At 66.7% G+C, this 112,395-nt stretch carries 114 protein-coding genes, 1 tRNA gene and 13 pseudogenes (2 of these 128 cut by a window edge); 59 read left to right on the top strand and 69 right to left on the bottom strand.

The window, feature by feature from the left end:
- From BLV94_RS08605 to BLV94_RS08590, 4 genes are all read left to right on the top strand, one after another.
- Positions 1–332 carry the end of an acyl-CoA dehydrogenase family protein gene (locus BLV94_RS08605; RefSeq protein WP_072951231.1) on the top strand. The gene continues 814 nt to the left of window position 1, outside the view, so 332 of the gene's 1,146 nt are visible here — the last part of the coding sequence; its start codon lies beyond the left edge, outside the window; its stop codon occupies positions 330–332.
- A gap of 345 nt (positions 333–677) precedes the next feature.
- Positions 678–1,019: a hypothetical protein gene (locus BLV94_RS49965; RefSeq protein WP_072951229.1), complete on the top strand. Its 342-nt coding sequence runs from the start codon at positions 678–680 to the stop codon at positions 1,017–1,019.
- A gap of 262 nt (positions 1,020–1,281) precedes the next feature.
- The gene (locus tag BLV94_RS08595; RefSeq protein WP_208613698.1) at positions 1,282–1,809 is read left to right on the top strand and encodes a winged helix-turn-helix domain-containing protein; all 528 of its coding nucleotides are present in this window, start codon (positions 1,282–1,284) and stop codon (positions 1,807–1,809) included.
- Positions 1,788–2,363, top strand: a complete 576-nt coding sequence (locus BLV94_RS08590; protein WP_143051382.1) for an IS630 family transposase — start codon at positions 1,788–1,790, stop codon at positions 2,361–2,363. Before BLV94_RS08595 ends, BLV94_RS08590 begins: the two co-directional genes overlap by 22 nt.
- Positions 2,364–2,752: 389 nt before the next feature.
- On the opposite strand, the gene BLV94_RS08585 is transcribed toward BLV94_RS08590, so the two are convergent.
- The 4 genes from BLV94_RS08585 to BLV94_RS08570 form a co-directional block, all read right to left on the bottom strand.
- On the bottom strand, positions 2,753–3,196 hold the full coding sequence (locus BLV94_RS08585; protein WP_072951584.1) for a DoxX family protein: 444 nt from the start codon (positions 3,194–3,196) through the stop codon (positions 2,753–2,755).
- 88 nt (positions 3,197–3,284) lie between these two features.
- Positions 3,285–4,277 carry an amidohydrolase family protein gene (locus BLV94_RS08580; RefSeq protein ID WP_072951581.1) on the bottom strand — a complete coding sequence of 331 codons (993 nt, stop codon included), beginning with the start codon at positions 4,275–4,277 and terminating at the stop codon, positions 3,285–3,287.
- A gap of 9 nt (positions 4,278–4,286) precedes the next feature.
- Positions 4,287–5,390: an amidohydrolase family protein gene (locus tag BLV94_RS08575; RefSeq protein WP_072951578.1), complete on the bottom strand. Its 1,104-nt coding sequence runs from the start codon at positions 5,388–5,390 to the stop codon at positions 4,287–4,289.
- Positions 5,387–5,968: a nuclear transport factor 2 family protein gene (locus tag BLV94_RS08570; RefSeq protein WP_072951576.1), complete on the bottom strand. Its 582-nt coding sequence runs from the start codon at positions 5,966–5,968 to the stop codon at positions 5,387–5,389. Before BLV94_RS08570 ends, BLV94_RS08575 begins: the two co-directional genes overlap by 4 nt.
- Positions 5,969–6,108: 140 nt before the next feature.
- On the opposite strand from BLV94_RS08570, the gene BLV94_RS08565 reads away from it, so the two are divergent.
- Entirely contained in the window at positions 6,109–6,996 is an 888-nt protein-coding gene (locus BLV94_RS08565) for a LysR substrate-binding domain-containing protein (protein WP_072951574.1), read from the top strand.
- Positions 6,997–7,051: 55 nt separating this feature from the next.
- Here BLV94_RS08565 and BLV94_RS08560 read toward each other — a convergent pair whose 3' ends face one another.
- The 8 genes from BLV94_RS08560 to BLV94_RS08525 form a co-directional block, all read right to left on the bottom strand.
- On the bottom strand, positions 7,052–7,459 hold the full coding sequence (locus tag BLV94_RS08560) for a nuclear transport factor 2 family protein (RefSeq protein WP_072951572.1): 408 nt from the start codon (positions 7,457–7,459) through the stop codon (positions 7,052–7,054).
- Complete coding sequence (locus BLV94_RS08555) at positions 7,456–7,734, bottom strand: hypothetical protein (RefSeq protein ID WP_072951586.1); 279 nt, start codon at positions 7,732–7,734, stop codon at positions 7,456–7,458. The genes BLV94_RS08560 and BLV94_RS08555 overlap by 4 nt, the downstream gene beginning before the upstream one ends.
- A 5-nt stretch (positions 7,735–7,739) precedes the next feature.
- Complete coding sequence (locus BLV94_RS08550) at positions 7,740–8,237, bottom strand: hypothetical protein (protein ID WP_072951570.1); 498 nt, start codon at positions 8,235–8,237, stop codon at positions 7,740–7,742.
- Between the two features lie 27 nt (positions 8,238–8,264).
- Complete coding sequence (locus BLV94_RS08545; RefSeq protein WP_083395532.1) at positions 8,265–9,179, bottom strand: alpha/beta hydrolase; 915 nt, start codon at positions 9,177–9,179, stop codon at positions 8,265–8,267.
- 71 nt (positions 9,180–9,250) lie between these two features.
- A complete protein-coding gene (locus BLV94_RS08540) occupies positions 9,251–10,456 on the bottom strand; it encodes an acyl-CoA dehydrogenase family protein (RefSeq protein ID WP_072951565.1) in 1,206 nt (401 codons plus the stop codon).
- A 62-nt stretch (positions 10,457–10,518) separates the two neighbouring features.
- Entirely contained in the window at positions 10,519–11,088 is a 570-nt protein-coding gene (locus BLV94_RS08535) for a flavin reductase family protein (protein ID WP_072951563.1), read from the bottom strand.
- 47 nt (positions 11,089–11,135) lie between these two features.
- Positions 11,136–11,708 carry a VOC family protein gene (locus tag BLV94_RS08530; protein WP_072949463.1) on the bottom strand — a complete coding sequence of 191 codons (573 nt, stop codon included), beginning with the start codon at positions 11,706–11,708 and terminating at the stop codon, positions 11,136–11,138.
- 286 nt (positions 11,709–11,994) lie between these two features.
- Positions 11,995–13,017: an AraC family transcriptional regulator gene (locus BLV94_RS08525; protein ID WP_072949461.1), complete on the bottom strand. Its 1,023-nt coding sequence runs from the start codon at positions 13,015–13,017 to the stop codon at positions 11,995–11,997.
- Positions 13,018–13,257: 240 nt separating this feature from the next.
- On the opposite strand from BLV94_RS08525, the gene BLV94_RS08520 reads away from it, so the two are divergent.
- Positions 13,258–14,133, top strand: coding sequence for a fumarylacetoacetate hydrolase family protein (locus BLV94_RS08520; RefSeq protein ID WP_072949459.1), 876 nt, complete (start codon positions 13,258–13,260; stop codon positions 14,131–14,133).
- A 222-nt stretch (positions 14,134–14,355) separates the two neighbouring features.
- Here BLV94_RS08520 and BLV94_RS08515 read toward each other — a convergent pair.
- Together BLV94_RS08515 and BLV94_RS08510 are read right to left on the bottom strand one after the other, a co-directional pair.
- Positions 14,356–16,287 (bottom strand): annotated as a pseudogene (locus BLV94_RS08515) (acetolactate synthase large subunit).
- A 181-nt stretch (positions 16,288–16,468) separates the two neighbouring features.
- Positions 16,469–16,951, bottom strand: a complete 483-nt coding sequence (locus BLV94_RS08510; protein WP_072949458.1) for an Lrp/AsnC family transcriptional regulator — start codon at positions 16,949–16,951, stop codon at positions 16,469–16,471.
- A gap of 473 nt (positions 16,952–17,424) precedes the next feature.
- Between BLV94_RS08510 and BLV94_RS08505 the strand changes: the two genes are divergently transcribed.
- From BLV94_RS08505 to BLV94_RS48640, 4 genes are all read left to right on the top strand, one after another.
- Positions 17,425–19,761: a transketolase-like TK C-terminal-containing protein gene (locus tag BLV94_RS08505; protein WP_072949457.1), complete on the top strand. Its 2,337-nt coding sequence runs from the start codon at positions 17,425–17,427 to the stop codon at positions 19,759–19,761.
- A 16-nt stretch (positions 19,762–19,777) separates the two neighbouring features.
- Positions 19,778–20,893, top strand: coding sequence for a 2-oxo acid dehydrogenase subunit E2 (locus tag BLV94_RS08500; RefSeq protein WP_072949456.1), 1,116 nt, complete (start codon positions 19,778–19,780; stop codon positions 20,891–20,893).
- Positions 20,890–21,171: a DUF3263 domain-containing protein gene (locus tag BLV94_RS08495; protein ID WP_083395531.1), complete on the top strand. Its 282-nt coding sequence runs from the start codon at positions 20,890–20,892 to the stop codon at positions 21,169–21,171. The genes BLV94_RS08500 and BLV94_RS08495 overlap by 4 nt, the downstream gene beginning before the upstream one ends.
- Before the next feature lie 157 nt (positions 21,172–21,328).
- Positions 21,329–21,670, top strand: coding sequence for a hypothetical protein (locus tag BLV94_RS48640; protein ID WP_143051381.1), 342 nt, complete (start codon positions 21,329–21,331; stop codon positions 21,668–21,670).
- Between the two features lie 111 nt (positions 21,671–21,781).
- On the opposite strand, the gene BLV94_RS08490 is transcribed toward BLV94_RS48640, so the two are convergent.
- Positions 21,782–22,837 (bottom strand): Lrp/AsnC ligand binding domain-containing protein, encoded by a 1,056-nt coding sequence (locus tag BLV94_RS08490; protein WP_083395530.1) that lies wholly within the window; start codon positions 22,835–22,837, stop codon positions 21,782–21,784.
- Between the two features lie 234 nt (positions 22,838–23,071).
- Here BLV94_RS08490 and BLV94_RS08485 point away from each other — a divergent pair, with 234 nt between their 5' ends.
- From BLV94_RS08485 to hisC, 5 genes are all read left to right on the top strand, one after another.
- Entirely contained in the window at positions 23,072–24,307 is a 1,236-nt protein-coding gene (locus BLV94_RS08485) for an MFS transporter (RefSeq protein WP_244163562.1), read from the top strand.
- A gap of 8 nt (positions 24,308–24,315) precedes the next feature.
- A complete protein-coding gene (locus BLV94_RS08480) occupies positions 24,316–25,662 on the top strand; it encodes an amidohydrolase (RefSeq protein WP_083395528.1) in 1,347 nt (448 codons plus the stop codon).
- A gap of 32 nt (positions 25,663–25,694) precedes the next feature.
- On the top strand, positions 25,695–27,017 hold the full coding sequence (locus BLV94_RS08475; protein ID WP_244163837.1) for an amidohydrolase: 1,323 nt from the start codon (positions 25,695–25,697) through the stop codon (positions 27,015–27,017).
- Positions 27,018–27,213: 196 nt separating this feature from the next.
- Positions 27,214–27,432 (top strand): hypothetical protein, encoded by a 219-nt coding sequence (locus BLV94_RS48635; RefSeq protein ID WP_143051380.1) that lies wholly within the window; start codon positions 27,214–27,216, stop codon positions 27,430–27,432.
- 151 nt (positions 27,433–27,583) lie between these two features.
- Positions 27,584–28,741, top strand: a complete 1,158-nt coding sequence (gene hisC / locus BLV94_RS08470) for a histidinol-phosphate transaminase (RefSeq protein ID WP_083395527.1) — start codon at positions 27,584–27,586, stop codon at positions 28,739–28,741.
- Between the two features lie 132 nt (positions 28,742–28,873).
- Here hisC and BLV94_RS08465 read toward each other — a convergent pair whose 3' ends face one another.
- The 3 genes from BLV94_RS08465 to BLV94_RS08455 all read right to left on the bottom strand — a co-directional run bounded on the left by BLV94_RS08465 (position 28,874) and on the right by BLV94_RS08455 (position 31,098).
- Positions 28,874–29,485, bottom strand: coding sequence for a nuclear transport factor 2 family protein (locus tag BLV94_RS08465; RefSeq protein ID WP_072949453.1), 612 nt, complete (start codon positions 29,483–29,485; stop codon positions 28,874–28,876).
- Positions 29,486–29,554: 69 nt separating this feature from the next.
- Positions 29,555–30,778: an NAD(P)/FAD-dependent oxidoreductase gene (locus BLV94_RS08460; RefSeq protein ID WP_072949452.1), complete on the bottom strand. Its 1,224-nt coding sequence runs from the start codon at positions 30,776–30,778 to the stop codon at positions 29,555–29,557.
- Positions 30,775–31,098, bottom strand: a complete 324-nt coding sequence (locus BLV94_RS08455; RefSeq protein WP_072949451.1) for a 2Fe-2S iron-sulfur cluster-binding protein — start codon at positions 31,096–31,098, stop codon at positions 30,775–30,777. Before BLV94_RS08455 ends, BLV94_RS08460 begins: the two co-directional genes overlap by 4 nt.
- A gap of 17 nt (positions 31,099–31,115) precedes the next feature.
- On the opposite strand from BLV94_RS08455, the gene BLV94_RS08450 reads away from it, so the two are divergent.
- A complete protein-coding gene (locus BLV94_RS08450; protein WP_255315044.1) occupies positions 31,116–31,622 on the top strand; it encodes a FadR/GntR family transcriptional regulator in 507 nt (168 codons plus the stop codon).
- Between the two features lie 71 nt (positions 31,623–31,693).
- Here the strand turns inward: BLV94_RS08450 and BLV94_RS08445 are convergent, their stop codons facing one another.
- The 9 genes and pseudogenes from BLV94_RS08445 to BLV94_RS08405 all read right to left on the bottom strand — a co-directional run bounded on the left by BLV94_RS08445 (position 31,694) and on the right by BLV94_RS08405 (position 41,230).
- Positions 31,694–32,998, bottom strand: coding sequence for an MFS transporter (locus BLV94_RS08445; RefSeq protein WP_244163561.1), 1,305 nt, complete (start codon positions 32,996–32,998; stop codon positions 31,694–31,696).
- Between the two features lie 672 nt (positions 32,999–33,670).
- Positions 33,671–34,120, bottom strand: coding sequence for a response regulator transcription factor (locus BLV94_RS49960; protein WP_074933704.1), 450 nt, complete (start codon positions 34,118–34,120; stop codon positions 33,671–33,673).
- Positions 34,078–34,509: a tetratricopeptide repeat protein gene (locus BLV94_RS52075; protein WP_083395526.1), complete on the bottom strand. Its 432-nt coding sequence runs from the start codon at positions 34,507–34,509 to the stop codon at positions 34,078–34,080. The genes BLV94_RS49960 and BLV94_RS52075 overlap by 43 nt, the downstream gene beginning before the upstream one ends.
- A gap of 527 nt (positions 34,510–35,036) precedes the next feature.
- Positions 35,037–35,107, bottom strand: a tRNA-Gly gene (locus tag BLV94_RS08430).
- Between the two features lie 119 nt (positions 35,108–35,226).
- Positions 35,227–36,933: a DEAD/DEAH box helicase gene (locus BLV94_RS08425; RefSeq protein WP_072949442.1), complete on the bottom strand. Its 1,707-nt coding sequence runs from the start codon at positions 36,931–36,933 to the stop codon at positions 35,227–35,229.
- Positions 36,934–37,147: 214 nt separating this feature from the next.
- Positions 37,148–38,479, bottom strand: a pseudogene (locus BLV94_RS08420) (ATP-binding protein); the annotation flags it as partial.
- Positions 38,476–38,874: a hypothetical protein gene (locus BLV94_RS08415; protein WP_072949440.1), complete on the bottom strand. Its 399-nt coding sequence runs from the start codon at positions 38,872–38,874 to the stop codon at positions 38,476–38,478. The gene BLV94_RS08415 and the pseudogene BLV94_RS08420, both read right to left, overlap by 4 nt.
- Positions 38,875–38,914: 40 nt before the next feature.
- On the bottom strand, positions 38,915–39,232 hold the full coding sequence (locus BLV94_RS08410; RefSeq protein WP_072949438.1) for a hypothetical protein: 318 nt from the start codon (positions 39,230–39,232) through the stop codon (positions 38,915–38,917).
- An 822-nt stretch (positions 39,233–40,054) separates the two neighbouring features.
- Complete coding sequence (locus tag BLV94_RS08405; RefSeq protein WP_371851611.1) at positions 40,055–41,230, bottom strand: IS701 family transposase; 1,176 nt, start codon at positions 41,228–41,230, stop codon at positions 40,055–40,057.
- A 664-nt stretch (positions 41,231–41,894) separates the two neighbouring features.
- On the opposite strand from BLV94_RS08405, the gene BLV94_RS08400 reads away from it, so the two are divergent.
- The 5 genes from BLV94_RS08400 (at position 41,895) to BLV94_RS08375 (ending at position 46,430) form a co-directional block, all read left to right on the top strand.
- The gene (locus BLV94_RS08400; RefSeq protein ID WP_371851610.1) at positions 41,895–43,427 is read left to right on the top strand and encodes an FtsK/SpoIIIE domain-containing protein; all 1,533 of its coding nucleotides are present in this window, start codon (positions 41,895–41,897) and stop codon (positions 43,425–43,427) included.
- A gap of 159 nt (positions 43,428–43,586) precedes the next feature.
- Positions 43,587–44,369 carry a DUF3109 family protein gene (locus BLV94_RS08395; RefSeq protein ID WP_072949435.1) on the top strand — a complete coding sequence of 261 codons (783 nt, stop codon included), beginning with the start codon at positions 43,587–43,589 and terminating at the stop codon, positions 44,367–44,369.
- 349 nt (positions 44,370–44,718) lie between these two features.
- Positions 44,719–45,279, top strand: coding sequence for a helix-turn-helix domain-containing protein (locus tag BLV94_RS08390; RefSeq protein ID WP_072949467.1), 561 nt, complete (start codon positions 44,719–44,721; stop codon positions 45,277–45,279).
- Between the two features lie 9 nt (positions 45,280–45,288).
- Positions 45,289–45,861 carry a PIN domain-containing protein gene (locus BLV94_RS08385; protein WP_072949434.1) on the top strand — a complete coding sequence of 191 codons (573 nt, stop codon included), beginning with the start codon at positions 45,289–45,291 and terminating at the stop codon, positions 45,859–45,861.
- A 347-nt stretch (positions 45,862–46,208) separates the two neighbouring features.
- Positions 46,209–46,430 carry a hypothetical protein gene (locus BLV94_RS08375; protein ID WP_072949430.1) on the top strand — a complete coding sequence of 74 codons (222 nt, stop codon included), beginning with the start codon at positions 46,209–46,211 and terminating at the stop codon, positions 46,428–46,430.
- Positions 46,431–46,560: 130 nt separating this feature from the next.
- Here BLV94_RS08375 and BLV94_RS08370 read toward each other — a convergent pair whose 3' ends face one another.
- From BLV94_RS08370 to BLV94_RS08350, 5 genes and pseudogenes are all read right to left on the bottom strand, one after another.
- Complete coding sequence (locus tag BLV94_RS08370) at positions 46,561–47,355, bottom strand: class I SAM-dependent methyltransferase (RefSeq protein WP_244163560.1); 795 nt, start codon at positions 47,353–47,355, stop codon at positions 46,561–46,563.
- A gap of 255 nt (positions 47,356–47,610) precedes the next feature.
- Positions 47,611–48,015 (bottom strand): cupredoxin domain-containing protein, encoded by a 405-nt coding sequence (locus BLV94_RS08365; RefSeq protein ID WP_072949426.1) that lies wholly within the window; start codon positions 48,013–48,015, stop codon positions 47,611–47,613.
- A 205-nt stretch (positions 48,016–48,220) separates the two neighbouring features.
- A complete protein-coding gene (locus BLV94_RS50780; protein ID WP_244163880.1) occupies positions 48,221–48,589 on the bottom strand; it encodes a hypothetical protein in 369 nt (122 codons plus the stop codon).
- Between the two features lie 49 nt (positions 48,590–48,638).
- Positions 48,639–49,035 (bottom strand): annotated as a pseudogene (locus BLV94_RS50775) (class I SAM-dependent methyltransferase); the annotation flags it as partial.
- Between the two features lie 118 nt (positions 49,036–49,153).
- Positions 49,154–49,804: a pyridoxamine 5'-phosphate oxidase family protein gene (locus tag BLV94_RS08350; RefSeq protein WP_072949424.1), complete on the bottom strand. Its 651-nt coding sequence runs from the start codon at positions 49,802–49,804 to the stop codon at positions 49,154–49,156.
- 460 nt (positions 49,805–50,264) lie between these two features.
- On the opposite strand from BLV94_RS08350, the gene BLV94_RS08345 reads away from it, so the two are divergent.
- The 4 genes from BLV94_RS08345 (at position 50,265) to BLV94_RS49505 (ending at position 53,590) form a co-directional block, all read left to right on the top strand.
- Complete coding sequence (locus tag BLV94_RS08345; protein WP_072949422.1) at positions 50,265–50,978, top strand: LppX_LprAFG lipoprotein; 714 nt, start codon at positions 50,265–50,267, stop codon at positions 50,976–50,978.
- Positions 50,975–52,549 carry an MFS transporter gene (locus tag BLV94_RS08340; protein WP_072949421.1) on the top strand — a complete coding sequence of 525 codons (1,575 nt, stop codon included), beginning with the start codon at positions 50,975–50,977 and terminating at the stop codon, positions 52,547–52,549. The genes BLV94_RS08345 and BLV94_RS08340 overlap by 4 nt, the downstream gene beginning before the upstream one ends.
- On the top strand, positions 52,546–53,349 hold the full coding sequence (locus tag BLV94_RS50770; protein WP_143051379.1) for a recombinase family protein: 804 nt from the start codon (positions 52,546–52,548) through the stop codon (positions 53,347–53,349). The genes BLV94_RS08340 and BLV94_RS50770 overlap by 4 nt, the downstream gene beginning before the upstream one ends.
- Before the next feature lie 67 nt (positions 53,350–53,416).
- Positions 53,417–53,590 carry a hypothetical protein gene (locus BLV94_RS49505; protein ID WP_167372154.1) on the top strand — a complete coding sequence of 58 codons (174 nt, stop codon included), beginning with the start codon at positions 53,417–53,419 and terminating at the stop codon, positions 53,588–53,590.
- Positions 53,591–53,783: 193 nt separating this feature from the next.
- Here the strand turns inward: BLV94_RS49505 and BLV94_RS08330 are convergent.
- A pseudogene (locus BLV94_RS08330) lies at positions 53,784–54,501 on the bottom strand (IS6 family transposase).
- A gap of 41 nt (positions 54,502–54,542) precedes the next feature.
- On the opposite strand from BLV94_RS08330, the pseudogene BLV94_RS08325 reads away from it, so the two are divergent.
- The 5 genes and pseudogenes from BLV94_RS08325 to BLV94_RS08305 all read left to right on the top strand — a co-directional run.
- A pseudogene (locus tag BLV94_RS08325) lies at positions 54,543–55,115 on the top strand (Kelch repeat-containing protein); the annotation flags it as partial.
- A gap of 150 nt (positions 55,116–55,265) precedes the next feature.
- Positions 55,266–55,655, top strand: a complete 390-nt coding sequence (locus BLV94_RS08320; RefSeq protein ID WP_072949420.1) for a hypothetical protein — start codon at positions 55,266–55,268, stop codon at positions 55,653–55,655.
- On the top strand, positions 55,648–56,763 hold the full coding sequence (locus tag BLV94_RS08315) for a CapA family protein (protein ID WP_072949418.1): 1,116 nt from the start codon (positions 55,648–55,650) through the stop codon (positions 56,761–56,763). The genes BLV94_RS08320 and BLV94_RS08315 overlap by 8 nt, the downstream gene beginning before the upstream one ends.
- A gap of 96 nt (positions 56,764–56,859) precedes the next feature.
- Positions 56,860–58,938, top strand: coding sequence for an ATP-binding protein (locus BLV94_RS08310; RefSeq protein WP_072949416.1), 2,079 nt, complete (start codon positions 56,860–56,862; stop codon positions 58,936–58,938).
- Positions 58,939–59,020: 82 nt separating this feature from the next.
- On the top strand, positions 59,021–60,412 hold the full coding sequence (locus BLV94_RS08305; RefSeq protein WP_072949414.1) for an NAD(P)/FAD-dependent oxidoreductase: 1,392 nt from the start codon (positions 59,021–59,023) through the stop codon (positions 60,410–60,412).
- Here the strand turns inward: BLV94_RS08305 and BLV94_RS49500 are convergent.
- Entirely contained in the window at positions 60,396–60,554 is a 159-nt protein-coding gene (locus tag BLV94_RS49500) for a hypothetical protein (protein WP_167372115.1), read from the bottom strand. The two genes, BLV94_RS08305 and BLV94_RS49500, sit on opposite strands and share 17 nt — an antisense overlap.
- A 25-nt stretch (positions 60,555–60,579) precedes the next feature.
- On the opposite strand from BLV94_RS49500, the gene gvpO reads away from it, so the two are divergent.
- The 6 genes and pseudogenes from gvpO to BLV94_RS51535 all read left to right on the top strand — a co-directional run bounded on the left by gvpO (position 60,580) and on the right by BLV94_RS51535 (position 64,306).
- Complete coding sequence (gvpO, locus tag BLV94_RS08300; protein WP_083395525.1) at positions 60,580–60,906, top strand: gas vesicle protein GvpO; 327 nt, start codon at positions 60,580–60,582, stop codon at positions 60,904–60,906.
- A gap of 287 nt (positions 60,907–61,193) precedes the next feature.
- Positions 61,194–61,683: pseudogene (locus tag BLV94_RS08295) on the top strand (hypothetical protein).
- 162 nt (positions 61,684–61,845) lie between these two features.
- Positions 61,846–62,142: a three-helix bundle dimerization domain-containing protein gene (locus BLV94_RS52070; RefSeq protein WP_143051377.1), complete on the top strand. Its 297-nt coding sequence runs from the start codon at positions 61,846–61,848 to the stop codon at positions 62,140–62,142.
- 427 nt (positions 62,143–62,569) lie between these two features.
- Positions 62,570–62,920 carry a DUF7144 family membrane protein gene (locus tag BLV94_RS08285; RefSeq protein WP_143051488.1) on the top strand — a complete coding sequence of 117 codons (351 nt, stop codon included), beginning with the start codon at positions 62,570–62,572 and terminating at the stop codon, positions 62,918–62,920.
- Positions 62,921–63,162: 242 nt separating this feature from the next.
- Entirely contained in the window at positions 63,163–63,633 is a 471-nt protein-coding gene (locus tag BLV94_RS08280) for a helix-turn-helix domain-containing protein (protein ID WP_072949410.1), read from the top strand.
- A 385-nt stretch (positions 63,634–64,018) separates the two neighbouring features.
- Positions 64,019–64,306 carry a transposase gene (locus BLV94_RS51535; RefSeq protein ID WP_143051376.1) on the top strand — a complete coding sequence of 96 codons (288 nt, stop codon included), beginning with the start codon at positions 64,019–64,021 and terminating at the stop codon, positions 64,304–64,306.
- Positions 64,307–64,629: 323 nt separating this feature from the next.
- Here the strand turns inward: BLV94_RS51535 and BLV94_RS08270 are convergent, their stop codons facing one another.
- Entirely contained in the window at positions 64,630–65,238 is a 609-nt protein-coding gene (locus BLV94_RS08270; protein ID WP_074933702.1) for a hypothetical protein, read from the bottom strand.
- 376 nt (positions 65,239–65,614) lie between these two features.
- On the bottom strand, positions 65,615–65,845 hold the full coding sequence (locus BLV94_RS08265; protein WP_072951411.1) for a hypothetical protein: 231 nt from the start codon (positions 65,843–65,845) through the stop codon (positions 65,615–65,617).
- A 460-nt stretch (positions 65,846–66,305) separates the two neighbouring features.
- Between BLV94_RS08265 and BLV94_RS08260 the strand changes: the two genes are divergently transcribed.
- Positions 66,306–66,797 carry a hypothetical protein gene (locus BLV94_RS08260; RefSeq protein WP_072951413.1) on the top strand — a complete coding sequence of 164 codons (492 nt, stop codon included), beginning with the start codon at positions 66,306–66,308 and terminating at the stop codon, positions 66,795–66,797.
- 177 nt (positions 66,798–66,974) lie between these two features.
- The gene (locus BLV94_RS08255) at positions 66,975–67,157 is read left to right on the top strand and encodes a hypothetical protein (protein WP_143051375.1); all 183 of its coding nucleotides are present in this window, start codon (positions 66,975–66,977) and stop codon (positions 67,155–67,157) included.
- 370 nt (positions 67,158–67,527) lie between these two features.
- Here the strand turns inward: BLV94_RS08255 and BLV94_RS49495 are convergent, their stop codons facing one another.
- Both BLV94_RS49495 and BLV94_RS08250 read right to left on the bottom strand, forming a co-directional pair.
- Entirely contained in the window at positions 67,528–67,689 is a 162-nt protein-coding gene (locus tag BLV94_RS49495; RefSeq protein WP_167372153.1) for a hypothetical protein, read from the bottom strand.
- A 571-nt stretch (positions 67,690–68,260) separates the two neighbouring features.
- Entirely contained in the window at positions 68,261–68,509 is a 249-nt protein-coding gene (locus BLV94_RS08250; protein ID WP_244163558.1) for a hypothetical protein, read from the bottom strand.
- Between the two features lie 324 nt (positions 68,510–68,833).
- Between BLV94_RS08250 and BLV94_RS49490 the strand changes: the two genes are divergently transcribed.
- The 3 genes from BLV94_RS49490 (at position 68,834) to BLV94_RS08235 (ending at position 70,513) form a co-directional block, all read left to right on the top strand.
- Positions 68,834–69,124, top strand: a complete 291-nt coding sequence (locus BLV94_RS49490; RefSeq protein WP_167372152.1) for a hypothetical protein — start codon at positions 68,834–68,836, stop codon at positions 69,122–69,124.
- 490 nt (positions 69,125–69,614) lie between these two features.
- Positions 69,615–69,920 carry a hypothetical protein gene (locus tag BLV94_RS49955; protein ID WP_174705590.1) on the top strand — a complete coding sequence of 102 codons (306 nt, stop codon included), beginning with the start codon at positions 69,615–69,617 and terminating at the stop codon, positions 69,918–69,920.
- Between the two features lie 92 nt (positions 69,921–70,012).
- Positions 70,013–70,513, top strand: a complete 501-nt coding sequence (locus BLV94_RS08235; protein ID WP_072951402.1) for a GreA/GreB family elongation factor — start codon at positions 70,013–70,015, stop codon at positions 70,511–70,513.
- A gap of 19 nt (positions 70,514–70,532) precedes the next feature.
- On the opposite strand, the pseudogene BLV94_RS08230 reads toward BLV94_RS08235, so the two are convergent.
- The 5 genes and pseudogenes from BLV94_RS08230 to BLV94_RS08210 all read right to left on the bottom strand — a co-directional run.
- A pseudogene (locus tag BLV94_RS08230) lies at positions 70,533–70,748 on the bottom strand (hypothetical protein); the annotation flags it as partial.
- 301 nt (positions 70,749–71,049) lie between these two features.
- A complete protein-coding gene (locus BLV94_RS08225) occupies positions 71,050–71,331 on the bottom strand; it encodes a hypothetical protein (RefSeq protein WP_143051374.1) in 282 nt (93 codons plus the stop codon).
- A gap of 35 nt (positions 71,332–71,366) precedes the next feature.
- On the bottom strand, positions 71,367–71,840 hold the full coding sequence (locus BLV94_RS48605) for a hypothetical protein (RefSeq protein ID WP_143051373.1): 474 nt from the start codon (positions 71,838–71,840) through the stop codon (positions 71,367–71,369).
- Between the two features lie 188 nt (positions 71,841–72,028).
- Positions 72,029–72,811, bottom strand: a complete 783-nt coding sequence (locus BLV94_RS08215) for a DUF3109 family protein (protein ID WP_072951391.1) — start codon at positions 72,809–72,811, stop codon at positions 72,029–72,031.
- Positions 72,812–74,047: 1,236 nt separating this feature from the next.
- Positions 74,048–75,526, bottom strand: a complete 1,479-nt coding sequence (locus tag BLV94_RS08210; RefSeq protein WP_072951389.1) for a wax ester/triacylglycerol synthase family O-acyltransferase — start codon at positions 75,524–75,526, stop codon at positions 74,048–74,050.
- 221 nt (positions 75,527–75,747) lie between these two features.
- On the opposite strand from BLV94_RS08210, the gene BLV94_RS08205 reads away from it, so the two are divergent.
- Both BLV94_RS08205 and BLV94_RS08200 read left to right on the top strand, forming a co-directional pair.
- Positions 75,748–76,179: a hypothetical protein gene (locus BLV94_RS08205; protein WP_074933697.1), complete on the top strand. Its 432-nt coding sequence runs from the start codon at positions 75,748–75,750 to the stop codon at positions 76,177–76,179.
- Positions 76,180–76,665: 486 nt separating this feature from the next.
- Entirely contained in the window at positions 76,666–77,988 is a 1,323-nt protein-coding gene (locus BLV94_RS08200; protein ID WP_074933695.1) for an ABC transporter substrate-binding protein, read from the top strand.
- 101 nt (positions 77,989–78,089) lie between these two features.
- Here the strand turns inward: BLV94_RS08200 and BLV94_RS08195 are convergent, their stop codons facing one another.
- Both BLV94_RS08195 and BLV94_RS08190 read right to left on the bottom strand, forming a co-directional pair.
- Positions 78,090–78,497, bottom strand: coding sequence for a cupredoxin domain-containing protein (locus tag BLV94_RS08195; RefSeq protein ID WP_072951155.1), 408 nt, complete (start codon positions 78,495–78,497; stop codon positions 78,090–78,092).
- A 669-nt stretch (positions 78,498–79,166) separates the two neighbouring features.
- A complete protein-coding gene (locus tag BLV94_RS08190) occupies positions 79,167–79,820 on the bottom strand; it encodes a chymotrypsin family serine protease (protein WP_072951153.1) in 654 nt (217 codons plus the stop codon).
- Positions 79,821–80,196: 376 nt separating this feature from the next.
- Between BLV94_RS08190 and BLV94_RS08185 the strand changes: the two are divergent.
- A pseudogene (locus tag BLV94_RS08185) lies at positions 80,197–80,521 on the top strand (DDE-type integrase/transposase/recombinase); the annotation flags it as partial.
- A 214-nt stretch (positions 80,522–80,735) separates the two neighbouring features.
- Here BLV94_RS08185 and BLV94_RS08180 read toward each other — a convergent pair.
- From BLV94_RS08180 to BLV94_RS08175, 3 genes are all read right to left on the bottom strand, one after another.
- Positions 80,736–81,077: a DUF4158 domain-containing protein gene (locus tag BLV94_RS08180; protein WP_072951148.1), complete on the bottom strand. Its 342-nt coding sequence runs from the start codon at positions 81,075–81,077 to the stop codon at positions 80,736–80,738.
- A gap of 134 nt (positions 81,078–81,211) precedes the next feature.
- Positions 81,212–81,373, bottom strand: a complete 162-nt coding sequence (locus BLV94_RS49485; protein ID WP_167372151.1) for a hypothetical protein — start codon at positions 81,371–81,373, stop codon at positions 81,212–81,214.
- A gap of 301 nt (positions 81,374–81,674) precedes the next feature.
- Entirely contained in the window at positions 81,675–82,538 is an 864-nt protein-coding gene (locus BLV94_RS08175; protein ID WP_143051372.1) for a hypothetical protein, read from the bottom strand.
- A gap of 1,603 nt (positions 82,539–84,141) precedes the next feature.
- Between BLV94_RS08175 and BLV94_RS49480 the strand changes: the two genes are divergently transcribed.
- Positions 84,142–84,387, top strand: a complete 246-nt coding sequence (locus tag BLV94_RS49480) for a hypothetical protein (protein WP_167372150.1) — start codon at positions 84,142–84,144, stop codon at positions 84,385–84,387.
- On the opposite strand, the pseudogene BLV94_RS50760 reads toward BLV94_RS49480, so the two are convergent.
- The 5 genes and pseudogenes from BLV94_RS50760 to BLV94_RS08140 form a co-directional block, all read right to left on the bottom strand.
- Positions 84,321–84,470: pseudogene (locus tag BLV94_RS50760) on the bottom strand (peptide transporter); the annotation flags it as partial. The gene BLV94_RS49480 and the pseudogene BLV94_RS50760 overlap by 67 nt on opposite strands.
- Before the next feature lie 535 nt (positions 84,471–85,005).
- On the bottom strand, positions 85,006–85,563 hold the full coding sequence (locus BLV94_RS08155; RefSeq protein ID WP_072951157.1) for an STAS domain-containing protein: 558 nt from the start codon (positions 85,561–85,563) through the stop codon (positions 85,006–85,008).
- A 324-nt stretch (positions 85,564–85,887) separates the two neighbouring features.
- Positions 85,888–86,112, bottom strand: a complete 225-nt coding sequence (locus BLV94_RS49475) for a hypothetical protein (RefSeq protein WP_072951135.1) — start codon at positions 86,110–86,112, stop codon at positions 85,888–85,890.
- A gap of 390 nt (positions 86,113–86,502) precedes the next feature.
- Positions 86,503–86,852 (bottom strand): annotated as a pseudogene (locus BLV94_RS50750) (malic enzyme-like NAD(P)-binding protein); the annotation flags it as partial.
- 382 nt (positions 86,853–87,234) lie between these two features.
- Complete coding sequence (locus BLV94_RS08140; RefSeq protein WP_072951134.1) at positions 87,235–87,861, bottom strand: carbonic anhydrase; 627 nt, start codon at positions 87,859–87,861, stop codon at positions 87,235–87,237.
- Positions 87,862–87,990: 129 nt separating this feature from the next.
- On the opposite strand from BLV94_RS08140, the gene BLV94_RS51760 reads away from it, so the two are divergent.
- Complete coding sequence (locus tag BLV94_RS51760; RefSeq protein ID WP_083395523.1) at positions 87,991–88,158, top strand: group II intron maturase-specific domain-containing protein; 168 nt, start codon at positions 87,991–87,993, stop codon at positions 88,156–88,158.
- 322 nt (positions 88,159–88,480) lie between these two features.
- On the opposite strand, the gene BLV94_RS08130 is transcribed toward BLV94_RS51760, so the two are convergent.
- A complete protein-coding gene (locus tag BLV94_RS08130; RefSeq protein WP_072951132.1) occupies positions 88,481–89,878 on the bottom strand; it encodes an NAD-dependent malic enzyme in 1,398 nt (465 codons plus the stop codon).
- Between the two features lie 629 nt (positions 89,879–90,507).
- Here BLV94_RS08130 and BLV94_RS08125 point away from each other — a divergent pair.
- The 3 genes from BLV94_RS08125 to BLV94_RS08115 all read left to right on the top strand — a co-directional run bounded on the left by BLV94_RS08125 (position 90,508) and on the right by BLV94_RS08115 (position 93,858).
- Positions 90,508–90,873, top strand: coding sequence for an ArsR/SmtB family transcription factor (locus BLV94_RS08125; protein WP_005263702.1), 366 nt, complete (start codon positions 90,508–90,510; stop codon positions 90,871–90,873).
- A 130-nt stretch (positions 90,874–91,003) separates the two neighbouring features.
- Positions 91,004–91,885 (top strand): hypothetical protein, encoded by an 882-nt coding sequence (locus BLV94_RS08120; RefSeq protein WP_072951131.1) that lies wholly within the window; start codon positions 91,004–91,006, stop codon positions 91,883–91,885.
- A 59-nt stretch (positions 91,886–91,944) separates the two neighbouring features.
- Complete coding sequence (locus tag BLV94_RS08115) at positions 91,945–93,858, top strand: phosphoenolpyruvate carboxykinase (GTP) (protein WP_072951129.1); 1,914 nt, start codon at positions 91,945–91,947, stop codon at positions 93,856–93,858.
- Positions 93,859–93,901: 43 nt separating this feature from the next.
- On the opposite strand, the gene BLV94_RS08110 is transcribed toward BLV94_RS08115, so the two are convergent.
- The gene (locus BLV94_RS08110; protein ID WP_072951128.1) at positions 93,902–94,081 is read right to left on the bottom strand and encodes a hypothetical protein; all 180 of its coding nucleotides are present in this window, start codon (positions 94,079–94,081) and stop codon (positions 93,902–93,904) included.
- 85 nt (positions 94,082–94,166) lie between these two features.
- On the opposite strand from BLV94_RS08110, the gene BLV94_RS08105 reads away from it, so the two are divergent.
- The 4 genes from BLV94_RS08105 to BLV94_RS08090 all read left to right on the top strand — a co-directional run bounded on the left by BLV94_RS08105 (position 94,167) and on the right by BLV94_RS08090 (position 97,212).
- Complete coding sequence (locus BLV94_RS08105) at positions 94,167–95,906, top strand: SulP family inorganic anion transporter (protein ID WP_074933689.1); 1,740 nt, start codon at positions 94,167–94,169, stop codon at positions 95,904–95,906.
- Positions 95,903–96,328 carry a DUF5313 family protein gene (locus BLV94_RS08100; RefSeq protein WP_072951532.1) on the top strand — a complete coding sequence of 142 codons (426 nt, stop codon included), beginning with the start codon at positions 95,903–95,905 and terminating at the stop codon, positions 96,326–96,328. The genes BLV94_RS08105 and BLV94_RS08100 overlap by 4 nt, the downstream gene beginning before the upstream one ends.
- Positions 96,329–96,592: 264 nt before the next feature.
- Positions 96,593–96,781 carry a hypothetical protein gene (locus BLV94_RS08095; RefSeq protein ID WP_072951530.1) on the top strand — a complete coding sequence of 63 codons (189 nt, stop codon included), beginning with the start codon at positions 96,593–96,595 and terminating at the stop codon, positions 96,779–96,781.
- Between the two features lie 173 nt (positions 96,782–96,954).
- Positions 96,955–97,212 (top strand): hypothetical protein, encoded by a 258-nt coding sequence (locus tag BLV94_RS08090; protein WP_072951528.1) that lies wholly within the window; start codon positions 96,955–96,957, stop codon positions 97,210–97,212.
- A 146-nt stretch (positions 97,213–97,358) separates the two neighbouring features.
- Here the strand turns inward: BLV94_RS08090 and BLV94_RS08085 are convergent, their stop codons facing one another.
- Entirely contained in the window at positions 97,359–97,913 is a 555-nt protein-coding gene (locus tag BLV94_RS08085; protein ID WP_072951525.1) for a universal stress protein, read from the bottom strand.
- A 613-nt stretch (positions 97,914–98,526) separates the two neighbouring features.
- Here BLV94_RS08085 and BLV94_RS52065 point away from each other — a divergent pair.
- The 3 genes and pseudogenes from BLV94_RS52065 to BLV94_RS50740 all read left to right on the top strand — a co-directional run bounded on the left by BLV94_RS52065 (position 98,527) and on the right by BLV94_RS50740 (position 99,489).
- On the top strand, positions 98,527–99,021 hold the full coding sequence (locus BLV94_RS52065) for a hypothetical protein (RefSeq protein WP_167372149.1): 495 nt from the start codon (positions 98,527–98,529) through the stop codon (positions 99,019–99,021).
- Positions 99,022–99,131: 110 nt separating this feature from the next.
- Positions 99,132–99,284: pseudogene (locus BLV94_RS52060) on the top strand (transposase); the annotation flags it as partial.
- A 31-nt stretch (positions 99,285–99,315) separates the two neighbouring features.
- A complete protein-coding gene (locus BLV94_RS50740) occupies positions 99,316–99,489 on the top strand; it encodes a hypothetical protein (protein WP_244163557.1) in 174 nt (57 codons plus the stop codon).
- Between the two features lie 185 nt (positions 99,490–99,674).
- Here BLV94_RS50740 and BLV94_RS49470 read toward each other — a convergent pair whose 3' ends face one another.
- The 4 genes from BLV94_RS49470 to BLV94_RS08060 all read right to left on the bottom strand — a co-directional run bounded on the left by BLV94_RS49470 (position 99,675) and on the right by BLV94_RS08060 (position 102,388).
- A complete protein-coding gene (locus tag BLV94_RS49470; protein WP_167372148.1) occupies positions 99,675–99,842 on the bottom strand; it encodes a hypothetical protein in 168 nt (55 codons plus the stop codon).
- A gap of 69 nt (positions 99,843–99,911) precedes the next feature.
- Positions 99,912–100,274 (bottom strand): hypothetical protein, encoded by a 363-nt coding sequence (locus BLV94_RS08070; RefSeq protein ID WP_072951520.1) that lies wholly within the window; start codon positions 100,272–100,274, stop codon positions 99,912–99,914.
- A 573-nt stretch (positions 100,275–100,847) separates the two neighbouring features.
- A complete protein-coding gene (locus BLV94_RS08065) occupies positions 100,848–101,597 on the bottom strand; it encodes a cysteine--tRNA ligase (protein ID WP_072951518.1) in 750 nt (249 codons plus the stop codon).
- A gap of 386 nt (positions 101,598–101,983) precedes the next feature.
- A complete protein-coding gene (locus tag BLV94_RS08060) occupies positions 101,984–102,388 on the bottom strand; it encodes a DUF5319 family protein (protein WP_072951536.1) in 405 nt (134 codons plus the stop codon).
- Between the two features lie 329 nt (positions 102,389–102,717).
- Here BLV94_RS08060 and BLV94_RS08055 point away from each other — a divergent pair, with 329 nt between their 5' ends.
- The 3 genes from BLV94_RS08055 (at position 102,718) to BLV94_RS08045 (ending at position 104,540) form a co-directional block, all read left to right on the top strand.
- On the top strand, positions 102,718–103,020 hold the full coding sequence (locus BLV94_RS08055) for a DUF4193 domain-containing protein (RefSeq protein ID WP_072951515.1): 303 nt from the start codon (positions 102,718–102,720) through the stop codon (positions 103,018–103,020).
- Positions 103,021–103,459: 439 nt separating this feature from the next.
- A complete protein-coding gene (locus BLV94_RS08050) occupies positions 103,460–103,840 on the top strand; it encodes a WhiB family transcriptional regulator (RefSeq protein ID WP_371851625.1) in 381 nt (126 codons plus the stop codon).
- Between the two features lie 64 nt (positions 103,841–103,904).
- Positions 103,905–104,540 (top strand): phosphate signaling complex PhoU family protein, encoded by a 636-nt coding sequence (locus BLV94_RS08045; protein WP_072951512.1) that lies wholly within the window; start codon positions 103,905–103,907, stop codon positions 104,538–104,540.
- Between the two features lie 839 nt (positions 104,541–105,379).
- Here the strand turns inward: BLV94_RS08045 and BLV94_RS08040 are convergent.
- The 9 genes and pseudogenes from BLV94_RS08040 to BLV94_RS08005 all read right to left on the bottom strand — a co-directional run.
- Complete coding sequence (locus BLV94_RS08040) at positions 105,380–106,459, bottom strand: IS110 family RNA-guided transposase (RefSeq protein WP_244163556.1); 1,080 nt, start codon at positions 106,457–106,459, stop codon at positions 105,380–105,382.
- 111 nt (positions 106,460–106,570) lie between these two features.
- A pseudogene (locus BLV94_RS08035) lies at positions 106,571–106,738 on the bottom strand (MFS transporter); the annotation flags it as partial.
- A gap of 344 nt (positions 106,739–107,082) precedes the next feature.
- Complete coding sequence (locus BLV94_RS08030) at positions 107,083–107,715, bottom strand: DUF2267 domain-containing protein (protein WP_072950006.1); 633 nt, start codon at positions 107,713–107,715, stop codon at positions 107,083–107,085.
- 98 nt (positions 107,716–107,813) lie between these two features.
- On the bottom strand, positions 107,814–108,356 hold the full coding sequence (locus BLV94_RS49465; RefSeq protein WP_167372114.1) for a hypothetical protein: 543 nt from the start codon (positions 108,354–108,356) through the stop codon (positions 107,814–107,816).
- Between the two features lie 106 nt (positions 108,357–108,462).
- Positions 108,463–108,828 (bottom strand): annotated as a pseudogene (locus BLV94_RS47855) (CorA family divalent cation transporter); the annotation flags it as partial.
- 113 nt (positions 108,829–108,941) lie between these two features.
- Entirely contained in the window at positions 108,942–109,730 is a 789-nt protein-coding gene (locus BLV94_RS08020; protein WP_072950001.1) for an ATP/GTP-binding protein, read from the bottom strand.
- A 26-nt stretch (positions 109,731–109,756) separates the two neighbouring features.
- Positions 109,757–111,382, bottom strand: coding sequence for an MFS transporter (locus tag BLV94_RS08015; protein WP_072949998.1), 1,626 nt, complete (start codon positions 111,380–111,382; stop codon positions 109,757–109,759).
- Between the two features lie 71 nt (positions 111,383–111,453).
- The gene (locus tag BLV94_RS08010; RefSeq protein WP_072949996.1) at positions 111,454–112,194 is read right to left on the bottom strand and encodes an AAA family ATPase; all 741 of its coding nucleotides are present in this window, start codon (positions 112,192–112,194) and stop codon (positions 111,454–111,456) included.
- Positions 112,187–112,395: the end of an AvrD family protein gene (locus BLV94_RS08005; protein WP_072949993.1), read on the bottom strand. It continues 817 nt past the right edge of the window; only the last 209 of its 1,026 coding nucleotides appear in the window; its start codon lies off the right edge, out of view; it ends in the stop codon at positions 112,187–112,189. Before BLV94_RS08005 ends, BLV94_RS08010 begins: the two co-directional genes overlap by 8 nt.

Genomic DNA, 112,395 nt, shown 5'->3' with positions numbered 1-112,395 from the left:
GGCAGGCGTTCGGGCACAGTCTGTTCGAGTTCCAGAACACGGCGTTCGAGTTGGCCGAGTGTCAGACCATCGCCCGCACGTGTGCGGTGTTCCTGGACCATTGCATCGAGGCGCACCTGCGCGGGGAACTGGATCCGTCCGAGGCGGCGATGGTCAAGTACTGGCTCACCGAGCAGCAGTGTGCGGTGATCGACCGGTGCGTGCAGTTGCACGGTGGTTACGGGTACATGCGTGAGTACCTGATCGCCCGGATGTACGAGGACGCCCGCGTCCAGAAGATCTACGCGGGCGCCAACGAGGTGATGAAGGGAATCATCGCGAAGTCGCTGTAGCGGCTAGGGTCCGCGGCGGTTCTCGACCAAGAGCTGGCCGCCAGCCCTCGGGCTCGCGTGTACCCAGCGGTCCCACGAGGGGAAGCGAGGTGAATCCGAGTTTGGTGAGTCTTCCTGCGGGGCTGCACGACATCGAGCCGATCGACACCAAGATGGACGTCGGCGTGCGCGGGCGGCTCGACCGCCGGCACCAGGCCCGCCAGGCCTACGCCTTCGTCACGCACGACGCCCGCCAACCCGACGGGGCACGCCGTTACCGCGGGCCCGCCGTCCATCCTGCCCGGGTACACCCTTCGGCTGCGGGCGCACGATCACCCTCTCCGACACGGACTACCCGGACCTGCGGTGCCGTTCCAGCACGGCACCCTCGACTGGGAGGCGTCCTATCACCGCAGGGTCGGTATCGAGAGTGTGTTCGCCGACCTGAAGCAGAACCGGCTCGGTGTGCACCGCGGGTACTTCCGAGGCTGCGGACTCCGCCGCTACACCCTGCTCGCCGGATTCACCCTCGTCGCCCTGAACATCCTGAACCTGCACGACTGGGCCACCCGGCGCGAGGTTCTCGATTCCTGGGGTCGGTTCCTCGGCGAGCCGGAGCCCGAACGCCGACCCCGACGGCGGCGGCGCAGCACCCCATCCGCCACTCGCCACGCAGCATCTCTGGCTGCCAGGGGACCGGGCAGATAGCTACCCCGCCCCGGCAACGGAATCCACGGATCCCGGTGGCCGACCTCGCCTGTCCGTCGAAAATGACCCATTATCGGGCACGGGTTCGCCAGATTCACCGCACCACAGAGTCGAACGTCTCGCACACCGACCGAAGAAGCGGGCGTCACAGCGTCGAATGCGCAGAAAGTAGGGTCCGAGTCCGATCCCGGGCCTAAAGATGTTTCGGTAATAGGGTGTGTCGTTGCGCGTGATTCGCACCGTGCTGCTTGATCATTGATGAATGGCAGGGAAGGAAACCGGTTCCGGCGTGGGGTCCGACGCCCGGAAAGTCAAGCGGCGCGGCGGTCGCCGTGACCTCGGGGCGTTGCGTGACCGGCGGATGCAGGCCGCGGAGATGTTCGCCGCAGGGCGGCGGCAGGTGGATGTCGCGGTCGAGTTGGAGGTCTCCCAGCAGACCGCCTCACGCTGGCATCGACAGTGGATCGAAGGAGGCAACGAGGCATTGGAAGGTGCCGGTCGCGCGGGACGTCGGTCCCGGCTCGATGACGCCCAGATCGCCGTGATCCGAGAGGAATTGCTGAAAGGGCCCCAGGCTCACGGCTTCGCGACCGGGGTGTGGACGCTGGGCCGGGTCGCGATCGTGATCGAGCGGCTCACCGGCGTGACCTACGGACCCACCCAGACCTGGACGATCCTGCGGACCAGGCTGGGCTGGAGCCGCCAGCGTCCCGCACGGCGGGCAGTCGAACGCGACGAGGACGCCATCGTCGCCTGGCGCGAGAACGAGTGGCCGCGGATAAAAAAATAGCGCGGCGCCAAGGTGCATGGATCTGCTTCCAGGACGAAAGCGGTGTGTCGCTGCTCCCGGTGGTCCGAGCAACCTGGGCGCCGAAAGGCGTGACACCGGTTCTGCATCATCGATTCTCCTGGAAACGCATGTCCATGGCCGGGGTCCTGGCCTATCGACACGACCGCAGTCGCAGCGCGTTCGTGTTCTCCATGACCGACGGCGCCTACAACACCGACAAGCTCATCGAGTTTCTCACCGAATTACGCACCCATTTCGCCGGCGAGAAGGTCATCGTGATCTGGGACGGGCTCATGGCCCACCGGTCCCGCGCGATGACCGCGTGGCTGGCCACCCAACGCGACTGGCTCCACGTCGAACGCCTCCCTGCCTATGCTCCTGAGCTCAACCCGATCGAACAGGTCTGGGGCAACATGAAATCCACCGAACTGGCCAACCTGTGCCCCGATACCCTCGACGAGGTCCGCGTGGCGACCGAGTTCGGGCTGACCCGAGTCGGCTCGAGCTACGACCTGTGTCAGAGCTTCCTCGACCACACCGGACTTTCCTTATGATCAGTTCTCACTCAATTACCGAAACATCTTTAATAGGTGAACCCAACATGGCCTATTGGGTGAACACCCGAGGGATGGAGGGATCTTCACCTGTGGCGAGCGATGGTGCATGCCTTGGTATCTCCCCGAACTGATGGTGCGGCAATCACGCGTAAGAGGGGCTGCCAATCACACCTGTTTCGCTGCGTAGCGTTGGGGCGCGCGGCCCAAGTCTTGCTGCAGCACCTGTGCGACCCACTGGGAGCGCCACCGTCAGGGTGAAATAGGCGCAGCAGGTGGTATCAGACCTGTGGGAAGCGTTTGCTCACGGCGGATGTGAGTTGACTGATAGACGTACACCATGGGTACTGGCGCTGGTCGGCGTGCCGGGAGTGTCGGTGGTTAGGACGTCACGACGCCAATTGAGTCTTCGGTGCCGGTGCGCGGCGGTAGTTGGTGGAGTCGACCATTGCGAAGAGCAGTCCGCCGAACATGGCGACGTTCTTGTGGAATTGGGTCCGTTGCAGCTTGCGCGCGGCGGGATCGTCGATTGCCCAGAAGTTGTGTCCGGCGATGGTCGTGGGAATGAGGGAAAGAACCAAGGCCAGTGCGGAGGCTCGGGGGTAGACGCCGACCGCGAGGAGTGACCCTCCGACTGCTTGTACCGAAGCGTTGCCGCGGACGATCAGTTCGTCGTTCTGTGGCAACGGCAGGATCTTCCGGATCGCGTCGAGAGCGCCGGTGGCCATCTGCACACGTGCGCCGGGGGTGCGGAGGGCGTCCCAGCCGAGCACAGCGTAGGTGGATCCGGTGGCTATCCGTGCTCCGACGCGGAGCAGTGTGGCGGTCTTCATTTGGGGGTGAACCTTTCTTGTTGGGTCGATGCGCATGGAGTTGCGGCTCTGTGCCGAGATGATTGGCGCGTCGGCCCGTGGTGGTGTGTCAGACGCCGAGGAGCTTTTCGGTGTTCTGGTGGGCGATCTGGTGTTTCGCCTCGTCGGGTAGGTTTGCTTCTTCGAGGAAGGCGACCGCACCATCGTTGCCGAGGAAGGGATAGTCGACGGAGTAAAGGATCCGGTCGACGCCGAGGGTTTCCACGCAGAACTGCAGTTGCGCCTGGCTGAACATCCCCGACGGGGTGATGTAGACGTTGCCTCGGACGTAGTCTGAGATGGCGCGGTCGAGATTGGTCAGTGACTGCGGCAGGGCTTCGTCGAGCCGGTCGAGGTAGAAGGGGATCATCTCGCCCCAATGCCCCAGGATGAACTGCAGGTTCGGGTAGCGGTCGAGGACTCCGGAGAGCACCAGGTGCAGAAAGTGGACGGCGGTTTCCTGATGCCAGCCCCAGGCGCTGGTCTGCAGCCGCGCGGTGACCAGCGGCGCCAGCCCCGCGTAGTTGGAGTCGGAGGTTTCGCGGGGCGGCACCGCCGGGTGTAGGTAGATCGGCACATTGCGGGCGGCGGCGGTGGCCAGGATCGGGTCGAAGCGGGGTGCGTCGAGGAACTGTCCGTCGGTGCGGCCGTTGATCATGGTGCCGACGAATCCGAGGTCGTCGATGCAGCGGGCGAGTTCGGTGGCGGCCGCGTCGGGGGCGGTGGTCGGCAGGGCGGCGAACGCGGCGAAGCGGTCCGGGTGAGCGCGGACGGCGGCCGCGGCGGTGTCGTTGGCGGCGCGGACCAGTTCCGGTGCCACGTCCGCCGGGACCTGCTGGGTGGTCAGGCACGACAGGACCTGCATGCTGATGCCGTGGGTGTCCATGTCGGCGATCCGGCCTTCGCCGAGATCCTGCAGTACCTGTGCCGTGGGGGTGTAGCTGAGCCCGCTGGCAGGATCGTAGGCGGCAGCGAAGTCAGGGCTCAGTTCTCGGGCAAGTGGGGAGCTGGCGGCGGCGATCGCAGGGTCGAGGTAATGCTCCTCGAGGGTGATGATCCTCATGGGTGCTCCCTATTCGGCGGCGGATCGATGAACGGGTACTCCGGCGATGTAGACGGCGCGGATGTTGCCGGTCGCTGCGATGGAGGCGGTGGGATCACCGTCGACGAGCAGCAGGTCCGAACGCAGTCCGGGACGGATGCGGCCGCGGTCGGGCAGGTCGAACACGTCGGCGGTGCGGCTGGTCGCCGCGCGCAGCGCGTCTGTCGGGGTCAGGCCGGCGTCGACGAGCAGTTCGAGTTCGTGGTGCAGGCTCGTCCCGTGTGCGACCTGAGTGGGGGCACCGGGTTCGGTGTTGGCGTCCGTGCCCGCCAGCACCGTGACGCCTTCCTGCTGCAGTGCGGTCACGCTGCGCAGCGATCCGGCGAACGCCTGCGCGTTTCCGTGTGACGATGCGATCCCCTCCATCAAGGTCAAGGTGGGGACGGCAACCGCGTCGTTGTCTGCCATGCGTTTTACGGTGTCGGCGTCCAGGGGCGGACCCAGCGGAATGTGGGTGAAAATGTCGGCCCCGGCGTCGAGTGCCATCGCGAAGGCACCGTGAGTGGCGGCGTGCGCAATGACTTTCTTCCCGTGTTCGTGCGCAGCGTCCACGAGTGCGGTCAGGGTGGGCTGATCTGGTCCGCCATCACCGGGTGCCTCGGCCACGATCTTGATGTAGTCGGCGCCCTCGGCGTTGCATGCGTCGACGAATCGCGCTGCCTGGTCGGGGTTGGTGACCACAGCCTCTTCGGGAACGAAGCGGGCATGGTTGCCGGCAGGACCGATCGCAGGCAGGCCGGGGCTGCGGAGGTCGGCGAGACCCTCGCGTCCGGCGATGTCGCGGAGTGAGGCGAGTTTCCCGGCCGGCCAGGTGGCCATGTCGAGGCCGGTGGTCACGCCGAAGCTCGCGAGCTGCTGAAGAGTGTCGCTGCTGTGTAGATGAATGTGTGCGTCCATAAGCCCGGGCAGCAGGGTGGCGCCGGAACCGTCTATGTCGGTGACGGTTTCGCGTCCATGGTTGGTGCCTGCGGGGTCGATGGCGATAATCCCGGTGGCGTCGAAGGTGACATCCTTGCGGTCGGGGAGCAGTTGTTCGCCGTCGAACACACGGACGTCGGTGATACGGGTGGTCATTGCTTGTCCTCCAACCACAGCTGTGCTGAGTGTTTGATGCTGGCTTCGAGGTCGCTGCCCTTGGTGGCGAAAGCGCCGGTGACGGGGAAGCCGCTCTTGTCGAGCAGGTAAGCCAGGGCGGCGTACTCGGGTGGGTACTTCGTAGTGGTGTCGGCGTCGATGTCGACGATGCCGCAGGGGAAGGTGAACGAGCCCATGTCGTAGATGCTGCGACGGTCGACGATCTTCCAGATGCCGTCGCGTTTCTCGACGCGGTCGAGGAATCGATTGTGGCTGAGACAGCCGAGCTTCAGTGCCACGTTCTCGGCGACGACCATCGCATTGGTCTCGGCGACCGCCCGATCGCCGCGAAACGTCACGACCGGAGAAGTGATGACATGCTTGGTCCGCAGATCGGACTCGCCCATCCGGGCGGAAGCATCGACGAAGTCGGTGAAGAGCCCTGTGAACCAAGTAATTTCGATGACACCATCGGGGTGGAACAACTCTCGCATCGCGTCCCACTGGGCGAGGTCGCGGCGGATCCATCCGGTCATCAGGTCGTCGATCGCTCGTCGGTCGGCGAGGTAGGAATCCATTCGTGTCTTCGCTTTCGTGCTGTATGGGGTCGGGCCCGAGGTGTCGGGCGGTCCTGTTTCAGCGTGCTCCCCAGCCGTCATCATTACAATGAGAAAGATCTGACTGATTGATCATCTTGAATGATGGATGGTGGTGAGCGGTGGAATTGCGTCATCTGCGGTACTTCGTGGCGGTCGCGGAAGAGCGGCATTTCGGCCGCGCCGCGGAGAGGCTGCATGTGGTGCAGCCGACGCTGAGCATGCAGGTTCGGGCACTCGAGAAGGAACTGGGTGGGCCGTTGTTCGTGCGGACCAGTCGCCGCGTCGAGTTGACCGAGGCGGGCACCGCCTTCCTGGTCGAGGCTCGGCGGGCGCTGGTCCAGGCGGAGTGGGCGAAGACGACGGCGCAGCGCTCCCTGCGTGGTGAGATCGGCTCCGTGCGCGTCGGTTTTGCGGGGGTGGTGGTATTGATCGGCAAGCTCGGGCGGGACCTGGAGGTGTTCCACGGGCGGTACCCGCAGGCTCGGATCGAGTTGCGGGAGCTGGTGCCGCGGGCGCAGGGGGAGGCGATCCTGTCCGGTGAACTGGACGTCGGGTACAGCCCGGGATTCGGTGCGGTGGTGCATCCGGACCTGCGCGCCGACCGAATCGGGACCTCGCCGCTGGTTGTGGCGATGTCGGATCGGCACCGGCTTGCTGACCGAAGCACTGTCCCGTTCCGGGACCTGGGGGCGGAGCTGCTGCTCGTGTATTCGGAGGGCGGCGAGGATGATTCGACGGTTGACGACCTGAAGGCGCAACTCGGTGGACATCCCCCCGACTGCTTTCGGCACCTGTCGAGCACTCTGAGCGTGCTTGCCATGGCTTCCGCCGGGCTCGGGGTGGCGCTGGTTCCGGCGCAGACCGCGCACATCGCGATCCCGGGTCTGACATTTCGTCCCCTGGAAGAATCGGGCATCGTCGCGGAGTTGCTGGTCCTGAGCAGGCGTGAGGAGACCAGCGGGGCGGCGCGAGCGCTGCTGGAGATCGCGCGCTCGGCGACCGCGTAGCCGGGTCCCACCACGGATGGTCCGGGCGGGTAGGGCGGGGTGGACGACACGGCGATCAGGACTCGGCCGGCATCGGGGTGGACTGGAACAGCTCGAGACGGATTCTGTCGTCGTATCGCCGCCAGACCGCGGTGGCGCGGGCATGGATCTGGCGTGGACCGGTGGGGAAGATCAGCTGCGCGTGCATGCGGTAGGTGAGCGCGATGGTTGATCCCAGAGCGGTTACGTGAGGATTCTCCGCGGTGACCGCCGCATACCTGAATTGGCCGGTGGCCAGCTTCGTCAGGTACTCGCGCTTGGTGTCGATCTCGCCCGAGGAGTGAATGTAGCGCGCGCCGTCGGCGATCAGCGCATCCAGGGTGTCCAGGTCGCCATCGGTCATCGCCACGAGCCGGGCGCTGTCGGCGTCGAGAACATCTGTCCGGTAGCCGGTGTCGCAGAATTCGGTCAGGTGTCCGGTCACCGGGTCGGCACCTGATCGCTGAACGGAGCGTCGGGCAGTCTGTTGCGGCACAATCCGGTGAGAATCTCGCGGACACCGTGATCGAGACGGGTGTGGCCGTCGCGGAGGATCTCCGCAAGCCGTCGATAGAACGTCGCAGGCGTGATCCCGAACTGGGGAAGGATGTATTCGTCACCGCTGTCGAACGGCGCCCAGCGCAGGGCGAATCCGACGATCTCGCGTGTCCCTCCGCTGGAGGAGTGTGAATGCTGTTCTGGCTGCAAGATCGTCGCCATGGTGTTCACCTCTGGTGTGTCGCGTGATGGACCGGCGCGGAACCGTCGGCAGAAATGGTCGCCGACGCATGGCGGGCATACGCTTCCCGTACCGCGGGAAGCAGCCCGGCGGCGGCCACGGGATCTGCCCGTTCGGTGACGAGTTTGAGGATGTTGCCGCTGCGCCGGTCGGCGGGAACGTCGTCCCCTCGGGCGGCGATGAGGGCATGGAAGTGCTTGTGGTTTTCCCCGAAGACCATCAAATAGGTCGCGGGGGCGCCGGTGACCTCGGTGACTGCTGCGGTCAGATCGCGCGCCCGGCGGCCGAGGGTGTCCAGTTCGGTGTCGTCGAGGCCGGTGATGCGTTCGGCGTGCCGGCGGGCTCGCAGCACGAACCAGCCGGGCACCTCCATGCCGGTAACGATTTCCCCGGCCCACAGGTTGTCGCGGAAGACGGCCGCGTCTTGACCGGACTTCTCTTGGACGCACATCAGGCAGTCGGGATGGGTGGTGTTGTCGGACATGGCTTTTCTTACCTTCGATTCGGTGAGTCAGCGTGCAGGAGCAGAGACGCCCCGGCGTGGGCGCGTGGAGTGGGAAGCCAAGGCACAGTCGAGGGCGAAGGCAAGCTGCCGCAGATGCAGGGCAGCGCCGGTGAGGTGGTGGTCGAGGCAATGGCCCACACCTGGGACGATCTCGGACGTGACGCGGAGCTCGCCGGGGAACTTCGAAATGAAGAGTTCGCGGGCGTCGCTGGAAGAGTCCCAGAGTGCATCGAATTCGGCGAGGGCGTGGTGTACCGGGACGTCGATGTCGGCGGCGACAGGGTCGAGCCGTGTGGCCGCCCACCTCGGTGCAGCGGCCAGTTCTACCATGGGCGCCGGGGCATAGGAGTGCCGTGCGGCCTCGACTGCCGCCGCGGTGTAGCTGCCCTCCGGTCCGTACCACAGCTTTTCCCGCTCGGGTATCGGGACGTCCACGATCCCGTGCAGGGGCAGGGCGCCGAGTTCTTCGGCCGCGCCGTGAGAGGGAATGCGTGCGCCCATCCCCGTGGCCGAGATCCCGAACAGACACCAGGAAGGACGCCGGGCGGCGATCTCGAGGCCAATCATCCCGCCGATGGAATGCCCCACGAGTACGACACCGGCAGCGTTGTCGTCCGAGGCGAGTAGTTCTTCGATGCCGTTGTCGAGTAGTTCGGCTTGCCGGGCGAACGTGTTCTCTTCCGCGAGAAGAGGGTCACTGTCGCCGTATCCGGGGCGGTCGATGGTGATCAGGTCGAATCCATTGCGGTTGGCGATTTCCGCGAACGATCCGGCAGCCGAGCCCGGCACATCGAAGTACCGCCCGGTGTAGAGACCACCGTGCAGGGCAACGAGCAGCGGCACTTGCGGGTTCCGGTGCTCCGAGGGATACAGGTGCGCCGCAAGGCGGTGGCTCTGTACCACAGTGCTGAGTGTACGCATGAGGTCGTCTCCGTTCGAGTGAGGCGGATGCGTGTGAGCGCCGTCGGCCGCCTCACCCGCGGGTTGGATGGTCAGATGAGAGGAGTGATCTGGTCGTCGCGGCCGAGGAGGGCCTTGCCGTAGACCTCGTAGTTGACTGCCGGCAAGGTGACCGCATGGCGTGCAGCGACATTCGAGTCACGCCAGATGCGTTGCAGCGGGTTGTTTTCCCCGAAGCTGCCGGCGCCGTGTGCGGAGACGAGGATGTTGATGGCCTTGGTGATGTGGTCGAGGACCCAGCCGGTGTCGGCGCGGACACGGGTACGGGCGATCACGTCGGGGTAGACGCCGCTCGCCGCGGCGGTGTCGATGTCGTCGGCGGCCCGGTAGGCGTGCAGGTGGGCGGTGTCGATGAGCATCGCGGCCTCGGCGATCTGGAGCTGGAAGGCCACCGAGTCGGACTGGGCGGTGTAGAAGGTGTAGGAAATGGCCTTCGTGTCGGCTTTGGCGGTGACCAGTTCGAGGGCCTTGCGTCCCATGCCGAGCTGCGGGCCGGCAAGCACGAGCGAGAGCAGCGGAACGAACGCCGACCGGTACAGGATCTCGTCGGTGTGCTCGGTGGCGTAGTCGCCGCCGATCGCGGCGGGGACGGGCAGGATGCGGTGCTCGGGGACGAATACGTCGGTGGCGATCAGGCAGTTCGACCCGGAGGATTTCATGCCGGCGACGAACCAGGTTTCCTCGAAACCGAGATCCGTGCGGGGGATCAGGGCCAGTCCCTGGTCGATCACCTCGCCGTCCGCGTTGGTGATCGGGATGCCCAGGACCGCCCAACTCGCGTGCCAGGAGCCGGAGTTGTAGTACCAGCGGCCGGTCACCTTGAAGCCGCCGTCGACCTTCACTGCCTCCGAGGTCGGGGAGAGCACTCCGGACACCTTCGCATCAGGTGTGTCGGCCCAGACGTCGTCCTGTGCCTCTTCGGGGAACAGGCCGGTCAGCCAGGCGCAGACGTTGCAGAGGGTGACCACCCAAGCGGTGCCGCCGTCGGCCTCGCCTACTGCCGCCGAGACGTCGAGCATGGTGCGCATGGAGGTCTCGTAGCCGCCGTAGCGGCGGGGCTGGGCGACCTTGAAGGCGCCGGCGTCGGTGAGGGCGGTGATCGACTCCTCGACGACGCGGCGGTCCGCTTCTCCTTGCGCGGAATTCTTCGCCAGCACTGGCTGCAGATCGCGGACGCGGCCGACGATCTCGTCGGCACTGGGGACGGTGGTGTGCGGGGCATCGGTGACGGTAGTCATAGGGAATTCCTTCGAAGTTCTGCGGACGGGGGAGGGCGGCATTACCGGACCGGACGGGGCCGTCAGTCCGGGGTGCAGGCGGTGATGTGGTCGATGATCGGTCGGCGGGGACGTTCGGTGAACCGGGAGTGGGTGCCGAAGGTGCGATTGGCGTAGACCAGTGGCGGCCGTTCGACATTGCAGGCCTTGGCGACCAGTCCGATCAGGAGCAGGTGGTCACCGCCCTCGACGGTGTCGTACAGCTCGCAGGTCACCCAGCCGGCGGCATCGTCGAGGCGGGGAAGCCCGGTGTCGGTGTGCCACGGGGTTCCGGCGAATCGTTCACCGCCGGTACCGCGGCTGGCGAAACGCATCGCGAGGTCCTCTTGCCCGTGGTGGAGCAGGTTGACCCCGAACCGGCCCGCAGCCACGATCCGGGCCAGCAGTGCCGATCGGCGGTCGAAGGCCACGGTGATCAGCGGCGGATCCTGGGACAGGGCCGCGAACGAGCTCGCCGTCGCCCCGTGCGGGCCCTCGTCGTCGGTGGTGGTCACGATCGTCACCGGTGCGCAGACCCGGGCCATCAGATCCCGGAAACGCTTCGGATCGATGCCGGACTCGGTGGTGGGCGCGATGTCGGAGGTGGTGGTCATGATGGGCCTCCCCGGGTCGTGGGTGGGTGGGTGGGTGGGTGGGTGGGTCAGTGGGCGCCGACGAGGACGGTCATCGGGTCGGGCAGATCGGCCTTCAGGGCCCAGACACGGTTGGTGAGTTCGTCGACGGAAGCACCCCTGCGGCGGGCAACCAGCATCGCCTCGGGATCGAACGCGGGCCCGACGGAGTCGCCGGCGTATTCGGGACCGTGCATGTACTCCGTGGCTTGCTCGGGTTCGGCGAAGTTGTCGATCTGCATCTCGACGAAGTTGTCGTCCGGGTCCTGGTAGTACAGCGAGGTGGTCACCCCGTGTGCGATGGAGACGGCGGGCAGAACCCCCTTGTCGCGGAGCAGCTCGTAGCGGTCGAGGAGGTCGTCGAGGTGGTCGAAGGTGTAGGCGACGTGATGCGCGGCCGCGGTGATCGGGCTCTTGCGCTCGAGCGGCATGGGTGGGGTCAGCAGGGCGACGCGGTGGTGTTCCTCGTCGAAGGTGATGAAGCACAACGCCTTGTCCTGGTAGACGACGTGGCCGTCGAGGACGGTGCAGTAGAAGTCTCGCATTTCGGTGGGCTGGGCGGTCTGGAAGACAACGTGCGCGAATTTCGGGATTGCCGACATGACGGTTCACTCTCCTGGGGAGGGGTGCGCAAAGCACCGCTGGCTACGTTGGTGAAACGGGTGAGCTTGTCCGGCAACGGGTTCGCGTGCGCATGCCCCAGGGCCGGGACCCCTTCCGGGGCGATCGGTGACCTGAGACTGCCTCTTCGTTTCCTGTTACCTAGCTCACTTCCGGTTGAGATTCACGTTAGAGCCGGCGCGGGGGTCTGAATATCCGGTTTGCGCTACCGTTCGTCCAGTACGCGAACCGGCGCAGAGCGTTGCTGACAGGGCAACGACGCCGTCGTCAGCTCTGGCGGGTGCCGAGTGTCCGCGAGGGAGTTTCGCCGAATTTCTGCTCGTAGTACTGCGCGAACCGGCCGAGGTGGTTGAACCCCCACCGGAACGCGACCTCACTCACCGTGCAGTCGGGGTCGCGTTCGAGCAGATCGGTCCGCACCCCGTCGAGGCGCAGATTGCGCACATACTCCGACGGGCTCATCTCGAACCGATCGAGGAACAGTTTTTGCAGTTGCCGCACGCCGACCCCGGCGGCCTCGGCGAGATCGGAGACAGTGTGCTGGGCCCCCGGTGCCGCCTGAAGTAGGTCGAGGACCTTGCGCACCGCTGCCGGATTGTCGGAGTCCTCGCCGCTGCTGAGGATCGCTTCGCTCATCGAGTGCCCCTGATTGGCCAGCAACCCGCTGATCAGGGCACGTTCGAGGTGGCTGACCTGCGCGATCAGGGCAGGATCAGGAATCGGCCCGGGGTCGGCGATCGTGTCGAGCAGGATCTGCAGCGTCGACGCCCACCGCCGGCCGGCGGTGGTGGTCAGGTCGAAACCGATGTCGAAGCGCACCCGCCCGTTCACCGGTCTGCCGAGGATCCGACCGAGTTCCTGTTCGAGCGCGGCCCGATCGATCTTGATGCTGACCTGGGTGTTGTCGGCGGCCCATCGCGACAGGAAGGTGTGCTCGCCGGGGGTGTACACCGCCGCCCGCTGCGGGGTCGCCACCACATTCTGCGGGCCGCAGCTGGTTTCCAGCGAACCCGTGAGCGGTAGGTCGATGTGATAGCCGCCGACGGCGCCCGGGTCGATCAGGACATCGGCGCCGAATCGGACGATGCCGACGGTCATATGGGTCAGGCGTACCGCCAGCATCCGCGCATCCGACAGCTGCTGAGTCCCACCGACGATCTCGAGCCGCGCCGGGTAAAAGGTATCGTTGATGCTGGCCCGATAGACGTCGAAGTCATCGGTGGCGCAGAAGATCCCGCGCCGAGACCGAGCGGTCTCGTCGGTGAATGCTGACGCCGGCACATCAACCATGGTTGATCCTTGCTTTCTGGTGTTCTCGGTCCCATGATACGAGGCCCGGTTGTGACGGAGCCCACAGTCCCACCGGTAGTACTTCGCGGGTCGGACGTTCCGGTGCGCGTATCGGATAGCCGCGGGGGCGGGTCTCCGCTTAGGTTCGAGTCGGCCATGACCTGGGTCACACTTTATAGCCCACTGTGCGGGACGTTGTCATCCCGCCTCTGGCAGTACCACGACGAAATTGAGGATTTCATGCGTTTAGCCAATATCGACGATCGTGCCGCTCTGGTGGCAGGCGAGGTCGGAGCCGAGCGGGCGGTGGATCTGGCCACCGCGTCGCGGGGCCGATTCGGTCCCGCACTGGCCGACGTCTACCCGGTGTGGGACGAGGTCATCGCGTGGGTGGAGGGCGAGGACCTTCCCGCCCTCGCCCGGGACGCGGTCGCGATCGACCGGAGCCGGCTCGGGGCGCCGTCCCCTGCTCCGCGGCAGGTGTTCGCCATCGGCCTGAACTACCACGATCACGCGGCCGAGTCCGGATTCGACTCACCCACTGCGCTGCCGCCGGTGTTCACCAAGTATGTCTCCAGCTTCTCCGGACCAGACAGCGAGGTGAGCATCCCGGCCGGCGGCAATGTCGACTGGGAGGTGGAATTGGTCGTCGTCATCGGCCGCGAGACGAGCCGCGTCGCCGTCGCCGACGCCTGGTCGCACGTGGCGGGTCTGACGGTGGGGCAGGATATCTCCGAACGCATCTCGCAGTTGCGTGGCCCGGCAGCCCAGTTCGGGTTGGGCAAGTCCTTTGCCGGTTTCTCTCCGCAGGGGCCGTGGCTGGTCACCCCCGACGAGTTCGCAAACCCCGACGACCTGGAGTTGGGCTGCGCCATCGGCGGCGAGGAGGTCCAGAAGAGTCGGACCAGCGACCTGATCTTCCCGGTGCCGTCGGTGATCGCCGCCCTGTCGGAAACTGTGACCCTCTATCCCGGAGACGTCATCTTCACCGGCACTCCCGCCGGAGTGGGTATCGGGCAGAAGCCGCCGCGATTCCTGCAGCCGGGTGAGCAGCTGACCAGCTGGATCGACGGAATCGGCGAGCTGCACCAGCGGTTCGTCGCCGATCGAAGTTAACTGGCAGCCAATAGGTTCGCCCCGGACGCTTGGTCCAGGGCGAACCTATGTTCGGTCATCGAGCCCAGGAACTGCCGGGTGTCTACCGGCAGAGGACCCTCTGCGGCAGCATCATTGGCGAAGCCGGTGAGACCGTATCGTCGTCGGGCACTGCGGAACGTCCGCCTCCAGACTGTGGTGGTGCGCGAGGTTCCAAGCGATGCTCACCACGGTCGGGCGATTTCACTCCTCCGTTGCGGCCGGTGCCTGCATCGGTCCGTATTCCGTTGCATCTTCGTCGTCGAAGAGGGGGCGGATGTTTTTGGCGGCCATGATCTGGTCGTTGCTCGCGCCGGCGGCGATCATCGGCCACACGAGGGCATCGTCGCTGACGACGAAGTCGATCACCACCGGCCGGTCGTTAATCGCTCGCGCTTGTGCGATGACGGATTCGACATCGTCCTCCCGCTCACAGCGCAGGGCGACGCAGCCGAGTGCGTCGGCCAGTTTGACGAAGTCGGGTATCCGACGCGAGTGGGTGGCGAGGTCGATGCTGGAGTAGCGTCCGTCGTAGTGGATGGCCTGGAGTTGCTTGACCATGCCGAGGTTGCCGTTGTTGATGACGGCCACCTTGATCGGAACACCTTCGATCGCGGCTGTGGCGAGTTCCTGGTTGGTCATCTGGAAGCAGCCGTCGCCGTCGATCGCCCACACTTCGCGTTCGGGCGCAGCAATTTTCGCGCCGAGCGCGGCCGGGACCGCATATCCCATCGTGCCGAGGCCGCCGGAGTTCAGCCATGTCCGAGGCTTCTCGAACCCGATGAAGTGGGCCGCTCACATCTGGTGCTGGCCGACACCGGAAACGTAGATCGCGTCGGGGCCGGCCGCCTTCCCGACCGCCTCGATGACCAGTTGCGGTGAGAGCGCCCCGTCGGCCGGCCGGTCGTAGCTCACCGGGTAGGTGTGTCGCACCTCGTCCAGCGAGGCCCGCCACCCTTCGCGATCCTGGGCGGCGTCGGTTTCGAGGCGGAGGGCGTCAATGAGTGCGCGGACGATCTTCTTGCAGTCACCGACGATGGGGACATCCACCTTTCGGTTCTTGCCGATCTCGGCGGGGTCGATGTCGGCGTGGATCACCTTCGCGTAGGGGGCGAAGGATGCGGCGTGACCGGTGACGCGGTCGTCGAACCGTGCGCCGAGGGTGATCAGCAGGTCACTGCGCTGCATAGCAGCCACGGCGGCCACGGTGCCGTGCATGCCCGGCATGCCGTAGTGCAACCGATGGCTGTCGGGGAACGCGCCGAGCGCCATCAGTGTGGTGACGACGGGAATGCCGGTCAGTTCCGCGAGTTCACGCAATTCGGTTGCGGCACCGGCCTTGATCACGCCGCCGCCGACGTAGAGCACCGGGGCGGCGGCGGAGTTGATCAACGCGGCTGCCGCGCGGATCTGCTTGGAGTGCGGTGTGGTGGTCGGGCGGTAGCCGGGCAGACACCGCTCCGGCGGCCACGAGAACGTGGTCGTCGCTTGCAGGACGTCCTTCGGTATGTCGACGAGCACCGCGCCGGGCCGACCGCTCGACGCGATGTGGAAGGCCTCGGCGATGGTTCGGGGAATGTCCGCGGGGTCGGTGACCAGGAAGTTGTGTTTGGTGATCGGCATGGTGATGCCGCAGATGTCGGCTTCCTGGAAGGCGTCGGTGCCGATGAGCCCGCGGCCGACCTGTCCGGTGATCGCGACGACGGGGACGGAGTCCATCTGCGCGTCGGCGAGTGGGGTCACGAGGTTGGTTGCGCCGGGGCCTGAGGTGGCCATGCAGACCCCGACCTTGCCGGTGGCCTGGGCGTAGCCGGTGGCGGCGTGCCCGGCGCCTTGCTCGTGGCGGACCAGCACATGCCGCACCCGGGTCGATTCCAGCAGTGGGTCGTAGACGGGCAGGATCGCTCCGCCCGGAATCCCGAACACGCAGTCGACGTCGAGTTCTTCGAGGGACCGCACGACGGCCTGCGCTCCGGTGACGCGTTCGGGTAGGTGTCGGATCTCGGCGTGGGTTTGCTGTTCCTCACGGAGTCGGGTGGGTGCACTCACGGGGATGTCCTCTGAATCTGGTTCGGCTGTCGAATCGGCACAGCCGGGCGAAGGAGCAGATTTCTGGCTTCGCGGCCTGCCGGACATCCTCGGGATCGGAGGATGGTGCGCAAGAAGGGTGCAGTGCTCGCGGATGGGTGAGCACGAGTGCCCAGTGAAACACGAACTTCGTTCGACGGCAATCGGCTCCAACGAGTTTCAGCAATCTGCGCGAAACCTCCGCGTCGAGGCGCGTGACCGTGGGCAGAATGCCCAACGCGAGTTGAGATCAGGACGGATTGGCGAGTGAGGTCAGCAGCTGCGTCACGCGGTAGTCGACTAGCTTGCGCATTACGAGAGAAGTGGTGGTCTGCTCGACGCCGTCGATGTCGAGTATGCGGCCGGCGATGCGGTAGAGGTCGTCGGCGTCGCGGGCGACGACATGTACGAGAAGGTCTGTGGCGCCACTGAGCCCGTGCACCTCGACCACTTCGGGAACGTCGTCGAGGGCGTCGGCGATTCGGGTCAGTTTGCGCTGGGTGACGCTGGTCAGAATGAACGCGGTCAGCGGGTATCCCAGCGCACCGGGGTCGATGCGGCGCTCGAATGACTGCAGCACACCCTGCTTCTCGAGTTTGCCGAGGCGCGCCTGGACCGTGTTGCGGGACAAGCCGGTCTTGTCGGCAAGGGCGATCACCGTGGCCCGGGGTTCCTCTGTCAGGGCACTGAGGATCTTCGCGTCGATCGAATCGACGGTGGTCGTGGTGGGCATTCTGCCAACCTCCAGCAGGGTCCATGAGTGGATGGTTCGCAGAATGCTGAAATTCTGCGGTCGGTATTGCGGAAGTGTATGCCGGTGGTCGACTGTAGCGGGAGATCTGCACATGAGATCGCAACACACGGACGGTGCCATGCCGCCCGCAGGTCGGTTCGGTGCCCACAGGTCCGACTACCCGTCACCACCTCTCCGCCTCGCTCATGACCTGGGCGCCGCGGAAGTACCGGCCTCTTGTGGTTCTCGACGTAACACCGAGGCAACGATCGCAACGGTGGACACAGTTCGTCTAGTGGACGGCTCATCGCGCAAACCGGCTAGTTGCGACCGTGGACCGGCCCTAGCGTAAGACTCGAGCGTGACCTAGGTAACAACCCGTCGTAGACCGCACCACGGTGAGGCCTTCTACCGACCAAGAGATATCGAAAACACACCCGCAGCCCCGCTGCGCTACAGCCAGGAAGTGACCCATGACCGCGACGACCTCGTCCGCCGACACGCACGCCCCGATCGCCGGTGACAACTTGGAAACGCTGCGTGACATCGAGCAGCGCGTGTTGTGGCTCTCGACCGCAATGATCCACCACGCCAACCGGGTTCGCCCGAACCCGACGGGCCTGAAGGTGGGTGGGCATCAGGCGTCGTGCGCGTCGATCGCGACCATCATGACCTCGCTGTGGTTCGAGCAGCTCCGGCCGGGGGATCGGGTGTCGGTCAAACCCCACGCCTCCCCGGTGCTGCACGGCATCAACTACCTGCTCGGCGAGCTGGACGAGAAGTATCTGACGACGCTGCGGGAGTTCGGTGGCCTCCAGTCGTACCCCAGCCGGTCGAAAGATCCTGATCCGGTGGACTATTCGACCGGTTCGGTCGGCATCGGCGCGACCGCCCCGATCTGGGGTGCCATCGCCCGCCGCTACGTCGACACCACCATCGGCGGCGCCGGGACGGGCCGGCAGTACTCCCTCGTCGGCGACGCCGAACTGGACGAGGGTGCGGTGTGGGAGGCGATCCTGGACACTTCGGTGTCCGAGCTCGGGGAGATCGTGTGGATCGTCGACCTGAACCGGCAGTCCCTGGACCGGGTGGTGCCGAACATCGCTGCCGGCCGGCTCGAGGCGATGTTCTCCGCCGCCGGGTGGCAGGTGATCACCGTCAAATTCGGGACCCTGCTCGAGTCACTGTTCACCCGGGCAGGTGGGCCGGCGCTACGCACCCGGATCCTGGACATGCCCAACCCGGAGTACCAGCGGCTGCTGCGCTGCGACGCCGCGCAGCTGCGGGTGCGGCTGCCCGGCGACGGCCCCGACGCCGCCGCGATCGCGTCGCTGATCGCCGACCTGGACGACGACACCCTGCTGCGGGCGATCCGCAACCTCGGCGGCCACGACCTCGACGCCCTCCGCGCGGCGTACGGGCAGATCGACGACACCCGGCCCACGGTGATCATCGCCTACACCATCAAGGGCCGTGGTCTGCCGACGCAGGGGCATCCGCAGAATCACTCCTCGCTGCTGACCGTCGAACAGTACGAACAGCTCGCCGCCGAACTCGGCATGGACCCGAACAACCCCTGGGCCCGGTTCGACACCGACAGCACCGCAGGCCGCGTCTGCGCCGCCTCCGCCGAATGGCTCACCCGCGAGCCCGTCGAACCGGCAACCCCTCCTTCGGTGCCGGCGGACATCGGCCGCACCCCGTCCGGGACGTCCACCACCCAGGCCGCCCTGGGTCGCGCGCTGCTGGACCTGTCCCGGGAGGCCCCGGAGGCGGCGAAGCGGGTGGTCACCGTCAGCCCCGATGTCTCCTCCACCACCAATCTGGCGGGGTGGCTGAACAAGGTGGGGGTGTGGTCGCCGAACGAGCGGCGCAACTGGTTCGACGACGACGCCGAGACGATCATGCACTGGCGGGAGAAGCCCACCGGGCAGCACATGGAACTCGGCATCGCGGAGACGAATCTGGTCGGGTTGATGGGTGAGCTCGGTGCCACCTGGAGTCGGTGGGGGCAGCCGCTGTTCCCGATCGGGGTGATGTACGACCCGTTCGTCGAACGCGCCCTCGAACCCTGGTCGTACGGGATCTATGCGGGTGGGCAGTCGATCCTGGTCGGCACCCCGTCCGGGGTGACTCTCGCCGCCGAGGGTGGGGCGCACCAGTCGATCAAGACCCCCTCGATCGGCCTCGAGCAGCCCGGCTGCGTGAGCTACGAGCCAGCGTTCGCGATCGACGTCGAGTGGACGTTGCTCGACAGCATCTCTCGCCTGGGCCGCCCGGACGGCTCCTCGTCGTACCTGCGGCTGTCGACCCGCCCGGTCGATCAGACCCTCGCCGCCGTCCCCACCGATCCCGCGGCGCGGGATCGTCGTCGCCGGCAGGTGGTCGCCGGGGGGTACACCATGCGGCACACCGACAAGCCCGCCGTCACGTTGGTCGGCATGGGTGCGATGCTCACCGAAACCCTCACGGCCGCCGACCGGTTGGCCGAGCAGGGGATCGCCGCGGATGTGGTGTGTGTGACCAGCCCCGGGTTGTTGTTCGAGGCGGTCCAGGCGCGCCGCGGCCTCGCCGACGGCCCGTCGTGGATCCTCGATCAGGTGTTCCCCGCCGGCCGGGCGGCGCCGATGGTGACCGTCCTCGACGGGCACCCGCACACCCTGGCGTTCCTGACCGGGATCAACCACGTCCCCGGTGCGGCGCTTGGTGTCAGCAAGTTCGGGCAGGTCGGCTCCCTCGACGATGTCTACCGCTACCACGGCATCGACACCGACAGCATCGTCCGTGCCGCCCTCAACCTCGTCGACTGACCCCGAAAGACGTGACATGACCACAACCCACAACGGCACCGCGATGGTATTGCCGTCACTCGGCGAGAATGTCACCGAGGCGACCATCACCCGCTGGCTCAAATCCCCCGGTGACCGCATCGAGCACGATGAACCGTTGCTCGAGGTGGCCACCGACAAGGTCGACACCGAAATTTCGTCCCCCGCAGCCGGCATTCTTCTCGAGATCGTCGCGCAGGAAGACGCGCTGGTCGAGGTTGGTGCGGTGGTCGCGGTGCTCGGCGCGGAGGAAGGCGCCGCCGCGGCCACACCGGCTCCGGCTCCGGCTCCGGCCCCCGTGGCCACGCCGACCCCGGCACCGGCAACGGACCCCATCCCGCAACCCGCCCCGACGCCGGCACCGGCACCGGCATCGACCGTTGCGCCGGCAGTCGGTGGCGATCGGGTGGAGAAGCTTCCCCGGATTCGCCGCACCATCGCCAGGCGGATGGTCGAATCCCTGCAGACATCAGCGCAATTGACCACCGTGGTCGAGGTCGACGTCACCGGAATCGCCCGGCTGCGCGGCCGGGCGAAGGTGGAATTCCACCGCCGGACCGGGGTGAAATTGTCGTTTCTGCCGTTCTTCGTCGTCGCCGCCGTCGAGGCGCTCGACGAGCACCCGGTGATCAACTCCTCGCTCGATGCCGACTGCACCGAGGTGACCTACCACTCGGCGGTGCACCTCGGGATGGCCGTCGACAGCGACAAGGGTTTGATGGTGCCCGTCATCGGCGATGCAGGTGCGCTACGCATCCCGGAACTCGCCCGGCGGATTGCCGATTCCGCGGACAGCGTGCGGTCGGGAACGATCCGCCCCGACGACCTGTCCGGCGGCACGTTCACCATCACCAACACCGGCAGCCGCGGGGCCTTGTTCGACACTCCGATCATCAACCAACCCCAGTCCGCCATCCTCGGCATCGGGACCGTCGTCGAACGCCTCGTCCCCACCCGCGGCGAGGGCGGAGCACTGCAGATCGAAGTCCGGTCGATGGCGTACCTGTCGCTGTCCTACGACCACCGCATCGTCGACGGCGCCGACGCCGCCCGCTACCTGAGCGCCGTCCAGCAGCGTCTGGAAGCCGGGTTCGACCCCTCGGAACTGCAGTGAGCACGCTGAGTTCGCGGACCAGCGCGGCGCTGGACGGGCGACCGGTCTGGTCTGACGCCGTTCGCATGGTTGACTTCGCAGCGCAGTGGATGTCGTTCGACGGGGGTGATGAGTACATCCTCCCCGAGTTCGGAATCGACCCCACGGCCTATTACCGGCGGGTTCTCACGATCTTGCAGACTCCGCCCAGCCCGCCGCTCGACCCGGTGGATCGGCAGCGCATCGTCGAGCTCTGCCAGCAGAAACTCACGCTAGCCAAATCCCGACCTTTGTGGTGAACAACTCTCATCCTGTGCCCGTGTTACGCGCGCACAGGTTGAGAGATCGGCGTGTGCCGGCTCCAACCGGTGGGGGGGCTCGGCCGGTCACGAATGCGTAGTACACCCGAACGGGTTATGTGGTGTGGGCCCTGGTCGGAACGAAGGCGGTGCGGATTTGGCCGAGCGCCTCGATCCGACTGATCAGTGTCTCGAGGAGGCCATCGCCAGCCTCGACCGTGCGGACGACCAGCGATGGTGCGCCCGTGCATGCAGCCTCTTCGAGACCTCGGCCGTCTCGAGCTTGTCTGCATCAACAGAAAGTCGTCGCGAGCATGACAAGAAGATTCTTCCTGTGGACACGTTCCACTCCGGGATGCGACTACGAGGTGCTCACGCGACCAATGTCGACGAAGCGGTGCGTTTCGTGATCGGAGAATCGCCGCGTCCTCGAAATCATGATATCGATCGACGGAAAGAACACTGGCACCCACCGATCGACGACGCCGAACCTGCGTAACCGATGACAATATAACGATATTCGATCATCCGCATGATCAAAAACCAACCTCCTGCATCGAGTTCGCCCGCACAATCCCAACCAACGATGGCGGCCGCTCGGTCTGAGTATCTACGTGAGTCGGGTGTGCTCGCCACGGGATCGGCCGTCAGGATGCAGGAGCCATCCATTTCTCTTGCGGGTGCGAAGTGTCACCGAGCTGTCGGCGATCTCGCCGGGATGGAGTATCTGCTCCAGGCGTGCCTGAGTGGCCATCAGATCAGCCATATCGCTGACCCACGCCTGGACGGCGAAGTTCGACGGACCGGTGAGCGACATGCACATTCGGACGCTGCCGTCATTGCGTAATTGAGCGATCGTCTCCTGCAGCTGTACACCGGGAAGGCGGCACCACCACGTCACTGTGATAGGCCACCGAGTGTGCAATTGCGCAACTTCACAGCGGATAGCCAGGTGTCGTGACGCCAGCACGGTGGTGAGCTGGCGACGAATTGTCGACGGCGGACGGCTCAGCCGTTCCGCCAATTCCGCAGCAGTGAAACGGCCATCGTAGGCGAGTTGCTCCTCCAGAGTGGCGATCCGGGATGAGATCGCCGATCGAACATTCGCGGGTTCCCCAACCGCCTTCGACTCGCGCAGCAAGGTCGTCACCGCGTCGCATTGGCTGGGATCCAGTGCGTCCAGACGCCACTGGCTTCCCTCCATATGCACGCGGACGGCCAGGTGTGTCCGCGAGGATGTCACACCGGGAATTCGATTCAACTCGTCGACGAGGAACGCGGCGAGGGTATCGAATGACGTGGCGCTCACGGTCAATAGCAGGTCCCGGCCGCGCGCGGCATGCTCGATCGCCACCACGTGTTCCATTCGCTCCAAGCGGGCAACGACATCGTCGAACAGATCTCTTGCGCAGTCCACTTCGACGAGCGCCACCGACGTGTAACCGCTGTACAGGCCGCGCACCGGGACTGTGGTGACCCACGCCAATCCGGCGTCGCGGAGCCGGCTCCAGCGGTTCGCCAGGGTAATCGGCGAGGCGGCCAGGATCGGAGCGAGTGCGCTCCAACTCGCACGAGGCCAAATCTGGAGGGCATGGATGAGCGCCAGGTCCTCCTCCGAGAGGGCACTTTGCACGATCTCGCCATCCTTCCGCTGTCGAATGAGCATATCTATCGATTCTCGGGCTCAGTGCGGCCTCGCGATGCAGTATGACGCAATCGCCATTCGCACCGTCGCGAACCCACACTGCCTGACTCCGAACTTCCGAACCTTGGAGGCGTCCCCATGGACCCACATGACGAGACTGTGATTCTGGAACCCGGCCGCTCACCGAGCGCCGAGACGAACGATCATGCCGCACCCGCCGAAGCGCAACGCCGGCCTAGATCCGCCAGGACACTGGTGAGCCTGGGAGCAGGCGTTGCAATCGAATGGTACGACTGGAGCGTCTACGCCACGTTCTCGGTGTTCTTTGCTGCCCAGTTCTTCTCGGGGACTGGCAGCGCGGCTCTGCTGAAGACTCTCGCCGTTTTCGCCGCGGGCTTCATCGCCCGACCGATCGGGGGTTTCGTGTTGGGCTGGCTGTCGGATCGGCGGGGCCGGAAGTTCGCGATGATGTGGTCGATCAGCCTCGCCGCGGCCGGCAGCCTGCTCATCGGCCTCACACCCACGGCGGCGTCGATCGGCGTCCTGGCACCGATCGTCCTGGTCTCCGCCCGGCTGCTCCAAGGTCTGGGAACCGGCGGCGAAGTGCCGACGGCGCAAACCTATCTCGCCGAGGCCGCACCACCGCGAACACGGGGCCTGTGGTCGAGCTCGATGTACATCTCCATTTCAGTTGCCGTGCTCTTCGGCACGCTACTCGGAGCATTACTGAGCGAACTGCTGACGAAGGACCAGATGTTCGCGTTCGGTTGGCGAATCCCGTTCCTGATCGGAGGTGCGCTCGGGCTCGTCATCTTGATTCTTCGTTCCGCCCTCCCCGAGACGGAAGCCTTCGAGAGCACCCAGTCGGACGACTCACACCAGGCGAGCGATTCGATCTGGAAAGAGATCCGTCGGCGCCCGAAGTTGCAGGTACGAGTCGTCTGCTTCTGCGTCGGGGGAACGGTCATCTACTACGTGTGGGCCGTGGCGACACCCGCGTTCGCCATCGCCGAACGGGGGATCAACCCGACATCGGCACTGTGGATGGCCTCGATTGCGATGGTGCTGTTCATGATCGCACTTCCGCTCTGGGGGGCACTGTCCGACAGAATCGGTCGACGTCCAGTCCTATTGACTTCCTTCCTATCACTCATCGCCTTGATGTTTCCGCTGAACTGGTTGATCCAAGGAAGTGCCTGGCAATTGCTTCTCGCGATGGGCATCGCACTGATCTTCATCGCAGGTTTGGCCTCGATCACGCCAGCCGTAATCGCGGAGATGTTCCCCACGAGAATTCGTACGACAGGCGCCGCCGTCCCGTACTCCATCGCCACCGCGATCTTTGGCGGAACTGCCCCGTACCTGCTCTCCCTGTTCGACCAACTGCACATGCCCGCAGCCTTCAACCTGTACGTGATGGGCCTGATGGCTGTATCGGCCATCACGGTGTGGTTTATGCCCGAGACCCGCGCAATCTCACTCGACGACTAGGACACCTCATGCAGAAGACACTGACTACGAACGCGACCCACACAGAGCTCAAGGCAATGGCGATCGCCACAATCGACGAGCAGACCAACAGAATCGTTGAACTCAGCCGCGAGATCCAGCGAAACCCCGAGGTCGGGTTCCGTGAACATGGAACGGCGCAGCGGCTCGTCGAACAACTGGAGCACATGGGGCTCGATTATCGCACCGGTCTGGCCCGCACTGGTGTGAAGGCGCGCATGCGTGGCCGATCGGATCGATTCACTGTGGCGATCCTCGGCGAACTGGATTCCGTCATCACACCCGATCACCCGCTTGCCGACCCGGATACCGGTGCCGCACACGCGTGTGGCCATCACATCGAGATCGCAGCCATGATCGGCGCCGCACTCGGTCTCCAAGCGGTCATGGAACACCTCGACGGCGACGTCGTGCTCTTCGGCGTGCCCGCTGAGGAACTCATCGACGTGGACTGGCGACTGTCACTACGCGACGCGGGAGAGCTCGAGTTCGTCTGCGGAAAACCTGAACTCATCCGCCTCGGCGAGTTCGACGACATCGACCTCGGAATGATCACGCATCCCGGCACCAGCGGCCAGGAATCGCTGTTCGAAATGGACCATAGCTGGCTCGGCGCTATCTTGAAAAAGGTCCGCTTCCATGGGCTCACCGCCCACGCCGGCGAGAACCCGCACGAGGGGATCAACGCCCTCAAGGCGCTCACCCTCGCCATGACAGCCATCGACAGCCAGCAGGAGACCTACCGGGACGAAGACTCGATACGGGTGAGTCAACTCGTCGTCAACTCCGGCGACATGGTCAGCACTATCCCCGGAACAACCGATCTGGAAGTCATGATCCGAGGACGCTCAGTAGAGGCGATGCAGGACGCATCGGCGAAAATCGATCGCAGCATGCACGCCGGCGCCATCGCCGTCGGCGCACGCGTCGAAATCGACACCGTAGTGGGCTGTTTCCCCTTCGCACAGGACGAGCCACTGGTAGAAGTCGTTGACGCCAATGCCCGCACCCTCTTCGGTGACAGCGAGATCGACAGTCATGCTGGTGCGCATGGTGCGTCGACGGATTCCGGTGACTTGCAGATGCTCATGCCGATGGTGCTTCCCATCGTGCGCAGCGGTTGCGACGGCCTAATCCACTCCAAGGACTATCAGATCGACGATCACGTCCTCACGGCGGTCAACAACGCGAAACTGCTCGCGAGTAGCGTCATCGACCTGCTCTGCGACGGGGCCGCGAACGCTGCCTCGGTCATCGATCGGAGTGGACCCAAGCTCACCCGCGACGAGTACCTGACCATTCGCCGGAGCATGGAAACCAAGAAGACCTTCGGGTGACGAGAGCAAGGACACCAGTGGACACCGTGACAATAACGACCGTGCCCGTGCCCGGCGAGGCAGCCGCACACGCCGCACACGCTGTGCAGGCTGTCTTGGAAGCTTTGCCGGACGTCCGCGGATGGCAGGAGGACTTCTACCGCGACGTCCACGCACACCCTGAGCTGTCGCACCGCGAGTACAAGACCGCGAAGAAGGTGGCTGGGCGTCTGGACAGCTTCGGCTATCACGTCCACGAAGGCATAGGTGGCACCGGAGTAGTCGGCATTCTCCGCAACGGCGACGGCCCCGTTGTACTGCTCCGTGCCGAAATGGATGCACTGCCGGTCCTCGAAGCGACCGGACTGCCCTACTCGAGCACCGTCACCGACACCGATTCCCATGGAAACGAAGTTCCGGTAGCACACGTTTGTGGGCACGACATGCACACCACATGCCTTCTCGGCGCCGCCCAGTTGCTCGCGGACAGCCGCGAGCACTGGAACGGCACCCTGGTAGCACTCTTCCAGCCTGCGGAAGAGGTCGGTGACGGTGCCCGCCGCATGATCGACGACAACCTCGCCGCGATCATTCCTCGACCAGACGTCGCTCTGGCGCAACATAACTACCAGTTACCCGCCGGGCTGGTAGGCACCCGACCGGGGCCGGCTCTCGCGATAGCAGACAACATGCGGATCACCGTGCACGGGCGCGGCGGCCCGGGTTCGATGCCCCACACCACCATCGATCCGGTGGCCCTCGCTGCGATGATCGTTGTGCGACTCCACACCGTGGTGTCACGCGAAGTGCCACCCTCGGAAACGGCGGTGCTGACCGTAGGTAGCATCCGGGCCGGGAACAAGAGCAACGTCATCCCCGATCGCGCCGTCTTGGAACTCAACATTCGAAGCTACAGCGACCACACGCGAAAAACACTACTGGACGCCATCTACCGGATCGTCGCGGCAGAGTGCCAAGCATCAGCCTGCCCGCGAGACCCCGAGTTCATCCTGTTCGATCAGTTCCCCCTTACGGACAATGACGAGGCCACCACATCGCGGGTGGCGGACGCCTTCACCAGCTTCTTCGGTGACAGAGCGCAATCGATCAATCAGGTGCCCGCGAGCGAAGACTTCAGCGACATCCCCAACGCATTCGGTACTCCGTACACATATTGGGGCATCGGTTGCATCGACCCGGACACCTACCGCAAAGCTGCTGACGCCGGACGAATCGCGCAAGACATCCCGGCGCCGCACGCCCCCAACTTCGCGCCCGTGATCCAACCCACATGCGACACCGGCACCCAGGCATTGGTTGTGGCGGCGCTGGCGTGGCTCGGTGGTCGCGACCAACAGAATAGGGGCGTTGACTGATCACCGGCGCCACGCAGTTCACCTAACGGACAGTTTATCTCGCAGACCGGCTAGTCGCCGCACGGCACCGGCTTCTACCGTTGGTCTTCAGCGTGGCCGAGGCATCACCACACCAGGATGTGCATGTGAAGACCAAGAGTTGCCGAAACCCACACAGAATGAAACGCACACCCTCAGCTTCATCCAGGAAGTGACCATGACCACGACGACCTCGTCCACCGATCCGCATGTCAATGCCAATGCCAATGCCAATGCCAATGCCAGGACGGACAGGTGTCGTGCCTCGATCGTGACGTTGCTGCGGCGGTGGCGGCTAGAACGAAATTCATCGGCGCGCAACGCTCAACGGGTCATCGAGCCGGGCACTCGACTTGGTGAAACTGCCGGAAAAGTGGCCTCCCCACCATGGCGATGATGGAGGGGTATTCCTGCGTGATTTGACTTGATAACGGGATCGCAATCTCGAAGGTTGTACCGCGTTGCCGCAGCAACGGACTCGTCTTCCAGTGTGCGCATGAGCGCACCTGGTACACCCGGGTGCTGGCGACCCCATCGAGAGAGAAGAGATGAACGGACAGTCGAGCGTCGATGGATCCGCCGACGCCCAAGGCCCGCGGCGGACGGCCGGATGGCCCCCCGCCCTCATTGCCGAGGGCGTCGGTCCCCGGCTGCCCTCCGTGCTTGCGGGGATCCCCACCTACGAGCCCGGCAGGCCCGCCCCGGTGGGCGAACGACCGAGCTGGAAGTTGTCCTCGAATGAGAATCCCTATCCGCCCCTACCCGGTGTGTTGGATGCTGCAGTTGCCGCCGCCGGGCAGCTCAACCGGTACCCGGATCTGACCTGCGCCGCTCTGACCCGTGCTCTCGCCGAGCACTGGGACGTACCGATGGACCACATCGCCTTCGGAACTGGTTCGATCGGCCTGATCCAGCAACTGGTGCAGATCAGTGCCGAGTCGGGGGACGAGATCATCTACGCCTGGCGTCCGTTCGAGTCATACCCGATAGTCGCCGAGATCAGTGGCGCCCGATCGATCCAGGTGCCACTCACCGAGGACGAGGCGCACGACCTCGACGCAATGGCCGACGCGGTCACCGACCGCACGCGGCTGATCTTTCTGTGCACCCCGAACAACCCGACCGGTCGAGTGCTGCACCGGACGGACGTGGTTCGATTTCTGGACCGGATACCGGAGCAGGTGCTGGTGGTGATCGACGAGGCGTACGTCGAGTTCGTCCGCGATCCCGACGCTGTGAACGCGCTGGACATGTATCGGACCCGGCCGAACGTGGTTGCCCTCCGCACCTTTTCCAAGGCATACGGTTTGGCCGGGTTGCGCATCGGCTACGCGGTCGCGCATGAGCCGGTGGCCGCGGCGCTTCGCAAGACCGCGGTGGCATTAGGGGTGTCCACGATCGCTCAAAGCGCCGCTCTCGCCTCACTGCAGCGCGAGGACGAACTTCTCGAGAGGGTGTCGCGGCTTGTCGCCGAGCGATCTCGGATGCGTGAGGCATTGCTGGCACAGGGCTGGAGCGTGCCGGACAGTCACGCGAACTATCTCTGGCTTCGCCTCGGCGAACGCAGCGATACGTTCGCCGCCGCGTGCGAGGCGGCTGGGGTAATGGTGCGGCCCTTCGCCTGTGAGGGTGTCCGGATCAGTATCGGCGAGCTCGGCGGGACCGACGCCCTGCTTCGGGTTGCACAGGACTTTGCGCCGCGCTGATCGCGTTCAGCGCATTGGGTAGCGCCCTATTTCTCTCCAACGCGGCGCGGACCAGGTGCGGTGACGTCGACGGGCCGTTCCCGAGCAGAGCCTCGGAGAGCGGCCCGTCGATCGTCGCGGCTAACCGAGTGGTTACGTCGTGATGGCCGGAGTCTCCGCAGCCCAGGCGAAGCTGGTGCGGTAGAGGTCCTCGACCTCGTCCGACCGGTCGTCAGCGTACAGGTCGTCAGTGATGTCGTAACCACTCTGGACGAGGTAGTAGCCGAGGAACCGATAGGGCGCGCGGACGGCCGCGAGCGCGGCCCGGTCGATCTGTGGAATTTCCCCGGGCACGGTCGGAACAAGGCTGTCGCGTTCGTAGATCGGATCCAGGGACACGATCTGCCAGGTTCCGGCCGTCTTTTCGAGTCGGTAGATCAGTCGGGTGAACGAGGTGAGGTCTGCCTCGACTCCTCCGATGACGTCCCGGAATTCAATCCCGGCCGAGATCTCGACAACTGCCCGATCCCCGTGCACGGCGACGACCGGCGGGGACAGCCGGTGCGTGGCCTTCTGGCCTCGGCTGCTCATCTTCTGCGATTCGGCGACGAATTGAGCGCCGGTGACCCGGAACCAACTGAGCCGGATGTGCGCCTCGGGGTGTATGCACTCGCGCATTCGGTCCCACCACCCGCGATCACGCGCCTGCCGTTCCCGGAGGACGATCTGGGTGACCTGTGTGACGTCATCGCTGTTGTCGTTCATGGCTGGACTCCTTCGGCAAGATGAAGTGGTAGCAAGTGATTGCGCCCCGGTTGGGGTGGCGCGGGACGGTTAGCCCGCGAGGTTGCGTGCCAGTGCACGTAAATCAACGGTCTCGTCTGCCTGGTCGGGGGTGAGGGTGCCACCCGCGCCGAGAATCTTGCGTACGGTCAGGTGCGTCATCGGGTCATTGATCGATTCGACGGCGGCGAGCTCGTCGCCGTGAAAGCGGAAGATGGAGAATTTCGTGTCGGTGCCCCGGATGACGGTGCGATCAGAGCGTGCAGCATGGCCCACGATTTGCAGTTTCATGCCGAACTGATCGCTCCAGAAGTAGGGCACCGCACTGTATGTCCCGGTGTGCCCGTTGATCCGTCGGGCCACGTAGCGTGCCTGATCGACCGCGTTCTGTATTGATTCGAGGCGGATTCGGTCACCGCAGGGCGCAGGGAAGTTTGCGCAGTCCCCGACCGCGGAGATCCTCGGGTCGCTGGTGGTCAGGTATTCGTCGACGACGACGCCGTTGGCGACATCGAGGCCGGCCGCCGCCGCAGGCGCGACGTTCGGCACGACACCGCTACCGAGGACGACGACGTCAGCGGCGAGGCGCTGCCCGCCCGTGGTGGTGACGGCGTATACGCGCCCCGCACTGCCTTCCAGCGCGGACACGGCAGTCGAGCAGACCACCTGAACGCCCTGCGCAGTATGCAACTCGGCGAGATGGGCTGCGGCGGTGGTGGACAGGGCCCGACTCATCAAAGTGGGCTTCGCTTCGAGAACGGTGACATCGGCGCCGCGCTTGCGGGCGGCGGCCGCAACCTCGAGTCCGATGAATCCACCGCCGACCACTACCACCCGGCAGCCCTCGCGTAGGTGTTCGCGGAGCGATTCGGCGTCGGCGCGGGTGCGCAACTCCACCACACCTCTGAGGTCCCGCCCCGGTATGTCGAAGGGCCGGGGTGATGCACCCAGCGCCAGGACGAGATGGTCGTAGGCGAGGGGACGGTCGTCGGCGAGGACGACTCGATGCGTGGTCCGATCGATCTGCCTGACCGGGATACCGAGGTGGGTGGCGACCTTGTGCTCGGTGTAGAACGCCGGCGCGCGCAGGCTCAGACTGTCCGGATGCGCTGTGCCCGCGAGATAGTCCTTGGACAGTGGTGGGCGGTGATACGGCAGATGGGGTTCGTCACCGATCAGGGACACGGCCCCGTCGAATCCGGACTCCCGCAGGGCGGCCGCGAGGTGGTGTCCTGCTGTGCCGGCGCCCGCGATGACGATGCGCGGTGTGTTCACAGCTGGGTCCGCGGTGTCTCGACGATCAGGCCGTCCAGGTCTTCGGACACGGTGATCTGGCAGGACAGCCGACTGGTCGGCCGAGATGGCTCCGAGGTGGATTCGAGCATTTCCTCCTCCATCTCGCCACGCTCGCCGACTTTCTCCATCCAGTCTTCGTGGACGTAGACGTGGCAGGTGGCGCACATCATCGACCCACCACATTCGGCGACGATGCCGACCACGTCACCCAACATGGCGGTCTGCATCAGGGTGGTCCCGGGGGAGGCGTCGACGACATCGTCGGTGCCGTCGTTGTGGATGAACGTTACTTTCGGCATGACTGTTCTACCTTCGGATGGATGATGCTGGACGTCGATGGCAAAATCCCGACGATCTCCGAAACATCTTCTGTATCCGATTGCGACTCGAGCCCGAACTCGCCGCGCTCTCCGCGACGCGGCGGTCCGACAGCGATCTTGATGAGCTCGGCGAGCTCGTTCGGGAGACCTTCTCCGCCAAGTCGGAAGACACCCATTGGGAATTGCATCGGCAATTCCACACCGCATTGATCAGTCCCGCAGCCAACGAATGGGACCTGCGAGTACTCGAGCCCTTGTGGGACGCTGCCGAACGCTACATCCGGATCGTATTCGAGCCGTTCGAGGCCGCCCACGTGACAGTGGAGCAACGAGAACGCATCCACAACACGCTGTTGATCGCCGCGCAGAGCAGAGACCCCGAACAGATCCGCGATCGGCTTCACGAGCATCTGGAGAAGAACCTCGCCACCACCTTGAAGCTGATGGAATCCATCGCGCCTCCCAGCACCTCGGCATGGTTCACCCAGCACGAACCGGCCTGAAGTCTTCGGGTGAGGAGCGAGTGCCAACTACTCAGAGTAGGTCCTGCGCGAGGGTTGCCGCGCGACGGCGTTCAGGCCTGGACTCCTTCGGGGCTCGTACTCATGATGGATACCTGTTGCGGTGCGGGAATTTTGATCGCTGCAACAAGTGCAGCGCCAATCAGGAGCGGGATCGCGAAGAGGGTGAACAGTGACGACGGTGTCCAGGATCGGTCGATCAGGACGCCGGCCAGGATCGGCGAGATGATGGCCCCGAGTCGGCCGACTGCCGACGCCCAGCCGACGGCGGTGGCGCGGACGGACGCCGGGTAGCAGTCCGGCGCGAGTGCGTAAAGACCGGTGGCGCTGGCATTGACGAAGACACCGACCGCGACGGCCGCGAGGAGCGCGGTGGTGAGGCTGCCCAACGCCGTGCTCATCGCGAGGAAGGACACGCTCGCGCCGACGAGTGCCGCGATGGTCAAAGTTCGGCTGGTCACCACGATCGCAAGGACGCTGAATGTCAAAGTAGCCGCCGCCCCGCCGAAATTGAGCAGCATTCCGCCGCTGATGCCCTGCTGGGCGGACAGGCCGCTCTGCTGCAGGAGCTTGGGAGTCCAGCTCGCGGCGAAATAGAACGCCGCCATCATGATGAAGAAGGCAGACCCGAGGAGCAGCGATCGGATTCCGTTGCGCCCGCTGAAGATCGCCGCCTTCATGCTCTGTTCGGCCTGCGGTTCCGGTTCCGGCAGTGCCTCGATCGGGGCAAGTCCCATTTTCGGCAAGGTGGTATTGATCGCCTCGAGCGCGCCCGCGGGACGGCGCACCAGCAGATAGTCGATCGACTCGGGCATCCGTGCGTAGACGAGAACGAGCAGCAGAAGGGTCAAGACGGCGCCGGCGACGAAGCTGGCGCGCCAGCTGAAGGTGGAGGTGAGCAGCGCGGCCACCAAGCCCCCGATCACTCCGCCCAGCGGCAACCCGGTGGTGTACAGGGCGATCATGGTTCCCCGGCGGCGGCGGGGAGAGAACTCGGCGGTCAGGACCGGCAGGCTCGCCACCAGGCCGCCGATGCCGAGCCCGGTCAGCAGCCGGCACACTCCGAGTTGCGCGAAGCTCGTTGTGATCGACGCCAATGCCATGGTTACGGTCACCAGGAGTAGACATGCCAGGGTCAGCGGTCTCCGGCCGGTGCGGTCGGCCAGTGGTGCGATGAACGCCGATCCCAACGCCATACCGACCAGGGCACTGCTGAGCAGCAATCCGGTCTGGGAGCCGTTGAGCGCGTACTCCTGTGCGACACCGGAGGCAGCGAACGCCATCAACAGAAGGTCATAGCCTTCCGACAGGACGATCACGAGGCAGATCCCCACGACCATGACCTGGTATTTGCTCATGGGAGCTTGATCTATGGATTCTCGGATGGACATGGATGCGGCCCTTCTGATTGACGAATCGATTTCGTGGTAACGGCAGCGCCGAGTGCTGATGGCGCCGCGGGCTGTGAGCGCGTCGGGATTTCGAAGGTTGACCCCACGGAATAACCAGCTCATGTGGGGCGTGTGCGTCCGCGGGACGCCGGCGAATGTTTGTCGATGTGTATCTCATCGAAGGCGCCGCCCGGGTCCCGGTAGCACAACGAGGTGGTGCCCCGTGCGCGATGCCACTTCCCCCGAAGCGGTAGGTGCAGCTCGTAGAGGCCACCGATGTGGACGAAGGTGTAGCGAAGTTGCATACGACTCGCAGGTTTATAGCAGTTGCACTGCAACGTTATTCGCGGGCTGTCTCATGACTGGTTCCCCGATTGTCGGCGCCGCGAGATCCGTCCCATGTCATCCTCCTCGTTCGTGTTTCATATAACACTCGATGGCCTGGAGTTACTTGACTCACTAGTTGAATGGGACTCACGCTAGAGATGACAGAACTCGACGAATAGCCGCATTGCGCCCTCGATCGTCCACTTCGCGAATTCTTGACAAGCACATCGCACGGATGGCGGAGCCGACGAAAAAGGTCTCGCTGCGCGGCGACCGCGGGCTGCGCCGGGGGAGCGATCAGATGCGCATGTCTCACACATCGAACCACCCCGCGATCTGCGCACGAGAGGGGAATCCGAGTTTGGGGAGAATGTGCTCGACGTGCCCTTGGGCCGTTCGCGGAGAGATCACCAACCGGGACGCGATCGCACTATTGGTCAGTCCTTGGGCAACCAACTCGGCAACCTGCCGCTCACGTTTGGTCAACGTCACCGTCGGAGCCATCACGGCCGGCTGAGATTCCGGTTTCGACTCGCCGAGCGCGTACGCGACCGCCTCGTCCAAGCCCAGATTCCGGCCCCGTCGATACGCTGCCTCGTATAAACGCTTATCGAGGGCCCTACACGCAGCCTGAATACATTCGGTGTGGTATCTGATCAAGCTCGGGAACCACACCGAGAAGGTGCCCACCGACGACGCCAACTCTTCGGCGGCGCCCATCAGGACCACGGCACGCGAGGCGTTCTGTCCGTCGGCGACCATCCAGGCAAGGGCCTCGAGGCACGTGCGGTTGTCCGAGGATTATTCACTTGTCTGCTCAGCCGCAGAGCCTGTTCGATCAGCTCGCTCGCCCGCGCCGGCTTGCCCTGCCGCCAGGTCACAATGGCCATGGCTCTCAGCGTGTACGACCGATACACCGATTCGCCACACGCTGTCGTGACCGCGAGCAACTGCTGATATTGCGCGATAGTCCGTTCGGTCTCACCCAACTGCTCGTACGCCACACCGAGAAAATGCAAAACGCTGATCGGCGGGGCATCCCGTCGGCGCTCGAACAGCCCGAGGGCACATTCGAGGCGTGCGCGCGCGTGCGAAATCACCACCAAACAAAGCCAATAGGCCCTCGGCGTGGGCCGCGATTGCCTGGGCATCCGGATCGGTCATTCGCTCCGCAAGTACTCCGACCTGCTCCACCAGAGCCGTCGCGGTCTCGAGGTCGCCCTGTAATTCGGCGAGGATGCTGTCGGCGTCGCGGTCCTCGCCCCGGCGATCCAGCAGATCCTTTGTCCCAGTCAACCGGCTGGATCGAAATGACCGAAAGAAGAGGAGCGACGCACGACTTCGGTCGGGGGCCCGTCGACCAGCCGTAGTTTGAATATGGAAGTCCGCCGCCGTCCATCGGATCGAACCCTGGAAGTTCACGCGGGTGGTCGCGGTGATCGAGCACTGTGCGGCGAGGGAGTTCGTACGGGACGTGTTCGACTACCATCGCGGCGCGCACCGGGTCGTCACCGCTGATGCGTTCCTCGCCGCGTACCTGCTGACACCGATGCTGGGGTTGCCGATGCACCTGACGAAGGTCGCCGAGGTCGTGCGGGATGGTCGTACTCGCAGCGCCGGGAGGTGGGACTGCACGCGCACGTCGAGATCAGCTATGGGCGGACGGACGGACGGACGGAGCCGACGACGGGAATCGAACCCGCGTATTCAGCTTGGGAAGCTGATGTTCTGCCATTGAACGACATCGGCGCGCACGATATTGGGCGCCCGTAGGCACACAGTTGGACACCCAACTGTGAGCACACTTGCGGGGGATATGTACATCCGCTCACTTTCGATTGCGGAAGTCCCTGGTCCGGGCGTCATTCCTACTCGAACATGCTTTCGGGAAGCCAGTCTGCGTCGAACAGCCGCGCGAGCTTCCCGAACGCCTCGAGATCACCGTCGACACTGGCTGATGTCACCATGAGCCGATTGATCATGATCCGAGCCGCCTGCTCCTCCACCGTTTCGGTGGCGAACAGGAGTGACCATGAGCAGACCTGCCCGTCGCGATGCGCACGGCCCATGGTTTGGCGTGCGGCAATTCCGGAGTAGCGAGGCTGGTGGAAGAACCCGATGCGGCGTGCCGATGAGGCTCGGGAACCGTCGACCATCAATTCGGACGCCTGCAGGTTGATCGCAGATGCGGTGTTAAACACTACGACCGGGTTGTGGCCGCGCTGAAATCTGATGCGTTCCGTCTCGAGATCGCCGCCGCCGAAGATGCGTGAGACGCCGATGCCGTGCTCCTCCACGAGGTTGGCTACCGGGTCGGCGGCCGTGGTGACCAATTCGACGGCGACGAGTACCTGGTAGCCGCGTTCGACGTGTGCGGCTACCAACTCGGCGGTCTGCGGGGCTCTCAGCATGCCTGCCTTCTGCCGGAACCGCATCAGAGCGGCACGGCCGCGGGCGGTGTCGTTCCCCTGGCGGGCGATCCTCATCGCGCTCCGGAACTCACTCCAGTCCTGGTGGTACGCAGCCCATTGGGTGGCGGTGAAGTCGAGTGGCAGGCCGTCGATGGGTGGCGGCCCCCAGGGCGCGTCGCGATGCACCATGACGGGCGGGTCGCAGTCGGTCATCCATTTCCGGACGCGGGTGAGGGCGTGATGCTGCAGCCGCTGAGAACCTTTTGCTTGGTCGTTCCAGTCCCATTTGCCCTTGTCCCACCCGGGAGCCAGGGGAAGTCCATGCTCGACCAGCTTCTTGCCAAGATCGGCCCACTCGCCCGGCGGGTCATCGTGCAGTTGCGCGAAAAGCGAAGACAAGTAGGTGTATTCGCCTGGGTGATGACCCGGCGTCGCCGTCACGGTGATCACGAACGGCGCCTTCTCCGGCGTCGCGGAGAGGCGGTTGACGCGCCGCTGGTACTGGGTGCGCTGGGCGGTGAGGTGCCTGAATTGCTGTGCCTCGTCGTTGATGATGACGGAGAAGGAGTACTTCGGTTGGCCGTTGCGTCCGAGCAACTTCTTGAGCTGGTCCGGGGAGATGATCAGCCACCGATAGCCTCCGTCGCCGAACGCAGCGAGGGCGTCGCGCCACGCGGCGATGGTGATCTGGGCTGGCCGGTCCACGGTGATGAGTACGGTGTCGCCGCCCCCCAATTTCAGCGCAGCCTTCGCGCCGATGATCGCGCTGCCGGTCTTGCCTACACCGGGCTCGTCGGCCAACAGAAATCCGCGCTTGCCGTGGCGAAAGGCCATCGCGATCGCCTTCGCGGCGTCCACCTGTTCTGGCCGCGGTATCTTGTGGAAACCAGTAGCGCCCGGTTGCCGCACGCCGTTGATGTCCTCTTCGACCCAGCGAGCGTACGAGTACGGTTTCGACGCGTAGACGGCGAGTTCGTCGGGCAATTGAGCGCCGATGTAGGCATACGCTTTGAGCGCCTTGTAGTACTTGGCACCGGGTGCGGGCGCCCGGTATGGGACGTCGAGGATCCAGATGCGCTCCCCGTTCCCCGGGGTGGGTATCAGCGGGGCGGCGCTGGCTCGTCTGGGCTTGGAGCGTCGCTGGGTGGTCTTCCGTGCGGACATGAGTGCAGGCTATTCCCAGGGCGAGTCGCCAGGGTCGACTGCGGTGGATGTGGCGGCCCGTCGCGGCGGCTGGCGCCGAGGAATCGCGGGCGCGGGGGCCGATGCAACGGCAGGTCGATCATCTACGTCGATAGTCTCCACAACCACAGGTTCGGCCGACGGTTACAACGCTGTCGACACTATATTGGTTGGCGGCGCAGCCACGAAGTCTGGCGGCCCCGGGGCGTGAGTCGCGGCCGGTGAGTGCGTAGACCCGGGCGATGTCCCGGAATTCGGGCAGGTTCGCGGGTTCCTTCAGTGGTCCGGAGGGGTCGAGGACGACTCCGTAGGCGCCGGCGCGGACCGCCTGGTAGACGATCATCCCGGCGAGGAACGTCTTACCGGACCCGGGCACCGCGACGATGAGGGTCAGACCGGACTTGTGCTTGATCTCGTGCGCGGCGAACAGGTCCCAAATCACCGGGCGCGGCGCGATCGACGAGGTCTCCCCGAGCACCACTCCGCGGCGGTCACCGATTCGGTCACCGGCGGTGGCCATGCCCGCGGCAACTGCTTCGACATCCATGTGCCGCTTGCTGGCGAGCGGCTGGCCGGGGATGAATTCGCGCAGTAGCAGGAACTGTCCGTGCTCGTGCTCGAGGGCGATGTGCGGCTTGTACATCTTCCGCAGACCGGCGACCTTCTTGCGGGCCTCGTCCGGGGTCGTGCCGACGACGGCGACCCGGTACCAGCCGGAGGTGCGGGTGGAGAGCCCGGAGTGGTCTTCCTCGACGTCGGAGATGACGTCCTGGACGCGGGCGTGCTGCTCGGCCAGTTCCTTCGGCGGTACCTGATCGTGTTCGACGGTGTAGTGGTCGAACTGGTGCTCGATCCTTCCCGTCAGCGAGCGCATGGTGCGGATGGTTTTCGCCTTGTCGTGCAGTTCGATCCGATCCGACCATTCCAGCGGCTCCCCGGAGGGGTCGCCGATGACCTGCCAGGGCAGCATCCGCTCCGGAATCGGCAGCGGGGCCATGCGCCCGACCGTCAGGATGATGACGGCACCGGTGTAACGCCGGCCGTCGACCACGCCGGAGACGGTGGTGTAGCCATCCCCGGGTGTCAGGGACAGGTCGGTGAGGTCTTCGAGGGCGGCGACATCACCCTCTTCCCAGTCGCCGCCGCCGGCCACTGCACCCCCCGCCGCGAGCGGCAGACCGATGGTCGCCGACCGCCGGAGCAGGTAGTCGATCGCCGCCGCGTTTTCGCGATCGGCAGGCGACTTCCCGCGGCGCTGGGAGGTCTTGCGCTGCCGCTCCCGCGTGCGGGTGTCTTCCGCGAGGGTGGTGGGGTCCGAGGCGCGGGCGTCGACCTCGGGCGCCTCGGTGACCGGGTGCGGGGGGAGTTCCACTTCCGACCATGCGCGCGGACCCGGCTGCGGGGCCGGGCGCTGCCGCCCCGCTGCCCATGACGGCGGCAGCGCTCCCGGTGGGATCACCGGCACCGGATCTTCGAGCTGAGGGTCGAACAGTGATGCGATGTCGTTGTCGTTGTCGTCCGTGGTCATCGGTGTGCGTCCTCACCGTCGATGCGGACCGTGTCGGGTCGGGTGCCAGCGGTCAGCCGGTCGGGGAGAGTGACGAACACCGTCTCCCCTGCCTTCGGAGGCCGTGGGGCGTTGAGATCGTTGAAGGCCGCCTGAAGCACCGATCGCAGGGGTCGGTCCGGGGTGACGTACTTGGCGATGTGGTGGGTGACGAACACGGTCACCAGGAGCATCAGCATCAGCGGCCGGAACCCGAGCGGCAGGTGCAGGATGGCACGGGCGATCAGGAACACCGCGATGAAGACCAGGACGCCGACCGCCAATGCGGTGTAGCGGATCCGCACCGGGAACGTGTATCCGGTCGGTCCGAGATAGTGCCGGTCCACCCGGTACAGGAGGTCATCGTTGTTGATCACCTCACGCTCCCCGTTTCGTCGCGCAGGAACGATCACGGGGTCAGACGTTGATGCCGAAGAGGCCGAGAGCCCAGTTTCCGATGCCGTTGGCTGCGGATTCGGAGGTGGCGATACCGAGGTATGCAAGACCCACCAACGTCAACCCGCCGACGGTGACCACTTTCGACAGGTTCCCGCGCAGGCCACCGGTCAGGAGGACGCAGGCAATGACGACCAGGATGGTGAAGACGATGTTGTCCTCGATCCACGTCCTGAGACCCCCGGTGCTGACTTCCGTTTGCTGGGCAACGGTCGTGACATCGGGTGCGGGGTAAGCCGCGTTCGCGAGGTCGACGACGGTGGAAGCGAGTGCGGACATTGTGCCTCTCCAACAGGTGCGTAGCTGACATGGGCGAACGTGGTTGTGCGGGAACGTAGAAGAGACGCACCGTGAGAATCAACGTGACCTGTGGATAACTTTTCACTCAGACGCGTGTCGGGCCGGTGCCGGGTGAATCGATGGCCGGGCACGATGACAGCAGGGCGGTGACCGGAAAGAGATTGGGCCGCTGCGTGTGTGCCGCCCGGTGCTGCTCGCCGCTCGGAATCGCGCACGTGGCGTCCGCGCATCATGTGCTCCGAAACCGGCACAAAAGCAACGGATCACCCTGCAATCCGGCTGGGAGTCAGCTGGGCCCGGACGAGTGCCAGGCAACCTATGTTCGGGCACGGCACCACGACCGATCGAACATCACACCCTTCACCGTGTCGCACAGCAGACGCAGTTGAGCATCGCGAACCGGGCGCGAGAGAGGAGTCAGGATTCGCCCGAAACGGCGGAGCATTCACACCGTGCCACCGCCCGCGTGCTCGGGGCAATGGTGGAGAGGGCGGATTTCGGCGATGCGTCGGCGCGCCTCGAAGGGCGGGTGAAAATGCCGTCCCCTTCGGGGTCACTCCCCGGCCCTTCGGGCCTAGTACTACAGGGCTAATGCCTGGATCTTGAGTCGGCGTCTGAAGTGGTGTCTGCGGGCATCGGCTTGGTGCTCGCGTCGGAAGCATGACCAGTGCAGTGCGTGCTCGATCGCGTCTTTGGCCAATTGGCGGACGTTGAATAGCCGTCTGATTTCGGCGACGGTGAGGGGAATCTTGCGTCGGGGCCGGATGGTGGCCTCGGGTGGGTGCCGCCTGCCAGGCCTCGCTATTGTTGATCTTGGGTTTTCAGGTCTTTCGGCAGCGGATCGGGCGACCCCCTTTTGTTCTTGTGTTTGCGGGCGCAGACGGTCAGGAATGCGTGGGCGAGCATCGCCAACGTGACGTGCCGATACCAGGCGTGGTAAAGCCGAACCTGGTAATCATCAAGTCCGACACCGCCTTTGGCGGCCTCGAAGCATTCCTCGATCGGCCAGCGTGCTCCGGCGACTCGAACGAGCTCTCCGAAACCTTCGCGGCGCGGATTGAAGCAATGGTAGAAGGCGAGTTCGCCGTCATCGATCGAGCGGCGAATCATGTACTGGTGCTCGGGGTCGTCGGAATTGATCAGCGCCCAGTCGTAGACCCGGAAGCCTTTCGAGCCGATGCCGCAGGCGCGCCGCTGCCAGTCGTTGGCGGCGAGCCGTGCGGCGCGCTCGTTGATGACGCTCTGTCGGCCGATGTGGTCGGTGAACGCGGTGTTCTTCGGTACCGCCATCACATAGGCGATCTCGGCTTCCTCCAGGTAGGCGCGCAGCCCCGGGTTTTGCCCAAACTCTTCGTCGGCGGTGAACCACTCGAACAACAGCTCGCTCCACCGCGCCCGCTCGATCATGGCCATGACCTGCTTCGGCCTGGTCGCAAACGTCAGGTCGTCCGGGATGCCGGCTTCGGCACACCGAGCCGGGTCACCGAACCAGGAGCCCTCGGGCACATAGAGTTCGCGATCGATCAGGACACGGTCGCGGCCGGTGGTGACATAGGCCAAAAAGGTGCCGATCTGGCAGTTATCGACACGCCCCAGGGTTCCGGAGTATTGCCGTTGCACGCCAGCAGATTTCTTGCCCTTCTTCGCAAACCCCGTCGGATCGGCGACCAGAATTCCGCGCGGGTCGTTGAGATGCTCGATCGCGTAGTCGCATACCAGGTCGCGCAGCGCGTCGGCATCCCACAAGGCAAGGTTGAGGAACCGCTGCATCGCCTTCGGTTCCTTCTCCCCGACATACTCGGCGATGGTCCAGCCGTTCTTCCGCTCGATCGGCGCCAGCAGCCCCCGAAGATACTGCCCGGCATGCCGGAGCGAGTTTTCGTGAACAAACAACGGCTCGATGCGGGCAAGGACCTTGTCGAACTCGGACGCCCATTCCTCCAGATCTACAACAGACACCGCATCAGGATCGAGCACCGGACCATTCTCAACACGCGCAGCCACCACTGCAAGATCCCACGCGCTGCCCCAAGATCAAGTCAGACACGCCGACCGATAGCCCTGTAGTACTAGGGGAGTGTACCTGGGAAAAATGCTCTGCGCCAACCAATGTCACAACATGCTGTTCACGCGCTATGGTGAGCGCTCGCCGGACCGCTCCGCGGATCGCCGCAGTGACACGCCCGAGGGCGATCGCCGACCGCTCCCGAGGAGCGGGTGAAACCGCGTGTGATGTCCGCCGGATCACCCGGTGTCGGGATCGCTCTGTCGCGCACGTGCACGCGCGCCTCGGCACGTCCCTCAAGCGCCCGCGAAGCCATTGTGAGGTTGGTCGACTACCGACTCGCGCAGCCGTCTGAACGCGACTCTCGCAATCGCATGTGGACTAGGGGTAGCCGAGGCTGACGAAGGGCACTGTGCGCCCGCCTCGTCCACGTCGGTATTCGTTGTGGAAGTCGACCGAGCGCAGTCCTTGCCGCACCGTTGGCACACGCGATCCGGTGGGTGTGAGCATGCGCACCTGCACCATCCGGCCGTGACGCCGCGCCCTATCGGCGCAGTGTCACGTACAGGTCGTGAGCAGCCTCTGAGCGAAGTTATCCACAGATCACGTTGAGTGAGATCACCCGAATCTGCCAGTGTGCGCATCCATCACACCCGACCGCATTCCGACGCGGGCATCAATCGAGCAGGAAAGGGGAGAAGCGATGGCGCAGCGGGATCCGCTCAAGGACCTCCTGATCGAACTGTTCGGCCCGCCCCCGGCGCCCGCAATCGGCCGAGCAGTCAGTCGGCACCCGAGCCCGCCGTCGGCGCGTACCGAACCCTCACCCCGGTCGCGGTCGCCTCCGCGGCCCTCGCGTTCTACGCACCCCAACTCGCCGACACCGCGCTCACAGACGCGGTCGACCAGGCCGGCCAGCTCATCACCACGCTCCACAGCTATCGCTGGCCGCTCGCCGTCCTCGCCGCCGCGTGGATCGCGGTCGACATTCTCCGGTGGCGCGGCCACCGACAGGGCCTGGCGCTCGAAGCGCAGTTACGGCAGACGACGCGGCACCTGCCGGTCAAGGTGACCGTCGCGTTCCCACCCGGAATCGGTGCACTGCGCAGCGCAAAGATCGGACTTCCGCGGGGTGCGATCATCCGCCCCAAGGAGATGGACGAATTCACCACCGCCGTCCGAGGAGCAGCCGGCCGCACCGGCACGCACACCTACACCGTCCGCCACCACGCGCACCGCGACCTGATCCTCATCACCCGCACACCGATCGAACCCGACACCCGATCACCCCGCCACAAGGCCCGACAAACCGCGTTGTCCGCCGGCACCATCTTCAAAGAACCCGCCGTCACCGTCGACTCCTGCGACGACGACGGAATCGAGATCGGCTACAAGGTCACCTTCACCCCCTCGCTGAACAGCGGCGCCCGCGGCTTCCAGACCAAGGTCGACGAAGCCCTCGCCGCGCTCGCCGGCCACCACGAATCCGGCCGCACCTGGGCCACCGAGTGGACCCCCTCCGAGGGATACCTGGTGATGTACCTGCGGGCGCCGTTGCCCACCCGCGTCGACCATCCCCTCGCCTTGGTCGATGAGAACCTCCGCCACCTGCCCTACGCCACCGGCGCAGCGAACCTGAGCCTGTACTGGGATGTCTCGACCAAATCGAACAAACCGCACTGCCTGATCGTCGGCCCCACCGGCGGCGGCAAGACCTCAGTCATCCGCACCCTGCTCACCGAGGCCTCACGCCGCGGAATCCCCTTCCTCGGGGTCGACCCGAAGATGATCGAACTCGACGGTCTCGAGGGCTACCCCGGATGCGCGGCCATCGTCTACGACGCCGTCCGTTCCGCGTTGCTCGTGCGCGCCCTGCATGCGGAAATGATGGCCCGCAACCACTACGTGCACGTGAAGAAGATCGAACCCTCGCAACTGCCGTTGCTGATCGCCGTCCTCGACGAGTTCTTCATCCTCTCCGGCAAATGGCAGCGACTGGCCAAGGACGAGGAGATCCGCGCGCAGATCAAGCAACTCGACCCGCTGGGGGCGTGGGCCGACCTCGCTGTCCTGGCCCGCTCGGCCGGCATCCGCTTGCTGCCGGTTCCAGACGTTGTGGGCTGTGCCCGTCAACGGTTGTCCGTTGTGCGGCAATGGTACTGGGGTTGATCGGTCGTCTATCGCAGCGGTGGTCTCCCTGGTGTATCGGCGCGATTCGTGGCGGGCATTGTTTGATCCCGGACGGGGATCTGATCAGTCCTTGGCTGTTATGTGGGTTGGCTAGCGTGGGGGTTTGTGACAGCAGGTAGTGCGCGGCGTGCGCACAAGATGACGCCCAGCCCCGAGGTTGCGCTCGACTTCGCTCGGGAATGGGTCGAGTTCCTCGATCCCGACGACGCCGAGCATCTCATCGCCGCGGACATGACGTGGCTGCTCTCGCGCTGGACCTGTGTGTTCGGCACCCCGGCGTGCCAGGGCATCATCGTGGGCCGACCCGACGACGGCTGCTGCTCGCACGGCGCGTTCTTGACCGACGAGGAGGATGTCGAGAGGTTGCACGAGTCGGTGAAGCTGCTCAGACCTGAGGATTGGCAGTTCAGGAAGGAGGGTCTCGGGAAGCAGGGGTACACCGAGGAGGATGAGCTCGAGGACAAGCCGGCGCTGCGTACCCGCCGCTACAAGGGCGCGTGCATCTTCCTCAACCGTCCCGGCTTCGAGGGTGGGATCGGGTGCGCGTTGCATTCGATGGCGCTGCGGCGTGGGATCGAGCCGCTCGAGGTGAAGCCGGACGTGTGCTGGCAGCTGCCGATCCGGCGGACCCACGAATGGGTGGAGCGACCCGACGGTGAGCAGGTCCTGAAGACGACGATCACCGAGTACGACCGCCGCGGTTGGGGTGAGGGCGGATCGGATCTGGACTGGTACTGCTCCGGCTCGCCGGATGCGCATGTCGGCGCCAAGGCGGTGTGGGAGTCGTATGCGCCGGAGCTCACCGAGTTGCTCGGTGAGGCCGCGTATCGGGAGTTGGCGCGGCTGTGCAAGCGACGCGAAGGACTCGGCCTGATCGCGGTGCATCCGGCGACCGCGGTCGCCGCGAAGAATTCCCGGTAACGGAACGGCGGTCCCTGAGGATGGCGACCCCGGTCACCCCGTTGTGTGCATCTACCACAGGGTCGACGTACCAGTCGATTCCGGGTAATGAGCTCCCAGGCTCCGGCTTGAGTGGCCTCATTTTCGGCCGGGCAGGCGGAGGACCTCTGAGACGTCGAGCTCGGTGATCACTGAGATGGACGGTTCGACACATGGCCGCGGGACCTTTGCTGACCTGGGACGATGGTTAGGGGTCGGTGCGCCGTCGGTGCTGCCGTGTACCGCGGCTGGGCAGGTGAACGTCTCCTCCACGTACCTATTCGAAAGATTCGAAAGATGTTACGATTCTTTCGAACGGAAGGAGTTCGTGATGGGTGCGCAGGCGTTGGATCAGCACACGTATCTGCCGCAGGCGGCGGGTGTGGGGTTGGCGGAGGTCGTTGGCTTCCTCGATGCGCACGAGCGGCGCCGTGGCGACCGGGTGGAGCCGCGGTATCTCCTGGTGGGTGCCGGTGAGCACGATCAGGTGGAGTTGCCGGCAGAGGTGCATGCCGCGCTCAAGCAGGTTGTGGCCGCCTTGCAGGCCGGACGTGCGGTGACGGTGGCACCCCAGGCGACGATGTTGACGACGCAGCAGGCCGCGGATCTGCTTGGGGTGAGCCGACCGACGGTGCGCCGATGGATCGACGTGGGGGAGTTGCCGGCGGAGAAGGTCGGCACTCGACATCGGCTGTTGTTGCGCGATGTACTCGAGTACCAGCAGCAGCGTCGTGCCCGCCAATACGAGGCACTCGCGCAGACCGCTGTCGAGATCGACGACGAGGACGATCCAGCGGCGGTCGCGGAGCAGCTGAAGGCCGCGCGGAAGGCGGTCGCGGAGCGCCGACGCTCCCGCAGCGCGGGCCGGTCAGCCGCGGCGGGTGGTCGATAGGCAGCCGGGGTGTTCGCAGCAGTTCTCGATACGTGTGTTCTCTGGCCGAGCCTGCAGCGGGATTTCCTGCTGTCGATGGCCGTTGAGGGCTTGTACCGGCCGTTGTGGTCGGAGGTAATCCTCGACGAACTCGAATTCCACGAGGCCGCGAAACTGGAACGACGCGGGCACAGTGCGGCGGCAGCCCAAGCCGCTGGTGCGCGGCTGGTGGGAACGATGCGCGAGCACTTCGACGACGCCCTGGTGACCGGCTGGGAGCCACTCGAGGGTGCGTTTTCGCTGCCCGATCCCGACGATGAGCATGTCGTTGCGGCCGCCGTGGTCGGCGGGGCCGGGGTGATCGTCACGCTGAATCGGAAGGACTTTCCTCGTGAACGAGTTCCGGGGAACATCCGGGTGATCTCGCCGGCGGAGTTCGCAGGCGACACGGTGTCGGTGTCCCCGGCCGCGGCGGCGCGCGCGGTGGATATGCTCGCGGCCCGCCTGGCGCGGCCACCGATGACCGCCGATGAGGTCCTCGATCAGTTGGTGACCCGGTACGGGATGGACGATGCCGTTGCACTGCTGCGCGATCGCGAATGATGTCTCGCGCCGGACTTGCGCGAGATTAATCGTATTGTGGCGTGGTGACTTCTGGTTCGTAGTCCGTCCTTCCGCGCCCCCGCATCCGTTCGACGTTTCCGTGGCACCGGTATCTGTGGCTGGCCTGGGCGCCGCGGGGTCTATTCCCGTGCGGTCGGGCAGCCTGGTCACACCCGCGTCCCGCCGTCTTGACGGCGGAGTAGGTGGTGATGGTCAGCAGCACTGTGGAGGCGAGGTCGAAGGGGAACACCGTCGCTCCGGTGACGGGGCGGTAGACCGCGAAGTGGTGCCGGAATTCCGCCGGTTCCATGGCACGCCAGGTCGGGACGAAAAGCCGCTGCCGGTAGTTGGGCCACCTGGGTCGGTCACAGCGCCACACGAGATTTCGAGTCCTGGCCGCATCCGGCCGGGTCGCACACCAGCTTCGCCCTGCACTCGCCGCCGCGGGTGACGAACTGCCGTTCGCGATGGCGATGGGGTACGAAATCACCGTCCGCGTCGTGCAACTCGCGGAGCGCCACGCCCGCGTCCGCGGGCCCGTCGAGGAAGACCTGAGCGTGCTGCACTAGCCGCGGACCGGTCCGGGCCGGGCCGGGCCGAGAACCCCAGGAGTGACCTCGAACACCGAGAACAACTCGTATCGGACGGTGGCATCGAGGGCCAGGCACAGCCGGTCGCGTCCTCCTCGCTATGAACCGGTCACCCGTGCCGGCGGGCGGTGACGAACTGGGAGATGCCGCGCAGCTGCTGGTCGACGTCGAGCAGTCCAGCGGCGGCGAGGAAGGCCGGGACGGTGGTGCGGTCGAAGACCCGTACCCCACACAGCGTTGCGCCCAGCTCGAGTCCCTTCCGCACGAGGAAGGATTCGCGACCGTAGCTGGTCATCACCGCGATCCGCCCACCCGGCGCCAACACCCGCACCATCTCGCGGAGCACGGCACACGGCTCCGCCACGAGGTGCAGCGCCGCGAAACAGCACACGGCGTCGAATGTCCGGTCGTCGAAGGGAAGCTTGAGCGCGTCGGCGTGAAGGTAGACCGCGCGCGGGCGGGGGTTGTCGTGGACTGCGCGTTCGAGCATTGGCAGTGAGGTGTCCAATCCGACGACGAATCCGTCGCCGGCGAGCCTGTCGGCGAAGAAACCGGTGAAGTTTCCCGGACCGCACGCCACGTCGAGCACTCGTTGCTCGCCGTCGAGATGCAGGGCCGCGGCGGCCCTGGCGCGCTCGTCAACCACGGAGAGTCCGTGCAGGCTCAGCGCCGCGACGACGATCGGCCGCCACAGCCGCTCGTAGACGGCGGCAACCCTGTTGTTGGTCATCGCACGCTGCGCGAGAGTGCGCCGGGCCGGTGGACCCGATTCGAGCAGGTCGATATAGCCGGTGTCCGAGTAGCTCGACGAGCGCAGCGCGTCCTCGCGGATCAGCCCGCGGACCAGCGCCGTCGACCACATCCCGTCGTATTCCGGGGCCGCCCCGGATTGTTGAGCGGTCATAACCTATTTCACGAAACCGGACCCCCGAGGGTTCACGGGTCTTCCGGGTAGCCTTGTCCAATCTGCAGGAACCGTCCGACTGCGCGTGATCGACGCTGTCGTCGATGAGCAGAACCATCGCGTCGAGTCCATTGCAGCCATGGTCGTGAGACCGGAGATGTCGAGCGTGTCCGCGAGCGCCTCATCCACCGTGCGCGGCGCGGGCAGGTAGCTGCGTATTCCCATCGGGTAGAACCTGGATCGGCGATGACCTCGTCACCCGACGGTCAAGTTGCCGTGCATGTTCGAGTGATATGTGCAATGGAACGGGTAGGTACCGGGTGTCGGTGGCACCGTCAATGTCGCGGTCTCGCCGCCCTCGATCTCGATGTCGAACGTGCCGCCGGTGTCTGCGGTCACCGTGTGTTCGGCCGTGTCGGTGTTGCGAATGGTGACCTGCGCGCCGGGTGCCACCGTGGCGGGCACCGTGTACGCGAATCCTGAGATGACGATCTCGTTCGCTCCCGCCGCCACCGCCCCGTCGGAGGACGGCATCGCCATCGTGTCGGTGACCGTCGGGGTGGGTGCGTAGTCGACGGTGCTGCCGCCGTCATCGCTGCAGGCGGTGAGCGCACACGCCGCGACGACGGCAGCCGCCGGCAGAGCTGCGGAGAGCTTCATACCCGATACCACGAATCATCGACCCATTCCGTTCACCGAACACGCGAGAGAAATTCGCTCGCCCCGGTGAACCTGTTGGACTGTCGTTCGGGTGGGTATCCAGAGGGCGACCGGACGTTCGTCTTTCGTCGGGTGATCCGCCTGCCGGCCTGCCCGGCCACCTCCGGTGTTTCCCTGTCTCAGTGCCTGTTCGACAACTGCTCACCTAGAACCGGAACCGCACAATGCGGGTGGATCGTTTCATGCCCGGCAGCAGGTTCAAGAGGCGGAACATGCGGCGTACGTTCGCGGGCACCTTGGCCATCAGCACCGGTGAGTCGTTCATCGGTGCCTCGTCGACGTACTCGAGCCGCGGGTGCCAATCGGCCAGCGCGGCCGGATCGTTGAAGCCGCAGTGGAACTGGGTGTCGTATTTGCGCAGCATCGGGTCCCATTTCGAGGTGCGCCACACCCAGACCGCCACCGTGTCGAACTGTAGTTGTCCGGTGGGGAAGGCGTCGACGATGCTGGTCAGTAGCCGCCGGAGGTCGGCCTCGGTCAGATAGGGCACCAGTCCCTCGGCGATCATCAACACCGGCCGTCCGCGGAGGATACGGTCCAGCCAGGTCCGGTCGGTGACGCTGGAGCCGGTCCACCGGCTCGTCGAACTCCTCCCAGCCCTGCAGGCGGACCTGGGCGGTCCGCGTCCCCGGCAGACCTGGCAGGAGTTCGGTGACGCGTCTGGTATTGGTTGTCGCTGAGGGTGAGGCCGATGACGTTGACATCGTATTTTTCGTGGGCGCGGAGCATGGTCGAACCCCAGCCGCAGCCGATGTCGAGCAGCGTCATGCCCGGCTGCAGGTCGCATTTGCCGAGCGAGAGGTCGATCTTGGCCCGTTGCGCTTGTTGGAGCGTCATGTCCTCGCGCTGGAAGTAGGCGCAGCTGTAGGTCATGCTCGGATCGAGGAACAGCAGAAAGAAGTCGTCGGACAGGTCGTAGTGGGACTGCACCTGCGTGAAGAAGGGCTTGAATTGCGACATTCCAGCTCCTGACCTCAACCCGTCGGGAAAACTCGTCGGCCGACTCATGTCGAACGCCGCGCACGTCATGCCCCACGACCGGCAAGGCGAGTGGCAGCGACGCGCTCGTCGACCCTGTCTATGGATGACCCGTGCGGTCGGCGGCGACCCCGAAATAGTCACCGCCCTTGCGTCGTTGGTCGTCGGTGCCCCAATCGTGGTCGCGGGGGAGGGGCACCATCTGCGGTATGTGTTTGCGGCAATGGATATATGCCTCGTCGACCTGCACCAGGACCCACCGCTCGGCGGCGCGATCGCGCACCCGCTCGAGCGGCAGGTCCGGCTGTGTGCGGCGCAGGTCGTCGTCGGCGACGATGCGTGCCGTTCCGTTGACGTGCAGGCCGATCAGGTCGTCGGCGAAGTCGGCCATGAACAATCCGATGTGCGGGTTCTCGACGATATTGCCCAGGCTGGCCATCACCCCGTTGCCCCGGTATTCGGGGTATCCGAGCAGGTCGGGGGAGAAGACATGGATGAAGCCGGGCGGTCCCGCCCGCAGCGAGACGTCACACGAACCGTCTGCTGCCACAGTCCCGATGAAGAGCAGTTCCATCCTGTCGATGAACTCGATCATCGCCGGATGCAGAACCCGGCACATTTGGTGGGCATAGAACCGCTGCGCGCGGCACTCGGTTCCCAGCTCCTCTTGCATGAGGTGTTCGCCACGGGTCCCTCGCGCCGGGGTGTCGACCTCGGCGCCCTCGAGCACGGTGTGATCGGCGCCGGACATCTGCGTCTCCCTGATCTGTCGAGAAACGTGTTGCTGTGTAACCGCCGTATCAGCATCGCCCCGGGCGCCCGGCGCGAACAGCCACCCCAGGGGTGAAAACGCCTCACCAAGGTGTGAAAAGTTCGCACCGCAAATGCCCTTCACACGCATTATCGCGCGTCGCGAGGACGGTGTACCTCATACCGTCGAAAGGATCCGCTTATGGTGCTCTACCACCTGATGTGGAAGCAGCTGCTGATCGCCGATCTATCGGCGGTGCTGTCGCACCGTCGTGTGCTGCCCGCCGCATGTTGACGAATCTGGCTGGCGAAAGTGGCGAATCTGGCGGCGGGGTGGTCGGGCATGATCCGGCCGAGTGTTGTGCGGGTCGAGGACCGGGTGATCGTCGCGCGTCCCACACCGACACCGGTTCTGGCCGCAAGCCTGGGCGTTTTCGGAGCTGGCGTCCTACGATGCGGGCATGCTCACCCGCCGTATCTTCCTCTGGACCCTCGCGTTCAGCGTGGCGGTGGTCACCGGCTGCACCACCGACACCAATCCGGGAGGGAGCGCGAACCTGCCGGACGCGGCCGGGCTGCTCGCCGAGTCGTCGTCCGCCCTCCGCGATGTCAGGAGCGCACACTTCACGATGACCGTCACCGGCTCGATTCCGGGCATCAGCGTGCAGACCGCCGAGGGCGATCTGACCCGGGAGGGCGGTCCGGCCGGTGGCGCGAAGGGCACGGTGAAGCTGACCCTGGCCGGCCAGCTGATCGAAGGTGAATTCGTGCTGGTCGACGACTCGCTGTACCTGAGGGGCCCGACCGGGACCTTTCAGCGGTATCCGTCCTCGCTCACCTCCGAGTACTACGACCCGACCGCCATTCTCGACCCGGACCGGGGCTTCGCGAAGGTGCTGACCAGCATCACGGATGCGAAGACCGAGGTGAGGGACAAGGTTGACGGGACACCGGCGTACAAGATCACCGGACGGGCGGACAAAGACGCGGTGGGCAACATCGTTCCCGGGGTCGAGTCCGAGGTGGACATCACGGTCTGGCTCGACGAGGACGGCAGGCACCTTCCGAGCAGAGCGCTGGTCACGTTCCCGAAGCCGGACGGCGCCGACGCCCCGACCGTCGACGTGGTGGTGTCAGAGCTGGACAAGCCCGTGACGGTGACACCCCCGGCGTGAGTGCCGAGCTGATCCCGGGGCGGAGCAGGACCGTCGCCGTCGGCGCCGCGGCGCTCGCCGTGCTGCTCGGCGCGCTGGACACCTACGTCGTGGTGAGCATGATCCGGCAGATCATGGACGACCTGCTGATCCCGGTGAACCGACTGGAGCGGGTGACCCCGATCGTCACCGGGTACCTGCTCGGCTACATCGCCGCGATGCCGCTGCTCGGCCAGGCATCGGACCGGTTCGGCCGCAAGCTGCTGCTGCAGAGCTGCCTCGCCGGGTTCCTGGTCGGCTCGGTGATCACCGCGCTCGCCGACGAGCTGCCCATGCTCGTTGCCGGGCGGGTCGTCCAGGGTGTCGCCAGTGGAGCGTTGCTGCCGGTGACCATGGCGCTTGCCGCCGACCTCTGGGCAACCCACAAGCGGTCGAACGTGCTCGGCGTGGTCGGTGCCGCGCAGGAGCTGGGCAGCGTGCTCGGCCCGCTTTATGGGGTGGCGATCGCAGGCCTTGCCGTGTGGTCCAGCGCGTTCGGCATCGCCGGCTGGCGCGGCGTGTTCTGGATGAACGTACCGCTCGGCGTGCTCGCCATGATCTCGGTGCAGGTTTCGGTGCCGCGCCGCGATCGGGCGCACCAGCCCGTCCGGGTGGACGTGGCCGGGGGGCTGCTGCTCGCGGTCGCCCTCGGGCTGGCCGTTCTTGGCCTGTACAACCCGGACCCGCGCACCGCCGTGCTGCCACCGTGGGGCGGGCCGATGCTGGTCGGCGCCGGTGCCGCGACCGTCGCCTTCGTCGGCTGGGAGCTGCTCGCCAAGACCCGACTGATCGACCCGGTCGACGTGCAGATGGGCGCATTCCTTGCCGCGCTCGGGGTGTCCGGAGCGGCAGGCGTCGCGCTGATGGTGACCCTGGTGGACGTCGACCTGTTCGCCCAGTCGCTGCTCGACCGGGACGACCGGGGAGCGGTGATACTGCTGTTGCGGTTCCTGGCCGCGCTCCCGGCCGGCGCGCTGCTCGGCGGGCTGCTGGCAGCACGGCTGGGCGACCGGGTGGTCGCGGCGGCCGGCATGCTGCTGGCCGCAGTGGGTTACCTCCAGATGGCCCGGTGGCCGATGGACGTGCTGTCCGCGCCGTACCGGGTCGGGCCGATTGCGGTGCCCCGGCTGGACACCGGCCTGGCCATCGCCGGGCTCGGTCTCGGCCTGGTGATCGCGCCGCTCTCCGGTGCGGTGCTCCGCGCCGTGCCGCCCATCCAGCACGGGATCGCCTCGGCCGGTGTGGTGGTCGCGCGGATGGCCGGGATGCTCGTCGGGGTGGCCGCGTTATCCGCGTGGGGGCTGCACCGCTTCCACAGCCTGACCGCGAACCTGCAGGTGCCGTTCCCCGTCGGCAAACCTCCCGAGCAGGCGGCACGGGAGCTGGCCGAGTACACCGCGGCGGTCGACCGGGCCCTGCTCACCGAGTACACCGGGATATTTCTGATCACGTCGGTGGTGTGCGCGGCGGGAGCGCTGCTGGCACTGTTCCTCGGCCGCCACCCGGCCAGGGCTTCGGACTCCGCCGACAACAGCATCACCAAGCGGACATGACCCGGCTCGGCCGCACCGTCCGCGACACCCTGAAACCTGATCCACAACCTGTACCGAGGGGCATCGGCTTCCGCAACCTGGCCGACCCGATCCGGATCGACTCGACGAACCCGGACGATCCGATGGGACAGTTGGCGATGGTGCTACTGGCTTTGTTCGGGCAGATGGAACGCGCCTACGCGGTCGAGCGAGACGCACATGCGCGCTCGGTGGCCACCGAGAAAGGCCGACGCACCGGCCGTCCCAGCGTGGTCACCGACGCCCACCCCGCCTGCACCACCCAGCTACGGAACGACGGTGCCACCATCGCCGAGATCACCGACAACCGGGCTGACCCGCTCGACCTGTACCGGCATCTCCCGACACGGCAGGCGGAGACGGTCACCGCCGAACCCACGCCGACCCAGGAAATGCCACCGCCGTCAACGGTTTCGGTGGCGGCGCCACCGGCCGCCGGGCCGCTGGTATGCCCGAGCTGCGACCATTCCGCTGCGCCCCACGACCGAAGCGGCAGTCTGCGACACCCCACCAGCCGATGCCGACCTTTTCGGCTGGCGCTCGGACGTGTCAGCCGCCAGCCGCGGCGTGCTGCGACGACACGCAAGCGCGGGCTGGACGCCGGCGATCCCGTTGAGCACGGCCGGGCATCTGCGAGCTACGCGCCTGCATCGAGTAGTCGGTCCGCTGCTCGACGGCGTGCACGGCGGGGCGCCCCCGCCCGGGTGGCCGCCCACCAACCAGACTGCCAATTGTGCGGCCCCACGCACGGCGGCTCATTGAAAACCCTGCTGCGCGTGTGAAGTGTCCGCGCCCACGCGATTCGACCTCCCCGGCGCCCGCCGCGTGTTGTCCGCCTAGGATCCGGCCATGGGAGGCGAGTGGATTCAGATCGATCGGGACTGTGTGACGTGTTGCAGGGCCGCGTTCCGGCACTACATCTATGCCAGCCTCGGCGGCGTGCTGATCGATACTGACCTGTACGAGTGCGCCACCCCGGGTTGCCCCGGTCCTGTCGCGATCTGCGAACCGATCGACGGCTGATCGCATGGCGCCCCGCCCCGTGAGGGTCGAATCTGGTCGGTCAGCCAACTTCGCCCGGTGGGCACGATACGGCCCGCCCGGACGTTGTCTATACAGCACCCGAATGCGGGCATCGTCAACTTGAGCGATAGCCGCAGCGGCGCAGTCGGTTTGGGCTCGCCTCTGCCCGGAATTTATTGGCTGGGTGCGTCGTTCAGGCAGCGGTGGCGGCCGCGGTGATTTCGCGCCACACCGCGAAGCGGTCCGTCATCTCGCGACGCCAGTCGGATGCCGACAACATGTGCCGCCGCAACTGGAAGTGCCCCGTGATGCCGGAGAACGCGGACAGGAACCGTTGCGTCTGTCCGGGTGAGGCGAACCGCTTCATCCGGCGCTCCCGTTGCCGAGTCGGCTGATGCGAGTTCTCGGCCCGATTGCTGACGATACTTCGACCGGCGATATTCGATCGAGGCCAGCATCTCGCGGTGCGCCACCTGGTCGCTGGCCAGCTTGTCTGTCACGAGCACCCGCGGCACGTACCGCAGACCCTTGAGCAGCTTGCGGAAGAACTGCTTGGCAGCCTTGGCGTTTCGACGCGACTGGACGAGGATGTCGAGTACCACACCGTCCTGGTCGACCGCACGCCACAAGTACATCCGCTCGCTGTTGATCGGGATGAACACTTCGTCGGGGTGCCACTTGTCGCCAGGGCGCGGCCGGCGGCGGCGCAGCTGGTTGGCATAGGACTGGCCGAACTTCGCGCACCACTGCCGGATCGTCTCGTGCGAGACCGCGACGCCGCGTTCGAACATCAGTTCCTGCACGTCACGCAGGCTCAACGCGAAGCGGGGATACAGCCACACGGTGTGGCTGATGATCTCCTTCGGGTAGCGGAAGCCCTTGACGAATCTGCGCTGGTCACGGTCGCCCATTCTCCCAGCGGTCACCCGCACAGCCAAGTTGACGATGCCATGGCACGTGGGTGGACCTGCCCCCGTTGAACGAACCGCGGGCGGCTGGTGCCGCGGCCGTGGTCGGCGACAGGATCGTGGTCGCCGGGGGACAGGCGAACGGCGCACTGGTACCGACGACGGAAGTGTTCGACGGAACGAAGTGGACGACCGTCTCGGACATCCCGACGCCACGGGAGCATCTGGCCGGAGTGTCGGACGGGACCTACTTCTATGCGATCGGTGGGCGGGACCTGGCGTCGGACCAGAACACTGCCGCGGTCGAGCGGTTCGATCCGGCCGCGGGAACGTGGACGACGTTGCCTGCCATGCCCACTCCCCGCGGTGGGCTCGGTGCGGCGTTCATCGACGGTCGCATCGTCGCGGTCGGTGGTGAACAGCCGACCCGGGTGCTGTCGACGGTCGAGGCCTACGACGTCGCGTCGGGGACCTGGTCACCGTTGCCGCCCATGCCCAGCGGGGCGCACGGGATGTCCGTTGCGACGGTCGGACACACCGTCTACGCCATCGGCGGTGCACTACGGCCCACGCACGCGGAGTCCACCGCGACTGCACAGGCATTGGATTTCTGGTGAGTGTGCCGGTACCGACGGGTCGAGGTTCCCGCGGTCACACAGACTAAATGTCTTCTGTCAGTGTGGTTGTGCTCAGTAGAGGGGGACTAGACTTGGCGTTGGAGGGGCGAGTTTCGCACGAGATGCGGGCCGGGTAGGAAGTGGTTCGTGATGAAGGTGACGGCGACGGCCACCCGTCGCGGCGGCTGGTGGGTGGTGGAGGTTCCGGGAGTCGAGATGGCTCTCACCCAGGCGCGGCGGCTCGATCAGGTGTCTGCCATGGTGGCGGATGCCGTGCATCTGGTCGAGGATGTGCCGGCCGAGGACGTCGAGGTGGTCCTCGACTACGAGATCGGGGATTCGGCGGCGCTCATGGAGGCCCGAGCGGCCCACTTGCAAGTCGAGTCCGCCGCCCACGCGCAGGAATGTGCGGCGCGGGCCTCGCGGGCCGCGGTGGCGCATCTGCGCCGATCGGGTCTGTCGGTGCGTGATATCGGTGTCATCCTCGAGCTGAGCCCCCAACGGGTCTCTCAGCTCGACCGAGCCGGCGTTCGTGCCTGACACCATCACGATGTTCCTTGCCGGCGACGTGATGACCGGTAGGGGAGTCGACCAGATCCTCCCGTTTCCCGGCGACCCGGAGTTGCGGGAGCGTTGCGTTCGCGATGCCCGCGAGTACGTGGCGTTGGCGGAGACGCGGAACGGCTCGATCCCCGGCCCCGTCGGGTTCGGGTGGCCGTGGGGTGAGGCGCTGCGCGTCCTCGACGCGGCGGAGCCCCACGCCCGTGTGATCAACCTGGAAACGACCGTCACCACCTGTGCGCGCTTCGCGCCCAAGGGAATCAACTACCGAATGCATCCGTCGAATCTGGGGGTGCTCACCGCTGCGCAGATCGACGTCTGCGTTCTGGCGAACAATCACCTTCTCGACTTCGGTGCCGATGGGCTCGTGGAGACCCTGGACGCGCTGGCCCGCAACGGCGTGCGGACCGTCGGTGCGGGGCGCACCGTGGCGCAGGCGTGGTGTCCCGTGGTCGTGAAGGCCGGGACGAGTCGGCTGCTGATCTGGGCGGCAGGTATGTCGTCGAGCGGGGTCTCGCCGCACGGGGCGGCCCGCCGGGGCCGGCCCGGTGTCGCGTACCTTTCGGAACCCACCGGCGCCGAGGCGGACCGTGTGCTCGACCAGACGCGGCTGATACGGCGGGACACGGACGTGGTGGTGGTCTCTCTGCACTGGGGTTCGAACTGGGGATACGACGTGCCGAACGCGCATGTCGAGTTCGCGCATCGGCTCGTCGACGGTGGCGTCGACGTGGTCTTCGGGCACTCGTCCCATCACCCGCGGCCGCTCGAGATCTATCGTGGCCATCCGATCTTGTACGGCTGCGGCGACCTGATCAACGACTACGAGGGGATCCGAGGGCACGAACGCTACCGCGACGATCTGCGGCTGCTCTACCTGGTGACCCTCGACGCGCGCACGCACGAACTGCTCGAGCTACGAATGGTGCCGATGAGATCCCGGCGGATGCAACTGCAACGCGCGTCGACAAGTGACACCGCATGGCTGCGGCGGGTTCTCGACGGGATCAGCCGCGACTTCGGCACCCGCATCGACGCGGGCGCGGACGGCGTCCTCGTCGCCCGTGGGAGACAAGCGAACTGGTAGGTGGCGGGTGTGTACGGAGCGGACGCGCTGTGCACACACCGTTGAGCGGATCCCACCAAGGTTTTGTTCGAAGGGCACTGCTCCTAGATTGGACGTATGGAGGGCACGGCACAGTCCTCGATACTGCTCGGAGACATCCTGAATTCGAGGCGCAGGCGGACCTTCGTCGGGCGCCGGGTCGAGCGCGAATTGGTTCGGGCTGGACTGGAGTCGGGCGATCCGCAGTTGTCCGTGCTGTTCCTGCACGGCCCCGGAGGGATCGGGAAGACCACGTTGCTGGACGAGTTCGCGGAGATCGCGGCGGAAACGGGCGCGTCGGTCGTCCGGCTCGACGGGCGCGATATTCCGCCGTCTCCGTCGGCTGTCCTGGCAGCGTTGGGCGAGGCCGTCGATGTGCCTGACACCGGCGTGATCGCGCGGGAGGAGGAACGACTTTGCGTCCTCATCGACACGTACGAGGTTCTGGCGCCGATCGACGAGTGGGTGCGCACGCAATTGCTGCCGCGACTACCGGCAACGGCGCTCACCGTGATCGCGGCCCGGACACCGCCCAGCTCCGAATGGCGGTCCGACGCGGCGTGGTCCGAGTTGTTGCGGGTCGTGTCCCTACGGAATCTCACTCCGCAGGAGAGCAGAGAGTTTCTCCGGGCAGTGGCGGTGCCGCCGCCGCTGCACGAACGGATCTGCCGGGCCACGCACGGCCATCCGCTTGCGCTGGCGCTGTTGGCCGACGTGGCATCCCGCGGCGGCGAGGTGGCGGCCGATCCGTTGACCCCCGACCTCATGGGGGAGCTGATGCAGCGGTTCATCGCGGTGGTGCCGAGCCCCGCGCATCGGCGGGCGCTCGAGGTGTGCGCCCTCGCCCGAGTGACCACCGAGGCACTGTTGCGTGACGCCCTCGGGCTCGAGGACGCGCACGAGATGTTCGGGTGGCTGCGGCAGCTGTCGTTCGTCGACGCAGGCCCGGAGGGCCTGGCCCCACACGATATGGCCCGCGACGTCATCGACGCGGACCTGCGGTGGCGCGACCTCGACGCCTACACCGACGTCTTCCACCGCGTGTGCCGGCACATTCGCCACTCACTTCTGTCGTGTACCGGGCGCGAACAGCAGCGCATGATCTTCGACCTGAAGTTCGTGTTTCGCAATCTGCCGGGGATTCTGTCCCCGGTGGATTGGGAATCGTGGGGCCGGCACTATCCGGAACCCGCTTCCCCGGCGGATCGCGAAACGATCGTCGAGTTCACCCGATTACACGAGGGTGCGGAGGCGGCGGCCATCGCGGCCGCCTGGTTCGAATGCCAGCCCGACGGCTTCTACATCGTGCGCCGTCCCGACGGTGCGCCCCGTGGGTTCTTCGGCCTCATCGATCTGAGCCTCGCGTCCGCGGAAGATCTGGCATCGGATCCGGGTGCCGCGGCGGCCTGGCAGTTCGCCCGCGGGCACTCGCCGCCGCGAACGGGGGAGACCGTCACCCAGACCCGGTTCGTCGTCGACCTCGACACCTATCAGGACCCGTCGCCCACGATGAACGCCATTCCAATCATCACCATGCAGCGGTACCTGTGCACACCGGGCCTGTCCTGGGACTTCCTCACACTTGCCGAGCCGGACCGGTGGAACGAGTACTTCGCGGTCGCCGACCTTCCGCGTGCCGAGGGCGCCGATTTCGAGGTGGGCGTCCGAACGTACGGGCTGTTCGCGCACGACTTCCGTCGCGTCCCGGTCGACGCATGGCTCGAGCGGGTCACCGAGCGCGCATTGTCCGAGAGCCCTTCCGCACCTCTGCGACCGACGCCGGACCTGCTGGTACTTTCGCAACCCGAGTTCGAGCAGGCGGTCCGGCAGGCTTTGCACGACTGGCACCGCCCCGACCTGCTCCGGCGAAACCCGTTGATGCGCACCCGGGTCGTGTGCGATCGCAGCGATGGGGAGCCGGACGTCGCCGAACTCGACTGCGTGCTCCGCGACGCGGTGGACTCGCTGGCCGACAACCCACGCGACGACAAACTGCTGCGGGCGGTCGACCGGACGTACCTGCGCCCGGCGGGAACCCAGGAGGCCGCCGCCCGGGTGCTCGGAGTGCCGTTCAGCACGTATCGGCGCCACCTCACACAAGGTGTCGCGCGGATCGTCTCGTGGTTGTGGGACCGGGACGTCTACGGACACCCGTAATGAACACGACTGAGCAGTATTCGGACTGGTGATCGAACACCGAATGCTTGCATTCTCCTCGTATCCAATCGAGGAGGCTCCCATGACAACTCAGATCGGACACCGAGCGGTCGTGCTCGGAGCCGGCATGGCCGGCTTGCTTGCGGCCCGCGTACTGTCCGAAGCGTATTCGCAGGTGATTGTGGTCGATCACGACCACCTCCCGGGCGCAGCCGAGCCGCGACGGTGCGTGCCTCAGGGCCGCCACACCCACGTGCTGATCGAACGCGGCCAGCAAATCTTGGAGGAGCTGTTCCCGAGGTTCACTGACGACCTGGTCGGGTTGGGGGTGCCGACCCTGGACAACCTGCGCGATGTGCGGTGGTGCCTGAGTGGGCACCGATTTCCGCAGCCGGAGAGCGGAATGACTGTTGTGAGCGCCAGCCGGCCATTCTTGGAGGGCTATGTGCGTGCCCGGGTGAGCGAACTGGCCGGGGTCACGATCGTGGACCGCTGCGATGCCGCGGGCATCACCACGACGCCCGACCGCCTTCGCGTCACCGGGGTCCGTGTTCTCCGGCGGGCCGACGGCAGTACCGAGGAGATCCTCGATGCCGACCTGGTGGTGGACGCGACCGGACGGGGCTCGCGCGCCCCGATGTGGTTGGCGGATCTCGGCTTCGGACGCCCGGACGAGGAGAAGGTGCACGTCGGCCTCGGCTACGCCACCCGCATCTACCGAGCCCCGGCGCCGGGGTTGGGCGACGACCGAGGGATCGTGATCGGTCCGACACCCGATTCTCCGCGAGGGGGCGCGTTACAGCTGCTCGAGGGAAACCGTTTCCTGGTGACGTTGATGGGGATGCTCGGCGACTATCCGCCGACCGATCCGGACGGCTTCCTCGACTTTGCCACGTCCCTGCGGATCCCCGACCTCGCCGAGGTGATCCGGGACGCCGAGCCGCTCGCGCAGGCCCGGAGTTTCCGGTTTCCGGCGAGCGTCCGCAGACGGTATGAACGACTGTCACGCTTCCCCGCCGGCTTCCTCGTGACGGGGGACGGCCTGTGCAGCTTCAACCCGATCTATGCACAGGGGATGACCGTGGCGGCGCTCGAGGCGCGCACGCTGCACCGTCACCTGCAGCGAGGCACCGAGCCACACGCACGCTGCTTCTTCCGCGATGTCGCGAAGGTGATCGACGTTCCATGGGCCATGTCGGTCGGCGGGGACCTGGCGTTCCCGGAAGTGACGGGACACCGCAGTCCGAAGATGCGGATCGGCAACGCCTACATCCGGCGCCTGCACGAAGCCGCCGTGCACGATCCCGTGCTCGCTACTGCCTTCATCCGCGTCGCCGCCCTGGTCGATCGTCCGGAGCGGCTGATGAGCCCCGGGACCCTGCTGCGCGTCCTGCGTCAGAATGTCTGGCACCCCGGCCGAACCGCGCACCCTGACGCCGCTGGAGAGCGGATTCAGGTCACCGATCAGTGTTGACGCCGCCGCGAATCCAGTGCTGGATCCGCCAGATCACGTTGTACAGATTCCACGGTGCGACGTCGTAGGTGTTCCACGCCTGACCGACGTGCGCGGTCCATTCAGGAATCCGGCCACAACAGATCTCACACCAGACGCTCACGAAGCAAAAGGAGGAGATGGTTGGGATGGTTGACGAACATCCCCCGCCCGTGTCGGCAGCGGCGGCCGCTGCGGCCGCGTTGCGTGACATCGCGGATGTGATCGGGAAGGAGTCGCAGAGCGCGACGGCGGTGCTGCCGACCGAGGAGGGCTGGACGGTGGAAGTGGAGGTGGTCGACGACCGGCGTATCCCTCCGTCAGCGGACATGTTGGCACTGTACGAGGTGGTGCTGGACCTGGACGGAGAAATTCTGTCGTACCGCAGGACTCGCCGATACCGGCGCGGCTCCGCCATCGGGGTGGCAGACGAGGAGCTGCCCATCGACGACGAAGACGAAGACGCCCCACAATGACCAAAGCGACGGTGCCCGGTGACCGTTGCCGGTGAAAAGTACGAGTCGATCTGGCATTGGGAAATCCGAGCTGCAGCTCGGCACCGAGGGTGCGCCCTTGAGGCGACCGCGGACTGGGTGGCGGCGTCACGGCAGGACGCCCCGCCTCACCGTCACGGCCGTCAGTCGACTGCGGGACCTCTTCTGCTCTGCAGCAATGGTGCCTCCGGACGAATGTCTCTGGGAAACACACAATTCCGCCGCCTGATCCCGGACCGGCGGGCCGGCGAGTGGTGCGAAGATGAAGCATGCGCCGCCATCGTTGGCCGGCTATCGCGCCCCCCCGCTGACCGGGGCCTTCGCGTGCATGCACCGATGCCGATCACGGCCGAGAAAGACCTGACCCTCGAACTGTCCGCGGTCACCGCATTCGCGTCCGGGCTGCTGCTGCAACTGGCGATGCATGTCACCGGGATCCGCGCCGACTTCGCCCGCTACGAAACCCGTCCCCTGACCGACCCCCACGACTGGTCGGCGCGGTGGTCCTACCTGACCGTGTTCGTCCTCGTCGACGACCTCGACGGCCCCGCCGACTCGCTCCACCCCACCGAACCTTGCTCCGACGAATCCGGGCCGTACCGCACGACGCCGTTGTACTGGATCGGCACCTACCCGCGCGCCGGGTCGCTGATCGTCACCACCAGCTGGACCGAGATCGGACTCCACCCCACCTCCATCACCCTCACACTCGGTCCCAGCCCATTCCCCACCACCTCCGAATCCGACGCGGGACGGTAACAGCCACAGGGATTCCCGCCCACGACGTCAGCATCAACGGAGACAGAACCCGAGGGAGCGAGGCGAGCTCGTCCCGTCAGTCCGCTGGCCGCGGGAGCGCACATTGGAATCGTGCGCCGAAACGTGTTCCTGCCCCGCCCGGCCGGGCGGGACATAGTCGTCATGGGCGACAGCGAAGAACACGCTATCGACGTCGTCCGAACCCGACTGATCCAGCGCTACCCTCACCTCGACCCCGAGGTGATCGAGGACCTGATCGAGGCCTCGTTTACCCCGCGCACCGCGCCGGCGGTGCGGGCCGCGATCGGCGGCTGGGGGTGCGGCGGGTCTTCGCGCGTCACTCACCACGTCTGTCGTGAGGAGAGGGCGAGGCCCGGGAGCGGGGGTACCGGTGTCGGCGGCCGTCCACCACGCCCGGGCGGTGTGAGCCTAATGCTTCGACAAGACCGGGGAGGCTGATCATGAATGTGGGGGCGCAGGCCGTCGCCCCCCCGCTGATCCGGGGTCGGCGCCTGGGAACTCGTGTCCGACCCGGCTCGCCGGACCACAATCATCATGCAGCAGCAGAGATTCTGTCCCCTGATTCCTTGCCCTTGCCCTTGCCCTTGCTCAGGGCCACGGTGCGGGGCGACCCGAACGAGGGTGACCCACGCTCGCGAACGAACGGAGGACGACCGGCACCGACCCCGCCGACCTAATCCCCAGTTCACCACCGAGAAGATCGTCGCCGGGCTCGTTCCAGCCGGAATTCGGGTTCGCCGGCGACGACAGCCCACTGCGGCGGACGATCGTCGTACCGAACGAATTCGTTGCTGCGGGGAAGGGGACAGCCGTGTCCGTGTCCGAGTATCCATCGACCGAACAACGCTTCGCGGGCGGCACCTCGATGGCGGCCGCGATCATCATGGTCACCGTCGGCGTCATCCAATTCTTCCAGGGCATCGCGGCCGTCGCCGAGAACGACGTGTTCGTGGTCGGGGTGGACTACGTCTACAAGTTCGACCTCACCACCTGGGGTTGGATCCACCTCGTCCTCGGCGCCCTCGTCGCGATCGTCGGCCTGGCCCTGTTCACCGGAGCCGGATGGGCCCGGGTGTCGGCGATCATCGTTGCCGCGATCTCGATTCTGGCGAACTTCCTGTGGCTGCCGTACTACCCGGTGTGGTCGCTGGTGATCATCGCACTCGACGTCGTCGTCATCTGGGCCGTCTCGACCTGGAACCCGGAAAAGGTTTAGCACAAGGAATATTCGCAGCAGGGGCACGCCCGGCTCGGCAGCTCACCGGCCGGGATCGTGCCGGATCCGGTGGTCGCGGTGCGATCGCCGGAAGAACGGCAGTGCCGTCAGACCCGAGCTGTCATCGGACCCAGGCAGCTGACGAGCGCACCTAGTAGCGTGTCGCTGCTTAGTTCTGCCTTGTTTCGTTAAGGTTGGGGTGGCAGACTTCCCCTTCCCCTCTGCCGGTCAGGACTGTTGTCATGCCTTCGCAGAAGAAGCGTCCGGTGACGTTGAGCTCGGCTGATCGTGCGTTCTTGGAACGGTTGACCACGACCGGGGTGCATCCGGCTTCGATGATCCGGCGGGCCCGGGTGTTGCTGGCGCTGGACACCTCGGTCGGGGTGGTTGAGGAGAAGAAGGTGATCGCGGCACGGTTGGGGGTCTCGGGTGAGACGGTGCGGCTGGTGGCCAAGCGGTTCGCTGAGACCGGTCGGGACGTGGAGGCCACGATCGGTCGTAAGCAGCGTGACCTGCCACCGGTGCCGTCGCAGATCACCGGGGAGGTCGAGGCCAGGTTGATTGCGTTGGCGTGCACACAGCCCCCGGCGGGTCATGCGCGGTGGTCGCTGCGACTGCTGGAGAAGCACGTCGCCCTGGTCGAGGACATCCCCGACCTGGACCACTCGACCATCGGCCGGATTTTAAAAAAACGAAACTTCGTCCTCACCTGAAGAAGTGCTGGACCATCCCACCAAAGGCGAACGCGGAGTTCGCTGCTCGGGTGGAGGATGTCCTGTCGGTCTACGCCCGCCCCCACGATCCCTCACGCCCGGTGGTGTGCATGGACGAGAAGCCCTACCAGTTGCTGGCCCATGCTCGCGACCCGATCCCGGCAGCCCCGGGCCGCGACCGGCGAGAGGATTCGGAGTACGTGCGGCACGGGACCTGCTCGATCTTCTGCTGGACCAGAGCCCCTGGCCGGCTGGCGGCGTGTCGATGCCCAGCCCCGGCGCACCAAGATCGACTGGGCCCGGCAAGTCAAAGAGCTACTGTGCGTGGACTACCCCGACGCAGAGACGGTGGTACTGGTGATGGACAACCTCGGGCACCCACGGCATCGGATCGCTCTACGAGGCCTTCGAGCCGGCCGAGGCGTTCGCGCTCGCTCAGAGGCTCGAGATCCACCACACCCCCAAACACGGCTCGTGGCTCAACATCGCCGAGATCGAACTCTCGGTGCTGACCCGCCAGTGTCTGGACCGGCGCATCGAGGACCTCGAGTCCCTGGGCGCCGAACTCGCCGCCTGGCAACGACAGACCAACGCCGATCAACGCCAGGTCCAGTGGCACTTCACCACCGACGACGCCCGCATCAAACTCCGCCACCTATTTCCCAACACTTAGCCGCGACAGTCTACTAGTGCGCCGGGAGCAGGGCGCACGTCGACCGGTCGCCTCACTGATCGGTTCTGAACCCGGTTGTCGAAGAATGACGAGCCCGGCGCCTGGCGGAGTGCACGATGATGATGCGGATGAAGCGTCACGAGCACCCGGCGCGTTGACCGACTGCCCGTGGCATGGTCAAGGACGTCGCCGGCGGCCCGGGCGATCACGGCCATCACACGCGGTGGCCGGGCCGGACGCGGGTGCTCGAAGAGGCGGTGGGCACACACCGGCCCCCACCACCGGGGGTGGGGGCCGGTGCGGTGCGCGGTGGGTGGTTGTCGCTACCGCGACGCGGAGACCAGCATGGGCTCGCGCAGGTCGAAGTAGTCGACCTCGCCCATCAGCCGGCCTTCCTCCTCGAACAGCGAACGCAGATCGTCGGGGACGGTGATCTTCTCGTGTGCGCGGGCGTCGGGCTCGGTGGTGAAGTACACCGCCTCGACGTATCCGCCGTCGCCGGCGGCGGCGAACGTACCGCCGAGGATTTCCGGCCGCACCCCGGGTAGCTTGTCGCCGGCCTGGGCCATCAGCTCAGACAGCCGGTGCGCGTCGGTGGTGTGGCCCTCCATGATCTGCACGAACCCGGCATCGTCGGAGCCGCCGCCGAGCCACTCCATCGCGTCCGGGCAGTCCATGAAGGTGACCGGGCCGTCGAAGCACCGCTCGGTCTCGGCCCACCAGGTTCCCTGCTCGGGACGTTCGCTGTTGCGGCGGGCCGCCTCCTCGGAGTCGAACCGAACCAGGGCGATGTACGTGCCGTCGCCGCGGGTGCCGGCGGTGGAGCCGAGGTAGCCGGTGGCCCCCGGTTGCAGTTCCTCGTTCCACCGATCCATGCATTCGCGCAGCCGCGGCTGATCGGCGACCTTTCCCTGGATGACTTGGATGAACATCGGTAGCCTCCTCCCGCGGGGACACAGGTCCCCTCGGTGAGTGCAACGGTGGCCGACCCGTCGCGGTCCACCGCCGGCGGGCGTCGACGGCCCGCGGCCGCAGCCACTGCGTACCCAATTTTTCTCCGCCGCACCGTGTGGGGCAAGGGCACACACCGGCAGCTCGCCCGGCCCGGGTGGAGGTCGAACGGGTGTCCGCCTCCCTCGGTCGGAACGGGCGCGTGCAGAGCGAGTGGTGATCGGACGGCGGTCCATTCGTTCCGTCGTGCGGCCTTCTGATCGACGTCTCCGACGTGCGTTCGGTGCGCAGGTTTCGAGTGATCGCGCACCGGCACCACCTGGTTGCTCGGATGCCTCGATCGGCCCGGACGCCCACTCACAAGATGCGCCCCGTCACGCGGTCCTCGCGTGCACATCGGCGCTCCCCGAACTCCCCGATGACCTCGTTCGGATGCAGCGTGTACGCCGTGGGCATGACGCTGCGGCGGGCACGGTGTTTGTCCACCATCGTCTCCTCGATGTCGACGAACACGACATCGCTGTCCATCGCCTCTGCAATGGCCATCGATTCGAGTGCCGTGGTGTTGAAGGTGTCGATCGAGTTCATTAGTTGAGCCTCTCGACGGTGCAACCGGCTGTCGGCCCGGTCGAGGGGACTGTGCTGCTGGGTCGCCGGCGGCGATGTGGTCGCGGCGGGGTCGGCGCTGGCCGGGCGGTGTCGGCGTTGGCGATCTGCACCGGGTGCGGGACCGTCCGTGGTCGGGTTAGCTGCCCGTAGCGTTCGGCAAGCATGATCCGCCACACGTGCGCGCGATCGGTCCAGCCAACTTGACCTGGGCCCCCGCATCACGGGTCGCGAATCACGAGTCCTGAGACGACGCCGCGCGTGTGGTGGCACGTGCCTGACGCGTGGCCCGGATCGCCGGCTGCTTTCGTCGGGACGTCAGACGACGCACGATCGCGGTGGCGGGCTGGTCGGCGCCGAATCCGACTGTCCTGGTTCATCGCTCCCGTCCACCGACGGGGTTGTCGGTGTGTGAGGGCCGTCGGTGGGGTATTCGGTGGGCATGGTGTCGGATGTCGGTGGTCTCGCCCAACCGGAGGCGCGGTTGGCCGGTCATCTGGTGGAATTGCTCGGGGACCGAAACATGTCGGCGCTGTCGGTTGCGTTGGCGCCGCTGGTCCGCGCGTCGGGACCGCGGTCGCCCGCCGGGGTGTTGTACGGGGGTGTGCTGCGGTGGCTGGTCTGCGCGATCGCCGAGGTGGTCGTCGCCCGGCTGGGTGTCCCGGAGGAGGGGGAGGTGTTCGTGTTCAAGGTGCGCAGCTCGCACGGGCGGCGGCTGGGGGTGGACGAGTTACCCGAATCCGGGGGCCGGGTGTTGCGGTCGGTGAATGCGTTGCTCGCCGGCGACCGCCCCGCCGTGCGGGCGCAGCTCGCGGCGGCCGAACGGGAACCGGATCTTGTGGTGCGGGCCGAAACCGTGGTCGCGGCGTTGGTGTGGGTGGATGCGCTGCTCGACGCGCGCACGCCCGTGTTTCCGGACCCGCCGCCCCGGTGACATCTCCTGTGGGCTGTCCCCGTCCGGCGGATCGGATGCCGGTCGCCGGCATCGGGTACCGGGTCTGTGCGCGGGGGAGTTGCACCGGCGGATGCTGTCGGACACCCACTCGTTTCGCCTGAGGGACCCGCCGGGTGCGCGGCGCCTCCCGTCGAGATGGTGCGCTTCGTCAGCGGAGTGCGACCAAGCGAAGCGTCGACCGCCGACGGCGCGTCCAGTTCGGCGCGCCTGGCCTCGTCGAGTTCCTTCCACTCGGCCATATCGGTGGTGCGCCGGCCGCCTGTAATACAGGATCTCCCGAAGGTGATCGGTGCGGGTCTGCTCCCGGACGGCATGGCCGGCCAACTCGTCGACCGGTAACTCCAGTCGGTTGGCCGGCTGCGCCACCGCCACCTCCGGTGCGGCTCGCCCGTCGGCGGGCGCGAACCCCAGCCACGGCAGCACAGCTGCATGGCTGCGCCCAAAATGTTTGCGGCAATACGAAACTGACGCATTACTCTCTCATCCGCCCCGGTCGGTGTGACATGGCGGATCGACTCCGCACAGGTGATCTCCGGGAATCCCCGAAGTTGTGTCAACTACTCCTCGGAGAACACATCGCGCGTCGCCACCCCGGCCCCTCACTGCCCGGCCGTCGAAACGGGCAGAACGAGACCGGGTCGTCAGTGGGGCATCACTCTCACGCAATCGTTGTTTTTCGCTGGAAACTACGGAGTGCCCTGCTTGGGGACTACTCGCCCCACGGATCGCTCTCGTGAGGGCCACTCGCAACGGCTCCGATCGCGAACGCCAGGGCGATCCCGCTGCCGACCATTGCCCCGGCCATCGTTCTGATGACGCCGACGACGGCGTCGAGTACTTCTTGCGACTTATCGCTGCGCTGCTTCACCACGGCCGCCGCCTCGGGACCTCGTCGGCGATGTACTGACGCTCCTGCTTAGTGAGTGTACAGCGTCGTACGCTGCGCATGGGGGGTGCTCCACAGCATCGCCTCGGGCCGGGAGTCGGAGAGGAGCCCTTTGGGCCGCAACCCGAGCGGTTGGAGTTGAAGGACACCCTGCTGGTGGGGTGGTGAACGGGCTCGGAGTCACAACCGCATCAGCGAAGGTGTCATGTCCGACGGTAGTCGCCGCCGTTTGTCCCGTGGAGATCGTCGCCGAGGCGAGGGTTCGGTCGACCCCACAGTCCGTCCGCCGGACGCCCCTGCAGCGCACCGGACCGTCCCGGTTCACCGCCGCGACCGGCACCGGCAGGCGCGGGAAGTCGTCCGAGATCTCCCCCGTGTCCGCATCCGCTGTAATCCCGTTACGCCGCGTCCACCGCCCGCGCAGACTGGCACCTCCCCGCGCTGCGGGTGTTCACCGCCCTGACGGGGTATCGGCGGAATTTCCGGCCTTCCGGCGACGCCGCACACGCGAATTGATTTGCCCCGCTTGGCATGCACGTGGTGTGTGCTCGGTGGGTTACGGGACCGCGAGGGCGTGGGTGTGCGTTTGGACCGCACGCTTCAACTCGGCCCTCGACAGGGTCCTCGAACCGCACGCGCACCGCGCCGGCACTTCGTCGTCCTCGAACCTGGTGGACTCGAGCATATCGACATACTCGGAGCCGAGCCGGTCGCCGTGATGCGCGGTATCGACACGGTCGCGTGAGCCGTGGGCGCCGGGACCACCGCCGGCCACGATCACGGGGCCCTCGTCGGTTCGATACACGGTGGCCACGCGATGACTGGCCGGGCATGTGACACGAACGATCGCGTGATCACTGCGCCCAACGCCGAGAGCCTCCACGGCCTTCCGGGCTATCCGTCGACGGTCGAGGGGAGAAGGTTCCTTGGTGTCCATAGATCCATTGCACACCTTTTTGCCGTTGACTTGAAGCGTAGGTCGGCCCGTGCGATCGGGAGCGATGATCGATACCTGGTGGGTGCGGCGCGATGGTGTGCACGTGAGTGAGCTTGTGGATCGGAGGTCGGCGATGCCGGTCGCGTAGTTCCCCGAGCGCTCGGTGGATGAGTGAGGGCGCACTCTCCGATAGTGGACGCTGGCGGTGGCGGCAAGCGGCGACCGGAGGCCACAGTCGTTCGAGTTCCGCCCGCCCGGCCGGGCAGCGGCGGCAGCGTGTCCTTGGGCTGCGGCCAGGGCGCGCTCGGCCTCGGCCAGGGCGGCGAGCTTGGTCTCCCAGCGGGCCTCCAGGCTGCGGGCGACGAGCCGGTTCTCCGGCTCGACCGCGCCGAAGGCGCGTTCGGCCCGGTCGGCCTCGAGAACATGTCGACCGGTCCCGCGTCGGGGCCTTCCTGGCTCGAAACGTGTACCCGAGGAACGTGAACGAGGTGTTCTCATAATCAAGGCTCGTACGGTCCTCGCGGTACACGATCTTCGTTTGGTCGGATGCAGTTGCGGCCCAACCTGCTCGATCGTGTTTCCAACGCGGCCAGCACTTTTCTGGCCTGCCGCTCGGTCACGCAATGCACCACCCCGTCATCGGTATAGCGTTTGAACTCAACGATCGGGAACTCGTTCCAACCAGGAGTCGAATGCGTGGTGCATGAACAGCTTCGCCGAAACTGGCGGGGTCGCCGACCCCTGCGGGGTCCCGTGAGCACGCTCGGCGACCCTGCCCGCGGGCGTACTCGGGCCGAGTGCCCCACCGGCCGAGCTTGCCGAGCCTTTCCGGTGATCGACCCGCGGGCCCTGGGCCCCGGATTCGGCCGCGATCGCACGTGTCGCCGGTGCTACTTGCGGGTCGGTGAGTGTGGTGCCAGGTTTGCTGGAGGGGGACGCGATCGAATCGGCACATGTCGGGCAGGAGCGCACGATGGCATCCCCGGTGTCGACGAACCCGGGTATTTCCTGTTTTCCCTGCGGCAGCTCGGCGGACGCCCTTCCGACGATCGGTGTCGAGGAGGAGTTCCTCCTCGTCGAGTCCCGAACCGGGACACCGTGCCTGTGCAATGCCGCCGTCGCCGAGACCGGTAGCGACCTCGGCATCGCGCTGCAACTCGAGCTCTCCCGGTGCCATCGAAACCGCCACTCGAGCCGGGCGGTTGCCGCGTTGATCCTCGGCGCCTACGACGCCGTTGCCCGCCACCGAGGCCGTGCAGCGTTGATCCGACCGCGTTGACCCCGGTAGGTTCGGGGCAGAGGACAGCCAATGACTGGAGTACATGTTATCCACAAGGTCACAGCCAATTACGGCCGAAGGCAGGGGCGAGATTGAACAGCCGCGATGAGGGCGAACCGGCGCTGGCGCGTGGCCGCGTCGCCGACCAGATGGCAGAGCTTCGCGCGCGTCGGGAGCGGATGGCGGCCGAGCTCGCCGAGCGTGACCGGGTTGGTGACAGCGCCGATGACGCCGACGCATTGGAGCGCGGTGATGCACTGGCGGTGGTCGACGATCGGATCGCGGAACTGGGTGCCTGGCTCGAGGGTGATCGCTCAGCGACGGGCACCGCGGACACGCTCCCTGTGGGAACCGAGTTGTCCCTGCGGTTCGCCGACACCACGGTCACCGGGGTGAGGATCGTATCGATCACCGAGGAGATTGCCGGGGGCGACGAGACCACCGTGACCGCCGACAGCCCGCTGGGCCTGGCCCTCGCCGGGCATCGGCCCGGCGACACCGTCATCTACACCACGCCGCGGGGACCCCAACGGGTCCAGCTGCTCTCGCTGACCCTGCCCGCTGAAACCCCTGAGGGTCCCGCGGACCGTTAACCTCAATGTCGCGTTATTAGACGGTGAGGATCCCGCCGGCGATCGACATCGACACGAACGGCATGGCCAGAAACAGCAGCCCGCCGCCCAGGAACACGGTCGCGAAGAACCGGTCCGCGAGTCCGCCGAGCCGGTCGCGCAGCACTCCGACGAACCACAGGAACGCGACCCCGCGAGCGGATCCAGCAACCAGGGCCGCGGTGATCGGGGTGCCGTGGCGGGGCCCAGGGGTTTGCGCGGAGCCGGCCGAGGGGCAGTCACGGGGCATGTCCCGGACAGGGGTTCGGCCGGGAATGCTGTCACATTCTCGGCCGGATCTCTGCTTCACAAGGTCACCGAGACCCGCGGTTTCCCTGATCCGCACACATCACGGTACCCGCTCTTCGACAACCCCTGCAAGGCCCTGACCTGCGGATACGAAGGATCTCCGGCGGAAACCCCACCCTCGCCGACAGGTGCAGCCCCTCGTTGAGGCCACCGAGCACCCGCCGGACCCCAAGAGTGCGACACCGCGGCGCCGACGGTGCCGACCGAGCTCACGGCGATCGTGGGCAGCCGCGGTCACTGGGCGGATCATCGACCTCGCGGTACGCCGGTGGTGGGGCGGCGGCAAGTTGGAGTTCGTCCGGGCTGGCGTGCTGGACGCGGCCGTTGGCGAAATGCACGGCCAGTAATCCGTCGAACCTGCACCCGATGACCACACCCGGCGTTCCGCGCCGGATGCGGGGGCGGAGGAAACCGCCGAGATCTGCTGCCGCGAGCACTCGGTCGCCGACATCGAGTGGCTCGCCCGCACCGGCGCCGTGCCCGCTGGTCATCATCGGATTATCGCCCTCGGCGGCACCACCCGCACCTACCGGGAGATGCTGCCGCTGACGACATCGACATCGAGCTGGCAGGCTCGGCTGGTGAGGGTGATGGACAGCGCCTGACCGCCGAGCATGCCGAGCAGGTGCGCGCCCTGGCGGCGGCCGACGAGGAGGAGACGGCCGAGCAGCGTCACCTCGTCGAATCCCGGCGCACCCGCGCCACCGAACTCGCCGACGAGGTCACCCGGATCCGGGGTGGGGCGGACCGCGGTTCCGCGGGTGCTGCGGCCACGATCGGCCGGCTCGAGTCGGACCTCGACGACGCCCGGGTCGCCAGTCGGGTCGAGCGGACCCGCATCGACGACATTCGCGGCGAACTCGGCACCGCCCGTGCCGATTTCGCTGCCTCGCGCACCCAAACAGTGGCCGTCCGGGAGCGGGGCGAGGAACTCCGCGCGGAACTTGCCGAGGTCCGCCGTTGCCCCACCTCGACGATCGGACGGGACGCCCGGTGGCACGACACGGCGACGCCCCACCTCACCCGGGGCGGATTACCGGTGGTCGATCCCGAAGGGGCGGCCGATGAGCGGCGACGTTGCGGCACGGGCGGGTTCGCGGCGCGCAGGTGACGGCTGCGGTCGATCTCTCCCATCATGGCCGGACCGAGGAAGGCCGTGCCTGGGAGATCGACACGGGGTCGGCTCCGTTACCGGGGCTTCTGCTCGGCGGCCGCGGTGGCCGGGTGTACGGCGATCAGACCGAGCCCGGCCCGGCGTTTGCAGAGCCGGGCCAGTTCGCCGTACGCGGCCGTGCCCAGCAACTCGGTGAGCTCCGGCGCGTATGACTGCCGGACGGCCTTGCTGCCGACGTGGGCGTCGGGGGAGCCGGAGCAGTACCAGTCCAGGTCGGCGCCGCCTTCGCCCCAGCCGCGGCGATCGTACTCGCTGATGGTGGTCTTGAGGATCTGTTCGCCGTCGGGGCGTTCGACCCATTCCTGGGTGCGGCGGATCGGGAGCTGCCAGCACACGTCGGGCTTGACCTCGAGGGGTTCGATGCCGCGCTCGAGGGCCATCGAGTGCAGCGCGCAGCCGATACCGCCCGCGAAGCCGGGCCGGTTGAGGAAGATGCAGGCGCCCTGGTGGCGGCGGGTGCGCAGGGCGGGTTCGTCGTCGAGGTCGTCCTCCTCGATGTAGCCCTTCTTCCCGAGACCCTGCTTCATGAACTGCCAGTCCTCGGGTGTGAGCATCTTTACGGATGCGTTCAGTCGCTCGAGGTCCTCCTGGTCGGAGAGGAAGGCGCCGTGGGAGCAGCAGCCGTCGTCGGGCCGGCCGACGATGATGCCCTGGCACGCCGGGGTGCCGAACACGCAGGTCCAGTGCGAGAGCAGCCACGTCATGTCCGCGGCGATGAGGTGCTCGGCGTTGTCGGGATCGAGGAACTCGACCCATTCCCGAGCGAAGTCGAGCGCAACCTCGGGGCTGGGCGTCATCTTGTGTGCACGCCCTGCTTTACGTGCTGTCACAAGTCCCGACGGTAGCCCCGGTACCGGTCATGTGCGACTAGGGGGTTACTCGACGTCGGAGGCAACACCGTCCATGGGCTGGTGCTGACCGTGCCTGGTCGTCGGCCCGGGGCGAGGTCGTCGTGCGGGTGTCTCCTGGACGGGGCGGTAGGGTCTCGCTGCCGGTGACTTTGAGACGCTGCGACCTGCGCGTTTTTCGTGTGTCTCACGGTATTCCCACCGCGATCTGTCTTCACTTTCCTGGGCATTTCCTCGGGAACAGCGCGATGCGGGCGGGCCGTGCTGAGGCGGGCGGACGGGATGAGCCTGCTAACTGGAGTCGGGAGTGGTTGGGGCAACACGCGCTGGTCCATTGGTGGGGCCACAGCGAACACCCCGTGGAAGTCGAGAAGTGGCCGGTGTCATCGACAACGGTATCCGTCAGCCAGATCAGGTTCGATGCCACCCGAGAGGTGTTGCAGACACTCGCAACCGGGACGGCGCGCGCGGTGGTGACGCGGCCGAGCCACGCCGGTGCCCTCCGCGCACCTGCCCCGTGCGGGGGAGTTCAGGTCGCTGCTTGGGGATACCGCTGTCGCTCCGGTCCGTGCGCCCGATTCCCCGGGGGTGCACGCCGATCCGAACGTGGACCGGCCGATGGCGGGTATCGGATCGCCCCGGATCGCCTCGTGCGGTTGTGCCGCGTTGTGGATGCGGCTCCCCCGGATGGGCCCGGTGCCGGTGGTCCTACCCGCCGGCGCGTCCGCATCGCTCCGAAGGTGAGTCACTCGGTCGTCGCCGATCGTGGACACAGAGGGTGGGGAGTGGGGGAGTGGGAGCAAAAGAGCTGGTCGATAGAGGCATTACGTTCCGTCAGGGGTGAGGTGCGGGGGTAAATGGGCGCAAGATCAAGGGTGAAAGACAGTCATCGTTGCGGCGGGTGGCGGATCTGATTAACCCAGCGGGTGGTGTTCGCCCACCTCGACCGCACCCGGCCCCCGTACACCCCGGATCAGCAGGCGGCGATCGGCGCGAACCGCAACTGCCGCGCCCGTGTGGTGGGGAGGCCAAACGCACCCATGTCAAGCACACCGCCCGCCGGTTGGGCGCCCAGGGCGCCGCCCGCGATTTGACCGCCCCAGCGGATCGCGGGAGTGGGAGCGAGTGATGGGTGTCACCGTGCGGGATGGGTGCGTGATGACGCGCCGCCGACCTCGCCGCCTGTCACCGTGGGGGGCGGCGGGGGCGCAGGTGTCGGACGTTGCGTGTGCATGCGGTCAGTTCGGCGAGGGCCTCGTGCAGGTGCACGGTCACGTCCCACACGTCGGGAACCAGTTCGCGGCAGGCGAGGACTCCGACGTCGAGGTGCCGGTCGTAGGACATCGCGGCGATGGTGATGCCGGCGTGGTCGGTGACCGCGGAGACGGGAAAGTTCCCGGTCACCTCGGCGCCCGCGGCGTACACCGGCCGCGCGGGGCCGACGGCGTGGGAGACGACCAGGTTGACCGGTGGCGTGGGTGTGGTCAGCGCCCGCAGCGGTGTGCGCGAGATCAGCCCGCGCACCGCCTGCGGCAGCGCGGAGCTGAAGTCACGCACGAGCGTGGCGGGTGCCGAGCGGAGACGCCGGGGCGCCGCGGTCAGCGAGGTGTGCACCCTCTGCAGGCGCCGGGCCGGGTCGTCGTCATCGGTGGGCAGCGCGACGGGGACCAGGGACAGCCGGGTGCGGGCGGTCGCGAACGGTCCGGTCTCGGTGCGCACCGAGACCGGCATGGCCGCGGCCAGCGCCGTGCCGGGCAGGGCGTCGTGGTCGATCAGCCAGCGGCGCAACACGGTGGTGCACAGCGCCGTCACCACGTCGTCGACGGTGAACCCCAACGCGGCCCCCACCGCCTCGACCTCGCCGAGCGGCAGTGAGGTGAACGCGAAACGCCGGTTACCCGTGACCGGGCCGTTGAACGGGGTCTCGGGCGGGGTCGGCGCCGCTGGCGATGGTTCCCGGGGCAACCACCGTGGCGCGAACCGGGCCAACCTCCGAGTGAGCATGCCCGCGCCGGGAACGGTGCTGGTGCCGGCGAGTTCGGGCAGGTGCGGGGCCATCTCGAGCGAGGACCACAGCAGCTGGGCGGGCAGGGTTCCCAGATGCCATACGCTCTTGCCGACCATTCCCAGGACGCCCGCCGCCTGGTACTGCTCGTCGCTGAAGCGGTGCGGCACCACGCGGGGTCGCGGGCTGGTGTCCATCAGCACCGCGAGGGCCTGCGCCGCGGTCAGACCGTCGATCACCGCGGGGTGCACCTTGGTGTAGATCGCCTGCCGGCCGCCGGTGAGACCGTGGACCAGCCAGCACTCCCACAGGGGCTTGTTGCGGTTGAGGGGGCGTGCTGCGAGACGGGCGATCTGTTCGGCGAGCTGCTCGTCGGTGCCCGGGCCGGGCAGGGTGGCCTCCCGGACGTGGTACCCGAGGTCGAGGGATTCCGAGTCCACCCAGTAGGGCAGGTCGAGACCGAGGGGTACTTCCTGCAGCCTCCACCGCAGCGGCCCCACCAGGTGCAATCGGCTACCGACCAGCGCCCGCAGATCCGGGGCCGCGAGCCCGCGGCCCGGCGTCGCGGGGCCGAGGACACTCAGGGCCCCGACATGGGTGAAGGTCGTCGAGGTCTCGGCGTCGAGTAACTGCGCATCGAGGGAACTGAGCTGGTGCATGAGCGGTATCGGGATTGCGTGAGCCACGGCGCCCGCAGCTCACAAGCCGTACAGCTCACGCTACCGCGCGGATCTGCTCTCCGGCGCCTCCCGGCAACGAGTTAACCCAATCCTCACAATGAGCCGACTGTGGGGGTGAACGGCACGCGATGCGGCGCTTCCCCGCCGTCAGCGATGCGGTGGAGACCTCCCGCGGTCCGCGAGGAGACGGAGGACCCGAGATGTGCGGGCAGGACTACATCGACGTGATCGGGGCGACGTCCGTCACCGAACTCGCCGACGTCATCGCCGCGATACTGGGCGCGCGGACCGAGATGGGCGGCGAACCCGGCCGCATCATCGTCACCCCGACGGCCGATCGCGATCTTCACGTCTCCCTCGAGTTCGGGCCGATCGACGACACCGCCCGCAAGGCGCCGACCTATGGCCGCGACGGATCACGATCACCCATCAGAGCGGCGCCGAAGACTGCCGGCGGTGGATACACCACGTCTGCAGCGCCCTCGCGGACCGTTGCAACTGGGAGCTGCCCCTGTCCTCGGGTGATCAACCCGACTCACCCCGAACGCATCGGACTCGACCGCGCCGCGGGCACTCTCACACAAGGACGCCCAGGGCGCCGCACGTCGGGTCACCGGTCGTCGGAGCGGTGACACCGCACCGACACCGACGACAGCTGACGAAATGCGACCCCGTCGGCTACCGGATCACCCGGGACTGGGCAGCATCCATCCTCGACGGGACCGAGGGGGTTCTCGGTAACACATACAGGGCATGCAACGACGCGGACAGGTTCTCCGTCGTCATGACGAGCAAGCCCAGCGCCGGTGTGGGGCTCCGCGATCTGATGACGGTGTCCCAGGGGCCCGGTCATGCTCGATGACCGAGCCGGGTTGGGGCTGGTCAGATCCCATTTCGCGACGTACAACGTAACACTCATCTCGGTCGAACTCGAGCCGCGCGCAATGACGGCCTCACCGGGCGGTCGATTCAATTTCCGCGTCCCGACGCGTGTCGCACCGAACACAACCCCCGGGGCGCTCTCCGGAGTCGAGGCCCGGAATCGGCGTAGCGTGTTGACCCACAGCGAACGCCGACTCGGGTCGCGCCCGCGCACAGGTGATCTAAGGAGAGTTTGGATGGCTCAACGGACCCTCGTGCGGGCGGCCGCGGTTCTCGGCGCGGCATCTCTCGCACTCGCAGGCTGTAGCTCCGGCAGCGGCGACAACTCCGCCAGCGGAAGTGGCGGCTCCGCCTCGGCAACCACGGTTTCCACCGACTGCACGCCCGAAGAAGCGGCGGCAGCGGGTGCCCCGTCCACGGCGCCGCTGAAGATCGGCACCCTGCTCCCCGACACGGGAAGCCTCGCCTTCCTCGGACCGCCGATGGTGGCGGGCACCCAGCTCGGCGTCAACGACGTCAACGCGGCAGGAGGGGTTCTCGGCCAGCCCGTCCAGCTGATTCCCGGCGACTCCGGCGACAGCACCACCGATACGGCGAACACCACGGTGGACCGCGAACTGGCGGCGGGCACCCAGGTGATCATCGGTGCGGCGTCGTCGTCGGTGTCGCTGAAGGTCATCGACAAGGTGTCCAGCGCCGGCGTCGTGATGTTCTCCCCGGCCAACACGTCCGACCAGTTCGTCTGCTACCCGGACAAGGGCCAGTACTTCCGCACCGCCCCCACCGACGTCCTGCAGGCTCAGGCTGTGTCGCAACTCATCTCGGACGACGGCGGTCAGCGCGTGTCCATCCTGGCCCTCAACGACCCGTACGGCACCGGGCTCGCCGACAACATCCAGAAGAACCTCGTCGACGCGGGCATCCCCGAGGACCAGATCCAGAAGATCATCTACGACCCCAACGCGCAGTCGTTCAACTCCGAGGTCGATCAGGTCAAGGACTTCGCGCCCGACGCCGTCGCGGTGGTGGGATTCGAGGAGTCGGCGAAGATCATCACCCGTATGCACGAGGTCGGCATCGGCCCGTCCGACGGCATGAAGGTCTACGGCGTGGACGGCAACATGGGTAACGCACTCGGTGAGTCGGTGGCGGTGCCGTTGCTCGACGGGATGCAGGGCACCACCCCGCTCACCGACGTCGGTCCGGCTTTCCAGGGTCGCCTCAAGGGCATCAACCCGGGGTTGATCGACTTCAACTACGCCGGCGAGGCGTACGACGCCGTCGTCATTTCCGCGCTCGCCGCCGAGCAGGCCAAGTCGACGGCCGGTCGCGACATCGCCGCGAACATCAACGCCGTCACCGAGGGCGGCACCGCGTGCACGTCGTACCAGGAGTGCCTGCCGCTCGCGGCGGCCGGCACGGATATCGACTACAACGGCATCACCGGCAAGCTCGACTTCACCGCCGCGGGTGAGCCGTCCATCGGTTCGTACGGCAAGCTGAAGTTCGGCGCCGACAACAAGCTGACCACCGAGGGATACATCGTCGTCGGCGGGTGATCGCCCATCCCGCAAAACGGCTGCAACCGGGTGGTGCTCTCGACGCTCGTTCGCGGCCACGAACAGCACCGGGTCCACCCCGAGGACCGGCCGTCGTGCTCTCACTTTTGTCCACGGTGTAACGCCACGACCACGAGTACACCCTGCATGTGAGGATGGTACGTGCAGTGGAACGGGTAGGTCCCCGACCGTGTGGGGGCCGTGAACACAGCGGTGCCGCCGCCGTCGACGTCTTGACCGAAGGCGTCGCCCCGGTCGGCGGTGACGCTGTGCTCGACGGTGTCCTCGTTCTTGACGGTGACCTGCGCGCCGGGCCCGACCCCTATGGGGGTGGCGAAGCGGTAGCCCTCGATGGTGATCGCCGCCGCCGCGTCGGGGCCCGGTGTGGTGCCGGATTCGGCCGCTGCCGACGGCGTCGAGGAATCGGTGGCCACCGACGTGGCCGGCATGTGGTTCGCCGATGAGCTGCAGGCCGCGGCCAACCCGACGGCGAGCGCGCAGACCATCATCGCGCCGCATCCGCCCCGACGCTCGTGCGCGCAGGCTATCGGTGCCGCATTGGCATGCAGCGCCCGTCGACCACGCGATCGGTGCGCCGTCACGGTGAGCCGCCCAAGACAATCGAAATGAACCCGACAATGTGAACCCGACAAGGCAAGACAGTCTTGCACCGTTGAGCATAGGACCCGGAGAGCACCGGCACATTCGGTCTCTGCCAACCCGCTGCCGCGGCCACCCCCCCGAGCCGACTCCTTGTACCGCTGCGTCGGTGCTGTCGCGGCTCTTCACCACGAACCCGGGACGGGTGACCTGAACCCCTCGTCGCCGCGCCCCACCGACGATCGCTGCAGAACCGCACCAGGGTTCGGTATGAAGCCGTTCCGGCTGAGAGGGTGACCTCCAACCGGATGCTCACCTCGCGGCCACGCCACGGTGCGACGACCTGCTCTAGGTTTGGATCAGAAGGCGTTCATCTCGGCCAAACGGACCATTGACGACCTCGTCCCAGGCCCGTCGCCGATGATTGCCGTGATGCACTCAACGCCGGCGCATGGTCCGACCCGACGATCCAAACAATGGGAACGGCCCTCTGGTCGGAACCAACACACATGTCCACTCACAGATTCGCTGGCAGGGGCCTTCTGAGCTGCTGAGATCACTCATCAACGGAGTCAGGCTCAGATGGGCCGGTAGCCGGCGCCGTACCCGCCCGTTGCGTTCATGTCGGCGACGATCGAACTGATGTTGGTGCCGACCTCCGGGCCCACGCACGACGCGACGAGGTAGGCGTTGACCATCGCCACCAGCGTGGTGCCGACGACCACCGGTGCGCCCGAATCACCTTCGACGACGCACGCCTGCGTCCAGGTCTCCCCGGTACCGAGCAGGTCCCCGTACACGATGCCGCAGGTGTTGCCGGTGGTGCGGCCCTCCTTGCACGCCACCTGCGGGAACCCGGCCGGTGCGCCGATCCCCGTGATGGTGACGCTGCCGACCCGGTTCACGGGAGTCACCTTCCCGGGATCGAACTGGATCACCGCGTAGTCGAGAGCCGGATTCGACACCACGAAACGGCCGACCACACCGCTGTCCTGCGAGGTCTCCGCCACCACGGACGCACCGACGGCACCGCAGTGCCCCGCCGTCAATCCGACCAGCCTTCCCGCGTTGTCGTGCCCGATCGTCGTGAGCGAGCAAACCAGTTCGTCGTTGACGATGATCCCCGTCCCACCGCCCATCACCACCGGCGGCGCCGCCGTCGCGACACCCACGAGGACGGTCCCCAGAAGGCCGATCGTCGCTGCGGCCACCGCCGCGAATCGTGTCAACATTGATCGAGCCCTCCCGGTACCACTCCGACGGTCGCATCTGCCTCGACCAGGATCGACCCACACACCTGGCCGGTCTCGGAGATCGGTTCCCGCGCACCGCGGGTGCTCCACATCCATCACCGACCACCGTTCCCGGGCTGGGCCCGATTCGCATTCGCTTGTGTGGGTGCATGTTCCGGAAGCCCGGGATGGATACCGGATCGACGACTCTTGCGCCCGCCACCCACCGAAGCAACCCACGGGCTCGCCGGCACACAGGGGGTCGGGGTCGACCGGAACACACCCTGTAAGTGTCCTCCGATCAGCATCGATCCCACCAGACCGGCGCGGACGGTGACGACGGAACACGTACGGCACTGGGATATGTAGGAGGGGCCTGGACGAGGTTTTCCTGACGGTCAACGGGGCACGCCGGCACTTGTGGAGGGCTGTCGACCGGCATGGGAACGTCCTCGATATCCTGGTGCAGGCTCGCAGGGACGGTAGGCTCGCAGGGACGGTAGGCCGCGACTCGGTTCTTCCGGAAACTGTTGAAGAAACAAGGGTGTCGGCCGCGGCTACCGGTCACCGGTCACCGGTCACCGGTCACCGACAAACTCGGCTCCTACCAGGTCGCGCACCGGAACATGATGTCGTCGGTGGAGCACCGGCAATCGAAATATTTGAACAATCCGGCGGAGAACTCCCACAGTTCGGCTCGCCTGCTCTCGTCGAGCAGGTGCGTCATCCGTGTCCACGTCTCGAGCCGGCGCTCTGGTCCGCGCGGTAGCGACATGCTCGAGCTGTGCCACACCCGGGCGCCCCACCCGCGCCGAGGGTAGGTACTCGCATGCTCGACCGAACAGCAGCTTCGGCGAATCGTGCTCCATCGCCCGGGCGAACGGAAACTCGTCGAGTTCCTTCCACTCGGCCACATCAATGGTGCGCCGGCCGCCTGTAATACAGGATCTCCCGAAGGTGATCGGTGCGGGTCTGCTCCCGGATGGCATGGCCGGCCAACTCGTCGACCGGTAACTCCAGTCGGTTGGCCGGCCGCGCCACCGCCACCTCCGGTGCGGCTCGCACCTCGGCGGGCGCGAACCCCAGCCACGGCAGCGCGCACAGCTGCACGGCTGCGCCCAAAATGGTTGCGGCACCAGAAAACTGGCGCTTTACTCCCTCATCCGCCCCGGTCGGTGTGACATGGCGGCTCGACGCCGCACGGGTGATCTCCGGGAATCCCCGAAATTGTGTCAACTCCTCCTCCGGTGAACACATCGCGCGTCGCCACCCCGGCCCCCTCACCGCCCGGCCGTCAAGACGGGCAGAACGAGACCGGGTCGTCAGTGGGGCATCACTCTCACGCAATCGTTGTTTTTTCGCTGGAAACTACGCAGTGCCCTACTTGGCGACTACTCGCCCCACGGATCGCTCTCGTGAGGGCCACTCGCAACGGCTCCGATCACGAACGCCAGGGCGATCCCGCCGCCGACCACTGCCCCGGCCATCGTTCTGACGACGCCGAGGACGGCGCCGAGTACTTCTTGCGACCTATCGCTTCGCTGCTTCACCACGGCTGCCGCCTCGGAACCTCGTCGGCGATGTACTGACGCTCCTGCTTAGTAAGTGTACGGAGTCGTACGCTGTGCATGGGGAGTTGCTCCACAGCTCATCGGCGGTCTCGGGCCGGAGTCGGAGAGGAGCCCTTTGGGCCGCAATCGATCGAATACGGTGGATATCTGGAGTCGGCGGATGAGCATCCACGATGTCCGCGACGATAGGCACCGCGCCCATCGGATGGGTCATGGACGCGGCGGTGCCGGCAAAGGGACTTTTCTGGAGTACGACGGGTGCCGATGGCAGAGTGCTACGGGGTTAGTCGTTGCCGTACTCGGGCTCTAAGTAGTCGGATTCGTCGTCTTCGATCTCGAACTCCAGAGGCATGTTCGCGTGTTCTACCAGAGATTTGTCCGAGAGAACCAAGCCGCAGTCACCGCAGGCGAATCCGTCGGTCGCAACCTCTCGAATGAAGCCAACGTAATCTCCGGACGGGGTTGTCGAACCTATGTAGTCCGAGTCGAGTGTCTGATCCCCGTAGATCCATCCCTGTCCCCCGCATGCGGGACACCGGTGGCTTTCCGCGTAGGAGGCCATCACGCGGGTTCTGGTTCCGATGTCTGCTCGCTCGCGCTCGGTGACCTCACCTCGTTGCAGTCGCTCGTGACGTTCTTTGGCGACCTTGATGAGGGTCGTCAAGCGTTGTTGGGTGTGTTCGTTCGCTCGTGCGAGCACCGATTCAATTTCCTCGCGGCGATCGACGCCCACGTACTCTTCGAGATGCCGCTCCTGCGACGCCAGCAAGAGACTCACGAGTGGCCAGAACCGATCCCACCACGTGTCGTCTACACGGATCGCCGACGCGGAGTGGACATAGGCGTTGCGATCCCGCGCTACCAGGCCGGCGCGCCCGGCATCGAATCCTTGCACCACTCTGGCGCACCGGGAATACACCGTTGTCGCCGCGATCGATACGAAGTCACCCGACGACCGAATCGCGCCGGCCGCGGCGAGAAGAGAGTCCCCTCCTCGGTCTCGGTCGTTGTTACGGATGTCGGCGATCAACGTGGGGTGGATCTTCGCAAGCGTGGCCTTCCCCAACAGTTCGAGGGCAGAGGAAGCCCAGAATCCTTGCTCGTCGGGACCGAGCTCGGGATCCAACGCCTTGTTGATGAAGTTCACCGACTTCACCCAGAGTGCGCGGTACTCAAACGGTGCAATCACCGGGTCTCCTGACTGACGAGGACTCTACGGAGCACTCTGTGCGGCGCATCGGATGCGCCTGCTCGACCATGGAGAACGTGGTGATTGTCGAGGATCAATAGTTTCCCCGGATCACCCCAACGATGGACGTAGTCGGGTTCGGTCCCGCGAACTAACCGACACACCCGGCGTGCACGGGCGTCGGCAGGTGTCATGCATCCTGGGTCGAATCGCACGTAGTGCCCTGAGTAGGCCGACGCGTAAAAGAGGTTTTGGGCGCCACCATCGACCAGGAAGATTCCGTTACTCCAATCTGCACGCTCGGATCGACCGGTGAACAGAGGGTTTGCCCTTGCTACGAACGTTTCCGAGACGTCGTCGGTGACCTCACTCCCTGATTCCAGGACGACGTACTTGGGAGGCTCCGGCAAGTGGGCGCCGTCGGTGTGCAGCGGGAGAGCTTTCGACCCGTGGATCTTGCTCAATGAACGCGGCGCAGCCGATTCGGATCCGGTCGGTCGCAGCTCACTGATTACGTTGTCGGTAGTCCGGGCCTTGGTCGTCGAGTAATGCTCCGACTGGTCGACGAACCCGCACATTCCCTCGATAGTCCCCGCTATAACTGCCCAACCTGCTCTGGCGGCCTCTTCGAGCCCCCGCTCATAAATGCTCTTTGTCGCTGCATCGCGTATCGGTGAGTCGGACAAGCGCGATATCCCCTTCTTCTTCTACGGGCGTTCCGCCCGGGTTCGTTGCCTTAATCACCCGCGGTCGTGATCCGAAGATCGACCATTCCGAGCGGATGCGCCCGGGCGAGGAGTCAGTTTCGCAGGGACAGGGGAGCTGCTCGGCTGCGGCGCCTCCCGCGGGTTACCGGGGGCGTCCAATGCCACCAGTCGACGTGCGTCATACGCGGCCGCGAGCGCCGGATCAACGCTCCCCGCGGCTTCAGCCGCCGCCTCCGGCTGAGTGCGTTCGGCGCGGCCGTTCTTGGCGGAGGGCATGTCACGGCGGGCGACGTTCCACTCCGCGACCGCCTCGGATGCGGTGGGGGAGCCCTTCCCATTCCTTCCGCAGGCGGGGCAGCGACAAGTCCTTTGCGAGATGGCCGCCGCCGCTTCGCACCGTGCTCCTTCGACGGGCGCACCGCGACCTTGTCGCCGCCGACGACGTCGTTGCGGCCGGATGCCAGGGATGGACGCACAATCAACCCCTGCCCCCGCAGACGTCGCACGAACTCAGCTTCCGTTTTCGATGCGACCGCGCACGCCCGCACCCGGCGCGCGGGGAGTTCTCGGTCCAACTCGGTTGCACCTTCGCGGGCGGCGCGGTGCAACTCGGCGCGGTGGTAGCCACGCTCACCGGTCTCGGCGTTGCGAGGCTCGAGCACTTTCAACGCGTGCTTATGTTCGAGCATATTCACAGTCTCGCTGGCACGCCTCCAGTCGCGGTAGAGGTCGACCTTCATGCCATCCTCGCGCACCGCGGAGGCGGCGATGTGGTTGCGGTCATTTCCATTCGCGGACAGGCCGTGGCGAACCGCGAACCGCGACCCAGGGGCGGGGAGCGGCCGGAGGTTTCGGTGAAGCCCATCTCGTCCATGAACTCCCGCGCGATCGCGCCCCGGTCGGCTTCCGGTTGGGTCATCGCAGACCTCGGCGCCGCCCGGCACTGGTACGAACGCGCCGCCGACGCCGGCCACACCGACGCCATGAACAATCTCGGCATCCTGCTCGCCACCCAGCTCGAGCCGCCCGAGCTCCCGTTGATGACGACCCACCGTGCCAGCCTGATCTTGGTTTCGTCGTCCGGGTACAGCCGCAGGTAGGCGTCCCGGGTGACCACCAAGGCAGGCTGCAGCTGGGTATCGGTGATCGAGACCAGATCGGCCAGGTCACCGAGGTCGTCCCGGGTCCGGTAATCCGAGATCCGTGACTGCCGAAGCGAGGCCACGATTCCCCAAGATCGGCGCCCGATCGTCACCGCAGTCGCCACGCGGACGGAACGGTACACAGGACGGTTCGCCGTGATTCGGGTCGTTCGACATGTCAGACCCGGTTCCGGGCCTGTCAGGTGGCCAGCCAGAGGCGCCGCCGCGTAACGGCCCTTCATCCGCTCAACCACGTCGGGGCGCAGGGGAGTGGGCGGGGAATTCTCCAGATATTCGGTCAGCTGCCGGAAGAAGGCCGCGGCGTCCATGCCGAAATCGGCCATGATCGTCTCAGCGGGGCCGCCGCCATGGGCGCACCACCGCACTTCGAACGCCACCATCCGATTCACCTGAGTGGTTCCCACGGGTATCGCTGTTTCTGCGTCGGCCGTGCCGCGTCCGCATCCATGGTCCCGACCTCGCGGCCGTGGTCGCCGCGGTCCATGCGATCGAGGTGCTGCTTGATCCACGTGGTCGACCACGCGGACCGAGGGGGTGAGCAAGGAGCCTGGTTGGTCATCGGGCGATGCCTTTCCGGTCGAGGCCCGCGCTGGAGGGGAGGGCGGTGAGGGAGCAGAGCGGTGAACGCGGTCGGTCGAGGATCGGAAACGTCGGTGCACGTTCTGCCGTGGTAGCAGGGTGTGCGAGTGCGGCGTGGAATGCTTCGGCGACGGTGTCGAAGCAGCGCACCGCTGCGCCGATTCCGATCCGGTCCAGGGTCGAGTGCAGGCCGGCCGGGGAGGCGACGGTCAGGCGGCATCGCTGCTCGGACAACCGGGTGGCGGCGCCGTCGAGTGCGGCCAGTCCGGCGCATCCGATGAACGGAACGTGCAGGAGGTCGACGACCACGCTGCGACCGGTGAGCACCGCCTCGGCGAGGCAGGCGTTCAGTATCGGGGCGGTGACGACGTCGATATCGCCGCGCACCCGGATCACCCCGGGGCCGCCGGTGGGTTCGTCGATGTCGATGCGAAATCCGGGTTCACCGGGATCGGCGTTGTCCCACCGGTCGGTTTCGGACAACGAGGACTGCACCAGTTCGGGAGAATCGAAGATGGAGCGAAAATAGGCCATGGGTGGCTCCCGGAGTGTGACCGGCTGCGGAACCGCACCGAACCCTGCAACGAGGGTCTTCGACACATGGGCCGACGATCCCGAACCGGTGGCGGGCAGTGTCTACCAGGCTGTGGTCTCAACCTCAGATCAGAAGATAACGCGCCGTCCCGCAGAAGAAACCCTGCACACGTGAGGGTTCTTACCGTCCCGTGCACGATGTCAAGGGGCGCGTGCAGGTTGAGTAGCCAGACGTGGGTGGACAGGGCGGCGACGCACGCGCACCAGGCGGGATCGGCGGCCAGCGCCATGCCGGCGGGCGATGTGTGTCGATGGTGGGGCGGATCAGGTCGGCGCTGCTGCCGTGCGATCAGACACCCGGGCGGCGACCGTACCGGACAGACACATCAGCAGCGCGGTGCGCATGTGGCGGTCCAGACCGTCCGCAGAGACGATTCGGGTGAGCGCGGCCCGCAATCCGGCCAGATCACCGTCGGCGAGCAACCGACTCAACTGGTCGGCCAGACGCCGGATCCGCCGACGGGGCCACTCCAGCGAGAAGGAAGGCATGAGACCGGGCCGACCGGGTTCGGGGCCGGCCCGGTTCCGGTTCCTGGACGCCGCCGGGACCGCGCCCGTTGGGCATTGAAAATCGGTGGGCAAGAGTGTCATACGGATCAAATTGACATGATATAAGTTGCCGCAATCCGAATAGCGTTGCGCAACAACCATTCGCGAAGTCCGGTGCCGGCCCACCTCGCCCGTTCGAGATGCCTGGGTTTCTGAGGTCGAGCCTCGGACCGGAGCTGCTCGGCGGTCTGATCGCCGTCGCGATCGGGCTGGTCCCGTATCAGCGTGTGGTCGGCGGGATGCCGATCTCCCACGCCCGGCCTTTCTGCTCGGTTGCCCCTCGCGGTCATCACCGGGGGAATCATCGTGTTCGAGCGATGGATTGGTCGCGATATACGTGGTATTGAGTTCGGACGGCGACACCGACTCGGCGATCACGCCGGCCGCGGCGATCAGCATCTGATCCGTGATGCCGACTGCGTGCGCGTCGAGCAGTCCACGAAACACCCCGGGGAAATGCGAGCACGTTGTTGATCGGGTTGGGAAAATCCGACCGTTCGGTGGCCACCACTGTGGCGTGCTCGTCGGCCGCGACCGGGGTCGACCTCGGGGACCGGGTTGGCGAGCGCCAACACGATGGAATCGTCGGCGGTGTCGTCGGGCGACAGGATCCCCTTCCGCCCGCACGCGATGGGGGTCCCGCCCTGGGCGACGAGCAACCTGATGACGACGTGCCCGGCGCCGTTCCGCCGTCACCGGCCCTCCGGTGGGGCTTTCGGTCCGATTCCCAGCTCCACGACCGTCCCCGGGGGTCACCGGGATTCGGTGACCCGAGGATCGCCCGAAAGAACGGGTACGCCAGGGCCAGCACAGCATGAGCAGACAGCGATTTTCATCGCGTATTCGGCTTGTCCGAGAGGAGATTCCTGCGCGAAGGGAAGGCAACCCCCTCCGCACCCCGCTTCCGATTCAGAGTGAACAACCCGGAAACACCGCAAACCTTCCCGGACCGTCGACGCAGCTCCGGCCTATCCGGTGCTCGGTCCGGGAACGACCAACGCGGGCGTCGAGCAGCACATCGAGCCCAGCAGCCCAGCGACTCAGCGGGTTCGGCGTGTCACGTCAGTCGCGGAGCTCGCCGATGTCTCCGACCCCTCCCTGCAGGTGCATCCGGCCGTCGGACAGTTTGTAGGTGACGCCGGCGATAGCGCAGGCACCACTTCCGACGCGATCGGCGATGATGCGCGAACGCTCCATCAGGAGAGCCCCGGTCTCCACGACGTGGCGGCCTTCGAGTTCGTCGACGGTGGTGAGGCCCTCTTTGCGACCCACCATGATCGACGGCGCCACCCGTTCGACGATGCTGCGGATGAAGCCGTCCGGGACCTTGCCCTTGTCCAGCGCGTCCAGCGTGGACTTCACGGCGCCGCAACCGTCATGACCCAGCACGACGATCAAGGGCGCGTCGAGGATCTGCACCGCGTATTCAATGGAACCGAGCACGGCGTCGTCGAGGACGTGGCCGGCCGTTCGGACGACGAACATGTCACCGAGTCCCTGGTCGAAGATGATCTCCGCGGCGACACGTGAGTCTCCGCATCCGAACACCACCGCGGTGGGGTGCTGCTCGGCGTCGAGCCGCGCGCGGTCGGCGATTCCCTGACCGGGGTGGATCGAGACTCCGCTGACGAAGCGCTCGTTACCCTGGCGGAGGGTTTTCCACGCGGCAACCGGGTTGGAGTGGGGCATGCGGTTATTGTTCACCCGGCCTGTTGCGGCTGCTCGGCGGGAACATTACGGCGACGGAAACTCCGGTTCGCGCCTCGGCGACGGGACGTGTGAGGAGGAAGTGGCGGGCGACGCCTCGGTACTGATCAGCTGGTAGGGGTCTCCACGCATCGAAGGCATAGAGGTCAGCAAGGGGCGCACTGGAAGAGGATCAGTGCGCACGTGCGGTCCTGGCGGCTGCACTGGCCCACCGGCCACACCTTCGCCGGTCTCGCCGGGCGCATCAACCCGATCGTGCGGGGGTGGATGCAGTACTGATGGATGCAGTATTACGGTGCGTACTACTTGCGGACCGGACCGAGTACGCACTCTCAGATGTCCGCGCAGGGAATGCCACCGACGACGGGACGCAGCCCTGCCGGACGCTCCCGGCAGGTATCGGTGGAGTTGTCGGCTCGATCGGTTGGTCCCGGCAGACTGCTGAAGGCTCATTTCGAGAGCCGGAGACCGCCACCTGCGCCTATGTCGACATCGATCGCCGTTCGTGACTCTATGCACGGGTTAATGCTGTGGCGCCGTGGTTCTGCGTGGCGGCGCGGGCCTGTTGGCCACCTTCGAGTACCTGCAGGAGCGACTGGGCTCAGTTCTGCGGCTGCCGCCCTCGGTCGGCCACTTGACGCACCGCCGCCGCGACCGCCGGCGCGACACCCGCGTCGAACACGCTCGGCACGATGTAGGTGGCATTGAGCTCGGACTGCGACACCCTGTCGGCGATCGCGCGGGCCGCGGCGATCAACATCTCGTCGGTGATGTCGACCGCATGCGCGTCGAGCAGACCACGGAAGACCCCCGGGAAGGCGAGGACGTTGTTGATCTGGTTGGGGAAATCCGACCGACCGGTGGCCACCACGGCGGCATGTTCGCCGGCGGCGACCGGATCGACCTCCGGGACTGGATTGGCCAGCGCGAACACGATCGACTCGTCGGCCATCGCCGCGATGTCGTCGCCCGTGACAATGTTCGGCGCCGAGACCCCGATGAACACGTCCGCCCCGACCAACGCGTCCCGCAGTGATCCCGTCCGAGCCTCGGGATTGGTGTGCTCGGCGATCCAGGTACGAAACTCGTCGGCGGTGTCGTCGGGTGAAAGAATCCCCTTCCGCCCGCAGCCGATGACGTTCGTCGCACCTTGGGCGACGAGCAACCGGATGACGGCGTGCCCGGCGGCGCCGACGCCGGACACCACGATCCGGGCCCTAGCGAGTGTCTTGCCGACCACGCGCAGCGCGTTGGTCAGGGCGGCCAGGACCACGATCGCGGTGCCGTGCTGGTCGTCGTGGAACACCGGAATGTCGAGGATTCCGCGGAGCCGAGCCTCGATCTCGAAACACCTTGGGGCGGAGATGTCTTCGAGGTTGATGCCGCCGTACACCGGCGCCAGTGCCCGGACGATCTCGACGATCGCATCCGGGTCCTGGGTGTCCAGGCACACCGGCCAGGCGTCGACGCCGCCGAATTGTTTGAACAGTGCCGCCTTGCCCTCCATCACCGGGATCGACGCCGCGGCACCGATGTTGCCCAATCCCAGGACTGCGGACCCGTCGGTGACCACGGCGACGGTGTTGCGTTTGATCGTCAGGCGGCGCACGTCCTCGGGGTGTTCGGCGATGGCGGTGCACACCCGGGCGACGCCGGGGGTGTAGGCGCGGGAGAGGTCGTCGCGGTGTGTGAGCGGAACCGTGGGGACCACCTCGAGCTTGCCGCCCAGATGCAGAAGGAAGGTGCGGTCGCTGACCTTGCCGACGATCACCCCCGGCACCTCGGCGATCGCGGTCGCGATCTGGTCGGCGTGCGCGACGTCCGAGGCGTCGCAGGTGAGGTCGATGACCATGTGGTCGGGGTGGCTCTCGGCCACGTCGAGTGCCGTCATCGCGCCCTTCACCGACGCGATGGCGGCCGCCAACGTGGACGTGGTGCCGGCGCCGACCGGTGCGTGGACGCGGACGGTGATCGAATAGCCGGGGCTGGGACTGGGCATGGGAATCTCCTGGACTACCGCGTGACGACGAGCAGGTGCCGGTAGGTCACCGGGCTGCCCGAACGGCAGGCACACCGGCCGCACCGCACCATCTTCAGTCTGCGCGGCGTGCTCCGACCCGGACAAGAGGGTCCGGGCACGTCCCTGACGCCGTGGTGCTGATCGGCGCGGCGGGGGATTCCGCTCGTTACGTCGGTGCGGGGACGGCTCTGTGTGGCGGGTGCGGTGGTGGCAACTCCCACCGGGCTCGGAAGGCCTTGTGCGTGGGCGCTCGGTCGTCAAGCCCGGCGACACGATGCCCGCCGCGCCTTCACCGACCCGTCGGTTACCGGTAGCGGAGACTGTATGGGGGCGAGGCGGCCTCCGTTGACCGGGACGATCGACGCCGCCGAGGGGATCTTTCGCACCATCCTCTCCACCGGCGCGGGTGCGCCCGGCGCGAAGCGACACTCACCACGAGCCGATTCGGGCGGCTGCTCTGCAGCACGAACACTAGCAAATTGCTAAGATTCGCAAGTAACACAACCTGCCGGAGTTGCGGGTTGCAGGCGGGGCAGCAGGCCCGGCGCCGCGGCGGGCGCGACACGTATCTCGCCGGCGCTGGCTCGACCCGGACGACAGGAGGAGCCATGACCGCGAACTCGCGCCAACCGCTGTATCAGATGAAGGCGGACTTCTTCAAAACGTTGGGGCACCCGGCGCGCATCCGGGTCCTCGAGCTGCTCAGCGAACGCGAACACGCCGTGTCCGAGATGCTGCCCGAGGTGGGCATCGAGCCGGCGAACCTGTCGCAGCAGCTGTCGATCCTGCGCCGGGCCGGCCTGGTCACCGCCCGCCGCGAGGGCCTATCGGTGTCCTACGCGCTGACCTCCCCCCGCATCGCCGAGCTGCTGCGGGTCGCGCGGGGGATCTTGACCGGGGTGGTCGCCGGGCAGGCCGAGGTACTCGAGGACGTGTCCGAACCTCCTGCCTTGGTGGGTGAAACCGGGGGCTGACGGGGGCCCACCAAGGCAGGAATCCCTCCATTGCCTTAGTTGGTTGCGAATTTTCTTAAGTGCGTACATCGTGCGAATACGGGTGGCATGGGACGCCCTCGATCGGGAAAGAGAAAAGGAGAAGTGGGCGGTGACGAACAATCACGACGGTGGTGCCAGCGGTCTGCCCGACGACCCCGGCATGGCGTTGACCGGAATCAGCGTTGGCGTCGTCGCGGTGTCCACCACCGGCTCGCGCACGGCCGGGTCGGCGCGGACCCGGTCGCCGTGGGTCGCGATGGAGGATTATGCGGCTCTCATCCGAGAGCGGACACCGATGCGCCCGCTCTGCGTTCCGGTGACCACGGGCGACCCGCACGTGCTGACCGAGCGCATCCGGGGGCTCCCGGGTGGGGTGTCGGCGGTGTTCGTGGTCGGGTTGGGGCCGGTGGACTCCGCGGCGGTGGCGCGTGAGGTGATCGAGCGCGGCGGGCCCGTGGTCCTCACCGAACTGGACGTGCTGACGGCGGCGGTGGCGGCCGCGACGATCACCACCCTGCGCCGCCGCAGCGTCCCGCCACGCGCCGGCCGGGTCGTGATCACCGGCGCGTCGTGGGCGCCGTTGCTGGCGCCGGTGTTGATCGCCTCCGGGGTCGGGGATCTGAGCAGCTGGCACGAGCGCGATGCCGAGGCGTTCCCGCTGCGCCGGTTGATGGACCACAACGATGTCCTGGTCGATCTCGCCGGCTGCGCCCCCGATGGTGCGGCAGTCGGTCGCACGGTGACGGCCCCCGCCGACGCCTTCACCTATGGCACGCTGGCGCTGCCCGGGCTGCTCGCCGCGCTGTGTGGGCACGGCGTGCGGACCGTGACGGTCGAGGTGGTGGCCGCGTGCGTGCGGGCGCTGGCACTGATCACCCCCGCCGACCAGATGCTGCCGTCCGCCGGTGACCGGCGGCTGGTGCCCGCGGTCGCCCGCCACGTGAGCCGGGCCCTCGGCCATCCCGTCCCGTATCGCGATCCACAGCGGTGATCGACCGCACCGCGCCGCACGCAGCACATTCTGTCGAATAGTTTTGAAGGAGAACACCCGTGAGCACCCTCACCGCCCCCGGCCCCGCCGGGGGTACTGCCCCGACCGCGCATCCCGCCGTCGTGTCCTGGGTGGGCGAGGTCGCCGCCCTCACGGCACCGGGCGAGGTGGTGTGGTGCGATGGCAGCGCCGGCGAGTGGGACCGGCTGACCACCCACTTGGTGGACAAGGGCACCTTCGTGCGACTGGGGCGCAAACCGAACTCCTTCTGGTGCGCCTCCGACCCGGAGGACGTGGCCCGGGTCGAGGACCGCACCTTCCTCTGCTCCCGGTTCCAGGCGGACGCGGGTCCGACGAACAATTGGATGGACCCGGTCGACATGAAGACGGTGATGACCGAGCACTACCGCGGCGCGATGGCCGGGCGCACGATGTACGTCATCGCGTTCTGCATGGGGCCCCTCGATGCGGCCGAGCCGAAGTTCGGGGTCCAGATCACCGATTCGGAGTACGTGGCGGTGTCGATGCAGATCATGACCCGCTCCGGCACCCCGGTCTGGGACAGGCTCACCGCGGGCACCGACTTCGTCCGATGCCTGCACTCGGTCGGCGCCCCGCTGTCCCCGGGTCAGGTGGACGTGCCGTGGCCGTGCGACCACACCAAATACATTTCCCACTTCCCGGAGGAGCGCACCATCTGGAGTTACGGCTCCGGCTACGGCGGCAACGCCCTGCTCGGCAAGAAGTGCTACGCGCTGCGGATCGCGTCGAAGATGGCCAGGGACGAGGGCTGGCTGGCCGAGCACATGCTCATCCTCAAACTCACCTCACCCGAGCAGACGGTGCGCTATGTCGCGGCGGCGTTCCCGTCGGCCTGCGGCAAGACCAACCTGGCGATGCTCGACCCCACCCTGGGCGGGTGGACCGCCGAAACCATCGGCGACGACATAGCCTGGCTCCGGTTCGGTGACGACGGCCGGCTCTACGCGGTCAACCCGGAGACCGGGTTCTTCGGCGTCGCCCCCGGCACCGGCGTCCACACCAACCCGCACGCCATGGCCACCATCGCGCGGGGTAACTCGATCTTCACCAACGTCGCCCTCACCGACGACGGTGACATCTGGTGGGAAGGGATGACCGACACGCCGCCGCCGCACCTGACGGACTGGAAACGACGGGACTGGACCCCGGCCTCCGGAGAGGCTGCGGCGCACCCGAACTCCCGGTACTGCACCCCGATCGGACAGTGCCCGACCGTCGCCCCCGAATGGGACGATCGGGCCGGGGTGCCGATCTCGGCGATCTTCTTCGGCGGCCGCCGCGCCACCACCATCCCGCTGGTCACCGAATCATTGAGTTGGCGGCATGGGGTGTTCCTGGCCGCGACCCTGTCCTCGGAGACCACCGCCGCCGCCACCGGGCGGGTCGGTGTGGTGCGCCGCGACCCGATGGCGATGCTGCCGTTCCTCGGCTACCACGTCGGGGACTACTTTCAGCACTGGCTCGACATCGGCGAGACGACCAGCCCGGAGCTGTTGCCGAAGATCTTCTACGTCAACTGGTTCCGTCGCGGCGATGACGACGAGTTCCTCTGGCCCGGCTTCGGGGAGAACTCCCGGGTCCTCGAGTGGGCGTTGCGGCGGATCGAGGGCACCGCCGAAGCCGAGGCGACCCCGCTCGGCAACGTGCCCACCCCGGGCGACCTCGACCTGACGGGCCTGAAGTTCGACCACATCAAGATCGCCGCCGCGCTGCGGGTGGACCCCACCGAATGGGTCACCGAACTTCGGCTGATCGACGAGTGGTTCGCCAGCATCGGCGGCAACAGGCTGCCCGACGTCCTGCGCGAGGAACTCGCCGCCCTGCGGCAGCGGCTCGCCGCGGCCGCGTCCCGCCACGCCGCCACCACCGATCCCCGACGCGACCTAGCGCCCGGGGGCGGGGAATCCCGGTGGTCGCAGCCCTGCTTCTGACAGCGTCCACCGGTGCGCGCCCCGGCCGTCGGGCGCGCGGGGGTCAGCCCGAATGCCGTTCGGGCGCAAACCATTGTCCGGTGCCGGCGACGAGCAGGCCGCAGCGCTCACATCCCGGGCAGCGGTCCTCGCCGGCCCGCAGCGCCGACACCCGGCACCACCGTCCGCAGTCGGTGCAGTGCAGAATCCGCCCCCGCAGGGCGGTGATCGGGGTTACCCGCATCACAGAACTTTCCATGATGGTTACTTGCTAACATTAGCAATTATAGAGGATATGGCCCGCTGGCCGTCACTACCGAGGAACGTCGATGACCGAACCATCCACCCCCATCGGCCCGGCCGACGCGACCGGAAGCACCCTGGTGCGGGTGGCGCGGTCGGTGGCCGCGCTGCTGCCGCGCTGGGGTGAGTGGAAACCCGCGGCCGGTGCCCCAGCCGCGGACCTGCTGGCGGGGTTGATCGTCGCGCTGGTGGCGCTGCCGCTGGCGTTGGGGTTCGGCATCAGTTCCGGCCTCGGCGCCGCCGCCGGACTGACCACCGCCGTCATCGCCGGGGCGGTGGCGGCCGTGTTCGGCGGGTCCCGCTTCCAGGTGTCGGGCCCGACCGGGGCGATGACCGTCGTACTGGTGCCGATCGTCGGCCAGTACGGGCCGATCGGGGTGCTCGCGGTCGGGCTGATCGCCGGAATGGTGCTGGTCGTCCTGGCGTTCGCCGGGGTGGGCCGGGCCGTGCGGTACATGCCGGCCCCGGTGATCGAGGGCTTCACCGCCGGGATCGCCGTCGTCATCGCGTTGCAGCAGTTTCCCGCCGCGCTGGGCATCACCGGCGCCGCCGGGGAGAAGGTGTGGCAGAGCGCCGCCGACGCCGTCCGCCAGTTCGCCCAGGACCCCTCCCTGCTGACCCCGGCGACCGCACTGTCGGTGGCCGCGGTCATCCTCGTCGGCGGCCGCTACCTCCCCCGCGTCCCGTTCTCCCTGATCGCGGTCGCGGCCGCCACCCTGATCGCGCAGCTCTTTCACCTCGACATCGCCCGGATCGGCACCATTCCGGCCGGGTTCGCCGCGCCCACCGTGAGTTTCCTGCACCTCGGTGAGCTGACCTCGCTGATCGCCCCCGCCCTCGCGGTCGCCGCGCTGGCGGCGCTCGAGTCCCTGCTGTCGGCGACCGCCGCCGACTCGATGTCCGTGGGAACCCGCCACAACCCGGACCGGGAACTGTTCGGGCAGGGGCTGGCGAACATCGCCGCCCCGCTGTTCGGCGGGGTGCCGGCCACCGGGGCGATCGCCCGCACCGCCGTCAACGTCCGCTCCGGTGCCCGCACCCGGCTCGCCGCCCTCACCCACGCGCTCCTCCTCGCGGCGATCGTGTATTCGGCGGCCGGGCTCGTCGCGCAGATCCCGCTCGCCGCCCTGGCGGGGGTGCTGCTGGCGACCACGGTGCGGATGGTCGAGACCGCGTCGATCCTGGCCATCACCCGAGCCACCCGCGCCGATGCGGTCGTGATGGTGGCCACCTTCCTGGTCACCGTCGTCTTCGACCTGGTCACCGCGGTCGCCGTGGGAGTCGGGTTCGCCGCCGTCCTCGCGCTCCGCGCGGTCGCGAAATCCGCCCGCATCGAACAGGTCCCGCTCGAAACCGACGACCACCTGGTCGAGGAACACGACCTGCTCCGCGAGCACATCGTCGCGTACCGGATCGACGGCGCCCTGTTCTTCGCCGCCGCGCACCGGTTCCTGCTCGAACTCGCCGACGTCTCCGACGTGAAGGTGGTGATCCTGCGGATGTCGCGGATCACCGCGATCGACGCCACCGGCGGGATCGTCCTCAAGGACGTCATCACCAAACTCGAGCACCGGCACATCACCGTGCTGATCTCCGGAGCCAAACCCGAACACCTCCGCCCCCTCGCCGCGCTCGGGGTGTTCACCACCACCGACAGCGAAGACCGGCGCCTCTTCGACACCACCCCGCGCGCCATCGCCTACGCCCGCATGCTCGTCCGACCCGAACACCACTACACCTCCACCACGAACGAGGACCGATCATGACCGAGAACCCCGCCGACAACACGACCCCCACCTCCGAACCCACCCCAACACCCGAACCCACCGCGGGCCAACGCCTCGGCTACCTGCTGGGCCGCACCCTGCCCGCCGAGCTGCACCCGTGGGTTGTTGCGGACACCACCGGCCCCGGAGCCACCCGCCGCTACGCCACCCGCTGCCTCATCCCGCTGATTCCGATCCTGGTCGGGCTCCTGCTCATTCCCGGCCCCTGGATCATCCGCATCGGGATGGTGCTGCTGCTGTTCCTGCCGTTCGTGTACTTCCTTCTCGCCCTGAAGAACATCTACCTCCGCCACCGGTTGGTCAGCCACGGCCTCGACCCCCGCCTCCTCAACCTCCACAAGCAACGCCGACTCGACCAGGAACAGGCCTCCTACGAATCCCGCTACCGCTCCGCCCCCTGATCCCGCAAGACCCCCGGGGTGCACCCCGGGGGTCTTGCGGGCACCCTGTTCACTACCAACCGATTAATTGCTAATCTTCGTAAGTAGAAAAAATGGAATGGACGGTGAACTGGGGTGGGCATGCGCCTCCCGGATCGAGCGAACCGGGAACCGGAGTTCGGCGACACTGCTCAAGCTGGGCCGGCGCGCATCTGGTGGTGGCGCACCCCATATCCATCCGGCAGTGCGCCTGGTCACCGGCCACGCCCGCGAGGAAGGATCGGCATGCCACATTTCCGATACGTCGGCACCCACGAGAGAATCCATCTCGGCGACGCGACCCGCATGGTCAACTACGGCGACATCGTCGCGGCGCGAACCAATCCCGATCCGCGCTACTTCGAACTGGTGGAACCGGACCAGATCACGAAACCACTGAGCCGCCGATCAGTGGGAGCGCCGGACCGCGAGTAAATCCGCACCCGTGAAGCCCGGGCCGACCGCGGTCCACCACCTCCCTCGCAGTCCCGCGCCCGACCCCCGTTCTCCCGGCGTCGCCGACGCGGCGACGCCGGAACCACCACCACCCATGCTCGCCGAGATCGCCGACCGAAACCAGCCACCGACCCAACAGAAGCCAGGACCCGATGAAGACCCGCACCATCCACGCCACCGACCTGCAGTGGCAATCACTCTCACTCTGGATTCTCGAGTGGGAAGGCGTCGACAACCCCGAACCGACCCTGAGCGAGTGGAGCACCGAACTCGCCGCCGCGGCCACCGGGATCGACCGCCGCATCAGCTGGAACCCCACCCAGAACACCGTGACCGCCCGCGAGGACGTCGACCTGCCCCAGATCGAACACACCCTCCGCGGCGCGGTCCGCCGCCTCGCCCGCGGCTGACCACTCCCCGGACAGCGAGATCCCATGCCGGTCTCCGGACGCGCGTGAAGGCCGGAACCCGCCTGTGCCGGTGGCCGGTGCGGGTGCCCGGACCCTGCGCCGGGCACCGCGGAACCTCCCCACTGGCCGCCCGGCCGTCGGTGGCGTCAGTTCGCGTCCTGCCGTGGCTTGCGCTGTGCCGGTGCGTGTTCGGGGACGAGGACAACAGGGCGGCGGCCGTGGTGGATCAGGTGCGAGGACACCGATTCGCCCACCGCCCGCTCGAGGACGGACACCAGCCCACCCCGCGAGCGCCCGATGATGATCATCAGGGCGTCATTCGCGTCGGCGATCGACGCCAACAGGTGCGCCGGGTTGCCCTGATGGGAGTAGTAGGTCCAATTCCCCGGGAGCGAACCCAGCATGGTGCACGCCTCCGTCCGTTCCCGCTCGACCGTCTCGACGATGCGCCGTTCCCAATCGTCCCGGTCCGGTTCAACCGGAAAATCGTCGAGGTCCACGACGTGGACGACATGCAGATACGCACGGAGCGGCACCGCGAGGCCCATGGCGAAGGACAGCGCCTGATGGCTGGCGGGATACCGGTCGAACCCCACCACCAAATGACACGCCGGCTCGGTCGCGGCCGCGGGTCCGTCCACACGCACCGGTTTCCGCCAGTCCCGCACACCTTCCCGGGCAGTGGGCTTCTTCTTGATCATCTGCTCCTCCTCACCACCTATGGCCACGGGAGGCCGGCCCCTCCCGGCGCCGATGGTCACCGCCGCGACACCCACGCTCCGAAGGTGGTGTACCCACACCAGCACCCGACACCCACGACCAGCCGGATCTCCCGCGGAACGCCGTGAACAAACCCAACCCGATCCCGAAATGCGAGGCGCCGCACAGGCCACCGGCACCGGGAAAGGAACAGTCAGCCGCGCAGCGAGGCGGTGCAGACACCCGAGGCGGGTGTTCCGGCGGAGATCCAGTGCCACGCCCGCCGACGCTTCCCGTCGCGATCTGCGATCGGGCCCACCGGGCTGAAGAAATACCCGGCCGCACCGGACACGAGGGCCCCGTCCGGTCCTGGCTGGACCAGCACATGTGGGTGTGGTGATCGTGAGTTCGGCGACTGGCTTGCCGGGGTGGCCTTATCCTCTGTTTCACCACCCCGGGGTGAGTTGATTGTTGTACTGGTCGGGCCCGTCGCACGGGGGAGACCGTCATGACCACGACAGCCCCGGATTCGGCGCTCTCTCCGGCCGAGTGCATCCGCTTGCTGCGGTCGGTTCCGGTGGGGCTGATGGTCTTCACCGAGAACGCGCTGCCCGCATGGTCGCGGCGGACCGGGCCATCTCCACCGTCGATGTCGAGACCCGGCACACCCGTAAGTCCAAGTCGAACCGCAGGGACGGCTTCCGCGGCCACGTGGCCGCCGAACCGGAGACCGGACTGATCACCGACTGCGAGCTCACCAAGGCGTCCGGAGAGGCCGGCAGCGACCCGGTGGTCGGCGAGCAGATGATCTCCCGCGACCGCTACCACCGTGTCGATGTCGATGTCGATGTCGATGTCGATGCCGTGTCCTGGCCCCAGTCTGCTGACGAGGAGAAGGTTTCCGCTGAGCCGGTGACCGATTCCGACGCGGCTCCGACCGCCGCGGACAGCGAAACCGCCACCGCCGATGCCGATGCCGATGCCGCGGACAATCCGCAGCCCGACGCCGCCGACGAGCAGCAGGGCCGGGGCCTGCAGGTGTACGGCGATTCCTCCTACGGTACCGGGGAGCCCGTGCCGTCTACCGGGCCGCCGGGCACGACACGGTGATCAAGCCCAAACCGCTGCGCCCGGCCGTGGACGGCGGATTCACCCTCGACGACTTCACGGTCGACGAGGCCGGTGGCACCGTCACCTGCCCCGCCGGGCACAGCAGGCCGATGAGCCCAAAGCGGACGGTGACCTTCGGCCGGGTATGCGCCGGTTGCCCGCTCCGATCCCGGTGCACCACAGCGCAAGACGGCCGTTCGATGACCATCCACCCGCACGAGGAGTTGCTGCGGGCCGCCCGCGCCCGGGCCCGCACCCCGCAGTTCAAGCAGGACTATCCCACCCGCTCGACCGTTGAGCGGATCATCGCCTGGGCCGCGACCGAAGAACGGCCATCGTCTCAAGCTCCGATACCTCGGCGTCCGCAAGAACGACGCCTGGCTCCGGACCCGATGTGCATCGATGAACCTGCGCACCCTCGTCAACAGCGGCCTCACCCGTGAGAACGGGGTGTGGGCCCTGGCCTGACCGGCCGGCGCCCCACCGCCCAGCCCTTGCCAATGTCGATGCTCGCCAACCACACTGGAATCGGTGGGAAGAACGACCACGTTGTCGACCGCACAGGTCTGACTATGCCGCACAGACGGCCTTGTCGGCGTTCTTCCCGCCCCACTGCAAGCCTTGTTCAGTGGCCTCCTAGCGTCTAGCCCGGTTCAGCCCGCCAGCGGCCTGAATTCGTGGAGGCTCAGCAGCTGCTGCACATACTGCCGTTCGGCCAGCGCGGTCATGGCGTCGAGTTTGGCCAACTCTCCGGGGCTGGCCGTGGCGATGTCGAGTTTCATCAACTCGGCGACCCACTCCCGGATCTCTTGATGGATCACACCCGGTCACCACCTCTGCACTGTGGGTTGCCCCACCCGGGCCGACGTTGCTCTTGATCTGATTTGACGTCAGCGCCGGATCTCGAGCTTGTCGAGCCTGACGTCGACGCCGGCTTTGCGTGCCTCGGTGATCCTATCGATCAGTGCGTAGGCGAAGCGGTAGTAGTCGCTCTGCGAGGTGGGACTGTCGGGATGCGCAGTGTCGGCGGCGAGGAACGTGCTCAGGTTTGCATGCGCGAGGTTCACGGCCTTGATGGCTGCGTCGTGCAGTTCGACGGTCGCAACCGAGGCGCATCGCTCTGTCAGTCGGCTCTCCTCCCGGAAAAGTGCGGCGCGGAGTGCGGGGGTGACGCGCTCGATGACACTGTCAGGTGGCGGGGCTACGCAGTTCACGCCGTCGCGGATCGCGTGGTCATCGTGCTGTGTGCTCATGGCCTTGATTCTCCTCCGGGCGTCCAGAGCGGGGAATCACCGCTAATGCAAACATGCAAGTCGAAGCATGCTAAATATCAGCGCTGACCTGCTGTTTACCGTCCCGTCGGTGGGGTTCGAACCTTTGGTGCGGAGTCACCGGAGCCCGCAGATCGGCCCGGGCCAGCCGACCCTGCGGCGGCCAGGATCCTGCCACCCCCGAGGAGCCCGCACACACCAGAGCGCCGATCTCGCGGATCCCGACCACCCCGGCGAGGTGATAAGTCGCTCCCATCGCCGACGATACTGCCAATCAACCGTTCGGCAGACATCGCTCGCGCGCACACTGATTGGAAGGCCGTTCCGCGATGGGGTTACTCCCTTACGGGGTTCCGTCAGCGCAGAGCGGCAGCACCGCAATCAGCCTGCTGAGGCTGACCGACGATGGCCGCGTTGGTGTGAGCCTCTGACGAAGCCGGTCTCGGTGATATCCCGAGCCGCATGCAGGTGTACCCGTTTCCGGGTGCCAGCTCCGCGGCGCGGGACACGGGACTGTGTTGCCCGCCGGCGCACGGCGGCTCGGGACGGTGAATCTCACGAGTGCGGGCCGCCGAGGTGGCGGGGTAGATCGAAGGCGAGCACCCGGTCGAGGTGGACAAAGATTTCGAATTTGGCGCCCGGGGCGATCGCGGCGTCGGACTCGACGTGGTGCATCAGGTCGAGGACCGCCGGCACGTCGAGGTTTCGGTCGAAGGCACGATACGCGGCCTCGAGGATGTCTGCGGGCATCGGGACGGAGATGTGTGTGCTCCAGTCGGCGACGCGCTGCCGCCATCGATGCAACAGCCCCGCCGCGTCGGCGATCCGTTCCATTGTCAGCGGCGCTTGCTGCCGGTACGGCGTCGAGAGCAGCACACAACGCAGCGTCAGCGGGTCATGACCGGCGTGGATCAGATCGGCGAGCTGCTCGGACCCGGCCGCGGCACCGACGGTCAGAGCAGACTCGGCAGTGTCGTCCTCGGCGACGGTCACCATGAGCCCGACCGAGGTGCCGACTGCGGCTGCGGCGGCGTCGGCGGAATCGTAGATTCCCGCCGGCGGGCGGATCATCCACGCGTCGAGATCGCCTGGTATCACGGGTGAACCGGGTCGGGGGGCGAGGAGGGTGAGTGCGACCTGTGAGCGGTGCACATCCTCGAGGACCCGTCGGGTCAGGTCGGCGACAAGGAGTGTGCGGACCGCCCCGGCTGTCGCGGCGCGGTCCGAGACGGGCGCGCGTACACACAGGTGGACGACGCTGCCCGGCGTACCGAGTGTGGCGTTGGCTCCGGAGAGGATCAGCATCTTCTCAGTCTCGTCCCTGGCCGCCTCGCCCGGGACAGCCCCGCCCGCATTCGGGACGGGGCCGGTGCCAGACCGTCCCGTGGCCAATCGTCGTCGCTCAGCCCGTGAGACCCCCACGGCCCGTGTTGCGATTGCCGCCGGTGAGCGTGGGACCGGCCGGTGCGAGCGGGACGGCATCGCGGGAGATCGCGTCCAGGGCCCACGCGCAGAATGGGAAGCTCGATGCGACGGAAGTGCGGGGAGGCGCGGGATCGGGCGGAGGGAAGTGCTGATTCCGCCGCGCCGGTCGTGCGGAGCTCGGTGCACCGGGCCATCTGGTGTCTCGTGTGCGCTGCGGGATTTCCGCCCCGTATGCGACATGTCCGGCCGTTGTGGCGGCTGGGCCCTCAGGCGTCGAAGGTGGCGCCGTGCGCGGCGTCGTTCACCTGGGCATCGGCGTACCCGCCGCAGTAGTCCCAGGTGGCGTACGCCTCGGGGGTCGGGGCATAGGCCGGCTCGTGCGGGCGGACGGGGCCGCCGGCCAGAAGCTCGAGGAGGTCGGCGCGGAGCATGTCCCAATCCTGGTAGTGATCGTGCTGACAGTCCTCGCAGTATTCGACGAGACCGCGGATCCCCCGATGTGCCAGCAGCGCCTCGTACACGACGAGGTCGGCCAGATCTTCCTCCACTGCGAGCCGCTCCTGGGGATCGAGTGGCTGGCCCGGCTCAATGGCGTCGAGGGCTGCTGCCGGGTCGGCGGGGTCACCGGCGAACGGGTCCAGCGGGAGGCCGGGAGGCAGTCGATCGTGCACGGCACCACAGTACGTGTTGAGATGCGGCGAAGATTGACCGGAGATGGATCGGTGATCTGGCCCGCCGATCAGGTCGTGTGCTCTGTGTCCGACGTACTCGATGTATTCGGTGCCGCCGATCGTGTGGCCGTGCCACCCGCCGTCGTGGTGGTAGCCGCCGTATCCGTATCCGTGCCCGGCATCGCAGCGGGGGAGGCCGACGGTGCCGGGGCGATCGACAGTGCGAATGACGCACCGGGTGGGCACGATACGGCCCGCCCGGACGTTGTCTATACAGCACCCCGAAGGTGGGTGGGAATCCGGTGCCGACCCGAACTCAGGGAGAAGTCATGGCCACCGACTACGACGCACCCCGGCGAACTCGTCCGGAGGAACTGGACGACGAATCGCTCGACGAACTGCAGACCCGGCGGGGTGATCCCCGCTCCGGGGTGGTCGACGTCGACGAACCGGACGTCGTCGAGTCGTTCGAGCTGCCCGGCGCGGATCTGTCCGGGGAGGAACTGAGTGTGCGGGTGATCCCGAAGCGGGCCGACGAATTCACCTGTACCCGGTGTTTCCTGGTCCAGCATCGCAGCCGGCTCGTCGACACCAGCGGCGGGCAGATGATCTGCCGCGACTGCGCCGGCTGACCCGAGGCCGGGCGAAGAGACTGCTCCGCCCCGCAGATGGGAAGAACATCTTGCGTCGCCGGCTTCGTGAAGGCCCGACCTCACTGAAACGAATAAGCAGCATTCGAACAATGGATCTCCACCAGCAAAATTTGGATTCGTGCTCCGGGTGCTGCTACGCAACGAAATCTTGCCGCGCGACGACCGACAACGCGTTGTGCGCCCGCACCGCGTCGGCAATCGACTTCGGCCCCGGCCTCCGATCGCACGATGAGGTTGCCTCGCAGCGTGCGTGGCCTGTTGGACATGCGACCGGGTGGCGCGGACATCGGCCTCTCCGGTATATCTCAAAAACAGGGTATTCGGTTTTGTTATCTGAAACGAGGCGTAACCGATACCCGTCACCATGGAAAGGCTTCCTGGCGTGCGGATCCGTCTCGACGGCTCTCATGCTTCGGGAATGGAAGGAACCGCTGTGTTGCCCGTAGGACCCGCATCGCCGCCCGCCGCGGAGATCACCCCCGGTGACCGGGACTGGCGAGAGGACGCCGCGTGCCGCGGCATCGAATCGTCGGTGTTCTTCTCCCCGGACGGGGAACGCGGTCAGGCCCGGGCCCGACGCGAAGAACGGGCCCGGCGGATCTGCGAGGACTGCCCCGTGCTCGGCCGGTGCCGCGACCACGCCCTGGCCGCGGGCGAACCCTACGGAATCTGGGGCGGCATGACCGAGACCGACCGCAGACGGCACGCCCACCGGCTACGCCGCGGCGAGCACCGGCCTCTCACGCCGCGGCACGCGCGACCGGCGTCCGCCGGCACCGGCGACGCGACCTCCTGGTAACTATTCGGGACGAGCGCGGAAGCCCGGCGCCCGGCTTCCGGCGGGGTGCACGATGATGATGCGTATGCGGATGAAGTTTCACGAGCAGCTCGACGACCTGACCGACCGGTTGGCGTCGATGTGTCATCTGGCCGGGGAGGCCATCGAGACGGCCACCGACGCTCTCGTGCGGGCCGACCTTCCGCAGGCGGAGCTGGTGTTCGACCTTACCGAGCAGAAGCAGTTACACGGTCCGTGCGAGGAGCAGGCGCTGGCGTTGCAGGCCCCGGTCGCCCGGGACCTGCGCCAGGTCGTCACCGGGGTGCATCTCGTGTCGGATCTGAGCCGAATGGGCGGGCTGGCGCAACACGTCGCCGAGAGCGTGCGCCGCCGGCACCCCGACCACGTCGCCTCCGGGGAGGCGGAGGAATTGCTCGCCCGGATGGGGCGGGTGGCCGGTGCGTTGGCCGGCCTCGCCGAACAGGTCCTCCGCACGCATGATCCCGGACTGGCCGCCGAGCTCGGCAGGCGCGACGACGAGCTCGACGACCTGCACCGACGACTGCTCACCCTGATCCAGGACCCGGCCTGGACGGGCAGCATCACCGCCGCGGTCGATGCGACCTTGTTGGGCCGCTTCTACGAACGTTTCGGCGACCACACCGTCGTGGTCGGGCGCCGGGTGATCTTCCTCGTCACCGGCGAACAGCTGAGCCCGTAGACGGACACACACTCGGAGGCGCGGTGGTGGTGTCCGCCGCGGGGCGCCCCGCGGCGGATACCCGAGATGTCCGACCCGCCCGCCCGCCGCACCCTCGTCGGCAGCACCGGTGACGAGTCGATCCGCGGCATTGCGGTGGGCCGCGGGGCGCGCGTAGATTGAGATTCGCGGATCGAGAGAGTCATCGGTAACGGTGAAAAACTCGAGAAGCAGAGATCCGGCCGAGAATGCGAAAGCATTCCCGGCCGAACCCCTGTCTGGGGCATGTCCCGTGACTTCCCGGTGTTCAGTACTCGGGGACGTTCGCCACCCTTCCGCCTCGGCACGCGGCACGCAACGCAACGTACAAAGAAGATTGCGATGGCATTTCTGTCGAAAGCCAAGTACCCCTAGCTACCTGATATGTACGCCGGTTTGTCAAGGGCGCAGGGTGAGGCGGCGTCCAGGACCGTCGTCGTGGGCGCCGCCTCTGTGGGCCCGGTCGATCTGGGTGGTGGCGAGCGTGTCGGTTTCGACGCGTGGTCAACTCTGATATGCGCGGGTTGGGTACCGCAGGACGGTTGTTCGGCTGGAGTGGGTCGCTGTCTAGTGTCGAGCGTGATCCCAACGCGCAGTTGAGGATTGCTCATAGGTAGCTCGCGGATCACTCCCAGGCGCTGCCGTCACCACCGCGTGATTCGTCCGGACGTTGTGGGTTTTCCGTTCCGGCCCTTGCTCGCCGGTCGTCGGCGATGAGGGGCAAAGTGGAGTCCCCGCAGCGCAGCGAGGAGAACCGACCTTGCCACCCGACGAGTGGACGACCATACTCGCAACCGGATGCGGAACGGGGAACCGGCTTTTCAGGTATCCAGCATGGCCAGCGACCAACACCAGCCGGCGAGTTCGCGGGCGATCGCGGTATTGGCCAGCGTGGGGCGTTTACGACGGGCGTCGAACCCGGCCCAGCGGGCGTGCAGGCGCCGGTTTGCTTGCTGACCGCGAGCCCGAGCCGCAGGACTGGCCTGCTCCCACCGGCGCCGCAGATCCGCTCCGGGACGATACCGGGGTCGATGGTGCCAGGCGGCCTCGACCAGAAGCCGCCGCGCGTGGCCGTTGCCGGTCTTGGTGATCGATCCCTGCGAGCGCGTCGCGCCGGATGAGTGTTCGGTGGGCACGAGCCCGAGGTAGGCGCCGATCGAGCGTCCGGTCAGGCGCTGCCAGTCGCCGATCTCGACGGCCAGCCCGAACGCGGTCAGCGTGGACACGCCGCGCAGGCAGCCGAGCCGAGTCACCACCGGGGTGTAGTCGCTGTCGGTGGCCATCGCCGCGATCGCCACATCCAGCCGATCCCGCCGGTCCACCGTCGCGAGCATGGTGTCGTAGGCGGTCTCGTACGCCAGCTGCAGACCGGGTGCGTCGAAGTGCTGGGTGCGTAACCAGGTGTCGTGCACCTTCGTCCACGCGTGGCCACCGTAGTAGACGATGCCGTGCCGCAGAAGTAGTTTCGACACGCGGTGGCGGGCCGCCATGAGATCCCCGCGACAGTCCTCACGGGCACGGACCAGATCACGGGCCGCCTCCTGCTCGACGCTGGGCACCGCCACCTCGACGATCTGCCCGAGGTGCAGCAGTCGGGCCAGATGCCGCGCATCGCGCGCGTCGTTCTTGACCCGGTCGCCGGGCGGGCGCTGCAGCTTCGACGGTGCCGCCACCAGACATTCGATGCCCGCCGTGGCCAGGAACCGGGCGAGCCCGAATCCGGTAGGTCCGGCCTCGTACGTCACTTTCACCGGATCCGGCAGCGACCGGATCCACTCGAATATCTCGCGATGAGCGGGCGTCAATCGGCGCTCGAACAGCTCACCGGTCCGACCGTCGAGACCGCACGCGACCACCGATCGTGCGTGCACATCCAATCCGATACTCGTACGCTGATTCATTGCTGGGGCCTCCCACATCTGTGGCTCTACCGGCCAGGACCCGTTTCCTGTCCGGCAACCCCACGTTCACATGTGGGAGGCCCCAGCCCAAGCCCCTCATATCGTCTAGTCGGTGAGGTTGTCCATGTGCAGGGCCGCGATGACGGCGGCGATGCCGATGAGCACCAGGTACACCGCGCAGACGATCTGTGGGCTGCGGTTGCCCCAGGTGGCGATGACGAGCAGGCCGATCAACTGGATGGCCGGGACGCCGATGTTCCCGCCGGAACCGTCCCGTCCGGTCTTGCCGTCGCCGTGCCCGGGTGCGTCCGTCATCGTGCCGATCGTCGGCGTTCACAATGACGCAGCACAGCAGTCACCGTGCCGACTAGCCCGTCAGCCTGCCGACGAACGGCGACACCTGCGTCCGCAAATTCCGTGACGCCATCGTCTGCATCCTCAGCGACGGCCAACATGCGTCTGCCGCGGTCGCGAAGGAACACGTCCCAGTGGTCGTTCGTATCGCCCTCCACGAGGTGGGACGCAGGGAATCGAACACCACGTAGTTGCCGCCGTCCGACACCTTCGCACCCCACGATGCCCCGGGCGTCTGGTTCTCGAGGGCCGGCCGACAACAGGCCGGGCTATCTCTTGGACGTGCCCGCCACCATGAGGATTCGGTGCGCTTCCTGAGCCGCCTTTGCCGCCCGGCTACGGGGCGGTTCCTCCGTCGGGAGTTCTTCGAGGCCGTGGGCCAATGCCGACACCGCGTCGGTCAGCGCCTGCAGCCTGTCCTCGACGGCGTTCAGCCGGAGATGTTCGGCGGAGGTGCGCGGCGCGGCGGCCGGGGTGGGGGTTCCGTTCACGAGTTCGCCGCGGAGCCCGGTCGGCATCTGCGCGAACACATGGTCGAGTTGCCCGGGCGAGAACAGCGCACCCAGCCCGGCGGAGATGGCACCGGCGGTGGCGGGGACGTCGGCCGGGCTGATGCCGCCCTCGTAGGCGAACAGGGTGGTGAACCCGGTGGTGTCGTAGCGGATCGGCACCTTGCTCGGTACCCAGCCCTCGAAATAGACTCCGCGCAGCAGCTCGGGCAGCTGGGCGGCGAGATGCACCGCACTGTCCACGGTGAGTCGGTCGCGAACCAGATGCAACCATGCCCGCAGCACCCGGTAGGTGTAGTTGCGGTCCTCGGTCCCGAGTCGCTCGGCGACAACCTTCAGCCACTCGTGCGCCGTGTGCTGGGCGTGCGCGAGAGGGTCGTTGTGGTGCGTCATGAGATTCCTCCTGCAGTGTCAGGCCTGTCACCCATGATCGTCCGCCCCGATGGTCGCCAACAGGGGTGAAGGACGTCCACTGCGGGGCAGTGTCCGGCTTAGCGCACATCGGGTGGACGGTGAGCAGCCGTCAGGCGGTCGAGGGCCGGCCGAGGACTCGGTCCCACCAGTCGGCGAGAGCGGGCCGACGCCGCCGCCGAGATCGAGCAACTCCGCGACCAACTCGACACCGCAGTTGATGACCGGGCCAATGCCGATGCCGCCGCCCAAGCTGCGGAAACGGCCGCGGAGGAGGTTGCTACGACGCTCGCCGCCGTCCAGCGTGAGCACGCCGAGCAGGTGCAGGCTCTGGAGGCGGCACGCACCGGGAGGAGCTGGCGGCGCTCGCCGCCGAACACACCGAAGTCCTCGACCGATGGCGGCAGCAGATGGATGCCGCTGAAACCGAGCACCGCGAGAAGACGGCCGAACAGCATCAACTCATCGACGGGCTGCGTACCCGAATCACCGAGCTCGGCGAGGAGGTCGGGGCGGTCCGAGGTGAGGCCGAGCGGGCCGCCGTAGCGTCCGTGGCCACGATCGGTCGCCTCGATGCAGACCTCGCCGAAGCGCGGGCGGAACTCGCCGCTTCCCGCACCCAAGCCGACGCCGCCACCGAACGCGCAGATGAACAACGCGCGGAACTCGCCGAAACACGAGGGCGCGCACCCGCGAGGAAGAGCGAGACACAAGCAGGGGGACCGCCGGCAACTTCGGTGCCTGTTCCATGCGATGGCGCACCATCCCCAGATCCGGGGATTCCGCGTGGCGGATGGTGACCACGAAATCAGGGCCGACGAAGACGTGGAGTTCCCCGAACTCGACCTTCTCGACGTCGTCGAGGTAGCAGGGCCAGCCGCAGCACCACGAACTAGATGGTGTCGTAGCGTTCGAGTTTGGCGCGTTGGTGGGCGGTGATGGCGTCCTTGACCGCCAGGTGGTGCAACGCGAACTCACGGAGCCTGATCCAGGCCATCCCCTCCTTCTCCCGCAGGATCTCGTAGGTGCTGTCGAGCGTTTCCGGGGTCGCGGCCCGACCCCTCCCACATGCACCACGTTGTCCACGACGGTCATGTCCACTCCCTGCCTCCGGCCGAGTGCGCCGCACCACCCACAACGTGACCGCGGTGACCTGACGTCACGCGTAGGTGTCGACGCGAGACAGCCCGAGCGGCCTGGCTATCGGACTAGTAGCGCATCGCGAAAGCGATCTGCTTGGCGACGGACTTCTTCCGCTGCGCGGCTTTGAAGCGATCGTCTTCCACCAGGATCGCGGTGGCGGTCGCCACTCGTTTCTCGGCCTCGTCGACGGCGTCGTCCACGGGGACGGCGAGGTCCATGTCGAAGATCTCGACAATCCTCGAAACCCGTTCCTTCACGGTTCCACCCACGATGTAGTAGGGGATGCCGATCTCCTTCAGTGTCTCTACGAGCAGGTCGTCGGACAGCTTTCGAAACGGCTCGGACACCGGCCGGTGCCCGTCCGGTCGGAGAGGAAACTCGACGGGGAGGTGAATGTAGGCGTCGTAGAGCCACCCGGCTCGGGCTTTCACGACGTCGCCGAAAACGCTCATGTACTCGCGGGCCGGCCTCTTCTTGCCGAGGCCTGCCGCAGCCTTGACGGCACGGAGCGCCCAGTTCGCCCCTGGATTGATTCCGACCTTCAATCGGGCTGCTCCGTACACCCACTCGTGGATGACCGAGCCGTCGGAGATGAAGGAATGCTCACCCGATTCGTTCTGAACTCGCTCCTCGAACCGGCGCAGGCCCAGCTGCAGCAGTTCGGTGGAGTTGAGTTCCATGACGGTTTTACCCGGCGCGAGATCGACGAGGAGTTCGCGTGAGGTGAGCGCATGGGTTCGAGGGATACCGGTGGCGATGGAGAGAGCTTCGGTGGTCGTGCTCTTCCCTGTCGAGTAGGTCCCGGAAATTGCGAGCCGCATGGTCGGTGTGCGCCGGCCGTCGATGGTGAACATGGTCGGTTCTCCTCTGCAAGGGGATGTCATCGTCTCTGCTCGACGTCGACCAGCGGAATCTGCTCGACGGGATCGGTCTCGTCTCGGATGATCATCGGGTGCGTCAGTGCGGCCGCGTCGAGATCTTTCCGACGGATCGCCACGAATGCGATCACCGCCGACGCTGCTGCGAAGATCGCGGACAGGAGCATGACGTCGTGCAGGCCGTCGACGAATGCCGTCAGCGCCGCTTCGCGGACCGTGTCGGCGATGAATTCGGGAACGCTGTCGGCGACGGCGTTGACGCCCCCCGCCGCGATGGCGTCGCCCGCTTCGGACGACCTGTCGCCGAGCATCCTTCCGGTCGGGGAGTCGACGAAGTCGGCCGCGACCCGGTTCTGGAACAGGGCACCGATCGCCGCGATTCCGACTGCCAGGCCTACCTGCTGGAAGGTCTCGTTCACGCCGGACGCCATGCCGGCCTTGTCGGGGGTGGTGACGGCGATCGACAGTGCAGCCCGCACGGGGTTGAACAAGCCCATGCCCAGACCGACCAGGAGCATTGCCGGGACGAGCACGGGCCAGGCGGTGTCGGTCCGGATGAGGAGGACGCAGAGCAGTCCGGCAGCGATGAACAGCTGCGACACCCCCATCAGGATGCTCGGCCGGACGCGGGTCACGAGGGAGCCGGCGGCCGCGGCGGCCACGCAGAGCAGCAGTGTGAGTGGAAGGCAGCGAAGACCGGTCGCGAAGGCCGAGAACCCCAGCACGTTCTGCAGGTAGGAGATCATCAGGAACAGCGCCGCCATCGTCGACGCAGCGCACAGTGCGGTGACCGCGGACAAGCCGTTGAAGGACGTGTTGCGGAAGAGGCTGAGCTGGAACATGGCTCGGTCTCTCCGGGTGATCTGGATGACGACGAAGACGACACCGAGGGCCACGGCGAGGGAAAAACAGGTGAGCACTCGACCGCTTGACCACCCGTCCGCCTGGCCGCGCAGGAACCCGAGCACCAGGAAGAACAGTCCGGTGGAGAAGGTGATCATTCCGGCGATGTCGAGTGGTGGCGGGGTTGCGCTGCGCGACTCTCGCATCCTCGCGAACCCGATGGCGAGCGCGACGACGGTGAGTGGCACGTTGATGAGGAAGATCCAGCGCCAGCTGAACGTGTCGGTCAAAAAGCCCCCGATCAGTGGACCGAACGCGATCGCGAGTCCTGCCACCGCACCGAACACGCCGAACGCCTTTCCGCGGTCACTGCCGCGGAACTCGTGTCCGATGAGGGCGGGGCCTACCGCGAAAAGCACTCCGCCGCCGATTCCCTGGACCAGCCTGCCGACGATGAGGACCGTGTCGGTGGGGGCGAGACCGCAGGCGAGCGAGGCCAGTACGAAGATGACGAGGCCGCCGTCGAACACCTTCTTCCGGCCGACTCTGTCGGCGAGGGATCCGGCCGCGAGCAGGAATGCGGCCAGCCCGAGGGCGTAGGCGTCGAGTATCCATTGGAGCGAGGAGAAGGAGGAGTCGAATTCCTTTCGGATGGTGGGCAGGGCAACGTTCGACACCGTGAGATCGAGCATGAGCATGAAGGTGGCGATCGATACGACCGTGAGTGTCCATGTCGCGTTGCCGGATTTCTCGTCTCGTGGGTCGCCCTCGAATGCCGTGGACATAGGGTGGTCTCCTGCCTGTCTCGGTGAGATGTTCGTATCGTGGGCGCGTGATGTCGTTCCGGCTCGACCCGTCATCTCGCCTCGACAACCGGGCGTGTCGCTCGAGCCGCGCCCATTCGGGGTGTCGTCGGGCTCGCCGACCTCGCGAGGGCCTCGGCGACCGCGTCTGCGACGGGAACGCGGTGGTCGAGTCCGTAGAACCCGGTCACCCGCGTCAGGATGTCCTGGAGGGATCCGCCGACGACCACGTACGGTGTGTTCAGACGATGGATGACGTCGATCAACAGTCGGTCCGAAGTGCGTCGTCGCTCGCCCGCCTCCGCTGTGTCGTCGTCGGGTAGGGGGCGACTGTCGATGGGGAGGTGGATGATTCCGTCGTACACCGTTCGCGCACGTCGTACCAGGATGCCTTCGAGCGCCCGGGCGTAACGCCGCATGAAGATCCGGTCCGGTGTGTGCTTGGCCCACTGCATCGGGTGCCGGGCGCGTTCCCTCGCGGTTGTTCGGCTACCCAACACCTGTGCGCTGATCTCCGCCCACTCGTTCAGGACGGACCCGTCGGAGACGAAGCCGGGGAGGGCGGATTCGTTGTGCACTCGCGCCTCGAACGAGCGCAGGCTGGCGCCGACCATCGACGCCGGGACCCGCGCGGAAGCCGGCCCGCCGCCGGGTCGAGTCGGCGGCGATTGCTCTGCGCTGTCGAAGCTGGTTCGGGGCAACCCGGTCAGAATCGAAAGAGCCGCGGCCACAGTGCTCTTTCCCGTCCGCGGCGCCCCGGTGACGGCCAGTTTGAGGTGCCTGGTGTCACTCATGCGCGGCCCTCTCTCGCCGGGCGGGCAGCTGATGGCACAGCAGGAATGATCCGGTGACGCCCTGGAACTCCCTGCCGGCGATCTCGACGCTGCGCCACCTGTGTCCGGCGCGCTCGACCACGTTGGAGCGTCGTATCTCGGCGGTCCCGGCGAAATCACCGTCGGTGGGCCGGATCGGTGACTCGGCAGTCAGTTCCAGCT

It is taken from the genome of Rhodococcus koreensis (assembly GCF_900105905.1).
In the GTDB taxonomy this organism is placed as follows: Bacteria; Actinomycetota; Actinomycetes; order Mycobacteriales; family Mycobacteriaceae; genus Rhodococcus_F; species Rhodococcus_F koreensis.
Note: the sequence above shows the minus strand (reverse complement) of the source record. Positions and strands in the feature narration are given on the sequence as shown.

Excerpts from the sequence above, each read along its gene's own strand:
- BLV94_RS08595 (WP_208613698.1), top strand. The coding sequence starts at position 1,282 with ATGGCAGGGAAGGAAACCGGTTCCGGCGTGGGGTCCGACGCCCGGAAA.
- BLV94_RS08585 (WP_072951584.1), bottom strand. The coding sequence starts at position 3,196 with ATGAAGACCGCCACACTGCTCCGCGTCGGAGCACGGATAGCCACCGGA.
- BLV94_RS08580 (WP_072951581.1), bottom strand. The coding sequence starts at position 4,277 with ATGAGGATCATCACCCTCGAGGAGCATTACCTCGACCCTGCGATCGCC.
- BLV94_RS08575 (WP_072951578.1), bottom strand. The coding sequence starts at position 5,390 with ATGACCACCCGTATCACCGACGTCCGTGTGTTCGACGGCGAACAACTG.
- BLV94_RS08570 (WP_072951576.1), bottom strand. The coding sequence starts at position 5,968 with ATGGATTCCTACCTCGCCGACCGACGAGCGATCGACGACCTGATGACC.
- BLV94_RS08555 (WP_072951586.1), bottom strand. The coding sequence starts at position 7,734 with ATGGCGACGATCTTGCAGCCAGAACAGCATTCACACTCCTCCAGCGGA.
- BLV94_RS08550 (WP_072951570.1), bottom strand. The coding sequence starts at position 8,237 with ATGTCCGACAACACCACCCATCCCGACTGCCTGATGTGCGTCCAAGAG.
- BLV94_RS08545 (WP_083395532.1), bottom strand. The coding sequence starts at position 9,179 with ATGCGTACACTCAGCACTGTGGTACAGAGCCACCGCCTTGCGGCGCAC.
- BLV94_RS08540 (WP_072951565.1), bottom strand. The coding sequence starts at position 10,456 with ATGACTACCGTCACCGATGCCCCGCACACCACCGTCCCCAGTGCCGAC.
- BLV94_RS08535 (WP_072951563.1), bottom strand. The coding sequence starts at position 11,088 with ATGACCACCACCTCCGACATCGCGCCCACCACCGAGTCCGGCATCGAT.
- BLV94_RS08530 (WP_072949463.1), bottom strand. The coding sequence starts at position 11,708 with ATGTCGGCAATCCCGAAATTCGCGCACGTTGTCTTCCAGACCGCCCAG.
- BLV94_RS08525 (WP_072949461.1), bottom strand. The coding sequence starts at position 13,017 with ATGGTTGATGTGCCGGCGTCAGCATTCACCGACGAGACCGCTCGGTCT.
- BLV94_RS08520 (WP_072949459.1), top strand. The coding sequence starts at position 13,258 with ATGCGTTTAGCCAATATCGACGATCGTGCCGCTCTGGTGGCAGGCGAG.
- BLV94_RS08510 (WP_072949458.1), bottom strand. The coding sequence starts at position 16,951 with ATGCCCACCACGACCACCGTCGATTCGATCGACGCGAAGATCCTCAGT.
- BLV94_RS08505 (WP_072949457.1), top strand. The coding sequence starts at position 17,425 with ATGACCGCGACGACCTCGTCCGCCGACACGCACGCCCCGATCGCCGGT.
- BLV94_RS08500 (WP_072949456.1), top strand. The coding sequence starts at position 19,778 with ATGACCACAACCCACAACGGCACCGCGATGGTATTGCCGTCACTCGGC.
- BLV94_RS08490 (WP_083395530.1), bottom strand. The coding sequence starts at position 22,837 with ATGCTCATTCGACAGCGGAAGGATGGCGAGATCGTGCAAAGTGCCCTC.
- BLV94_RS08480 (WP_083395528.1), top strand. The coding sequence starts at position 24,316 with ATGCAGAAGACACTGACTACGAACGCGACCCACACAGAGCTCAAGGCA.
- BLV94_RS48635 (WP_143051380.1), top strand. The coding sequence starts at position 27,214 with ATGACCACGACGACCTCGTCCACCGATCCGCATGTCAATGCCAATGCC.
- hisC (WP_083395527.1), top strand. The coding sequence starts at position 27,584 with ATGAACGGACAGTCGAGCGTCGATGGATCCGCCGACGCCCAAGGCCCG.
- BLV94_RS08465 (WP_072949453.1), bottom strand. The coding sequence starts at position 29,485 with ATGAACGACAACAGCGATGACGTCACACAGGTCACCCAGATCGTCCTC.
- BLV94_RS08455 (WP_072949451.1), bottom strand. The coding sequence starts at position 31,098 with ATGCCGAAAGTAACGTTCATCCACAACGACGGCACCGACGATGTCGTC.
- BLV94_RS08450 (WP_255315044.1), top strand. The coding sequence starts at position 31,116 with ATGGATGATGCTGGACGTCGATGGCAAAATCCCGACGATCTCCGAAAC.
- BLV94_RS08445 (WP_244163561.1), bottom strand. The coding sequence starts at position 32,998 with ATGAGCAAATACCAGGTCATGGTCGTGGGGATCTGCCTCGTGATCGTC.
- BLV94_RS49960 (WP_074933704.1), bottom strand. The coding sequence starts at position 34,120 with ATGGTCGCCGACGGACAGAACGCCTCGCGTGCCGTGGTCCTGATGGGC.
- BLV94_RS52075 (WP_083395526.1), bottom strand. The coding sequence starts at position 34,509 with ATGCCCAGGCAATCGCGGCCCACGCCGAGGGCCTATTGGCTTTGTTTG.
- BLV94_RS08425 (WP_072949442.1), bottom strand. The coding sequence starts at position 36,933 with ATGTCCGCACGGAAGACCACCCAGCGACGCTCCAAGCCCAGACGAGCC.
- BLV94_RS08410 (WP_072949438.1), bottom strand. The coding sequence starts at position 39,232 with ATGTCCGCACTCGCTTCCACCGTCGTCGACCTCGCGAACGCGGCTTAC.
- BLV94_RS08395 (WP_072949435.1), top strand. The coding sequence starts at position 43,587 with ATGACGCCCAGCCCCGAGGTTGCGCTCGACTTCGCTCGGGAATGGGTC.
- BLV94_RS08390 (WP_072949467.1), top strand. The coding sequence starts at position 44,719 with ATGGGTGCGCAGGCGTTGGATCAGCACACGTATCTGCCGCAGGCGGCG.
- BLV94_RS08370 (WP_244163560.1), bottom strand. The coding sequence starts at position 47,355 with ATGACCGCTCAACAATCCGGGGCGGCCCCGGAATACGACGGGATGTGG.
- BLV94_RS08365 (WP_072949426.1), bottom strand. The coding sequence starts at position 48,015 with ATGAAGCTCTCCGCAGCTCTGCCGGCGGCTGCCGTCGTCGCGGCGTGT.
- BLV94_RS08350 (WP_072949424.1), bottom strand. The coding sequence starts at position 49,804 with ATGTCCGGCGCCGATCACACCGTGCTCGAGGGCGCCGAGGTCGACACC.
- BLV94_RS08345 (WP_072949422.1), top strand. The coding sequence starts at position 50,265 with ATGCTCACCCGCCGTATCTTCCTCTGGACCCTCGCGTTCAGCGTGGCG.
- BLV94_RS50770 (WP_143051379.1), top strand. The coding sequence starts at position 52,546 with ATGACCCGGCTCGGCCGCACCGTCCGCGACACCCTGAAACCTGATCCA.
- BLV94_RS49505 (WP_167372154.1), top strand. The coding sequence starts at position 53,417 with ATGGGAGGCGAGTGGATTCAGATCGATCGGGACTGTGTGACGTGTTGC.
- BLV94_RS08320 (WP_072949420.1), top strand. The coding sequence starts at position 55,266 with ATGAAGGTGACGGCGACGGCCACCCGTCGCGGCGGCTGGTGGGTGGTG.
- BLV94_RS08310 (WP_072949416.1), top strand. The coding sequence starts at position 56,860 with ATGGAGGGCACGGCACAGTCCTCGATACTGCTCGGAGACATCCTGAAT.
- BLV94_RS08305 (WP_072949414.1), top strand. The coding sequence starts at position 59,021 with ATGACAACTCAGATCGGACACCGAGCGGTCGTGCTCGGAGCCGGCATG.
- gvpO (WP_083395525.1), top strand. The coding sequence starts at position 60,580 with ATGGTTGACGAACATCCCCCGCCCGTGTCGGCAGCGGCGGCCGCTGCG.
- BLV94_RS52070 (WP_143051377.1), top strand. The coding sequence starts at position 61,846 with ATGGGCGACAGCGAAGAACACGCTATCGACGTCGTCCGAACCCGACTG.
- BLV94_RS08285 (WP_143051488.1), top strand. The coding sequence starts at position 62,570 with ATGGCGGCCGCGATCATCATGGTCACCGTCGGCGTCATCCAATTCTTC.
- BLV94_RS08280 (WP_072949410.1), top strand. The coding sequence starts at position 63,163 with ATGCCTTCGCAGAAGAAGCGTCCGGTGACGTTGAGCTCGGCTGATCGT.
- BLV94_RS08270 (WP_074933702.1), bottom strand. The coding sequence starts at position 65,238 with ATGTTCATCCAAGTCATCCAGGGAAAGGTCGCCGATCAGCCGCGGCTG.
- BLV94_RS08265 (WP_072951411.1), bottom strand. The coding sequence starts at position 65,845 with ATGAACTCGATCGACACCTTCAACACCACGGCACTCGAATCGATGGCC.
- BLV94_RS08260 (WP_072951413.1), top strand. The coding sequence starts at position 66,306 with ATGGTGTCGGATGTCGGTGGTCTCGCCCAACCGGAGGCGCGGTTGGCC.
- BLV94_RS49955 (WP_174705590.1), top strand. The coding sequence starts at position 69,615 with ATGGCATCCCCGGTGTCGACGAACCCGGGTATTTCCTGTTTTCCCTGC.
- BLV94_RS08225 (WP_143051374.1), bottom strand. The coding sequence starts at position 71,331 with ATGACCAGCGGGCACGGCGCCGGTGCGGGCGAGCCACTCGATGTCGGC.
- BLV94_RS08215 (WP_072951391.1), bottom strand. The coding sequence starts at position 72,811 with ATGACGCCCAGCCCCGAGGTTGCGCTCGACTTCGCTCGGGAATGGGTC.
- BLV94_RS08210 (WP_072951389.1), bottom strand. The coding sequence starts at position 75,526 with ATGCACCAGCTCAGTTCCCTCGATGCGCAGTTACTCGACGCCGAGACC.
- BLV94_RS08205 (WP_074933697.1), top strand. The coding sequence starts at position 75,748 with ATGTGCGGGCAGGACTACATCGACGTGATCGGGGCGACGTCCGTCACC.
- BLV94_RS08200 (WP_074933695.1), top strand. The coding sequence starts at position 76,666 with ATGGCTCAACGGACCCTCGTGCGGGCGGCCGCGGTTCTCGGCGCGGCA.
- BLV94_RS08195 (WP_072951155.1), bottom strand. The coding sequence starts at position 78,497 with ATGATGGTCTGCGCGCTCGCCGTCGGGTTGGCCGCGGCCTGCAGCTCA.
- BLV94_RS08190 (WP_072951153.1), bottom strand. The coding sequence starts at position 79,820 with ATGTTGACACGATTCGCGGCGGTGGCCGCAGCGACGATCGGCCTTCTG.
- BLV94_RS08180 (WP_072951148.1), bottom strand. The coding sequence starts at position 81,077 with ATGTGTTCACCGGAGGAGGAGTTGACACAATTTCGGGGATTCCCGGAG.
- BLV94_RS08155 (WP_072951157.1), bottom strand. The coding sequence starts at position 85,563 with ATGGCCTATTTTCGCTCCATCTTCGATTCTCCCGAACTGGTGCAGTCC.
- BLV94_RS49475 (WP_072951135.1), bottom strand. The coding sequence starts at position 86,112 with ATGCCTTCCTTCTCGCTGGAGTGGCCCCGTCGGCGGATCCGGCGTCTG.
- BLV94_RS08140 (WP_072951134.1), bottom strand. The coding sequence starts at position 87,861 with ATGCCCCACTCCAACCCGGTTGCCGCGTGGAAAACCCTCCGCCAGGGT.
- BLV94_RS08130 (WP_072951132.1), bottom strand. The coding sequence starts at position 89,878 with ATGCCCAGTCCCAGCCCCGGCTATTCGATCACCGTCCGCGTCCACGCA.
- BLV94_RS08125 (WP_005263702.1), top strand. The coding sequence starts at position 90,508 with ATGACCGCGAACTCGCGCCAACCGCTGTATCAGATGAAGGCGGACTTC.
- BLV94_RS08110 (WP_072951128.1), bottom strand. The coding sequence starts at position 94,081 with ATGCGGGTAACCCCGATCACCGCCCTGCGGGGGCGGATTCTGCACTGC.
- BLV94_RS08105 (WP_074933689.1), top strand. The coding sequence starts at position 94,167 with ATGACCGAACCATCCACCCCCATCGGCCCGGCCGACGCGACCGGAAGC.
- BLV94_RS08100 (WP_072951532.1), top strand. The coding sequence starts at position 95,903 with ATGACCGAGAACCCCGCCGACAACACGACCCCCACCTCCGAACCCACC.
- BLV94_RS08095 (WP_072951530.1), top strand. The coding sequence starts at position 96,593 with ATGCCACATTTCCGATACGTCGGCACCCACGAGAGAATCCATCTCGGC.
- BLV94_RS08090 (WP_072951528.1), top strand. The coding sequence starts at position 96,955 with ATGAAGACCCGCACCATCCACGCCACCGACCTGCAGTGGCAATCACTC.
- BLV94_RS08085 (WP_072951525.1), bottom strand. The coding sequence starts at position 97,913 with ATGATCAAGAAGAAGCCCACTGCCCGGGAAGGTGTGCGGGACTGGCGG.
- BLV94_RS52065 (WP_167372149.1), top strand. The coding sequence starts at position 98,527 with ATGGTCGCGGCGGACCGGGCCATCTCCACCGTCGATGTCGAGACCCGG.
- BLV94_RS08070 (WP_072951520.1), bottom strand. The coding sequence starts at position 100,274 with ATGAGCACACAGCACGATGACCACGCGATCCGCGACGGCGTGAACTGC.
- BLV94_RS08065 (WP_072951518.1), bottom strand. The coding sequence starts at position 101,597 with ATGCTGATCCTCTCCGGAGCCAACGCCACACTCGGTACGCCGGGCAGC.
- BLV94_RS08055 (WP_072951515.1), top strand. The coding sequence starts at position 102,718 with ATGGCCACCGACTACGACGCACCCCGGCGAACTCGTCCGGAGGAACTG.
- BLV94_RS08050 (WP_371851625.1), top strand. The coding sequence starts at position 103,460 with ATGGAAGGAACCGCTGTGTTGCCCGTAGGACCCGCATCGCCGCCCGCC.
- BLV94_RS08045 (WP_072951512.1), top strand. The coding sequence starts at position 103,905 with ATGCGGATGAAGTTTCACGAGCAGCTCGACGACCTGACCGACCGGTTG.
- BLV94_RS08040 (WP_244163556.1), bottom strand. The coding sequence starts at position 106,459 with ATGAATCAGCGTACGAGTATCGGATTGGATGTGCACGCACGATCGGTG.
- BLV94_RS08030 (WP_072950006.1), bottom strand. The coding sequence starts at position 107,715 with ATGACGCACCACAACGACCCTCTCGCGCACGCCCAGCACACGGCGCAC.
- BLV94_RS08020 (WP_072950001.1), bottom strand. The coding sequence starts at position 109,730 with ATGTTCACCATCGACGGCCGGCGCACACCGACCATGCGGCTCGCAATT.
- BLV94_RS08015 (WP_072949998.1), bottom strand. The coding sequence starts at position 111,382 with ATGTCCACGGCATTCGAGGGCGACCCACGAGACGAGAAATCCGGCAAC.
- BLV94_RS08010 (WP_072949996.1), bottom strand. The coding sequence starts at position 112,194 with ATGAGTGACACCAGGCACCTCAAACTGGCCGTCACCGGGGCGCCGCGG.